This window comes from Comamonas squillarum (assembly GCF_025309455.1).
Lineage (GTDB): Bacteria > Pseudomonadota > Gammaproteobacteria > Burkholderiales > Burkholderiaceae_C > Comamonas > Comamonas squillarum.
This window is the reverse complement of sequence record NZ_CP104377.1, coordinates 3,902,485-4,017,827: the sequence shown is the minus strand read 5'-3', so window position 1 is coordinate 4,017,827 and position 115,343 is coordinate 3,902,485. Positions and strand designations below refer to the sequence as shown.

The window sequence follows — 115,343 nt, the reverse complement described above, 5'->3', positions numbered from 1 at the left end:
TATAGCAGTGAAGATCGCGCGGGCGGAACTACTCGACCCTGCAGGCCAATTCACGGTGGTTGTCACCGTCCCCACAGATGGAACCGAGCTCGAGAAAGTAATGGTCAAATTAGCAGCAGGGTATTGGTCATTGGACCAATATGCGCCAGAAACTTGAGCTCTCACGTAAATACTCGTGGACTTTTGCCCAACACTCAGCGAAGAAGGGGCACTAGATAGAACCAATACCGGATTTATGGTCTCAAAATCGATCACTCCAGACTCGAAGCCAGCAGCAGTTGCCTCCACTTGAGTCGATCCAATATCGACACCAGTGACGCTGATGTATGCCCGGCTCTGTCCAGCGGGAATAGTCACCGTCGCTGGAGTAATGCACACCTCCGATGCGATGCATCGCAGATTCACCGTCACCGCCTCAGCGCCATTACTCACCACGCCATTAATGAGACGCTCTACATAAAACTCCCTGTAATAGTTGTACAGCCCCTTGCCCACAATCAACTTTGAACCGCTGTACTTTGTAAGTCTTAGACCCTGTGCTGCAGCTGTTACCGTCTGAACCTCTGATTTTTCTGCGGTAACACCTACGACTTCAGCCTCCACTCTATAAGTCCCAGCAGCTGCAGGCTGAGCTATATATGCAGTTCCCGTTGAGCTAGACCCCCTGGCAACCGTCAGTTGTGTGATCAGACTATTGCTACTGTTGTAGATCCCATTGACAACTCCAGCGGGGCTTTGGTCTTTCAGTGAAACATTAATTTGCAACGAATTGGCAGCATATTGATCAGTTGTCCAATCCGCACCAGGCACCGTCAGTGTGATAGAAAAATCATCGCGAATGCTGGATGTCGTACGGTTTTTATCTAAGCTGTTGAACCGCACGACTGGCAAGATAACGTCAACTGACATCGGTGCCGCCGATGTTGCGCCCTCTGCAGTTGCCTCCACTTGAGTCGATCCAATATCGACACCAGTGACGCTGATGTATGCCCGGCTCTGTCCAGCGGGAATAGTCACCGTCGCTGGAGTAATGCACACCTCCGATGCGATGCATCGCAGATTCACCGTCACCGCCTCAGCGCCATTACTCACCACGCCATTAATGAGACGCTCTACATAAAACTCCCTGTAATAGTTGTACAGCCCCTTGCCCACAATCAACTTTGAACCGCTGTACTTTGTAAGTCTTAGACCCTGTGCTGCAGCTGTTACCGTCTGAACCTCTGATTTTTCTGCGGTAACACCTACGACTTCAGCCTCCACTCTATAAGTCCCAGCAGCTGCAGGCTGAGCTATATATGCAGTTCCCGTTGAGCTAGACCCCCTGGCAACCGTCAGTTGTGTGATCAGACTATTGCTACTGTTGTAGATCCCATTGACAACTCCAGCGGGGCTTTGGTCTTTCAGTGAAACATTAATTTGCAACGAATTGGCAGCATATTGATCAGTTGTCCAATCCGCACCAGGCACCGTCAGTGTGATAGAAAAATCATCGCGAATGCTGGATGTCGTACGGTTTTTATCTAAGCTGTTGAACCGCACGACTGGCAAGATAACGTCAACTGACATCGGTGCCGCCGATGTTGCGCCCTCTGCAGTTGCCTCCACTTGAGTCGATCCAATATCGACACCAGTGACGCTGATGTATGCCCGGCTCTGTCCAGCGGGAATAGTCACCGTCGCTGGAGTAATGCACACCTCCGATGCGATGCATCGCAGATTCACCGTCACCGCCTCAGCGCCATTACTCACCACGCCATTAATGAGACGCTCTACATAAAACTCCCTGTAATAGTTGTACAGCCCCTTGCCCACAATCAACTTTGAACCGCTGTACTTTGTAAGTCTTAGACCCTGTGCTGCAGCTGTTACCGTCTGAACCTCTGATTTTTCTGCGGTAACACCTACGACTTCAGCCTCCACTCTATAAGTCCCAGCAGCTGCAGGCTGAGCTATATATGCAGTTCCCGTTGAGCTAGACCCCCTGGCAACCGTCAGTTGTGTGATCAGACTATTGCTACTGTTGTAGATCCCATTGACAACTCCAGCGGGGCTTTGGTCTTTCAGTGAAACATTAATTTGCAACGAATTGGCAGCATATTGATCAGTTGTCCAATCCGCACCAGGCACCGTCAGTGTGATAGAAAAATCATCGCGAATGCTGGATGTCGTACGGTTTTTATCTAAGCTGTTGAACCGCACGACTGGCAAGATAACGTCAACTGACATCGGTGCCGCCGATGTTGCGCCCTCTGCAGTTGCCTCCACTTGAGTCGATCCAATATCGACACCAGTGACGCTGATGTATGCCCGGCTCTGTCCAGCGGGAATAGTCACCGTCGCTGGAGTAATGCACACCTCCGATGCGATGCATCGCAGATTCACCGTCACCGCCTCAGCGCCATTACTCACCACGCCATTAATGAGACGCTCTACATAAAACTCCCTGTAATAGTTGTACAGCCCCTTGCCCACAATCAACTTTGAACCGCTGTACTTTGTAAGCCTGAGCGAAAATTTCTGCCGAACATCCACATTCAAAGTCTTACCAATCAGGCCAAGCGAAGTAATACCGATGGAGGTTTTCCCTTCTGTCAGCGCCTTCACAGTGACCGGCACCGTCGCATAAATCTGCCCCGTAGGCACAAACACCTCAGCAGGACTCACAGCAGCAATCGCCGGATTCTGGCTAACAACAGAAACAGTAATCCCGCCCAGTGGAGCGGCTTTGCTCAACTGCACGCGAACCGTGCGGCTGAGCTCTTCATTCATCACCAGGTCTGCAGCAGGATCAGTGTTAAGACTGATGGCGTCCACATTTACGCTGGTCTGGCCGGACTGGTAGCCGGCAGCGGTTGCAGTCAAGGTGGTGGCACCCAAGGCCTTGCCATTGATGCTGAAGCTCACCCGGCTTTGACCCGCAGGGATGAGCACGGTGGCAGGAGCTTGGGCCAGACTGCTTTGCGCGACAGCCAAGTTAACGGTCAAGCCGCCTGCAGGGGCTGGCTCCGTAGCTTCCAATGTCACCGTAGTGCTGCCCGTCGGCGCCACCACTACGCTGGATGGCAGTACCAACGCCTTGCCGCGCACGGCGACGGTGGCCAGCGCGCTGGCGTAGCCGTCTGCCTGCGCCGTTAAACGGCTGGTACCGTCAACCAAGCCAGTCACTTCAAAATTTACACTTTGCTGACCGGCAGGCACTACCAAGCTGCTGGGGGCAGAAAGCACCGCCGTGTCCGCGTTGTCCAACCGCACGGCCACATTGCTTGCAGCGGGAGCAGGCAGCGACAAGGTCATGGGGTAGTTGCGATTGACCCCGACTGTGGGACTGGCAGGGGCCAAACCGAGAGAAGGCAGGCTGACCACCTCAATGACGGTTTCCGCCATGCCCAAGGTGGCGTGGCTCGCAGTGATCTTGGTGGAGCCCAGGCTGCTGGCCTGCACCTCCAGATCGGCGCTGGTTTGACCCTCAGGCACGGTGACACGGGTAACGGCCGATGCGACCGAAGGAACGCTGCTGCTGACATCGATCAGCGTGCCGCCTGCGGGGGCTGGTGCGTTGAGCGAGACGCGCAGCATGGCCACCACACCGGGGCTGAGCTTGAGTTTGGCCGGCTCCAGCGCCAAAGGCGCTTGGCCGATATGCACCAGACCTTGCTGCACCAGGTAAGGGATACCGACGATGCCCCAGACCACCTGCGTGCGAATGGTGCCCGCAGGCACATTGATTGCATTGAGCGAGTTGCCATTGGCGGTATTGCCCGTACCCACCGGTGACGAAGCCAGGTCCATGCTGATCGCAGGGCCACTGTGGTGGTTGATGGCGGTGTTGTTGATAACGGGCGAAGCAGATTCAATCGCCACACCGCTGCCGTATTCGATGACGACATGGCCCAGCTGCGTCAGTGCCTGGTTGGTGCCTGCGGTGAAGCGCCATTGCCGCCAGTCACCGGCAGCGGGTGTCGCAGATGCCGAGGTGATCTTGATGGGAAGGCTGGGAGTGCCCACCGCCTGGAGTGCACCCCGCTTCAAAGTAAAGCTGGCGGCGGCCGCCATCTGGATGGTGACACCGGGCTCAATACTCAAGGTAGCGTTGTTATCCACAATCACATCGCCCTGGAACAGATAGGGCGACTGCGCTGCACGCAATGTTGTGTTGCTGGTGATCACGCCCGTCACTGGCGTTTGTGCCAAGGCCGACGGGGCCGCACAGAGCAGCATCAGCCAAAGGCCCAGCATCTGCAAGCCCTGCCAGGCCTTGCGTGCCCAGGCCGCCGCTTGGAGCGCTGAAGATGGTTGTTGTTGGTACATGCTTCCCCCGGTATTTCTCATTTTTTGTTTGCACTCATAAGCGTCCACACGGCGCTTGCAGCCGGTGGTTGGCGGTCTGTTGGATGGCGGCGGCTTGGGCCACTTGCTGCGCATAGGCTTGCCAGCCGCCGTCTAGCCAATAGGCGGGCAAGGTGACTATTGCGGCACTGCGGCCCGCTTTGGATGCATCGGTGCTAGGCGCCAAGGTACTTTCGACCTGGGCACGCAAGGCATCGCTGACCACCCCATCGGTGATGACCACCAGCGCCTGGGCGTAGCCCGCATGACGTACATGCTTGAGCCGGTCTTGGTAGGCGCGCGCAATGGCGGCCACCAACTTGGCATCGCGCTCTTTGCCTTCCACCCGTACGGCGACGAGCTGCTCGGACGGCACCGGCCACTGCGCCTGAGGCGCACGTTGCATGGCTTCGCTGGCGGAGATCACCGTCCAGTGCATGCCCTGGCCCAGAGCGGCTATCCAAGTCTGCGCATCCAAGGGCTGCAACAACGGTTGGCTACCTGCCGTCCCCGCTTGCGCGGCCTGCCATGCTCGGACACCGCCCCGCACCGCTTGCAACTGGACAAAGCCTTGCTGCCGCAGCTGACGGCAGGCCTGGTCAACCTCGGCGATGTCGAGCCCGGAGCCCAGCAGCACCACGGACGTTTGCTGCAAGAAGCGTTTGCTGGCCATGTCAGAAAGCTCCAGCTGCAAAGCGCGCGCAATGGGTGCTGCGCGTTGCAGGCTGCGCGGGCGCACATCCGCCAAGGTGGGGGGCTGGGCGCTTTGCACCGATGCAGCCGCCTCAGCAGCGTTTACCCAGCAGGCCTGGTCCAGCGCGAGCGGCGCGGTTTGCACCAGCCATGCCAGCGCGGGCGTCTCTGTGGTTTGCGCTGCATATTGCGCAGCCGAACAGCCCAACTCCTTGGACGGGGCAGAAGCCGATTCAGCCTCCACCAAAGGCGGAGGCGCAGTCGCTGGCCGCGACCAAGCTGCTGCATCTCTGGCAGTACCACCCAAGGCTGCGCCGACCAAGACGGCCAGCGCAGCGTGCACACCCCACCTGGGGCCGCACGCCATGGTCTTAGCGGCCATCGCTCGCTCCCAGCACGCCCTTGCGTCGCAGCCCGGCCAGCGCCGCCAAACCGGTCAACAGCGACAACATCAGCACAGCCAGCCAACCCAGGCCCGGCACTGGCACGGCTTGCTCGTCGGCAGGCAGCGGCCCGCTTTGGATCACCGGGCCGCCCGGGTCTTTGATGACGCCATTGGCGGCCAGGTCGTCATCGCCCAGCTGGCCATCGGTGATGGTGAAGCTCACCCGGTTGCCCTCCAGCTTGAGGTTCTTGGGCACGTACCAAAGGCTGCGGCCACGTGAAGAAGGCGTGGGGCCGTACTTCATGTAGTTGCTGATGCCAAACAGGTTGGGCCACTCGGTCGTGACGGTCACCGTGCTGCCCACGTCACAGCCGACCAGTTCGTACTCGAACACGCCATGGGGGAACAGCAGCACATCAAACAGCGGCAACCAGCCTTGCGCCCGCTTGACGGCGGTCTTGTCAGGGTTGAAGCGGCAAGTGGCGCCACCGCCCGTGACCGAAGCCTTGAGCGTGCCCGTTCCCGTTGGCGTGGGGATGGTGACTTGCTTGTCACCCGCGGGGGCCGGGGTGTTCTTGAGGCCCAGCTTGACATCGGGCGCACCCGCCATCGCCACCACCACTTCGTAGTCGCCCGCCGTCGCGTTGGCGCTGAACATCAGCGATGCCGCCAGGCCCTGTGCATCGGTCGTCGCTTGCGCAGTCAAGCCGCCACCCGCAAAGACAGCGCCTGCACCGCTGGCGGGCATGCTGAAGCTCAGCACACGCCCTGCCACCGGTTCACCCTGGCCGTTGACCAGCTTGACACGGATCACCTCGGCAAAGGCCGTACCCACCACCGCAGACTGGCCGCCACCGGCAAGCACCTGCAGGTTCAGCACAGGCGCCGTTACAGCGGTGTTCGTCAATGCAAACCGCACGCCGTCTGCCACACCGCCTGCACTGGCCAGCACCTCGAAGCTGCCTTCGGTGTTGTTGGCCGTGAGCAGGGGCGCGCTGGCAAAACCATTGGCATCGGTTTGCACCTCTGCTTGCAAAGCGCCGCCTGCAAACGTGGCACTGGCACCGCTGGAAGGCAACTCGAAACGAATGCTGTGGTTTGCCACGCCCAGGCCTTGGCCATCCACCAGTTTGACGGCAAGCGCTTGCGCAAAGGCAGCGCCCACATGGGCCGACTGGCCGCTGCCGGCAACGCCAAGCAGCTGGAGCACTTGCACCGGCTGCGCCGTGTTGGTCAGCGCGAACGTCGCCTCGCCGGAGACCCCTGCCGCTGTAGCACTCGCCTGGTAGCTACCCTCCGCGCTGTTGGCCGTCAGCACTGGCGAGATCGCCAAGCCTTGGGCATCGGTAGAGACGCTAGCGGTTTGGGAGCCATCGGCAAAGCTAGCCGTGGCACTACCCACTGCAGCCGATGGCAGCGTGAACACCACCACGTGACCGGCCATGGCTGCGCCTTGCGCATCGACCACCTTGGCTTGCAAGCGCTGGGCAAAGGCCTGGCCTACGTGTGCAGTCTGGTTATCGCCCGCCACCCGCTGCAAGGTCAAGATGGGGGTTGCCGCATCGCTGTTGCGCAAGTCAAAGCTGGCGGGGGTGTTGACGCCGTCCACACTGGCAAGCACTTGGTAGGCACCCACGACGGCATTGGCGGTGATGGCATCGGCGCTCGCCAGGCCTTGGGCGTCGGTGCTGACCTGCAAGGCGGCGGTGCCGTTGCTGAACAGCGCACTGGCGCCGCTGGCTGGGGCCGTAAAGCGCAGGGTCTGACCGGCTACCGGGGCACCGTTCTCATCGGCCAGACGTACCTGGAGCGGCGTCGCAAACGCAGTGCCTATTTGGGCAACCTGCTGGTTACCGCTGCTGATGGCCAAGGTCCAGCTCTTGGTGGCAGAGCCGTCATCCTTCCAGGCCGCAGATACCAGGCCTATCCACTGCGCTACGGGCTGCCATGCCGCATCACGCCCACCACCTTGCGGCAGCGCACGCAGTTTTTCTTGCGCTTGCAGCAGCGCAGCAATCGCATCGCCCAGCTTTTGCTGCTGGACCGCATCGGCTGCTTGGTCGAACAGGGCCACCAACTGGGCCTTTTCTGCGTCAGCCAGGCCTGCAATGGCGGGCAGCGCTGTGCGTGCATTGGCCTCCGCCTGCTGCTGTGCAATGGTGCGCAGGTTGTGCGACCAGCTGTCCACCACCACCGCATCGGCGGTATTGCGCAGCTGGGATTCCAGGCTAAAGGCCTTGGCATCGGCAGGCAGCTGTAGCCACAGCTCAACGCCTTGCTCTGCACCGGCAGCCAGGTCCATAGGCCAGCTTAGCTGGTCGCCGCTTTGCGCGGCAGCGGGCTTGGACGACAGCAGCTGGGCGCCGTTGCCCAAGGCCGTGCTCAGCGTGAGCTGGCGGGCCTTGTCGTCGCCATTGTGGATGACAGTCTTCAGGTACACGCTGGATTGGGCGAGCATCGGGTCTACCAGTTTGGGCGTACTCAGCACCATCTGGGCCTGGAGCCATGCCGTCCATTCCGTGCCGCTCAGCGGCTCACCCAGGCTGTCAAAGCCCATCGCCAGTACCTGGCCCTTGCCATAGCTGCTGCGCACGGCGGCGGTTTCTCCGCTGGCGTAGCGCAGCTCAGTGGTCGCCGGCGCATCGGCCACCAAAGCCCAGCTTGGGTTGGTGAGCGGCAGCGCGTTAGTGCCCAACTGCAGAGCAGCGTTAGGCAACGGCTGATCGGCATAGCTGCCCCAGATATCGGCAATGGCACGCAGATGGGTATCGGCAGCGCCATCCACCACCAGCGAGGCACCACGCAGCACGGCAGCGCGCACTTCCTCCTGCAGGTGGGCGCTCAGATCGCTGAGCGACCCGCTCAGCCACAGCAGGCTGAAGTCGCCAGCACGCAACGCCTTTTGGAAGGCAGCAGCTGTCTCAACGATCTCGGCCTCATCGTCATACGTGGCCAGCACCGTTTGCGCGGCCTGGCGTTTTTGCGCGGCGCAGGCGGTGTCTGCGCCGCAGCCGATATAGGCCAGCACGCGCATACCCTGGTCTGCTGTTTGCGTGGCAGTCACGGCCTCGCTGCTCTGAATACGGATCAAGGTAGAGGCGCTGTTGTTGCTGCTGATATCGTCCTTGGTGGACGAGCCGATACGCGCAGCCACGGCAAACTCCTTGGCGCTGCTGTCCTTGTCGGTTTGCACTTCCAAGGTCAGGATCGCGGTGGAACGCGTTGCCATATCGCCCAGGGTCCAGACACCATTGGCATAGCTGCCCACAGCGGCCGATGGGCTCAGCACGGTTAAGCCCGCTGGTATTTCCACATTCACCGTGGTCGCCACAGACGTAGCCGGGCCCAGGTTTTCTGCGGTGATCGTGACGGTGGATTTGTCGCCTCGCTTGACGGTAGCAGGGCTGGCACCTGCAGCTACTGCCAGGTCGGCCTTGGGCTCGAGGTCGGGGTTGTCGGGCGCGGCGGCACGCTTGGCAAACAGATAGCCGGCTGCAGCGGAGCCAGCAGTCAGCTCAATGCTGCTGAACTTGCCCGCCTCGCTCTGCCCACCCGCAGAGCCCGCCAGCGCCGCGCCATCCACCAGGCCATCGCTGACACCAACGACCAAGGTGTAGACGCCTGGCTTGAGGTTGGTGAAGTGGAACGCGCCTTGCGCATCGGTATACGACGTTTGCAGCTCGGCGGCGCCCGTGCTGGCTTGGGTGCCGCTCAGTTTGACCTCGGTCACGGGGATGCCCGGCTCGCCACTGTCGCGCAGGCCATTGGCATTGCTGTCCCGGTACACGAGGCCCGCGATGCTGGCCTCGGCCGCGCCGGCCACAAAGCCAATGCTGTACTGGCCGCTGGTATTGGCATCGAAGATATTGAGGAAGTAGCTCCAACTCAGGTCTTCATTGCGCTCCTTGGACAACCAGACGTTTTCTGCAGGCACGATATAGCCATCCGACCGCGTGACCTGCACCGGCAGCTTGGCGCCGCGCGCCGGATCGGGCACGCGGGCATAGGCAAAGCCCTGGGCTACAGGGCTAAAGCGCAGGCTGGCGTTGTTGCCCTGCACGGTCATCTGTGCCGACGCCGTCTGGTTCTGCACCTCGGTGTCTGCGCCATCGGACTCGTAGACCCGATAGACGTCGCCATCCTTGGCGAGAAAGTCGCGCACCTTATCGCGCCCTGCCAGATCCACGCGCACATCCTGGACCAAGGTATGCGTGCGCACTTCCTTGATCAGCGAGGTGACCGCCCCCCCCAGGGAATCGGCATGGGTGAAGCTGGCATTGAACTCGACAAATTTGCCTGCCAGACTGGTGACCATGGACCAGCGGCCCATTTTGGAAGTGCCTGACTCTATGTCGCCAAAGTCCAAAAGCAGGCTCTTGCCTGCTGGTTGGTCGCCGACATAGCCGCCGAGAATTTGAAAGCTGATCGCCAGGCCCTGCCGGTTCTCCACAATGCGGGGCTGGGCGGTGTCGATCTTGGTCTTGTGGGATGTGCCGCCGCCCTGGTTCTTGATGCGGACGCCCAGGGTAAAGGGCTCTGCTGCTTCGGTCTCTGGCGTGAAGGCGTCGTCGGCATAGACATCGCGCGGCAAAAAGTAATCCAGCACCAGCTCGGGCTGGGGGCGTACCACGATGGATTCTGGCGCCACGTCAACGGAATCTGCCTTGCCGTCGAGCGTGTAGCTGACCTTGGCACCCACGTAGTACACAGCGCCTTGCGGGTTGCTGCCACCACTGCCCGCTGCGGGGATGATGAGCCAGTTGATATGGGCCACCGCCTTGGGCGCGATGACACCACCCTGGAGACTGGTGATGCCTGTCACCTGGTCAGTGCGGTAAAAGAACGTCGCCCCCTGGGCATTGGGGTCCGAGGTCGCAACCACCAGGTTGTTGTTGGCATCGAGAAACTTCAGCTCGATGGAGACGTTCTCCAGCTTCTGGTCCGCCAGGCCATTGGTGATGACCATCTTGGCATCAAAGGCCTGGCGCTCCAGCGAAAGCTTTTGTTCAATGACAATTTTGACTTCGGCACACACAGCGTCTGCCGCCTGCGCAAAGGCACTGCTGATCGAATACAGCAGCCCCAGCACCAACATGCCCACCACCGTTGCCCAGCTGGTAAACAGCGGGCGGCCCCTCTTTTTTTGATACATGCCGTGTGTCCATCTGTAGTCGGCCCAGGTCCATGGATGCACCCCTGGTCCTCCACTTCACTTGATATCCGTCAATTAACAACAATAATTTACTGATGTCAATTGATAGCTTTATTTCATCTTGAAGCGCATTGGAATGAACACTGCTTAAAGGAAGCTGACAGATAGTTAGGCAAATGCAACAGTCACCTGAAAGGTGGGTACTGACTACCTCCAGTCGCTTGGCGGGCAAAGCATGCCAAGCATTGCCTCATGGAAGAGAAGCGGATCGAGGAGCAGTAGCAGGAAGGCAGCGCAGTGGCCCGCCCGGGTTCGCGCTGAAACCCGGGCAATGCGCTGTGCAACGGATCGTCAGGCCAGCCGCGGCTGGCGCAGCTGCTGCATGCGGTAGATCAGCCCCTGGGGCAGGCGCCGGGCGAGCGCGATGTCGACGGCGTCGCGGCCTTTGAAGTCGGCCACCGAGACGTCGGCGCCGGCGTCGAGGAGCAGCTCCAGGGTCTTGAGGCGACCGAGGCGTGCGGCATAGAAAACAGGGGTTTCGCCGTGCTCGCGCAGGTTAAGGAGGGGCTGGGCCTGCAGCAGCGCGCGGCACATGGCCTCGTCATCGCGCCACACGGCGGCCCACAGCGAGTAGCTGGCATTGGCGCCGTGCGAGAGCAGCAACTCCACCAGCGGCAGGTTTTCGCCTCGGGCCACGGCAAACCACAGCGCGGTGGCGCGGAACTCGCCATTGCACTCGCCCATCGGGGCTTCGGCCTCCAGCACGGCACCGGCGGCCAGCAAGGTGGCCACGGTTTCCAGGCCGTTGGTATCGGCTGACTGGGCGTTTTGCGCTGCTACGCCACAGGCCACCTGCAAGGCGGTGCGCCCCTTGCCATCGACCGCCTGGGCCCACTGCGGCGCCTGCGTCAGCAGCTGGGCCACCAAGGCGGCATCCCAACGCTTGGCAGCAGCAAACAGCGAGGTCTTCGAAGGCAGACTCATGCAGGGCTCCTTATGGCTTGTGACCATGCTCCAACGCGCAATGTACACCGATACCGCCGCGGCCCAACCTTGGTGGCAGGCAGGTTTTTCCCGACCTGCCTGCGCCTCTGGGATTACTGGGCCGCCACCCAGTCGATCAGCGCATCCCAGGCGGGGCGTGCCTGCGGGGCATTGTCGCTGTTGGCCATGGCCACGACCACCCAGCGGCGCCCATCGCGGCCATTGACATAGCCGGCAATGGCCGAGGCATCGCGCAGCGTGCCGGTCTTCAGGTGGGCGCCGCCGGTGTGGGCGCTTTTGCTGTTTTTCATCGTGCCGTCCACACCGACGATGGGCATCGAGGCCATCAGCTCGGGCATGACGTTGGAGTTCCAGGCCACCGAGAGCATCTTGGCCAGCGACCCGGCGGTGATGCGGGCATCGCGCGAGAGGCCGGCGCCATTGTCGATGGTGGGCTGCGCCATGCCGGGCACGCGCTCGCTCCACCACTGCGCCACCGCCTGGCGGCCGCCTTCAAAGGTGCCGACGCCCGCGCGCTCCTTGCCCAGGGTCAGAAACACCTGCTGGGTCATCACGTTGTTGCTGTACTTGTTGATATCGCGCACCACCTCGCCCAGGGTGGGCGAGCTGAAGCTCATCAGCGGCTGCACGCCGTCAGGCGTGGTGCCCATGCGCACCTGGCCAGTCACCTTGCCGCCCAGCTCGCGCCACATGCCTTCAAACACGCGGGGCGCAAAGCGGTCGGGCGCGGCGGGCGCCACCGCCCAGCTGTTCTCACCGCAGGCGGCCGGGTAGCCGCCCAGGAACTGGATCTGCGTGGCATCGGCCATCTGCGCCTTGAGCGCGCCGCGCCAGTCGCCACAGGCATTGCCCTTGGTCTTGAGCAGCGGCACCGTGCTGGGCAGGCGCAGATGGGCGATGGCCGGCTCGTAGGCGATACGGGCCACACCGGCGGCCGCATCGGGGATAAAGCGCATCGTCAGCGACTTGTAGTTCAGCAGCAGCGCATCGGGCACGGCGTTGTAGGGCCGGTAGGGCTCGTTGTCAAAGCGTGCGGGGTCGATGGGCGGCAGCGCAAAGGCTGAGCGGTCCAGCACCACATCGCCAACGACGACCTGGATGCCTTGGCCCAGCAGGCGGCGCTGCAGCAGCCACAGGCGCTCCATCACCAGCTTGGGGTCGCCCGAGCCCTGCACATAAAGATTGCCATTGAGGGCGCCTTGGGCGACCTGGCCGTCGGTGGCAATGCGGGTGTCCCAGGTGTAGGCGGGGCCCAGGATCTCGAGCGCCGCATAGGTGGTCACCAGCTTCATCACCGAGGCGGGGTTGCGGCCCACATCGCTGTGCACATCAAGGAGGGGGCGCTGCGCGCCGCTGACATCCATCACCACCACCGAGACTGCATCCGCAGCCACCTTGCCGCGCTGCAGGGCGGCTTCGACCTCGGCCGGCAAGCGGCCGGCGGGCCAGGCGCTGGCCGGGGCGGCGAGGGCTGCAGGTGCTGCCGCGACGGGGGCGGCGGAGGCCGGGGCCTGGGGCGCCGCAGCGACCGGTTGGGCCAGCCGGATGGGTGTGGGCGCGGGGTCGCTAGAGGGGGCGGCCGGCGTCTGCGCGCAGGCCACCTGGCTCAGCGCAATCGCGACTGGCAGCAGCCAGCGGCCGCTGCTGCCAGGCAGGCCAGCGCCCAGCCGCGCCAGGGACAGAGAAAGGTGCGCCATCGAAGAAATCTGTTGCATGGGCAGCAGTCTAGCGGCTATGCCCAAGCCCGGCATGCAGCCTTGGCTTTGCCCCGATAATGGCGAGTTGCCACCCCTCTACAGGGGCTGAAACCGGGCGCCAGCATAGCGCCCGTGCGCGCCCTACCCCATGAACCTGCTTGCCCTCGAATCCAGTACCGACACCCTCTTTATTGCCACCGCGCGGGATGACCAGCGCTGGCTGCACAGCGGTGCCGGTGGCCAGCACACCTCCAGCCAGTTGCTGCCGGCGCTGCGCGGCCTGATGGCCGATGCAGGCCTGGGCTTTGATGCGCTGGACGCGATTGTGTTTGGCCGGGGCCCGGGCTCGTTCACCGGCTTGCGTACCGCCTGCGCCATTGCCCAGGGCCTGGCCTTTGTGGCCAAGGGCGGCCAGGGCGTGCCGGTGCTGCCGGTCGATACCTTGATGACCGTCGCTGAAGAGGCCCGCCTGCAATACGGCTGCACCCAGGTGCTGGCCTGCCTCGATGCCCGCATGGACGAGGTCTACAACGCCGTTTACCAGTATGTGGATGGCCACTGGCAGACCTTGGGCGATCTGCAGGTCTGCCCGCCGCAGGAGGTGCAGGTGCCCGCGGGCTTTGTCGTGGCCGGCAATGCCCAGGCCATATATGGCGAGCGCCTGGCGCCCGGCGCCACCCATCTGCAGGCCATGCCCACGGCCCGGGCCTTGCTGAGCCTGGCGCCTTATTTGCTGGCGCAAGGCCAGGCAGTGGCTGCGCAGGATGCGCTGCCGCTCTATATCCGCGACAAGGTCGCCAAGACCACGGCCGAGCGCGAGGCAGAAAAACAAGCCCAGGCCGCCGGCAGCCCAGGCAGCGCGCCATGAGCCTGCCGGCCTCGCCCCAGTTGCGCTGGTCCGCGCTGCGCATTGATGACCTGGATGCACTGCTGGCGGTGGAGAACCAGTGCTACACCCACCCCTGGACGCGGGGCAACTTTATCGACTCGATGGCGATGGGCTATGCGATGCAGCTGCTCTGGGCCGACGAGGAGCTGATCGGCTACTTTATTGCGATGCAGGGCGTCGATGAGCTGCACCTGCTCAACATCACCGTCAACCCGCGCCACCAGCGCCAGGGCTGGGCCAAGGTGCTGCTCGATCAGCTGCGCAGCTGGGCCGTCAGTGCGCGCGCGCAGGCGATCTGGCTGGAGGTGCGCATCAGCAATCTGCGCGCCCAGCAGATCTACCTGGCGTTTGGTTTTGAATCGGTAGGGCTGCGAAAGCGCTACTATCCGGTATCCCATGTCGAACGCGAGGACGCCATGGTCATGCGTTATCTGCTGCCTACCACCCCATGAGCCTGAACCTGGACGCCCGCCAACGCGCCATGCTGCAAGAGATGGGCCACCCGCTGTGGTGGCCCGAATCGCCCGCGCCTGCCGCCCAGGCCGCGCCTGAGACATCTTCCGCTCCTGCGCCAGTGGCTGCACCGCCATCGCGCGCGGAGGCGGTGCCTGCCCCAGCGGTTGTTCCCACGGCAGCGGCTGCAGCAGCGACTACAGGAGCTAATGCACCTACTGTTGCACCCGCTCCAGCGGCGATGCCGGCTGCTGCGCTCCCAGAAACGGCCGTGCCCGCTGCCGCTATTGAGCCAACGCCAGCGCCTGCAGCAGCTGCACGCCCCACGTCCCCACAGGCGCTGCCCGCCGGCTTTCCGCGTGTGCGCTTTGCGCTGCGCGCGCCAGTCCTGCTCGATCTGCAGGGCAAGCAGCAGCCCGCAGTGCCCCACACCCAGCCGTCCTGGCTGGTGGTGGCCGAGCTGCCCGAGGGCGCGCCCCTGCAGAGCGAAGCCTGCCAGCTGCTGGTGCAGATGCTGCGTGCCATGCGCCTGACCGATGCCCCCGTCTACTGGGTGCCGCTGGCCCGCATCCCTGCCAACCAGGAAGGCGATGATGGCCTGCCCAGCTTCAGCATCGAGGCGCTGGTGCAGGAATGCCAGCCGGCCATGGCGCTGCTGCTGGGCCTGCCGGCGGTGCGCCACCTGGTGCCGGGTGACCTGCCTTTCTCCAGCCTGCGCCAGCAGCTGCACCTGCTGGGCGGCTGCCAGCTGCCTGCCGTGGTCAGCTACGACCCCAGCCACCTGCTGCGCACCCCCCAGGCCAAGGCAGCAACCTGGGCCGATCTGTGCTTTGCACTGGCCCAGGCCGGGCGTTAATTTTCTTCACCAACCTGCCAATCTGCCGCCATTTAGCCGCCAAATAGCCGCCATTTGGTGAGTGTAGGCGCCCACTGACAGGCTGTGGCGTGGGGCGTTGACAACGCTGCGCGCGGACAAAGCGCATCGCCATGCGCAGCGGATGCGGGAATGCCATAATGGCGCCCATTCACAAACCGGAGTCTCTCCTTGGATCCCTACCCTAGTTGGTAGCTTCCACCCTGGCAAGCACATGGCTGCACAAGGGTCGGAAGCGCCCCCCGCCCCCCTTTTGCAGACCAATAACAACAAGGAAGTGAGCCCATGCTCAACATCTTTACGCTTGCCAATGGCCGTCTGGTGCAGGAAGAGATCGAGTCTCTCCAGGACCTGGCCCGTTTTCAGCCTATCTGGGTTGACCTCGAATCCCCCACCCTCGAAGAAAAGCGCTGGATCAAGCAGCACTATGGCCTGTCCATCCCCGAAGACGCGATGGACCAGGACATCGAGGAATCGGCCCGCTTCTACGAAGAAGACAACGGCGACCTGCACATCCGCAGCGACTTCCTGATCGATGACGAAGACGACCCGCGCAGCGTGCGTGTGGCCTTCATCATGAACCTGCACAACGCCGCGCTCAAAAGCTATGGCGTGCTGTTCTCCATCCACGATGAGGATGTGCCGGTGTTCCGCCTGCTGCGCCTGCGTGCGCGCCGCGCGCCGGGCCTCATCGAGGACAGCAAGGACGTGCTGCTCAAGCTGTTCGACGCCGACGCCGAGTACTCGGCCGATACCTTGGAAGGCATCTACGACGACCTGGAAAAAGTCAGCACCCAGGTGCTGGCTGGCAATGTGACCGACACCCACGCGAGTGAAGTGCTCTCGGCCATCGCCCGCCAGGAAGACTTGAACGGCCGCATTCGCCGCAATGTGATGGACACCCGCCGCGCGGTGAGCTTTGTCATGCGCAGCAAGATGCTCAACTCCGACCAGTTCGAGGACGCGCGCCAGATCCTGCGCGACATCGAATCGCTGGACAACCACACCGCCTTCCTCTTTGACAAGATCAACTTCTTGATGGATGCGACGGTCGGTTTCATCAACATCAACCAGAACAAGATCATCAAGATCTTCTCGGTGGCCAGCGTCGCGCTGCTGCCACCCACCTTGATCGCCAGCGTCTACGGCATGAACTTCAAGTACATGCCCGAAATCGACTGGCAATACGGCTATGCCTACGGCATTGCGCTGATGGTGGGCAGCGCGCTGATACCGATGCTGTACTTCCGCAAGCGCGGCTGGCTCAAGTAAGCACGGCGGCGCCCACTACACCTGCTTGGGCCGCAGGCACCACAGGGCCGTGCCGGCGATCGATGCGGCGAGCATCAGCACCCACAGCGCGCCCAGCTGCCACTGCTCCAGCGCCAGACCAAACAGAAAAGGGGCGCTGGCCTGGGTCATGCGGGCAGGCACCATCAGCAGGCCCTGGCGGTGGCCATAGCCTTGCGCGCCAAACATGGCCAGCGGCAAGGTGCCGATCACCACGGTCATGATGCCGTTGCCCAGGCCAAAGGCCAGCGCATAGACCCAGGCGCCCGAGGCACCCAACAGCGCCAGCGCGAGCGCCGCCACGGGGTAGGCGATGACGGCAATGCGCGCCGACCACAGCGGATGGGCGCGGCGCAGAAAAACATAGTCGGCAATGCGGCTGGCCACCTGGGCCGGGCCCACCAGCGCCGCCGCAGCGACCGCTGCCGTCGCCGTGGCGCCGCTGACCATCAGCAGGCGCGGCAGGTGCGACATCATCGAGGTGCCGATGAACCAGATGGCGGCAAAGGTCAGCGCCAGCAAGACCAGGCTGAGCCACTGGCCCCGCAGGGCAGCAGCTGGCGCTGCAGGCACGCCCGCTGGGTCGGCTGCCGCATCGGTACGGGCGCGAGCCGGAGCATGGGGCAAGCTGGCATGCAGCGGCAGCAGCACCAAGAGCTGCACCGCTGCCCAGACCAGGCAGGCCTCTCGCCAGCCCCAGCTGTGCAGCAGCCAGGTAGTGAGCGGCCAGCTCAGGGTGCTGGCAAAGCCGCCAAACAAGGTGATGCCGACAATGCTGCCGCGCGCGGCCTTGCCATACAGGCGCACCGAGGTGGCAAAGGCTGCCTCGTACAGGCCCGCCCCCATCGCCAGCCCCAGCAGCCACCAGACCGCAAACAGTTGGCCCTGGGTCTGCACCTGCGACAGCAGCGCCAGGCCCAGCGCAAACAGCACATTGGTGGCCATCAGGAGCGGCCGCCCGCCCCAGCGGTCAATCAGCCGCCCCGCTACCGGGCCAGTGAGCGCCATCATCAGCAGCGCCACGGAGAACGCCGCAAAGATGCGCGATGGCGCTATGCCCAGACTCTCGCCCATCGCGCCGGCCAGGATGGCGGGCAGGTAGAAGGCCGAGCCCCAGGACAGCATTTGCCCCAGGCCCAGCTTGCAGGTGGTCAGCACCTGGCCGGGCGCAAAGGAGTGGGCGGGAAAAAGGGGCATGGTCGGCAAAACAGCGCATCAAGGCAGCGCGCCATTGTGACGAGGCTTGCCGCAGTGCACAGTCACCCGCGCTACCGGGTAGCCGATTAACCTCTCGCCAAGTTCCGCAGCAGGCTGCCGATGGTGTGCTGCGCGTAGCGGCTGGCAATGCTGCGGATAAAGCGCGGAAAGTCCAGGTGCGCGCTGTCATCGGCCCGGTCGGAGATGCTGCGCATGGCCGCAAAGGGCAGGCCATGGTCGGCGCAGACCTGGGCGACAGCAGCGCCTTCCATCTCGACGGCCAGCGCCTCCATGCCTGCGCCCTGCAAGCCGCTGCGCAGCGCCTGCACTTCGGCGGCGCTGCTGACAAAGCGGTCGCCGCTGACGACCAGGCCCTGGTGCATCTGCGGCGCGGGCAGGCCCAGCTCGGCCGTCCAGGCTGCGGCGCCCCCGGCCAGGCACTGCTGCACCGCTACGGCCAGCTGCGCGCTCAGGGTAACGTCGCAGTCAAAGCGCGCGCGGCCATAGCCCGGCACCTCGTAGCGCGGAAAGATCGGCGAGGCATCCATGTCGTGCTGCGCATAGCTGCTGGCCACGACCACATCGCCCACCTGCACGCCCGCGCCCAGGCCACCGGCCACACCGGTAAACACGATGCCCCGGGCGCCAAAGCGCTCGACCAGGGTTGCGGCCGTGCTGGCCGCCGCCACCTTGCCAATGCCCGACAGCGCCAGCACCACCGCATGGCCGTGCAGCTGGCCGCAGGTGTAGCGGCGGCCGGCATAGTCGCTGGTGCGGGCATCCGCCAGCAGCGCGGCAATGCCGGCCTGCTCCTCGGGAAGGGCACTGAGAATGGCAAGGGTCACGGGGGAATCCCAAAAAACAGCAAAGCAGAGATTGTCGCTGCAATCTCCGCCCTCTGCGCTTTCGCTACTGTGTCGGCGGCAGCACTGCTGCGGCGCAGTGCCGCTGCAGCACTCAGGCTTTGGTCGTTTCGTCGCGCAGCTCGCGCCGCAGGATCTTGCCCACCGGGGTCTTGGGCAGGTTGTCGCGGAACTCGATGTACTTGGGCCGCTTGTAGCCGGTCAGGTGCTCGGCGCAATGGGCGCGCAGCTGCGCCTCGGTCACATCGGCCGACTTGCGCACGACCACCAGCTTGATCGCCTCGCCGGTCTTCTCATCGGGCACGCCCACCACCGCGCATTCGGCGACGCCGGGGAAGGATGCGGCCACGTCTTCGACCTCATTGGGGTAGACGTTGAAGCCGCTCACCAGCACCATGTCCTTCTTGCGGTCAACGATGCGGAACATGCCATCGGGCTCCATGATGCCGATGTCGCCGGAGCGGAAGAACTGGTCCTCGGTCATGGACTTGGCGGTCTCGTCCGGGCGCTGCCAGTAGCCGGCCATCACCTGCGGCCCGCGTATGCAGACCTCGCCGCGCTCGCCCTGCGCCACCGGCTCGCCGGCATCGTCGAGGATGGCCATATCGGTGCCCGGCATCGGGTAGCCGATCGAGCCCGAGGCCTTCTGGCCGGTGCCGACAAAGTTGCAGCTGGCCACCGGGCTGGTCTCGGACAGGCCATAGCCCTCGACGATGGGCTGGCCGGTGCGCTGAAGCCAGCGCTCAGCCACCGAGGACTGCACGGCCGCGCCGCCGCCCACCACCACGCGCAGGTTCTTCCAGTTCACCTTGTCGAAATCGGGGTGGCTCATCAGGCCGTTGAACAAGGTGTTGACCGCTGGCAAGGTGTGGAACTCGTACTTGCCCAGCTCGCCCAGCACCGCCTTCATGTCGCGCGGGTTGGGGATCAGCAGCACCTGGTGGCCCAGGCGCATGGACAGCAGAAAACAGACCGTGAACGCGAAGATATGGTAGAGCGGCAGCGCGCAGACGCACAGCGGCTGCTCGCCTTGTGGAATGGTCTTGAGCGCCGGCCCATACCAGGCCTGCACCTGCATCACATTGGCGCCCAGGTTGCGGTGTAGCAGCACGGCGCCCTTGGCCACGCCGGTGGTACCGCCGGTGTACTGCAGCGCGGCCATGTCGTCAGGCCCGATATCCACCGGCGAGAACGTGTGGCGCTCGCCCTGGCTGATCGCATCGGGGTAGCGGATGCTGCGCTCCAGGGTGAACGGCGCGACCAGCTTCTTGCTGTGGCGCACCACATAGTTGACGATGCTGCCCTTGATCAGGCCCAGGCAATCGCCCATGCTGCAGACGATGATCTGGTCGAGCTGGCGGTGCGCTGCGCAGTTCTGCACGGTGGCACCAAAGTTCTCCAGCACGATCATCACCTTGGCGCCGCTGTCCTTGAGCTGGTGGTCCAGCTCGGAGGCGGTGTAGAGCGGGTTGACGTTGACCACGACCAGCCCGGCGCGCAGCACGGCTGCGACGGCCACCGCGTACTGCGGCACATTGGGCATCATCAGCGCCACGCGGTCGCCCTTGGCGAGCGGCAGGGTCTGCAGGTAGGCGGCCAGCGCCACGCTGTAGTCGTCGAGCTGGCGGTAGCTGAAGCGCGCGCCCATGAAGTGCAGCGCCGTGCGGTCGGCATACTGGATAAAGGCCTGGTTGAGCAGCTGCACCAAGGTCGGAATGCGCTCAGGGTCAATGTCCTCGGGGATCTCGGGTGGGTAAGCGGCCAGCCATGGGCGTTCGGTCATGCACAAGTCTCCTGTCGGTCATACAGCGGGGTGCCGGCGCCCTGTGCGCACGGCCCGCTGCTGAGCCATGTTGTTCGATCTCGCCCTATTGTGCAAATTCTGCGTCCATTCCAAGTCTGGATATACCCGTAAAAAAGCAAAAAAAAAACCATGACCGGGGTCATGGCGGTTGCTGAGTGAGGGACGCGATCAGCGCTTGAGGGCTGCGGCCCCTGCAGGTGCTGCCCCTGCCGGAGCGACCACCGAAGCTGCTTTCTCTTCGGCGGCCTGGGGGTTGGGCTTTTCCTTGCCAAACAGCACATCGGAGTCGTCCTGCTTGGTCTCGTAGTACGGCTGCTGGTCGATCTCGTAGGGGAACGGTGGCACGGTCAGCACGCCGTTGAAGTAGCCGGTGCTCTCACGCATGGAACGCGCCAGGTCCTGGGCCCAGTGGTCCAGCGAACGGCCGGCGGCCAGAAAGTCGACACTGCTGCGGATCGGCGGGCGCACCAGGCGCTGGTCCACTAGCACCTGCGCTTCGACATAGCCGCCATTGCTGGTGGTGAACTGGTAGGACACATAGGCCACCGGGCGCGCAAAGTAGACACCGGCCGCCTCCAGCCGGCCCGCCATGGCCGCATCGTTCTGGGCCAGCCAGTCGCTGCTGTTGGCGGTGCGCTTGATGCGCAGGCAGTCCACCCGGCCAATGTTCAGGCCCTGGGTGCGCTCGACCAGCACGCCCTTTTGCTTGGGGCAGTTCTGGGTCCAGACGGTGTTTTGGTTGTTCAGGTCATCGACGCTGGAGCGCAGCGACATCACGCCCACCAGCTCGCCCAGCTTGGTGCGCATCTGCCAGAGCCTGGCCTGTAGGGGCTTGTCCTTGGCCAGGTCTTCGGGCAGTACATCGAGCACCTCGCTGTCCGTGCCCCAGTACGTCCATCGCAGGTCGGTGTTTTGGTCCATGGACACCAAGGTGCGGCCCACCGGCTCCACACTCGACGGCAGCGGCGCGCAGGCGCTCAGCACCACGGCTGCGGCAGCGCACCCCAGCCAGGACAGAGAACGGGCAGCGGAAAAAGACATAGACGGATCCTGAAAACAGTAGCGGCGGCCAACAGACAGTGCGTGGCCTGTGCCACACCGCCAAGCCCTGCATCATAGCAAGGCCGTTGCGGATTCTGTCTGAGGCCGCCGGGCTGAATCAGGAGACTTTGGCAGTGAATGTATCCAAATGCATCACTTGCTCTGGCAACTGGCCGGCAGATACTGTTGCGCCGCACCATCGGCGCTGCAATGCCAGATCACCTTGCCGCCCTCGCCCTGCATGGGCTGCATCTGCAACTGGCCATGGAGGGTCAGCGCAGTCAGCGACATATCGTCGCTGTCATACATCAGCCGGCCTTCCTGCTGCGGCGACACACCTGCATCGGCCAGCGAATCCGGCACTTCTTCATAGGTCTGGTAGTAGCGCGACAGCGCCTGGCGTACCGGCTCGGCCTGGCTCCATTCCTTCTCGAAGGCTTCCTTGCCCTTTTGCGACTGCATGCCTTGCATCAGCATCTGGCTGAAGGCACCGCCCCCGGCTCCACCCTTGAGCGCCGGGATCGCGACGGCGGCCGCGATACCGATGATCGCGATCACCATCAACAAGCCCACGGCCCCGCCGCCTGCCCGGCCGCCATAGGGCACAAACAGCGCAAACAGGTAAGAGAAGGGATTGCGGCCCGGCATCTTGATGCCGGGGCTGATCATGCGCGCCACGCGCTTGGTCAGCCAGGGGTAGCCGCCCAGCAGCTCATGCAGATCGGGGAAGAAGCCCCGGTTCGTCATGGTCTGACGCGCATACTGCACCAGGTTGATGGTCTTCCACTTCTGCGCGCCAGCGGCCAGCACCGACAGCGCGCGGCCGGCCGATTCCGAGCCTTCGCAGCAGGCGCGGCCATGCAGGTCGCAGGTGTACTCCTGAGCGCGCGCATAGGCCGCACCAATCAGCGGCAGCCACAGCACCGGCATGCGCCAGAAATGGCCGGTCAAATGGCCTTGCTTGATATGGCCCAGCTCATGGCCAAAGTAGAAGTTGATGCCATCGGGCAGCGCGCGCATCGCATCCACCGTGTCGCTCAGCACAATGACAAAGTTGCGGCCCAGAAAGCGGGTGGCAAAGGCATTCATCAGGCCGTCGCCTTGCAGCAGATAGGCCTCGGGCGGGTCGACCAGCTCGAGCTTTTTGCAGCACTGCAGGTACTGCAGGTAGAGCTCGGGAAACTGCTCGTCCGACAGCCGCACGGCAGTGCCGCGCAGCCAGGCAATCAAGGCAGACTGGGCAAAGAGATAAAAAATGAAAGCGATGAGCAGGTAGATCAGTACCGTGCCCACGGTCATCAGCAAGATGGCCAACCATGCCAGCAAGCCCAAAACCAGCGTGATGGCGCCCAGGGTCCGCTCCCGCGGATACACCCACTCCTTCATATGTATCTCCTCTGTAAAGAGCGCGTATCATGCCCGAGACACGCGGCCTTTATAGAGAGAATTTATAAGATGTTGCAAAGCAGCAACTACCGCGTTCTGATGCTTACATGCGGCTTACTTCGCGCAAGGTGACCAGCTCTTCGGCCATCGTCGGATGGATGCCAATCGTCTGGTCAAACAGCGCCTTGGTGGCACCAGCTTTGATCGCCACCGCAAAGCCCTGGGTGATCTCGGCCGCATCGGCGCCCACGACATGCAGGCCCAGCACCTTGTCGCTGGCGTCATCCACGACCAGCTTGACCAGGCAGCGCTCGCTGCGGCCCGACAAGGTGTGGCGCAGCGGTTTGAAATCACTGCGGTAGATGCGCACCGCCCCATGGCGCTCACGGGCCTGGGCCTCGGTCAGGCCCACGGTGCCGATCTGTGGATGGGTGAACACCGCCGTGGGGATGTTGTCGTAGTCCATCACGCGCGCGGCCTTGCCGGCCTCGGGGCCCCAGAGGTGGTCTACCCAGGCCATCGCTTCGGCCAGGGCCACTGGCGTCAGCTCCATGCGCCCCAATACATCGCCCAGCGCATGCACGCTGGGCTGGGCAGTGGCCAGCTGCGCATCGACGACGATGGCGCCGCTTTTGTCCAGCGCAATGCCCAGCGCCTCCAGCCCCAGGCCGCTGACGTTGGCCTTGCGGCCCGTGGCATACAGCACCTGATCGGCCTTCAGCTCCGACCCATCGGCCAGGGTCAATGTGCGCTCGCCGCTGGCTGCATCGCAGGTGATCTCTTTCACTTCGGTCTTCAGGCGCAGGTCCACGCCGCTCTTGCGAAGCTCTTCGGCGACAAAGCTGCGCACCTCGTCGTCAAAGCCGCGCAGGATCTGGTCACCCCGGTGCAGCAGGCTCACCTGCACGCCCAGGCCATGGAAGATGCTGGCCATCTCGCAGCCGATATAGCCGCCGCCCACGACCACCAGCCGGCGCGGCAGCTCGGCCAGGTCAAACATCTCGTCCGAGACGATCACATGCGCGCTGCCCGGCAGATCGGGGCGCACCGGCGTGCCGCCGGTGGCGATCAGGATATGGGCCGCGGTCAAGGTGCGCACATCGGCGCCATCGGCAGAGACCACCACGGTGTGGGCATCGGCGAGCCGCCCCTGGCCGGCAATGCGCTCCACATTCGCGTTGCGCATCAGGCCCTCGTAGATGCCATTGAGCCGGGAGATCTCCTGCGCGCGCGCTGCTTTGAGCGCCTGCCAGTCCAGCGCAATCGCCTGGGGCATTTGCCAGCCGTAACCGCGCGCCTCTGCAAAGGCCTCGGCATAGCCAGCGGCATAGCTGTAGAGTTTTTTGGGGATGCAGCCGACGTTGACGCAAGTGCCACCCATGGCCTTGGACTCCACCACCGCCACCTTGGCGCCCCGTGCTGCCGCCATGCGGGCTGCCCGCACCCCCCCCGATCCGCCGCCAATCACCACCAGATCCAGATCCCAGGAATGGCTTGTCTGCATGCTTTGCGCTCCTTTGTTTGCTATGCAAAGCATTGTGCAAAAAACACCGGGCGCAGTGCGCGTGTGCGGTTATCGCCGCATCGCTTAGGCAAAAAGCAAAAGCCTGCAACGCGCAAGCGATTGCAGGCTTTGGGGCCATCCAGCGCCCAAGGCACTGGCAGGGCAGGCAGATTTACTTGACCAGTTGGGCCAGGTCGCCAGCGCTGTACTTCTTGGCCATTTGCTCCAGGCTGTAGCCCTTGATCTTGCCGCCCTGGCCTTCGCAGCCAAACTCGATGTAGCGGGCCTTGCACACTTGCTTGGCGGCTTCACGGGCGGGCTTGAGCCATTCGCGGGCGTCGAACTTGTCGGGGTTCTCGGCCAGGAACTTGCGCACCGCGCCGGTCATCGCCAGGCGGATGTCGGTGTCGATATTGATCTTGCGCACGCCGTACTTGATGGCTTCCTGGATCTCTTCGACGGGCACGCCGTAGGTTTCCTTCATCTTGCCGCCGTACTGGTTGATGATGGCCAGCAGTTCCTGGGGCACGGACGAGGAGCCATGCATCACCAGGTGGGTGTTGGGGATGCGGGCATGGATTTCCTTGACACGAGAGATCGCCAGGATGTCGCCCGTGGGCTTGCGGCTGAACTTGTAGGCGCCATGGCTGGTGCCGATGGCGATCGCCAGCGCGTCCAGTTGCGTGGCCTTGACGAACACGGCTGCTTCTTCGGGGTCGGTCAGCATCTGACTGTGGTCCAGCTTGCCTTCGGCGCCAATGCCGTCTTCTTCTCCAGCTTCACCGGTTTCCAGGTTGCCCAGGCAGCCCAGTTCGCCTTCGACGGTGGCACCGATCTGGTGGGCCATCGCAACGACCTTCTGGGTCACATCGACGTTGTAGTCAAAGGACGAGGGGGTCTTGCCGTCGCTCATCAGCGAGCCGTCCATCATCACCGAGCCAAAGCCCAGGTTCAGCGCGCCCTGGCAGATCTCGGGCGTGGTGCCGTGGTCCTGGTGCATCACCAGCGGGATGTGCGGGTACATCTCGGCGGCGGCCTGGATCAGGTGCTTGATGAAGGGCTCACCGGCGTACTTGCGCGCGCCGGCGCTGGCCTGCAGGATCACGGGCGCGCCGACTTCGTCTGCCGCCGACATCACGGCCTGGACTTGTTCCAGGTTGTTGACGTTAAAGGCAGGGATGCCGTAGCCATTTTCGGCAGCATGGTCGAGCATTTCGCGCATCGAGATCAAAGGCATGGTGGTCGGGTCCGTTCTAATGCAAAGAAAGAGTGCTGCAACCGCTGCTGCAACACCCTGGATTCATGTCTGCGGCATGGTAACCGCTTGGTAACTGCCTATTTTAGCAAGCTCAGGCCATCTGGGCGAGAGGCATACTGAGGCGGTAGCAAGTGGTATAGGGTGCCAGCGCCTCTAGCTGCTCGAAAGCGCCCCCGTGCAAAGCCATGATGCGCTGCACAATCTGGTGGCCCAGCTGCAGGCTGTCCACTGGCTCGGGCACGGCCTTCTCCTGCAGGCGGCCGCCATCATCACAGACCTGCAGCCAGCACTGCCCACCATCGCTGCCGCCCTGCACCTCGATCTGCGTGCCCTCGGGGGTGTGGCGCAGCGCGTTCTCGACCAAATTGCGCACGGCCACCTCCAGCAGCACGGCGTGGCCTTTCACCCACAGTTGCTCGGGCAGCTCCACCGCCACACTGCCCCCGCGCCGCCAGGCCGCCTGGGCGTATTCGGCCCCCACCGTGCGCGCCAGCTGCGCCAGGTCCACCGGCGCGGCCTGCTGGGTCAGCGCCACACGGCTGCTGCGGGCCAAGGCCAGAATCTGGTTGAGCACATGGCCAGCGCGCAGCGCGTCGGCATGCAGGCGCTGCACCGCCTGGGCCTGCTGGGCGGGGTCGAGCCCGCCTTGCAGCGACTGCGCATGCAAGCTGATCGAGGCCAGCGGCGTGCGCAGCTCATGCGCCACTTGGTTGGCCAAGGTGCGCTCGCGCTCCATCGCCTCATCATTGCGGTCCAGCAGGCGATTGAACGCCAGGGTCACCGCCCGGAACTCCTGCCAGTTGTGGCCGGTAGACAGGCGCTGGCCCTGCTCGGGCTCGAGCTGCTCGACATCGCGCGAGAGCTGGGTCAGGGGTTTGAGGCCGGCGCGGATCGTCAGCCCCAGCACCAGGGTGACCACCGGCAAAAGCCACAGCCCGGGCAGAATCATCTGCCCGGCAATGTCATCGGCCAGGTCATCGCGCTCTTGCAGGTTGACCAGCACAGCGACCTTGCGCGTGTGCTCGGTGTTCCACTGCGTGAAGGTGCGCCAGACCTCGTGTTTGGGGCCTAGCTGCGCATCAAAAAAGCCACTGCGCCCATCGGCAAAATGCAGGTGCGGCGCACTGCCGACATTGAGCACCAGGTCGCCCTCGGCGCTCCAGACCTGCAGGCTCATCGACTGCTGGTAGTCATGCGCATGCAGCCCCGGCAGCGGCACGCGCTCGGTCGGCAGGCCCGGCGGGGTCTGCGCGTTGGAGGGGATATTGAGCACCAGCGCAGCAACGCCGGCCAGGTGCCCGTCGGTCAGCTCATCGGCCTCTTCAATACCGGTCTGGTAGGCCCAGTAGACAAAACTGGCCCAGACGACGACCAGCGCCGCCAGAATCCAGACCAGCAGCCGGGTGCGCAGCTGGGGCAGGCGCTGGGGCTTGGCCGCCAGGTTCACGATGCCTGGTCCTGGGGCATGAAGTAGCCCACGCCGCGCATGGTCAGGATGTAGTCGGCGCCGAGCTTTTTGCGCAGGTGGTGGATATGCACCTCCACCGCATTGCTCTCGACCGAGGCATCAAAGCTGTAGAGCTTTTCCTCCAACTGCTGACGCGACAGCACCCGGCCATGGGCCTGCAGCAGGATCAGCAAGATGGTGTAGGCCCGGGGTGAGAGCTCGACCCCTTCGCCCCCCAGGCGCACCTGGTGCAAGGCCGGGTCCAGCACCAGGTCGCGGTAGTGGATCAGCGGATTGGCGCGGCCCGCCGCGCGGCGCAGCAGCGCACGCAGCCGGGCCTGCAGCTCTTCGGCATCAAAGGGCTTGGAGAGGTAGTCGTCGGCGCCCAGGTCCAGGTTTTCAATGCGGTCATGCACGCCGTCGCGGGCGGTCAGCACGATGACCGGCGTGGCCGGATCGGGCAGGGTCTTGCGCAGGCCGGTGGGGGGCGGGGCATTGCGCAGCTGCTGCAACAGGCGCGAGCCATCGCCATCGGGCAGGCCCAGGTCCAGCAGCACCACATCAAAGCCCTCGGCCGTCAGCGCGCGCCAGGCCTCGGCCAGGCTGGGGCACCAGTCCACCGCATGGCCGCGCTGCTGCAGATTGGCTTTGAGGCCCTCTGCAATGCCGGCATCGTCTTCCACCATCAGTATGCGCATGGCTGGCATTGTGCATGACTTGGGTCGTTGCGCCTATGGCCTGCGCCCTGCACCCGGGACATTAAGAAGCCCTTAAGCCAGCCGCCGCAGCATCGCCAGATGCCTTCCTGCCTCCCTGCCTCGTTAGCCGATACACGCGCCCCCTTGTACAACCGCCGCTGGCTGCTGGCCACGGTACTCAGTTTTGTGCTGATCGCCCTGTGGGATGCCGGAGGCCAGGACCTGGCGCTGGCCCACCTCTGGGGCACGGCCCAGGGCTTTGCGCTGCGCGACGACCATTTTCTGGTCACCTATATGCACCAGGGCATGCGCAACCTGGGCTGGGTGGTCGTGCTGGCCTTGAGCCTGGGCGTCTGGATGCCCTTTGGCCTGCTGCGCAAGCTGCCTACCGCCAGGCGGGTTCAGCTGCTCGTCAGCATTCTGGCGGCTCTTGCGGTAGTGGCCATCCTCAAGCGCAGCAGCGCCACCAGCTGCCCCTGGGACCTGTCGGTCTTTGGCGGCGTGGCCGAGTATGTGTCGCACTGGCGCTGGGGGGTGCATGATGGCGGCGCTGGTCGCTGCTTTCCGGCCGGCCATGCGGCGGCCGGTTTTTCCTTTGTCGGCGGCTATTTTGCGCTGGCGCGCGACACACCGCGCGCCGCGCGCTGGTGGCTGGCGGTGGCGCTGGTGATGGGCCTGCTGCTGGGCCTGGGCCAGCAGATGCGCGGCGCCCACTATATGAGCCACACCTTGTGGACCGCCTGGCTGTGCTGGACGGCCGGCCTGGCCATCGACATGGGCATGGCGCGCCGGCAGCGCAGCGCCTAAACCGCAGCTGGGCTCAGTCCCTTAGCCCACTAGGCGCCAGTGGTTGTCAAACATCAGTCCGGTCACCGTATCCAGCGCTGCTACCGCTTGCTCGCGGCTGCGGCTGCTGCGCTCGGTCACCCCATGGCCGCCGCCGGCCCATAGCCGCGCGCCATCGAGTGCCACAGGGCAGACATCGCCCTGAGGGCTGCTGCCCAGGTAGCGCGCCTGGGCATCAAACCAGGCCATGCAATCGGACTTGGGGCAGCTCACCACAAAGCCGCCTTGCGCCAGCGGCGCGCATTCCACGCTGCCGCCGTAGCCGGCCAGCGGCGGCTGGTCTTGCGCCAGCTGCAGGCGCTGGCCATCCCAGACGGCGAAGATGGGGGCGCTTTGGCGCCGTGCATCCTCATGCTCGGCCTGCAGCGCAATGCCCAGACGCTGGCGCGCGGCATCCCAGGCCAGGTGGCGGATCGACAGGCGCGGGTCGGGCAGCTTCCACTGGCCCAGCAGGCGGCCGTCAAAGGGGTGCAGCGTGACCAGCGACGGGTCCATGCTGTCCAGCCATTTCTTGCTGCGGCCCGTCTCGCTTTGCGTGGGGATGCCGCCATTGGCAACGACCAGGGTCCCGGCCGGCAGCTTGCCCAGCGGGGCGGGCAGCACCAGCAGCTCATGCGGGTCCATGCCATGGCTGCGCCATTCGGCCAGCTTCTCCAGGCTCGTGGCATCGCGCAGGCCTATGCAGCCCTGGCTGTCTTCCAGATCGGTTTCGGTGGTGAACAGCATCCCGCTACCGCCTGCGCTCGCTTGGGCCTGCCAGGCCTGCGCCGTCGCGGGGCCCGCCAGTGCCACATGGCCGTTAAAGCAGCGGTCCTCCTGCATCCAGGCCCATTGCAGCGCTCCTGTTTTGGGCTGCCAGCGCAGCAGCCAATCCCCGGGCCGGCGGGCGGCAAAGACCAGCTGACCACCGGGCAGTGTTTGCACGCCATGGCCACGGGTGGGCAGCTCGGTGCGCGCAGCAATGCGCCAGGCATGGCCGCCGCCGCTTTGCGGCAGCACTTCGAGCACACCGGCCCAGTCCTGCGCCATCGCACTGCCGCCATCGCGCCAGACTGCCGCCAGCCGGGTGACGCCCGGCGTGCTGCCCGCGTCTTTGGCAAAAGACAGTTCGGCCAGGCTCAGCGCGCCCATCGCCGAGGCACCCAGCCCGCGCAGCAGCGCTCGCCGGGGCAGGGATGTGGACAACAGCGCAGCGTCGGTCATGGCGGGTCGCTCAGTCGCCATCGCTGTCGCTAAAGCCCAGCGGAATATCGAGCGCCGGCGCCACCTCGGCCTGGTAGAGCGCCGTGATGCCCTTGAGCTTGGTGGCGAGCGCCAGAATCTCGGTGTTGGCCTGTGCCCCTTCCTTGGCAGGCGCCTTGCCAGGGGCCGGCATGGCGGCATCGACCACGCCAATGGCCTCACGCCAGCGCTGGGCCAGGGCGATATGGCCCTTGCTGAGCAGCAGCGCTTCGATGGAGATCAGGTCCTTGCCGGGCACCGGGGGCTGCTGGCGCTGCGCGGGGGTGAGCAAGGCCTGGGCATGCAGCGCCTGCCACTGGGTCTGCCACTCGCGCCAGTTGTCGGCCATCGCGATGCGGGCAAAGGCGGGCGCCTTGTTGCTGCCCTCGACCACCTTGACCGGCTTTTCCATCTGCGCCCAGCGCAGGCGCTCCAGCCCGCCCAGCCACTGGTTGACCCATTCCTCGATCGCCGCGCCCGTCTCCTTGGCCCCGGGGCTGGCTGCATCGTCGGGCTCGCTCTCCGAGCCTTCGACGCTCCAGGTCTTGCTGCGCAGGGGCTCGAACGCGGCCTGCAGGCTTTGGGCCTCGGCGCTGATCGCTTTGGCCACCTGCAGCGCAAAGGCGCATTCCGGGCTGGCTGGCTGCAGGCCCTGGCTCAGCAGCCAGTCCAGCGCACCAAAGCCCTTGGCGGGCGTGCCCACCAGCTCCATGTCGGCAGCGCTTTGCGGGCCTTTTTTGACGGCGCGGGTGATCAGCGCCGTGCGGATCGGCGTGAAATCAATCTGCCGCAGCGAGCGGCGCTCCACCAGGGGCCCCACGCTGGGCGTGGACAACTGCAGCCAGGCGGTATGGCTGCGCTGCCACTGGCCGCGCAACTCCGCCGCTGCGGTTTTGGCAGCCGCCGCCGGCCCGGCGCAGAAGCTGGCGAGCGCCTGGTCCTGCGCATTGGCGGCCTGGGTAAACGCCGCCGCACGGGCAGGCAGGTGCTGGCCATACAGGCTTTGCAGCGCCTGGGCAGCCGTGTAGTACGGCATGGGGGTGTCGGCCGCCTGCGCCAACGGGGCAGAACTGCCCATGGCGGCCAGGGCAACCAGAGCGCAAGCCCTGCCCCAGGATTGTGCGGCCTGGACGGGCCCCGTTTTCAAACCAACTTGCGTCATAGCGACTCCACAAACTTGACCAGGGCTTCACGCTCGGCGGCATCCATGTTCAGCACCTGCTGCTTGGCCTGCTCGGCCTCGCCGCCATGCCAGAGGATCGCTTCGAGCACGCCGCGCGCACGGCCGTCGTGCAGCAGGCGCTGGTGGCCGTTCACATCCTGAATCAGGCCAATGCCCCACAGCGGCGGTGTGCGCCACTGCTGGCCACTGGCCAGAAAGTCCGGCCGGCCATCGGCCAGCGCCGGGCCCATGTCATGCAGCAGCAGATCGGTATAGGGCCAGATCTTCTGGCCGGCAATGTTCTTGGCCGTCAGCCGTGGGAAGGGGCCGGGGCCAGTCACATAGCTGGGCTTGTGGCAGACGGCGCACTGCGCCTGGGCAAACAGGCGCTGGCCCAGCTTGACGGCCGAGTCATTGATATTGCGGCGGGCAGCAGGCGCCAAGGTGGCCTGGTAGAAGATCACGTCGTCGAGCGTCTTGTCATCGATCTCGGGCGCATCGGCGCGCGCCTGCGCCGCCGTGCGGCCGGCGGTGGACTTGTCCAGACCGCCGCCATGCGGCGCGGCCAGGCAGTCTTTTTGCGCAGGGGTGCAGTTCTCGTTCGGGAAGATGCGTGAGGTGATGCCCATGTCGCCCGAGAATGCGTTGGCCGTCTGGTGCGCCACGCTGGGCGAGTTGGCCTTCCAGCCAAAGCGGCCAATCGCCTCGCGCTGGCCATAGGCATCCCAGACGCGGTTGACCTGGCCCTTGATGGGGCCGGCCAGCGCCGCCTGCTCCCGCACATTGGCGAGGATGTCGGCCTCGGCAATCGCTTCGATCAGGCCCACACCTACCACCTGGGGCGCAATGCGCGGGCCGATCATCACATCCTTGGCCATGGGCCCATAGCCCAGGTCGGTCAGCTCGTAGCGGGGTTGGATCAATTCGTAGGGCGTGCCATCGGCAAAGCGGCCCTGGATGGGCGTGCCATGGATGCGCACGATGCCCTCGGGCTTGACGCCCTGCACCGCCGCATTGTTGAACTGGTCACCATAGGTCGGCTCGGGCACCACGCCGGCATGCGGATCGGCCTTGCCGGGCACCGACAGGCGGATCAGCAGCGCCACCGTGGGATCGGGATCGGGACCCAAGGTGCGGTGGAACTCTGGCGGCTCACCGCGCCCGTCCATGATGTGGCAACCACCGCAGCTGCGTGCAATGAAATGCGGGCCCAGGCCATCGCGCAGCCGGGTCGAGGCCGGTGCCTCCACCCAGTTGCGCTTGAAAAAGGAATTGCCGATGACAAAGCGCGTGCGCTCTTCATCGGCGAGAGAGGCAAAAGGAAACGAGAACGCGTTCTTGCCGGTGGCAAACACCGTGGTGTCGCCGCCGGTCATCTCACTGGGGTCTTGCGCGGGCGCCGCTGCGGCGGGCTTTGCAGCCGCGCTGGTCTGCGCCGCGCTGGCCTCCGGCCGCAGGGCCACCGCCAAGGCGGTGGCCGCGCACAGACCCGCTGCTGCCCATGCCAGCCGCTGCACGCGGCCACCGGGCTTCTTGTCATTCATCTTCACAGACATAGTGCAGCAACGGTCCTTCGTCAGGGCTGGACCAGGGTCAGCTTGGTAATGCCGATGGCATTGGCCGCCTGCACCAGCAGCTTGGACTGCTCGGTGGCGCTGTCCACCGCCGCCTGGATGCGCTTGCGGCCAGGGGCGTCGGCGCCGCCAATGATTTCGCGGTCAAACGGTGCCTGGATGCCTTCGGTCGCCTTGACCGTGCTGGCAATCTGCGCACTGGTCTTGCCCGAGAGCTCAGCGTTCTTGGCCGCCACCAGCTCGGCCAGCGAGGCCACCTTCAAGGTCGTGCCATCGCGGCGCTTGTACTGGCCCAGCCAGACGTTCTGGATGCCAGTGGCATTGGCGACCATGTCGCGGTGGGTGTTGTCGGAGAAGCAGGAATGCTCGTCTTCCTGGTCCTGCGAGTTCAGCGGCACTTCCATGCGCTCGCCGGCCAGCTCGCCGCGCGAGAGCGAACCCAGGCCGACGATGATCTTGCGCACCGATTCCACACCATCCTTGTCGAACTGGGCGCGGTAGTTCTTCTGGCCCGGTGCCCAGGCCTTGGTGACGCCTGCCAGGTCGTCGATCAGCAGCTCGGTCACGACCTTCAGGTAGAGCCGGCGGCGGTCGGCGTTGGCGCGCTTGCCATCCACATAGTCTTCAAACGAGCGCTCGCCCGGGCCGGTGTCGGACAGGTCCTGGCCCCAGAGCAGGAACTCGATCGCATGCCAGCCAGTGGCAATGTTTTCCTCGCCACCGCGCTCGTTTTGCTTGGCCAGGTTGGCCTTGGTGATCTTGAACTTGGGGTCGTTGATAAAGCCGGAATTGGACTTGCCCTCGACATAGTCCACATAGGACTCGTCCATCGGCCAGGCATTGATCTGGCCTTCGGGGCCGTTCTCGTCGTCGATCGGGCCGCCATAGAAGCGGAAGGCTTCCGTCTGGCCGTAGAACTCACGCGCGTCGAGCCAGCTTTTGCGCGCGGCTTCCAGCGTCTCCTTGGAGGGGGCCGCGAGCAAGGCGGCGATGGCCTTTTGCATGTCGCGTGCCGATGCGAGGCTGTCGCTGTAGTTGGCGTAGACCAATTCGCTATAGCCCACCGCCACCGCACGGGCGTCCAGCTTGCTGGCCTTGGCGGCCGCCGTCTGTGCAAATGCCGGTGCAGCCACACCCGCGACTGCGCCCAAACCCAGGCCTAAGGCCATCCCCAACACCGAACGGCGTACTAGTCGTTGCGACATAGATTCCCTCTTCCAAAAAAACAGGCAGGCACAGCGGCGCTGTGCTGCTCAACAACAAGGGCTTGGCTGGGCTGCTCGGTGCGTGCGTGTTGTGAATTCTTATCGCAGCAGCTTGGCTAGGTGATCGAAGGCCAGGATTGTAAAGGCCGGTAAGCCCCTGTCTCGGGAGCAAAACCGCCTGGCTTCGAATGGATTCAGCGCAGTCCTTTGATCCGCACGGACGTGCAGGCAGGCTCGCTGAGCGCCATAGTATCGCTGCAGTCGAAAATCCGCACAAAATTGGACGGATCTACAGCTGCAAAAAAAGGGGCGCTCACGAGCGCCCCTGGTGTGTCGGTGCAAGAGCGTTGTGCGTTACACCACGCGGCTGATCTTCATCATATTGGTGCCGCCGGGCGAGCCCATCGGCTCGCCGCAGGTGATCGCATAGATATCGCCGCTTTGCACAATGTCGCGCGCCTTCAGGTGCACCTCAGCCTGGGCCAGCGCGGTGTCGCGGTCGGCGCTGGTGTCCATCAGCAAGGGGCGCACATTGCGGTACAGCGCCATCTTGCGCTGCGTGGCCACCTTGGGCGTCAGCGCGTAGATGGGGATCTGGGTGCGGTGGCGGCTCATCCACAGCGCCGTCGAGCCGCTGTCCGTCATCGCAACCAGGGCCTTGGCGCCCAGGTGGGTGGCGGTGAACAGCGCGCCCAGCGCAATGCTCTGGTCGATGCGCTGGAAGGTCTTGCCGACAAAGTCGGTGTCCACATCCCAGTCGGCCGAAGCCTCGGCCTGCGCGCAGATGTCGACCATCTCCAGCACGGTCTCGAGCGGGAACTTGCCAGCGGCGGTCTCGGCGCTCAGCATCACCGCATCGGTGCCGTCGAGCACCGCATTGGCTACGTCGCTCACCTCGGCGCGGGTGGGCACCGGGTTGGTGATCATGCTCTCCATCATCTGCGTGGCAGTAATGACGACCTTGTCCATCTCGCGCGCCATGCGGATCATCTTCTTTTGCAGTGCCGGCACGGCCGCATGGCCCACTTCGACGGCCAGGTCGCCACGCGCGACCATGATGCCGTCAGACACGCGCAGGATGTCTTCGAGGTGCGGAATGGCTTCGGCGCGCTCGATCTTGGCAATCAGGCCGGGGCGGTGGCGGTACTCGGCCGCCGCCACCATGCACAGCTGGCGCGCCATTTCCATGTCGGTGGCGGTCTTGGGAAAGCTGACGGCCACATAGTCGGCCTGGAAGCTCATCGCGGTCTTGATGTCATCCATATCCTTGGCCGTCAGCGCCGGCGCGGTGAGGCCGCCGCCCTTTTTGTTGATGCCCTTGTTGTTGGACAACTCGCCGCCCAGCTTGACGGTGGTGTGCACGGCATCGCCCCGAACCGCGTCCACCGTCAGCACGATCAGGCCGTCGTTGAGCAGCAGCACATCGCCGGGCTTCACATCGCGCGGCAGCTCCTTGTAGTCCAGGCCCACGCCCTGCAGGTCACCGGGCTCCTGGCGCGAGGCATCAAGCACAAACCGGGCACCGGGCTCGAGCATCACCTTGCCTTCGGCAAACTTGCCAACGCGGATCTTGGGGCCTTGCAGGTCGGCCATGATCGCCACCTCGCGGCCGGCGCGCTGCGCGGCCTCACGCACCATGCGGGCGCGGTCCACATGGTCCTGCGCCTTGCCATGGCTGAAGTTCAGCCGCACCACGTTGACCCCCGCGCGGATCATCTCTTCGAGCAGCGCCGGCTCGCTGGAGGCTGGCCCCAGCGTGGCAACAATCTTGGTGGCGCGGCGGATCTTGGGCGAAATCATGGGCAGGTCCCCTGTGTCTTTGTCTCAAAAGTGGGGCCGGCTCCGTCACCAGATGCCGACCCGATGTAATTCAGTTCCATTCTGACATGAGAAACGTGCACAGGGAGTTACATCGCGGTTTCATTCGATGTGCGCTTGCACAATCGCGCGGCCCATAAAAAACACCTGCAAGGCGCTTGGCCGGGCAGGTGTTGGATGAGCACAGGTCGGATCAGGCCAGATCAGCGGGCCGGGGCGCGCCCTCGCGCATCAGCGCCTCGATCTCGTCGGCCTTCACCGGCACACCGCGCGTGAGCAGCTCGCAGCCGTCGTCGGTGATCAGCGCGTCGTCTTCGATGCGGATGCCGATGTTGTGGAAGGCTTCGGGAACGCCGTCGGCCGGGCGCACATAGATGCCCGGCTCGATCGTGGTCAGCATGCCGGGGCGCAGGATGCGGCTGGGGCGGTTGAGGATCAGCTCGCCCGAGAGCGGATCGCGCCGCTCACTGGTGTGGCCGAGCTCGCTGGGCTCGATGTAGCTGCCGCAGTCATGCACGTCCATGCCCATCCAGTGGCCGGTGCGGTGCATGTAGAACTGGAAGTAGCTGCGGTTGTCGATGACATCCTGCACGCTGCCGACCTTGTTCTTGTCGAGCAGGCCCAGATCGAGCATGCCCTGGGCCAGCACGGCGACGGTGGCGTCATGCATGTCGTTGAAGCGCTTGCCGGGCCGGGCCAGCGCAATGGCGGCATCCTGGCTGGCGAGCACCAGGTCGTACAGATCGCGCTGCGGGCCGGTGAACTGGCCGTTGGCCGGGAAGGTGCGGGTGATGTCGCTGGCATAGCCATCGAGCTCGCAACCGGCATCGATCAGCACCAGCTCGCCGCTGCGGATGGGCGCGGCATCGGCGCGGTAGTGCAGCACACAGGCATTGGCGCCGGCGGCCACGATCGAGCCATAGGCCGGGCACTGCGAGCCGTATTCGCGGAAGGCCTGCAGCAGCTCGGCATCGAGGTGGTATTCGCGCACGTCCTGCCCGGCGCGAACCATGCGCGCTGAGCGCTGCATCGCCAAGATATGGGCGCGGGCGCTGATGTCCCCTGCGCGGCGCAGAATCGGCACCTCGTGCGCATCCTTGAACAAACGCATCTCATCGAGCACGGTGCACAGGTCGCGCTGCTGCTCGGGCACCAGCGCGCCATAGCGGGTGCGGGCGCGCACGCCGTTGAGCCATTGGGCCACCGTGCTCTCGAGCCCCTGGTGGATCGCAAACGGGTACCAGACCACGCGGCGGTTTTCCAGCATCTTGGGCATGCGGGCCGCCTGCTCGGCCACCGAATAGGCCTCGCTCACGCCCAGCGCCGCGACTGCGGCCTCGGGCCCCAGCCGGTAGCCGTCCCAGATCTCGCGCGCCAGGTCCTTGGGTGCGCAAAACAAGGTGGTCTTGCCATCAGCGGTGATCACCAGGCTGGCGTTGGGCTCGCTGAAACCGGTCAGGTAGTAGAAATAGCTGTCGTGGCGGTACAGAAAGTCACTGTCGCGGTTGCGCGCGCGCTCGGGCGCGGTGGGGATGATGGCGATCCCGCCCTCGCCCAGCTGGCGCGCGACCTGGGCGCGGCGCTCGGCATAGACGGACTGTGCGGGAATGGCTGGGGTGGGGGCGGGTGCTTGCATGCTGCTATCGTACTGCAGAGCTTTGCCTGTGGTGGTGATTGCAACAGCATGACAAGCCCTTGACGCTCTTTTTATGATTTCAGCGACTTGGCACATAATGCCGCATGCCCCACCGCTGGAAACCCAACGTCACCGTGGCCGCCGTCATTGAGCGCGATGGCCGATTTTTGCTGGTAGAGGAAGACACCTCGGACGGCATCCGCCTGAACAACCCGGCGGGCCATCTGGACCCTGGCGAATCCCCCATCCAGGCCTGTGTGCGCGAAGTGCTCGAGGAGACGGCCTTTGACTTCAAGCCCTCGGCCCTGCTGGGCATCTACATGAACCGCTTTGTGCGCAGCAAAAGCGGCGCGGACACCACCTATATGCGTTTTGCCTTTACCGGCACCGTCGGCGCGTTCTACGAAAACCAGCCGCTCGACGAAGGCATACGCCGCACCGTCTGGATGACCGCCGACGAAATGCGCGCCGAGGCCCACCAGATGCGCAGCCCGCTGGTGCTGCAGTCGCTGGACGACTACCTGGCCGGCCAGCGCTTTGCGCTGAACCTGATCTACACCGATGTTTCCGTGCTGGTGCAGCCAGACGGTGTGAGACCGCTCGAATAGGCGCGCATCCACGACAAGCCCATGGCTCACCACCATGGGCTTTGTTTTTGGGCGGCGCGCAGTCTCCCTGGGCACCGCTTGGCGCTAACGCGATTGCGCGCAGCGGGCAAGCATGGCAATGTGCATCCACACCATAACGAGGAGACACACCATGCCACACCGCGACGCCTGTCGTTTTGCCAACCGTCTGGCCTTGCCGCTGGCCGCTGCGCTGCTTGCAGCCGGCTGCAGCTCGCTGGGCACGCCGCCCACCCGCCAGCACAGCGCCAGGATTGCCGGGCTGGAAAAGCCCGCCGAGGTGCTGGTCGACCAGTGGGGCGTGCCGCATATCTACGCGGGCACCACCTATGACGCCTTTGTGGTGCAAGGCTATATGGCCGCACGCGACCGGCTCTGGCAGATGGACCTGTGGCGCAAGCGCGGCCTGGGCCAGATGGCCCAGGACTTTGGCCCGGCCTGGGTCGAGAGCGACAAGGCGGCGCGCGCGGTGCTGTTTCGTGGCGACATGTACCGCGAATGGCTGGCTTATGGCTCGGACTCCAAGCGCGTGGCCGAGGCCTTTGTGGCCGGGGTGAATGCCTTTGTCGCCCAGACGAAGGCCGACCCCGGCCTGCTGCCCGAAGAGTTCAAGCTGCTGGGCTACCAGCCCGCGCAGTGGGCCGCAGAAGACACGGTGCGCATCCGCCACCATGGCCTGACCCTGAACTTTACTGGCGAGGTGGACCGCGCCCAGGCCTTTTGCGAAGGCAAGCACAACGGCGCCCGCGTGGACTGGCTGCGCCGCGAGCTGGTGCCCGATGTGAAGCCGCAGGTCCCGCAAGGGCTGGAGGTCTGTGACCTACCTGGCAAGGAGCTCAAGCGCGCCTATGCGCTGGCCACCGCCAGCCCACGCTTTACCAAGGAGAACGTCAAGGTCTCCGTGCAGGACATGGCACCCGAGCAGCTGCTGGCGCTGTCCGAATCGACACTGAACCAGCCCGATGCCAACACCTTGGCCAGCTACGGCAGCAACAACTGGACGATTGCGCCGGGCATGACCACCACCGGCCGGCCGATTCTGGCCAATGACCCGCACCGCGCCCATGGCGCGCCCAGCCTGCGCTATATCTCGCACATCTCGGCCCCTGGCATGGATGTGATCGGCGCCGGTGAGCCGTTTCTGCCCGGCATCTCCATCGGCCACAACGGCCGCATCGCCTTTGGCCTGACGCGCTTTTACATGGACCAGGAAGACCTGTATGTGTACGAAACCAACCCGCAAAACAGCAAGGAGTACAAGTACCAGGGCCGCTGGGAGCCGATGACCCGCGTCACGGAAAACATTGCCGTCAAGGGCGCGGCCCAGCCGGTCATCGTCGAGAACTGGTACACCCGCCACGGCCCGGTGCTGGCCGCCGAAGGCAACAAGGCCTATGCGCTGCGCGCCGCCTGGCTGGACCTGGGCATGGCGCCCTATTTCGGCTCGACGGACTACATGCGCGCGCAGGACTTTGACCAGTTCCGCGCAGCGATGAACCGCTGGGGTGCACCGGGCGAGAACCAGGTCTATGCCGACAGCAGCGGCAATATCGGCTGGATCCCGGGCGGGCTCACCCCCATTCGCCCCAACTGGGACGGGCTGATGCCGGTGCCCGGCGATGGCCGCTTTGAATGGACCGGCTACCGCAATGGCGACGAGCTGCCCTGGGAGTTCAACCCCCAGCGCGGCTATGTGGTGACCGCCAACGAAAACAATGTGCCACCCACGCACCCGCTCTACCAAAAAGGCATTGGCTACGAATGGTCCGACTCGGCCCGCGCGCAGCGCCTGCATGGCCTGTTTCAAAAGGCTGCCAAGGACGGCAAGAAGCTCAGCGTCGCCGACTCCGAAGCCTGGCAGACCGACATCGTGGCCGTACCGGCCCAGCGCCTGCTCAAGCTGCTGGCACCGCTGCAAAGCAACGATGCCCAGACCGCCCAGGGACTGGCACTGCTGCAGGGCTGGGACGGCACCATGGCCAAGGACAGCGCCGCCGCTGCGCTCTATGAGGTGTGGAGCAATGCCAGCTTGAAAAAAGCGCTGACCGACCAGGTGCTGGCCGCCAACGAGCGCAGCTTTGCCAAGGAGACCAGTGCCACCCGCATGATCGCGGTACTGGAGCAGCCCCAAGGCTGGATGAGCCAGACCGAGCGCGACCAGGTGCTGCTCTCGTCCATCGCCCCGGCGATGCAATGGCTGCAGGCCAAGCTGGGGGCCGATGCCAAGAGCTGGACCTGGGGCAGCCTGCACCAGGCGATCTTTGTGCACCCGCTCGCCGGTGTGGTGGACAGCGCGACCAAGCAAAAGCTCAATGTCGGCGTGGGCGGCATCGGCGGCTCCTGGGCCACGCCCATGGCCACCAGCTACAACGTGGACACCTACCAGCTGACCTCGGGCGCGTCCTTTCGCATGGTGGTCGATGTGGGCAACTGGGATGCCTCGCGCGTGGTCAACACGCCCGGCCAATCGGGCAACCCGGCCAGCCCCCACTACCGTGACCTGGCCAACACCTGGGCGGCAGGCCAGTACTTTCCGCTGACCTACTCGCGCAGCGCGGTGGAGAAAGCCACCCGCGAGCGCATTGCGCTGACGCCTCAATAAGCCCGGCGGGCAGCGCCTGCTGGGGACCTTGGGCGCTTATCGGCGCTGTTGGTCGCCGTTGGGCGACAAAACGCCACATAGCCCTAGCGAAGCAGGCGCCTGCCGCCAGGCGGATAATTGCGCCCATGGTTAAACAGCGCATCGTAGTGGGGCTGAGTGGCGGCGTGGATTCGGCCGTCACCGCGTATTTGCTCAAAATACAGGGGCACGAGGTCGTCGGCATCTTCATGAAGAACTGGGAAGATGACGACGACAGCGAGTATTGCTCGTCGAACATCGACTTTGTCGATGCCGCAGCCGTGGCCGACGTGGTGGGCATCGAGATCGAACACGTCAACTTTGCCGCCGACTACAAGGACCGGGTGTTTGCCGAGTTTCTGCGCGAATACCAGGCCGGCCGCACGCCCAACCCCGATGTGCTGTGCAATGCCGAGATCAAGTTCAAGGCCTTTTTAGACCATGCCATGCGCCTGGGTGCCGAAAAGATCGCCACCGGCCACTACGCCCGCGTGCGCCAGAACCCCGATACCCAGCTGTTCGAGCTGCTCAAGGGCCTGGACCCGGCCAAGGACCAGAGCTATTTTCTGCACCGTCTGAACCAGGCGCAGCTGTCCAAGGCGCTGTTCCCGGTCGGTGAGCTGAAAAAGACCGAGGTGCGCCGCATTGCCGAAGAGATCGGCCTGCCCAATGCCAAGAAAAAGGACTCGACCGGTATCTGCTTTATCGGCGAGCGCCCTTTCCGCGATTTTCTCAACCGCTACATCAGCAAGGAACCGGGCCTGATCCTGGACGACCGCAACCGCAAGCTGGGCAAGCATGTGGGCCTGTCGTTCTACACCTTGGGCCAGCGCTCGGGCCTGGGCATTGGCGGCGTGAAGGAAAAAGGCGCAGCGCGTGGCGCGGGCGAGCATGCGCCCTGGTTTGTGGCGCGCAAGGAGCTGGACAAGAACATCCTGCGCGTGGTGCAAGGCCATGACCACCCCTGGCTGCTGTCGCAGGCGCTGGACGCCGACAACACGAGCTGGGTGGCTGGCCACCCGCCCGCTGCTGGCACCTATGGCTCCAAAACCCGTTACCGCCAGCCCGACTCGCCCGCGATCATCGGCGCCGATGCGACGCCCGCGCATTTCCACCTCGATTTTCCCGAGGCGCAATGGGCGGTGACGCCAGGCCAATCGGCCGTGCTATATGACGGCGAGGTCTGCCTGGGCGGCGGCATCATCGCCAGCGTGGCGCCCTCGGCGGCCGCTTAAATAGTCAAGCAGGTGCGCCAGGCGCCTGCGCTGCCCCCGGCAACTCATCGCGCAAGATCCAGGCCGCCTCCTGCGTGCAGGCATGCGCGGGGTAGCGGATCTTCATGCGCATGAACACGCGCACCGCCTGGTCCGGCTTGTTGGCGCCTTGCTTGAGCACGCGCACCGTCAGCTCCAGCGCCTGGGGCACCAGATCGCTGCCGGCATAGGCTTTCTCAAAACCATGGAGCAGGGCCAGCGTATGGGGCAGCTGCATGCGCTTCCAGGCCGTCTGCGCCAGCGCCAGCGTGTGGCGGGCCTCCTTCAGCCGAAAGCCCTTGTCGCGCTTGTAGCAACTGCCCCAGACCTCCAGCGCATCGCTGCTGCGCTGCTTTTGCAGCAGCAGTGCGATATAGCTTTGCGCATGGCGCGCCAGCTCACCCGCCTTGTCGCTGAGCTTGAGCACGCGGTGGTAGCGGCGCTGGTCGGCCAGGCTATCGGGCTCGCTGCGCTGCCACTCGCGCGCTTCGGCCAGGGCGGCGTTCATGTCGCCGTTCTGCACCAGCTGGGCCACCTGGGCATCGCGGCGCTGGGCCAGCGCGGTCTGCGGGTCAACCACGGGCGCGCCCGCTTCGGCCTGCGGCGCCTTGTCCGGCGTGATGCCCAGCGCCGCATGGTTCTGGTACATCACATAGCCGATCATCGCGGCGATCACGCCGTTGAAATAGATCACGACAAAGGCCAGCAAAGGCGCGAGCAGCGCCTGGGGCATCACCGTGACCAGGAGCGCAAAGGCCATCGGCACGCCCTGCATCAGCAAAAACAGAAACAGGCACAGCAGGCCATAGGGCAGACCGATGGCACCCATGGTGCCCAGCAGCATGAAGGGGTTGATGGCAGCGCGCAGGCTGCCGCTGGTGATCAGCACCATCAAGGTGGCGGGGATCAGAAAGGACGAGAGCAGATCGCCCAGCGCCGCCAGTCCCGGGCTGACCCGGGCGAGCATGCCGATCAGAAAGCCATGCACCAGCAGCACGCCAAAGAACTTCCAGGGCAGCACCTTGAGGTCGGCATCGCAAGGGTAGTCATCGTAGTCATTGCTGTCGAGCACGCCGTGCGAGGCATAGGCCGCTATCTTGAACGCATGCCGGCTGATCGCCAGCAGCAGGCCCACCGCAACGACCAGACCGATCAATAGGCCCCACATCAGCATATAGGCGCACAGCGACAGCACCAGCGCATACAGCAGCGGCTTGCGCTGCAGCGGAAACAGGAAAAAGCTGTTGAGCTTGCGCCAGAAAGGCTCGATCACCCATTGGGCTCTGTCAACGTCGTCTTGCTGTGGTGAACGCAGTGGGCCCATGGCCAGCCTTTCTGTCTGCCGCCCTCACTGGCGCAGCTTGGCAGCGATCATAAGGCATGGCTTCACGAAAACTTTACATGGAGCTGACGCGCCAGGGTGTTGGCCACTGCCGCCCAGGCACTCGACGCGCGTTCAGGTGCTGGCCTGGCTCAGCCAGCGCGTGACCGGCTCTTGCGGTGCGGCGCGCTGCAGCGCCGGCAGCCAGCGCCGGGCGTCATCCAGCCGGCCGGCCTTGGCCAGACCATTGGCCACCAGCGCCAAGGTGGCAGGCCAGTGCGGGTGGTCGGCAGCGCTTTCCAGCTGCTGGCAGATTTTTTGGGCGTCGTCCCATGCACCCAGCCGCACAAAGCTGCGCGCCAGTGCGTGCAGGCTGTTGTCGCTGATGCGCGGGGCGGGCCGGGCGCGGTCCATATAGGTTTGCCAGCTGTGGTGCTGCAGTTGGCGCAGCGCTTCTGTGTTGGCCGGCAGCTTGAAGATGGCGCGAGCGGCGCGGTGGAAATCCTCACTCGCCGGCGCATGGCGGGCACTCTCGAACCAGGCGCGCAAGATGGCGGCATCGGTCGGTGCCAGCTTGGCGGCCTGGCGCCAAGCGGGTGCGGCCAGCTCAAAGGCCAGCGCATCGGTGTGCTTTTGCGCGCGCTGCACGGCGGCGGCCAGCGCGGCGCTCTGGGCCTGGGCCTGCTGCTTGTCTCGGGCCGCCACCTCCACCACCGACTCCTTGCGCCGCAGCTGCAGGTACAGGGCCATCAGCAGGCCGCCGGCCAGCAAGCCGCCAAAGTGCGCCATATAGGCCACGCCCTGCTGCCCTAAAAAGTGCTGTGCCAGTTCAAAACCCATCCACACCGGCAGCACCACCAGCGCAGGCCAGGTGGCATAGTTGAAGTAGAAGGCCAGCATGTAGAAAAAGCGGATGCGCCGCATGCGGTAGAGCACCACATACATGGCCATCAGCCCGGCAATCGCGCCCGACGCGCCCAGCCCATAGCTGCCCGAGCCCGCATAGAACAGGCCCGCAAACAGCGAGGCGCTGACACCGGCGACGAGATAAAAGCACAGGTAGAGCCCGGCGCCCAGCGCCATCTCCAGCGTGAACCCGAAGAGAAACAGGAACACCATATTGCCCAGCAGGTGACCGGTGCTGCCGTGCAAGAAAGTGGAGGTCAGCGCCTGCAGCGGCTGCAGCCCGGCGCCGGCCTCATAGCTCATCGCCCAGCGCGACGTAAAAGGCTTGGGCTCCAGCGGCGCAAAGCGGGCGCGGGCGGCCTGCCAGTCGGCATACAGCGGATCGGCCGCCGTGATCACCTCACCGGCCAGCAGCTGGCGGCGAAAACGCCCCTCCTGCTGCATCAGCATATAGATCTGGCCGTAGTCCTGGTTTTTTTGCAGGCCCTGCACCATGCGCACCATCTGGGGCTGGATGCGGCTGTCCGGCTTGCGGCTCTGTGCGTCGAGGTACTTCACAAAGGCCGGCACCTCGATCGCCGGTAGTGCCGTATGCGCATAGGTTTTGGATGCGCGCTCTGCCGCCCGCTCCTCACCCCCTTGCCAGACCCAGAACACCAGGCAGTTGATCGCGATCAGCAGCACCGTCATCCACGGCGGTGACTGCCAGGAGGGCTTGTTTTCCAAAGGGATGGCGATAAACATGGCGACTATTGTGCAGTCGCCATGCCGGCGCAGTGTTGGATTTTTGCCTTAGCCAGCAGGGGCGCAGATGCGGTGCAGCGCCGGTTGGGCAATACGCACATAGTCCTGCGCGTTGAGCACCATCGAGCGGTCCAGCCGCCCGGCATTGAAGGCGATCTCGGCATGGCGCTCCACCAGGTCCGGGTCCACCACCAAGGCCACCTGCGGGCCCGGGCTAAAAGGTGGAATGGCGCCAATCACGCAGCCGGTCCGCTCCGTCGCCTCTTCCGCGCTGGCCATCGTCATCTTGGGCAGGCCGAGCGCGGTAGCCAGCAGGCGAAAGTCCAGCTTCTGATCACCCGGCAGCACGGCCAGCACCCAGTGCCTGGCATTGCGGGTCTTGCACAGCATGGCCTTGGCACCCTGGCCCGGCGTCGTGCCCCGGATGCGCGCCACCTCGTCGGATTTACCCTCGGCCGGGTGCTCCAGCACCCGAAAGCGGGCACCCTCGCCGTCCAGCAGCTGCTGCAGATGGTCAAACACGCTCATGGCTGCACTCCGGGCGCGACCACCGCGCCTGGCACCTGGTGCTGCGCCAGCGCCTGGGCGACAAAACCGCTGGCCTTGGCGTCTTCCACAAAGGCGGCCAGCCACTGGATAGCGGCCTCGCCCCGGCTCTTGGGCAGGCCCATGGCCTGCTGGATCAGCATGAAATGCCCGGGCAGCAGCCGCAGACCGGCATGGCTGGCCACCGCCGCCTCCAGCTGCACCTTGACGCCTGCGGCCACGTCGCCGCTAGGCTGCAAAAAGACATCGACCACCGCCGGCGAGGTGGGCGCCCGCAGGATGCGGGCGTGTTTCAGCGCACGCGTGAGGTAGAGGTCATAAGCGCTGCCCTGGCCGACCACGACCTCGTGCGCGGCGACATCCACCTGCGTGTTGTCGCTCAGCGCCGAATCGCTGCGCACCATGTAGGCGCCTTCGATCAGCACATAGGGGGCGGAAAAACCAATGCCCGCGCCCCGCACCGGGTCCACGGCGAAAAAGCCGACATCGGCCTGGCCCTGGGTGACAGCATCGACCGAATGGGCGGCCGCCTCAAACAGCTGCAGGTCCAGCGGCAGACCCAGTTGGGCCGCCATGCGCGCTGCCAGATCGACGGAGACGCCTGCGGCCGAGCCATCGGCCCTTTTGTGCGCCAGCACCGGGTTGCCGACATTGATGGCGGCACGCAGGCGGCCGCTGGGCGCGATGAGGGATGCGATCTTGGTGCTATCCAAGGTATTGGCAGTATCGGTGCTCGGAGTCATGGCCGCTTTCATGCAAGGTGGTACAAGGGGCATGCCGTCAGCTGCGCCCTTATCCAGGGCGGCACGGGAACCATCACAGGTCTGCCGGGCCGGCATTGCGCGCGGCGCGTTCTGCGCCCATGCCGCATTCTCTACCGGCGGCAAAGCCGCAGTGGGCACTGGCCTTTTGCGCCAAAACCGCTGGCCCCGCCGATCCTGCAGCGCACCCGGCACGCATGCCGCGGGTCATGCCGGCTGCTGGATTTACGCTTTGAATCATATGGCAACTTGGCAACCTACCTTCTAGTAGGTATAGTCAAAACCCATCACCAAATCCAGAACCATTGACGATGTCTACCCGCGAAAAAATCATCCTTCTCAGCAACCACTTGATCCAGCAGCGTGGCTTCCAGGGCTTCAGCTATGCCGATCTGGAGGCGGGTATTGGCATTCGCAAAGCCAGTATTCACCATCATTTCCCTAGCAAAACAGACCTGGGCATTGCCTACTGTGACTACAAACGGGCCGATTTCAAAGCCCTGGAGGCAGCGCTGCAAAAGCTGCCCGCCGGTGTGCCGCAACTCCAGGCCTATCTGAATGCCTTTGCAGATTGCGCGGCGCAGGGGCAAATGTGCGGTGTCTACGCGATGCTGTCGGACAGCCACCTGTTTTCGCCCGCACTGCAAACGGCGGTCTACCAGCTGGCACAGACCGAGCAACAGCTGCTGCAAGACATTCTGGTCGCGGGCCAGCACCAGGCAGCCCTGCATTTTGCACTGCCCCCGGCAGAGCTGGCCATGGTGGTGAGCTCTGCGATCAAGGGCGCGCTACTGCTCAACCGCATCCCGCCCCATGGGGCCTATGACCGTGCCGCCAAAGCCATTGTCGACTGGCTGAGCACCGCCCCATGACATCCGCATCCCAGCCACTTTTTTAACCAGGAGACCCCCATGAAAAATACCATCCATCGCTTTATTCACTCCGATGCCGATATCGCTGTGCTGCGCGTCTCGGTGATCTTTATTTTTGCGCTGTTCGGCACCTTCAAATGGTTTGATTTTGAGGTCGCCGAGTTGGAGCCCCTGATCTCGAGCACCTGGCTCAGCTTTCTCTACACGCTCTTCGGTGTGCACGGGGGCAGCTACTTTCTGGGCGTGGTGGAGACCTTGGCGTTTCTGGCACTGATAGTCGGCTTCAAAAAGCCCGCTTTGGGCGTCGTGGGCGCCCTGGTCGTCATCGTCACCGGCATCACCACCTTGAGCCTGCTGCCCCAACTCTCCACGCTGGACGGTTTCATCGTCAAGGACGTGCTGCTGATTGGCGCCGGCGTTGTGCTGCTCAAGTTCGATCTGCGGCGCCAGCTGAACACGCCAGAAGCGAGCGCAACCGGCAGCGCCGCACCGTTGGCAACGGGCCGCTGAGAACCGGCTCAAAGGCGGGGCGCCGCCGGCCGTGGCACCAGATGCACCGGGGTATTGTTGCCCAGACGCTGCATATTCAGGTCATCGCTGTCACGGCCCATGCAGCGGGCAACCCGCCCGAGCAGGTCAGCCAAAACCAGCCGTCCCATGCCATCGGGGCTGCTGCAATAGCGCCACACCCTATCGCTACGGAGAATGGGCCAAGCAATCCCGCAGCCTTGGCCGAAACGCCTGGCGCCCCATCAAACCCACCCACCAAGGAGGCCATGGCAACGGGTGGGCGCGCTTTGGCAACCTCATGATGTACCGAGTCAGGCACACCGCTATCACCTACAAGCCCGCCAATTTCCTGGCGGCACTAAAGCTTGCATGCTCGAACGCAGGCACAAACTCATCGAGCTCTTGCTTTGTCATGCCAACGTCGGGAGACTGTCCTACCATGCGCCACTGCAAAATCGCCTCTACCTGTTTGCGCACAATGGCCAACGCCTGTTCATGAGACAAGGCAAACTGCGATGCTTGCCCCATCAACTGCGGCATGCTGGTGATAGGTCCCGTGTCTTCACTCAGCCAGGTCTTGGATTCCCGGTCCTTGTCGGGCATCGGGTTGATGTCGAACGCAGGCGAGAGCTGCCATTTGTTATCGCCCATGTAGAGGAAGCCCATGTTTTGCAGGTGGTCGTCGACGTTGGTGATGAGGTGGTTGAACACCTGACGCCGCCACAGTTCTTGGGCATCCACGACGTAGTTGGCGCAGGCCCCCTTCATTGCATGGAGAACCTCGGTGTAGGCGTGTTCATCTTGTCGACTCGCCTGCAGCAAGGTGGCTCCTGAGATGTAGGGGATGCGTGCATCGTCAGGGGTGCGGTCAAATCGCCGTATGACCGCCACGGGAGTGCCTTGCACCACTGCGACATGCGCCTTCGATACGGTGATACCAGCCAAAGCCGCTAGCTTGAGTGCCAGCACCTCCGCACGAGTGACATTGCGCTCGTCTTTGACACTCGGGAACTTGCCCAATGCGAGATATCCCTCTTTGTCCAGGATGCTGCATTTCGGACGCATGCCGCCAAGCGATGTGCCCTTGCCTCGCAGATAGGCCAAATCCTGGGCGGTCTCCTTGCCGAGTTCAACTGCCCGTGAAGAGCTCAGCATCTTTTCGAGTTCGAGCATTGGCGGCGTTGCCCGCCTGCCTTCTGGTGCCGACTCAAGGTAAACGCCACGGGCGTTACGCAAACGCAGTGCCCCCATACGGCTGAAATCATCAACCGCACAAAGGTAGTCGAGCTCGGTCAACGCACCCAGCTTTGGGTCCTCCTCGCGGCGCTTGGCATGTGCCCGAGCAATGACTCGACGGCCCCAAGCATCTGGCTCGGTATCCCCAAGAGCGAGGAAGAAAAGCGAGTCCTCCTTGGTCACAGGCTTTCGGGTCTGGAAGCCCGGCGCGGCGGCGAGGTCCGCAGAGACGTTAAATGTGTCAGCGTGGTCAAGCCACTCCTGGAAGTAGCCGAACTGCGTGAATACGCGCGGCCCGTTTCGCACAAACACGAGCTTTCCCACGGGGGTACCCGTTTTTCCAAGACACACATCCAGCTCCGTCTTGGTGTTTTGGACAGCGGCATTTGCTCTAGTCACCATATCGTGGAAAACTTTCAGAAAGCTTTGGGTGTGTCGCGGCGCTTGCTGTGAATCCGAGATGGAAGTTCGGCGTCCATGAGGGCAAGTCCAACCGAATCCGTCTGCGTGTCCATCAGGAGGCTCAGCTTCTCCAAATCGCCAAAGACCTGCAGCGCACTGGCCAGATAAACGAGCGCTGTGCCTGGGTTGCCATCCTCCAGCCGGCGAACGGTGCTCACCGAGACGCCCATACGCGCAGCCAAGTCGGCTTGGGACAGGCCGCGACGCCTGCGTGCGAGCTCAATGTTCTGACCCAAGGCCTTGAGAGCCCGGTCTACAGTTAGGTTAAGAGTCGAAACCATTTAAGCATCCTCATAAGAACACCTAAATTCTACAAGAGCTCTAATTGGAGCCATTGTAGGATGGCAGCATGATTTACTCAGGAAGCGCTCTCATAAGAATACTTGCAGCTGATAAGAATTCTTAAAAGATTGCTATCCGCCAACAAGGTCCAATAAGCCACCCAAAGAAGCCAATGAAAAGAAGCCGGGGAAGCCCACAATTTCAGCCACGCCACGCCACGCCTCGCAGCAAACATTTTGAAGTACCGACTTTTCTTAGAACTCACTCAAGAAGATCTAGCAAAAAAGTGTGGGTAAGAAAAAACCCGCTTTCTCAGAAGAGAGCGGGTTTGCTTCAAAAACTACTAGCAGTGCTTTTTAGAACGGAATATCGTCGTCCATATCGTCAAAGCCAGACGCAGCGCGTGGGGCTGGCGCAGGCATGGGTGCCGGTGCTGGACGGGGAGGCGGTGCCTGGCGGGGTGCGGCGGCTGGAGCCATCGCCGGTGCGGGGGCCCGGCGCTGGTAGTTGCCAGCGGGTGCACCGCCGCCGCCACCGCCCTGGTCACCGTAGCCGCTGTCGCCATAGCCGTAGTCATCGCCACCGCCCTGACCGCCACCGCCGCCCTGGCCTTGGCGGCTGCCCAGCATCTGCATCGAGTCAGCGCGGATTTCCGTCGCATAGCGCTCCTGGCCGGTGGCCTGGTCGGTCCACTTGCGGGTGCGCAGGCTGCCTTCCACATAGACCTGGCTGCCCTTGCGCAGGTACTGGCCGACGATTTCAGCCAAGCGGCCATTGAACACGACGCGGTGCCACTCGGTGGCTTCCTTGTTCTCGCCGCTGTTCTTGTCGCGCCAGCGGTCCGTGGTGGCGATAGTGACGTTGGCCACCTGGTCGCCTGAGGGGAAGGTGCGGATTTCAGGGTCGCGGCCGAGGTTGCCGACGATGATGACTTTGTTGACGGATGCCATGGTAGAGGTAGTTCCTTTGAAAAATGGGCGCCTACTATGCGTTGGCAGTGTTGCAGGCATTGCAGCCTTCAAAGCGCCCATCACTGAGATTCAGGGGCGTATCCTACCCCAAAGCGGCCGGTCCTTCTCTGCGGGTGGCCGCAGATCCTGCAACAGGGCCTGCCAGGCCTGCCCCATTCCCAGCCAGTGCTTACTTTTGTGCAGCGCCAGCCACGGCGCGGCCCAGCGGCTGCAGCGGCCAGGTCAGCACCAGCCACAGCAGCGCCAGCGCGCTGGTGGCAATGAACAGATCCGTCACGCTGCCCCAGCGGGTCAAGGCCCCGCCGAGCGCACCACCGGCAAACAGGCCCAGAGATTGCAAGGTGTTGTAACTGCCCAGCGCCGCGCCGCGCAGCGATGCCGGCGCCATGCGCGAGACCAGGCTGGGCTGCGTGGCCTCCAGCGCATTGAAGCCGCAGAAAAACACGAACAGCAGCACGCCCATCAGCCACAGCGCAGGCGCATGGCCCGAGGTCGCCACCAGGCCCAGGGCCATCTGCACCAGGGCCACCAGCGCGATCGAGCCCAGCAAGGCGCCGCGCAGGTAACCGCGCCGCTCCAGCGCAAACAGCCCGCCCATCAGCACAAAGGACAGCAGCACGGCCGGCAGGTAGACCTGCCAGTGCTCAGCCTTGGGCAGGCCTGCGGCCACCAGCATCGCGGGCACGGCTACCCACATCGACATCTGCACCGTGTGCAGCACAAACACACCGGCGTTGAGGCGCACCAGGTCGGCATGGCGGAACACCTCGCGCAGGCCGCCGCGTGCGCCGCCCCGGTGCTCCAGCGGCTCAGGCGGCACGACCCACAGCACTACCGCAATACCGCCCAGCGCCAGGCCGCAGGTCATCAAAAACAGGCCGCTCAGGCCGATGTGCACCACCAGCAGCGGGCTGAGCACCAGCGCCAGCGCAAACATCAGGCCGATGCTGGCGCCCACCAGGGCCATGGCCTTGGTGCGCACTTCGTCGCGGGTCTGGTCGGCCAAGAGCGCCGTGACGGCGGCGGACACCGCGCCTGCGCCTTGCAGCGCCCGACCCAGCAGCAGGGTATGCAGGTTGCCCGCCATGCCGGCGATCAGGCTGCCGGCGGCAAACACCAAGAGGCCCAGCACAATGACCTTTTTGCGCCCGAAGCGGTCCGACGCCATGCCCAGCGGCAGCTGGCAGACGGCCTGTGTCAGGCCATAGACGCCCATGGCCAGCCCGACCAGCGCCGGGTCATCACCGCCGGGGTATTTGTGGGCTTCCAGCGCAAACACCGGCAGCACCAGAAACAGGCCCAGCATGCGCAATGCAAAGATCAGCGCCAGGCTGAAACTGGCGCGCCGCTCGGCCGGCAGCATGGCCGTGGAAGAAGAAACAGAGGTGAGAGACAAGGGCGATACGCAGGCAAACAAGGGACGGATGGCGACGATCGCCAGCGGCAAGTGTAGAGCGCAGCCGCAAGCCCTGCTGGCAGACGGAATCTCTGCGCCCAGCGGCGCATCAGAAACCATAGCTAGGCGCAAAGCTGCCGCAAGCCCTCACCTCGGTTTTGGCGCCAGACAGCGGGCCACGCCCCTGGGTTTATCCGCAACGCATGTGCAGCGATACCCGGCAGATTGCACAACGAACGGGCAGGCTGGCTATCATGAGGGGTTTTGGATCTTGAAGCCCACATGCCACCACGCACCCCCACCGACCCTTCCGCTGCCATCGACTTGCACCATGAACTCGGCCTGTCCGAGGCGCAGCAGGACGACAGCCGCTACCTGGGCGCGCGGCTGGCACACAGTCGCATCGCCATCCGTGGCGCGCGCACGCACAACCTCAAGAACATCGATCTGGACATTCCGCGCCACCAGCTGGTGGTGATCACCGGCTTGTCGGGCTCGGGCAAATCCAGCCTGGCCTTTGACACCTTGTATGCCGAAGGCCAGCGCCGCTATGTCGAGAGCCTCTCGGCCTATGCGCGCCAGTTTCTGGGCCGGCTGGACAAACCCGATGTCGACCTGATCGAGGGCCTGTCACCGGCCATCTCGATCGAGCAGAAGGCGACCAGCCACAACCCGCGCTCGACCGTGGGCACGGTCACCGAAATCCATGACTACCTGCGCCTGTTGTATGCCCGCGCAGGCACGCCGTTCTGCCCCGACCACAACCTGCCGCTGGCGGCCCAGACCGTCAGCCAGATGGTGGACGCCGTGCTGGCCCTGCCCGAGGACACCAAGCTGATGATCCTGGCGCCGGTGGCGCGCGGCAAGAAGGGCGAGTTCGTCGAGCTGTTTGCGCAGATGCAGGCGCTGGGCTATGTGCGCTTTCGGGTCGATGGCCAGATGTACGAGCACGAGACCCTGCCCGCGCTGGCCAAGAACGAGAAGCACGATGTCGATGTGGTCATCGACCGCGTCAAGGTGCGCGCCGGGCTGCAGCAGCGCCTGGCCGAAAGCATTGAGGCGGCACTGCGTGTGGGCGGCAACGAAGGCAATGGCCGCGTACTGGCGCTGGAGATGGACACCGGCGAAGAGCATCTGTTCAGCAGCAAGTTCTCCTGCCCGGTCTGCAGCTATGCGCTGGCCGAGCTGGAGCCGCGCCTGTTCTCCTTCAACTCGCCCCAGGGCGCCTGCCCATCCTGCGATGGCCTGGGCCTGCACGAGGTGTTCGACGTCGAGCGCGTGGTGGCTTTCCCCACGCTCAGCCTGGCCAGCGGCGCCATCAAGGGCTGGGACCGGCGCAATGGCTACTACTTTGCGATGCTCGAGAGCCTGGGCCGCCACTACAAGTTCGATATTGAGCAGCCTTATGAGAGCCTGCCCGAGGCGGTGCGCCAGGTGGTGCTGTATGGCTCGGGCGACGAAGAGATCGCCTTCAAGTACGAGCTGGCCAGCGGCGAGAACGCCGGCAAGATGGTCACCAAGAAGCACCCCTTCGAAGGCATCCTGCCGAACATGACGCGGCGCTACCGCGAGACCGATTCGAGCATCGTGCGCGATGAGCTGGCCCGCTACCAAAGCGTGCAGCCCTGCCCCGACTGCCACGGCGCGCGCCTGCGCCGCGAGGCGCGCTTTGTGCGCGTGGGCGATGGTGACCAGGCCCGTGCGATCCAGGACATCAGCCAGGTCACCCTGAGCGAGGCCCACGCCTGGTTCAGCACCGTGCAGCTGACGGGCGCCAAGGCCGATATTGCCGCGCGGGTGATCCAGGAAATCAGCACGCGGCTGCAGTTCCTCAACGATGTGGGCCTGACCTACCTGAGCCTGGCGCGCAGCGCCGAGACGCTCTCGGGCGGTGAGGCGCAGCGCATTCGCCTGGCCTCGCAGATCGGCTCGGGCCTGACGGGCGTGATGTATGTGCTCGACGAGCCCTCGATCGGGCTGCACCAGCGCGACAACGACCGCCTGATCGCCACCTTGCAGCACCTGCGTGACATCGGCAACAGCGTGATCGTCGTCGAGCATGACGAGGACATGATGCGCGCGGCCGACCAGATCATCGACATGGGCCCGGGCGCCGGTGTGCACGGCGGCCAGATCATGGCCCAGGGCCGCTACGCCGACATCTGCGCCCACCCGCAGTCGCTCACCGGCCAGTACCTGAGCGGCCAGAAATCGATTGCCGTGCCCGCGCGCCGCACGCCCTGGCTGCCGGTGCTGGCCAGCACCGTGGGCGCGCCGGTGGGCAAGGCCGCCGCGGACAAGAGCGGCTCGCAGTTCCCTACCGTGCGCACCTCGCTGGAGAAAAAGCCCAGCAGTACCAGCAGCACCAGCAGTACCAAGGGCCGCAGCGTGCAGGAAGCGGCCGCCTCCGCCGCAGTGGACCCGCATGCGGTGCAAAGCCTGCGTCTCATCGGCGCCAGCGGCCACAACCTGCGCGATGTGACGGTGGATTTCCCGGTCGGCCTGTTCACCTGCGTGACCGGCGTCTCGGGCTCGGGCAAATCGACCCTGGTCAACGACACCTTGTACGCGGCCGCGGCCCACAAGATCAACCGCGCCCAGGGCGATGTCGCGCCCTACCAGGAGATCGAAGGCCTGGACTATTTCGACAAGGTCATCAATGTGGACCAAAGCCCGATTGGCCGCACGCCGCGCAGCAACCCGGCCACCTACACCGGCCTGTTCACGCCCATCCGCGAGCTGATGGCCGAGACCAACACCGCCAAGGAGCGCGGCTATGGCCCGGGGCGCTTCAGCTTCAATGTGGCCGGCGGCCGCTGCGAGGCCTGCCAGGGCGATGGCATGGTCAAGGTGGAGATGCATTTTCTGCCCGACGTCTATGTGCCCTGCGACATCTGCCACGGCCAGCGCTACAACCGCGAAACCCTGCAGGTGCAGTGGAAGGGCCGCAATATTGCGCAGATCCTGGAGATGACGGTCGAAGACGCGCACGACTTCTTCCGCGATGTGCCCACCATTGCCCGCAAGCTGCAAACGCTGCTGGATGTGGGCCTGAGCTATGTCCGCCTGGGCCAGAGCGCCACGACTTTGTCGGGCGGCGAGGCCCAGCGCGTCAAGCTGGCGCAGGAGCTGTCCAAGCGCGACACCGGCCGCACGCTCTACATCCTTGATGAGCCGACCACCGGCCTGCACTTTGCCGATATCGACCTGCTGCTCAAGGTGCTGCACCAGCTGCGCGATGCGGGCAACACGATTGTCGTCATCGAGCACAACCTGGACGTCATCAAGACGGCCGACTGGGTCATCGACATGGGGCCCGAAGGCGGCGCTGGCGGCGGGCAGCTGGTGGCCCAGGGCACGCCCGAGCAGGTCGCCGCCAACCCGGCCAGCCATACCGGGCGCTACCTGGCGCCTTACCTCAAGCGCTGAGGCAGCTTGCCGCGCGTCAACGAACCAGTCCATCCCACTGCGCCTATGCCAGCAAACCTGATTTTCCGCACCGCAACCCTGGCCGACCTGCCCGCGATCATCGCGCTGCTCGCCGATGATGCGCTGGGCCGTGAGCGCGAGGTGCTGGCCGACCCGCCCGATGCGCGCTATGTCTCGGCCTTTGACGCGATCTGCGCCGATGCCAACCAGCGCCTGGTGGTGGCCGAGCTGGACGGGCAGGTGGTGGGCACGCTGCAGCTGTCCTTTGTGCCCGGCCTGTCGCACACGGGGGCCTGGCGCGGCCAGATCGAATCGGTGCGCATTGCCGCGCAGCTGCGCGGCGCCGGCGCGGGCCAGCAGATGCTGGAATGGGCGGTGGCGCAGTGCCGCGAGCGGGGCTGCACGGTGGTGCAGCTGACCACCGACAAAAGCCGGGCCGATGCCCACCGCTTTTACGAAAAGCTGGGCTTTGTGTCCAGCCATCTGGGTTTCAAGCGCAAGCTTTAACTGCCCGAGGGCACCAGCCGAATCAGCTTGCCATCGGGCCCATCGGTCAGCAGGTAGACCAGGCCATCGGCGCCCTGGCGCACGTCACGGATGCGCTCGCCCAGCGATTCATAGAGGCGCTTCTCGCCGGTCACCTTGCCGTCCTTGACCGTCAGCTGGGCGACGCTGCGCGACTTGAGGCCGCCCACCAACAGGCTGCCTTTCCAGGCCGGGCCATAGCGGTCACTCGTGACAAAGGCCATGCCCGAGGGCGCAATGCTGGGCACCCAGTAGTGCAAGGGCTGCTCCATGCCGGCCTTTTGCGTGCCTTCGCCGATCTTGCCGCCGCCGTATTCCTCGCCATAGGTAATCACCGGCCAGCCATAGTTCTTGCCAGGCTGGGGCCGGTTGATCTCGTCGCCGCCCTGCGGGCCGTGCTCGTGCTGCCACAGGCTGCCATCGGCGGCGACGGCCAGGCCCTGGCTGTTGCGGTGGCCGTAGCTGTAGATCTCCGGCAGCGCATCCTGGCGGCCCGCATAAGGGTTGTCCTTGGGCACGCTGCCATCCTTGGCAATGCGCACCAGCTTGCCGTGGTGGTTGTTCAGGGTCTGCGCATCGTCGCGCTGCGAGTAGCGGTCACCCAGGCTGAGGAACAGGTTGCCATCGGGCGTCTCGGCAATGCGGCAGCCAAAATGGGCATTGCTCTTGGCCTTGGGGCGCTGGCTGAACAGCACTTTGACGTCTTCGAGCTGGCGCTCATTGGCCGCAAGGCGCGCCGAGGCCAGTGCCGTGCTGTTGGTGCCCGCCTGGGGGCCCGCTTCGCTAAAGCAAAAATAGATGCGCCGGTTGCTGGCGAACTGGCTGTCGGCCACGACATCGAGCAGGCCGCCCTGGCCGGCATCGACCACCTTGGGCACGCCTTGCAGCTCGGACTGTTTACGCCCATCGGCATCGAGCAGCCAGAGCTTGCCGCCGCGCTCGGTCAGCAAAAAGCGTTTGTCCGGCAAGGGCGCAATGGCCCAGGGGTTGAGGTAGCCGCTGCCCACAACCGTGGGCTTGGGCAGCGCGGGTGCCGCCGTCTGCGCTTGCACAGTGCTGGCGGCGCAGATGGCCAGCAGCCCGCTGGCGCCCAGTGCCCATGAATAAAAACCCTTGCGTGCTTGTTTCTGTCTCATGTTTGCCCTTTGCGAAGTGCCTCTGACCTTACCATGCTGACCATGGAAACCCCCAACAGTTCCCCTTCGGCCTCCCCTAGCGCATCCGCTTCTGCCACCGCCAGCCCGGCAGTCTGGGATTTTGTCGTCATCGGCGCCGGCATGGCCGGCAGCGCCACCGCCTGGCACCTGGCTACCAGCGCCCAGGTGCTGGTGCTGGAGCAGGAATCCCAGCCCGGCTACCACACCACCGGCCGCTCGGCCGCGCTGTTTGAAGAGCACTATGGCCCACCCCAGGTGCAAGCGCTCACCCGAGCCAGCCGCCAGTTTTACGAGCAGCCGCCGGCCGACTTTGCCGAGCATGCGCTGGTCAGCCCCCGCGGCGTGCTGTATGTGGCAACGCCCGCGCAGTTGCCCGCGCTGCAAGCCGCCTACGACGAGGCACGCCAGCATTCGCCCGGCGCGCGCTGGCTGGACAAGGCCGCGCTGAAAGCCTTTTTGCCGGCGCTCAACACCGAGGTGCTGGAAGCCGGCTTTAGCGACGATGGCGCCCGCGATATCGATGTGCATGCGCTGCACCAGGGCTTTTTGAAGGGCATGCGCCGGCGCGGCGGCCAGCTGTGGAACGATGCCCGGGTGCACAGCCTACACTGGGATGCCAGCGCCGGCCACTGGCAGATCAGCCTGGCCGATGGCCGCCAGCTGCAGGCCCGCCATGTCGTCAACGCCGCCGGCGCCTGGGCCGATGAGCTGGGCCAGATGGCTGGAGCGGCTGCCATTGGCCTCACGCCCAAGCGCCGCAGTGCCTTTACCTTTGCGATGCCCGCCGGCATGGACGGCCAGCACTGGCCGGCCGTCATCGATATCGGCGAGCAGTGGTACTTCAAGCCCGATGCCGGCCAGCTGCTGGGCTCGCCCGCCAACGCCGATGCCACCCACCCGCATGATGTGCAGCCCGAGATGATGGACATTGCCGAGGGCATTGACCGCATCATGCAGGCCAGCCATTTCGACATTCGCCGCCCCAGCCACAGCTGGGCAGGCCTGCGCTCCTTTGTCGCCGATGGCGAGATGGTGATTGGCTGGGATGGCCAGGTGCCGCAGTTTCTGTGGGTGGCCGCGCAGGGCGGGTATGGCATCCAGAGCGCCTATGGCTACGGCCTGCTGGCGCGCAACCTGGCCTTGCAGGAGCCGCTGGACCCGGCGCTGGTGAGCCAGGGTGTGCAGCCTGAGGCTCTGTCGCCCACGCGCCATTTGCGCTGAGAGCCACCAACACAACCCTTGATACGTCGTTACCTGGCCGGACGCACCCTGCCTTGTCGTACGTTGTACTGCCTGCGGCAGGGTGCCTCGTCTCAACCGCAAACCTGCGGTTTGCTGGGCCGTGCTAGCGGCGCTGAATAGCGCAGCGCCAGCACGCAGCTGCGCTTGCTGGCACACTGCTGGAAAACCTTGAATAACATCCGGCGCTGCGCACACCAGTGCCTCCAGCCATGTCCGCTTCCAGCTCCCCTGTCCCCTTTCGCCCTACGGACCTCGCCTTGGCGCTGGTCGTGGTGGTGGTCTGGGGCATCAACTTTGTCATCATGAAATGGGGCCTGCAGAGCCTGACCCCGTTCGAGCTGGGCGCCCTGCGCTACCTCTGCGCGGCCTTTCCGCTGGTGCTGTTCATCAAGCCGCCGCGCGTGCACTGGCGCTGGGTGGTGCTGTTTGGCCTGCTGCAGGGCGTGGGCCAGTTTGGCTTCTTGTTCACCGCGCTCAAGGTGGGCATGACGGCGTCGCTCGCCAGCGTGGTGCTGCAGACCCAGGTGTTTCTCACCGCCGTGTGGACCTGGGTGCTGCTGCGCGAGCGCCCCGGCCGCCCACTGGTGGCCGGCATGGGCATTGCCGCGCTCGGCCTGGCCTGCCTGCTGATCAATGAGCTGCGCAGCAATGGCGCTGGTGGCACCACCTTGGCAGGCCTGCTGCTGGTGCTGTGCGCGGCCACATCCTGGGCCTGCTCCAACGTGGTGGTGCGCCTGGCGCAAAAGGAAAACGCCCGCTACGACCCGGTGGGCTTTATCGCCTGGAGCAGCCTGATGCCGATTCTGCCCTTTATCGGGCTGAGCGCCGCACTGGACGAGGGCAGCGTGGGCAAGTGGCTGCAGGCAGAGACCTGGCAGCAGATTCCCGGGCTGGCCTGGATGTCGATCGCCTACCTGGGCTGGGTGGCCACCATCGTCGGCTACGGGCTGTGGACCAAGCTGATCCAGCGCTACTCGGCCAACCGGGTGGCGCCCTTCAGCCTCTGCGTGCCGGTCATTGGCCTGACCACCGGCATGCTGGTGCTGGGCGAGACGGTGACGGCCTGGCAATGGGCTGGCGCGGTGTTTGTCGTGCTGGCGCTGGTGGTCGTGGTCTGGGGCGGCCGCTGGCTGCAGGCGGCGCGGCGGTAAGCTGCGCCGAAGGAGACCGCGCTCAGCGGTCTTCGATCTTCGCGGTCTCGACGATCTGCTGGTACTTGGACACCTGGGCCTTCAAGAAGGCGCCCATGTCCTGGCCGGGCGCAGCCACCACATTGCCACTGGCTTCGAGCTTGGCGCGAAAGCTGGGGGACTGCAGCATGTCATCAATGGCCGCACGCAAGGCCTTTTGCACCTGCGGGGGCAACTTGGCTGGGCCCATCAGCGCAAACCAGCTGTTGATATCGACCCTCGCAAACGCCGAGGTCTCGGCCAAGGCCGGGATATCGGGTGTGACGCTGGAGCGCTTGGCCTCGGTCGTGCCCAGCGCCACCACCTTGCCGGCGCGGATATGCGGCAGGCCCGAGGACAGCACAAACACGCCAAAATCCAGGCTGCCGCCCAGCAGGTCATTGGTCAGCGGTGCCACGCCCTTGTAGGGCACATGGGTCATCGCCACATTGCCGGCCTGCTGCACCATCTCGCCAGCAATGTGCAGCGCCGTGCCCACGCCCGAGCTGCCATAGCTGTACTTGCCGGGGTTCTGGCGCAGCAGGCTGAGGAACTCCTGCGTGTTCTTGACGCCGCTGGACTGCGAGGCAACCAGCACCATGGGCTGGGTCGCCACCAGGCTGATCGGCGTGAAATCCTTGAACACCCGGTACTTGATGGCCTTGTTGATCAGCGGCGCAATCGCCATCTCGTTGTTGGCCGACAGCAGCAGGGTATAGCCATCGGCCGGCGCCCGGGCCACCTTTTGCGCACCGATGGCGCCACCGGCACCGCCCAGGTTCTCGATGACCACCGGCTGCTTGAGCCGCTGCGCCAGTTCGGTGCCGACCATGCGGCCCACCGCATCGGTGCTGCCGCCAGGCGGGTAGGCAATCACCAAGGTGATGGCCTTGGTGGGGTAGTGCGCAGCCGCCTGTGCGCCTGCCGCCATGCTGGCCGCCAGCGCCAGCAGACCCAGGCAGGCCTTTCGGCGCGGGCGAGAAAAAAGCATAGGGAGCATCGGAAGTCCTTGTGGCGGTGGAAAAGGCGTCAGAAGAAAAGCGGCAGGCGCATTGTGTCTTGGCCCAAGAAGCCTCCGCACAATTCCGGAAAAAGAAGCAGGGCCCGTGCCAGCGTGCAGCACGGACCCTGTCGTTCTGGCGCTGGAGCCGCTCAATCGACCGCGTTGAGCAGGTCGCGGGTCTGGATCGCAGCGGCGCGCGCCGCGCTGGCAAAGTCGTCGCCGCTGCTCGCATACAAAATGGCGCGCGAAGAGTTGATGATGATCGGGCCGCCGCCAATGCGGGCCGCCTTGACGGTGGCCACCGCATCACCACCCTGCGCACCGACGCCGGGAATCAGCAGCGGCAGGTGGGGGGCGACGGCGCGCACACGCTCGATCTCTTGCGGGCGGGTGGCACCGACGACCAGGCCGAGCTGGCCATTGGTGTTCCAGGGGCCCTGGGCCAGGCGCGCCACATGCTCGAACATCTGCGGCTGGCCGGGCACATCGGCCAGGGTCTGGGCCTGCAGGTCGTCCCCACCGGGGTTGGAGGTGCGGCACAGCAAGAAGGCGCCCTTGCCCTCGTACTTCAGGTAGGGCGTGATGGAGTCAAAGCCCATGAAGGGCGACAAGGTCACCGCGTCCGCCCCATAGCGCTCAAAGGCTTCCTTGGCGTACTGCTCGGCGGTCGAGCCGATGTCGCCGCGCTTGGCATCGAGAATCACCGGCACCTGGGGAGCCACGCGGCGCATATGGGCCATCAGCTTTTCCAGCTGGTCCTCGGCGCGGTGCGCTGCAAAGTAGGCGATCTGCGGCTTGAAGCTGTTGACCAGGTCATGGGTGGCATCGACGATGGCTGCGCAAAAATCATAGATCTTGCTGGCATCGCCGCGCATCGCGGCGGGAAAACGGCTGGGCTCCGGATCCAGGCCCACGCACAGCATGGAGTTGTTTTGGGTGGCTGCGGCGCGCAGCTGGTCGATAAAAGGCATGGGCGCTATTGTAAAAGCTGGCCGTGCCAGGGCCTTCGCAGAGCTGACTGCGTCGCACGGGGATTGCAGGCACAATCGCGCCCCATGCCTACCCTGTCGCGACAACAACTGGTGATCCTGTGCCTGCTGACCCTGGTCTGGGGGCTGAACTGGCCGGTGATGAAGACGGGGGTGCAGCACTTCCCGCCACTGAGCTTTCGCGCGCTGTCGATGCTGATCGGCCTGCCGCTGCTGGCGTTGGGCCTGCTGGTGCTCAAGGTGCCCTTCCGGCTGGAGCGGCGCTACTGGGGGCCGCTCGTGGTGCTGGGCTTTTTCAACATGGTGATGTGGCACACGCTGATCATTGTGGCGATTCCGCTGCTGCCCAGCGGCCGGGCGGCGATCCTGGGCTACACCATGCCTATTTTTTCAGCAGCGCTGGGCGCACTGTTCTTCAGTGACCGGCTGCCGCCGCGCGCCTGGCTGGGCGTAGCCGCTGCCGCCGGCGGCGTGTTTCTGCTGCTGTGGAACGAGATGGACAAGCTGGGCGGCAAGCCCACGGGCGTGGCGCTGATGCTGCTGGCAGCGGCCAGCTGGGCGTTGGGCACCCAGCTGCTGCGCCGCACCCACATCCCCGCGCCCACCTTGACCCTGGCCTTCTGGATGACCGTGATGACCACCGGCTGCCTGTGCCTGCTGGCCACGCTGCTGGAGCGCCCGCGCTGGCATGCGCCTGACCCCATCGCCTGGGGCACCATCCTGTTCAATGCGGTGCTGGTGATCGGCTTTGCCCAGGTGGCCTGGTTCTTTCTGGTGCGCACCCTGCCGCCGCTGGCGTCCACTTTGAGTGTGATGCTGATCCCCGTGCTGGGCGTCTTCAGCGGCGCCTGGTGGCTGGGCGAGATCCTGCACTGGCAGGACTGGACGGCGGTGGCCTTGATGGTGCTGGCCATCGCCTCGGTGCTCTGGCCCAGCCGGGCGCGCCGCTGAGCCAGCACAAAGCGATCCTACGTCGCTGAATCAGCGGCCTGCGGACTGCGCAGGCGGGGCCAGGCTGTCGTTGTCCATCGTCAGGTAGACCAGCACCAGCAGCAAGGTGATAAAGAAGCGGAAGGCATCGGGCACGCCATTCCACTCTTTGGACATCCACATGCCAAACCACTCACCGCCCACCGACATAAAGCCCACCTGCCAGGTGAGAAAGCCCAGGGTCAGCCCGGCAATCGCCCATTTTTTGGCAGCGCGAAAACCGGCCGCATCGGCATGGCGGGCGCGCAAGAGCTGGCTGCCGCCAACCCAGCACAGCAGCGCTGTCAGTGTCTCCAGCGCAATGATGCCGGCATAGCCCAGGTGGTGGATCCATTCCGCATCGATGGCGCGGTAGAGGATGCTGTTACCGGGGAAGGTGGTGTCCATCAGGAACACATGGTGCACAAAGGCAAAGTTGGTGGCGTAGTCGGTGATATTGCCAAAAGCCACCAAGGTGGCGAAGAAAGCCATGGCCAGCACCAGGGCGGACTTGGACAGACGAATCATCATTCGAAGCTCCAGACGTGAGAGTGTGAGAGAGGGATAGGAAAGGGCAGACGGATGCCGTGGCGCCGAACAGCAAGGCTCGGCACCTGATCCATCAAAAGTGTGCCAACGCGGAGTTGGCGGGGAGGTGTGCAAAAAGCACGCAGGCGCGCAGATCGGGACTGGAAAACCTGAAGCCGGCAGCGGGTCTGGGAAACACGCAGGCCAACCGGATCGAATGTCGCGCCAGGAGGGAGGCTGGATTCTGCCAGCCCGCTGTGGAGGCTGTCAACGCTGGCCGATCCGGCCATAAAAAAACGCACTGCCCCAAGGGGAGTGCGTTCTTTGTTCCAACCGGGCGGCGGCCCGGTGGTGGATCAGCGAGGCGCGTTCAGCAAACGGGTCACATCGCGGTCATTGGGCAAGGCATAGTCATAGCCCGACAGGATGCGGCTGTCTTCGGTACGCACCAGCTTGAGGCTGACGTAGGTGAAGTTGGCAGCGGGCGAGAAGGTGCCGACCAGCACCATCGAGGCGTTCTGGCTGCGCGCAATGTCGCGCATCTCGCGCGACAGCAGCAGCTCGCCGGTGCCTTCGCGCACATACAGATCGGTGCGCAGCTTGACTTCCTTGACGTGGAAGCCACGGGCGGCCATCTGGTTGGCGTAGATCTCGGACAAGGTGCGGCCCAGTGGCGACGAGGCGCCCATGTTGTTCACATTGACCACGGTGGCCACCAGCACGGGGCCGGTACCGGTCGACTGGGGCGCGACCGAGGCGGTCAGCTTGTTGATCGCATCCTGGCTGTTGGCCAGGAAGACGCTGGCGTCCGCAGCCTGGTAGGTCGGCTCGCTGCGCACCGTGCTCACGGGCTGGGCAGGATCGCTCCAGCTGGCGCAACCGGCCAGCACAGCGGCAGAGGCCACAGCGGCCAGGGTGGTCAGACGCCGCATCATTTGTTCACCACCTTCATGTTGACGGCGCGGTAGGCTTCGGTCTTGGCGAACTGGCCGACGGTGGCATTGTCAACATAGTAGACATTGGACTTGCGCGCGACATACTGGCCCTGGCGCAGCACCGTGGTGGTCAGCAGCACTTCGGAGTATGCCGGGGCGCCTGCGATGGTGGCGGCCTGGTAGTCGGTGCCGATGGTCGGGCTCACGCCAGCGACGACCTGGCCGTTGTCGCCTTCATAGGCCCAATTGCCCGCTTGCTGCAGGTTGTGGTGCACGACCTTGGCGTCGTAGCTCACTTCGAGCTGCTGGCCGGGGGTGGTGTAGACCGATGCGCCATGCTGCACCAGCTTGGTCACGACCAGGTCGTGGAACACGCTGTCAAAGGCGCTGGCGTTCTGCGGCAGGGCCACATACAAAGGCGTCTTGGCGTTCAGACCATTGCGCTCCAGCGTCGCCAGCGTGTCGGCCACCACTTCGCTGGCCATCAGGTCCCAGTGGCCCGCTGCGCGGACCTTCATCTGGGTTGGTTGCGCATAGTTGGCGCCGTATGGAACGGGCGCCTCTACCGCGCAACCCGTCAACGCAAGCACGGCGCTTGCCAGCGCCGCCGCTCCGATGGTCTTTTTCAAAGCCATGTTTCCCTCCTCGGAATTAGATAGCCGACGGGCCAACACCCGCCCAGGCTTGCATCCATTGTTGTAGATGTGGTGCTACCAAGACAAGTGAAACGATCCAAAGTGCGAGCAGAGCCACGCATTTTGTTGTTTTTGCTCACACTTTAGAAACGCCATTTGTCCACTGAATAAGCTCAGCCTGCCGCGCGTTTTTGCAGAATCTCGAAAGCTGGCAAGGTCTTGCCTTCCAATACTTCCAAAAAGGCACCGCCGCCAGTGGAGATATAACCAATCTTGTCCTCGATGCCGTACTTGGCAATGGCGGCCAAGGTATCACCGCCACCGGCAATGCTGAAGGCGGGCGACTGGGCAATGGCCTGGGCCAGGGTTTCGGTGCCATGCGCAAACGCATCGAACTCGAACACGCCCACCGGGCCGTTCCAGACGATGGTGCCGGCCTTCTTGAGCTGCTCGGCCAGGCGGGCGGCCGTCTCGGGGCCGATATCGAGGATCAGGTCGTCATCGGCCACGTCGGTGGCGCGCTTGATGGTCGCCTCTGCGTCGGCCGCAAAGGTCTTGGCCACCACCACATCGGTCGGAATCGGCACATCGGCGCCGCGTGCGGCCATGGCATCGATCACGGCCTTGGCGTCACCCACCAGGTCGGCCTCGGCCAGCGACTTGCCGATGTTCAGGCCTGCCGCCAGCATGAAGGTGTTGGCAATGCCGCCGCCGACGATCAGCTGGTCTACCTTGCTGGACAGCGCCTGCAGGATGGTCAGCTTGGTCGAGACCTTGGAGCCCGCGACGATGGCGACCAGCGGACGCGCCGGCGCGGCCAGTGCCTTGGTGATGGCATCGATCTCGGCCGACAGCAGCGGGCCGGCGCAGGCGATCTTGGCGTACTCGGCAATGCCGTAGGTCGTGCCTTCGGCGCGGTGGGCCGTGCCAAAGGCGTCGTTCACATAGATGTCGCACAGCTGGGCGAGCTTTTGCGCCAGCGCCGGCAGGTTCTTCTTCTCGCCGACATTGCTGCGGCAGTTCTCCAGCATCACGACCTGGCCGGGGGCCACGGTGACACCGTCAACCCAGTCCGCGATCAGCGGCACCTCGCGGCCCAGCAGCTGCGCCAGACGTTGCGCCACCGGGGCGAGCGAGTCCTCGGGCTTGAACGCGCCCTCGGTGGGGCGGCCCAGATGGCTGGTCACCATCACGGCGGCGCCAGCCTTGAGCGCCATCTCGATCGCAGGCACCGACGCACGCACGCGCGTGTCTTCGGTGATCTCGCCGGCATCGTTGAGCGGCACATTCAGATCGGAGCGGATAAAAACGCGTTGGCCTTGCACCTTGCCTTGGGCACACAGGTCGGAGAAACGAAGGATGTTCATGGGAATGGCTACCAAAGAGTCTAGAAACTGGGGCGCGCGCCATGCAAGGGCCTGCGCATGGCCGCCATTGTAGAGGCCTGCCCAGCCCGCCCCAAGCAGCGGGTCGCGCTCGCGTCTCTCCGCCCCGGCTTACCAGCCCAGGCCGATATGCAGCGGCAGGTAGACCGCCATGCCCACCACAATCGTGCCCAGGATGCCGCGCTTTTTGAAGTAATAGATGGTCGCGCAGATCACCGCCGGAATGCGGGCATCGAGCAAGGTGTCGGTCAGCTCGCCCTTGACCATCAACAGCTCGGGGGCAATGACGGCCATCAACGCGGCCAGCGGCGCGTATTTGAGGCCGCGCTTGAGCCAGTCGGGCAAGGGCAGTTCGTTCTTCGGGATCATGAAGAACGCGCGGGTGACCACGGTGATGACGGTCAGGCCCACGATGGCGGTGAGCTGGTAGAGCAGATCCCAGTCGTCCTGGCTCATCGCACATGCTCCTCACGCACGGGCACCGCCGTGGTGCCATCGTCGGGCTGCTCGGGCCCGGGCGATGGCAGCGGCTTGTTCTTCGCCACCACCACGATCTTGGGCTTGCGGCCGCGCTGGTCCACCGCCTCGACCAGGAGGCCGATCGTGACCGCGCAGGCAATCGCCACCAGGATATTGAGCTTGAGCGGAATGCCATAAGCCGCAATCGCCGCCGTGGCGGCCACCAGCGCCGCGACCTTGGTGGCGCGGTCGATCAGCATCGAATAGAGCACGCCCAGCAGCGCCAGCACGCCGGCAAAACCCAGGCCCCATTCCAGCGGCACCACGTTGGCCAGCAAGATGCCGGCAATCGAGAAGCCCTGCCAGGTCACAAAGTTCAGCGACGAGGCGCCCCAGAAGTAGTAGACCTGCTGGGGCTTGGCCACCGGCGCGGTGTAGCGGCGCATGAAGGCCACAAAGATCACATCACCGCTGAAGTAACCAATGCAGAGCCGGTGCCACAGCGGCAGGTGCGCAAAATAGCTGCGCCACATGCTCGACAGAATGACAAAGCGCAGGTTCACGCAGGCGGCGGTGAACCAGACCACCCACATCGGCGAGCCCATCGCCATCAGCGGCAGCACCGCCAGTTGGGCGCTGCCGGCATAGACCACCAGCGACATGAAGATGGCCATGGGGGCGGAGATTCCCGCCTTGACCATGGCCACACCGGTGACCAGCGCCCAGGCGGCAATGCCCACGGCCGTGCCCGACATGTCGACCACGCCGGCACGGAAACTGGGGTGGTCGATGGCGCGGCGCCGGTGGTGCAGGCTCATGGAGCCGCCACGGAGAGCCTGTCGTCACCCAGCACCTGGCCGGGCTGCAGCGCATGGCCGCGCAGAAAATCGGCCGCCTGCAGCCGCTTGCCACCGGGCCGCTGCAGCGCGCTGATGCGCAAGGCACCCTCGCCGCAGGCCACCACAATGCCCTGGCCGTCGGCCGCCAGCACCTGGCCGGGAACGGCACCGGCGGGCGAATGCCGCTCGGGCTGCGCTGCCCAAATCTTGACCACCTCCTCGCCCATGCGGGTCGAGGCGGCCGGGAAGGGATTGAAGGCGCGCACGCACCGATCGATCTGCACAGCGCTCTGCGCCCAGTCGATGGTGCTTTCGGCCTTCTCGATCTTGTGCGCGTAGGTGATGCCTTCTGCCGGCTGCGGCGCGCGCTGCAAACGGCCCTCGGCGCTCAAGGCCAGCGCCTGCACCAGCATGCGCCCGCCCATCTCGGCCAGCTTGTCGTGCAGGCTGGCGGTGGTGTCATCGGCGGCAATGTCCAGCGCTTCGACCAGGCACATATCACCGGTATCGAGGCCCGCGTCCATCTGCATGATGGTCACGCCGGTCTGGGCATCGCCCGCCTCGATCGCGCGGTGGATGGGGGCGGCGCCGCGCCAGCGCGGCAGCAGGCTGGCGTGGATGTTGAGGCAGCCCTTGGCAGGCAAGTCCAGCACCCATTGCGGCAGGATCAGGCCGTAGGCGGCGACGACCATCACATCGGGCTGGGCCGCCAGCAGCGCCGCGCTTGCGGCAGCCGCTTCTTGCGGGTATTTGCCATCGAGCCGCAGGCTGAGCGGCTGGCTGACGGCAATGCCGTGCGCCAGCGCGCATTGCTTGACCGGGGAGGCCTGCAGCTTCATGCCCCGGCCGGCGGGCCGGTCCGGCTGGGTCAGCACCAGCGGCACTTCGTGACCGGCGGCCAGCAACTGCTCGAGAGCCACACGGGCAAATTCCGGCGTGCCGGCAAAAACTACTTTCATGTCTTTTTTTAGGTAAGAGGCCAGTTGCGATCGGGCCACGCAGACCGGCCGTCAATCGCGCTGGCGGGGCTCGGGCAAAGGCTCATCCATGAACATCAGCTTTTGCACCACACCTTGCGGATCGATGTGCACATGCGCGAATCGCTTGATGCCATTGTCCCAGAATCGGTAGGTCCAGACCTGTCCCTTGAAGCTCCAGACCCGGGTGATTTCCATCGGCGGGCCAAAATCCTGCATCAGCTGCTGCTCGCTGAACTGGCCCAGCGGGATGGCGCCGAAGTTCTCGGCCGTCAGCACCTGGGTAGTGGTCTGCAATTGGCCATCGGCGCCAAAGCGCAGCTGGTAGGCCTCGCGCCCCATCGGCTGGGTGGTGTAGAGCCAGCGCTCCGCTCCGCCCTCGAGCTTTGTGACGGTCGTAGCAGGGCCGAGCTTGCTCAGCACTTCCTGCTGCGGGGTGCCGGGCTTGAACTGGGTGGGGTAGGCGCAGCCCGCCAGGGCGGCGCACAGGATGAGCAGCACCATCGCGCCCCACGCGCTGCCAGGCAGCCAGCTCCGTGAAGATCGCGCCGTGCCCATATCAGCCCTTGGCGTCGGCCAGTTCGCGCTTTTGCTGCTTGACCAGCTTGGACTTGATGCGGTTGCGCTTGAGGGGCGAGAGGTACTCGACAAACACCTTGCCCAGCAGGTGGTCCATCTCATGCTGGATGCAGATGGCCAGCAGGCCTTCGGCGTCGATCTCGCGGCTGTTGCCGTTCTCGTCGAGTGCCCGGATCTTGACCGCCACCGAGCGCTCGACACCGTCGTAAATGCCGGGCACAGACAGGCAGCCTTCGTCACCCACCTGCTTTTCATCGCTGGCCCAGAGGATTTCCGGGTTGATGATGGCCATGGGCTCGTTGCGCTCTTCAGAGACGTCGATCACCACCACGCGCTCGTGCACGTCGATCTGCGTGGCTGCCAGGCCGATACCGCTGGCGTCGTACATAGTGGCCAGCATGTCCTGGACCAAGGTACGGATGCGGTCATCGACCACGGCCACGGGCTTGGCGACCTTGTGCAGACGGGGATCGGGGTAGCAGAGAATCGGGAGGATAGACATAGTTTTCGCTCTTGAATGTCGTTATTTTCGCCACTTTTGCGCTTCAATGCCCAGATGGCTTGCAATAATCATTGATCGATCAAGGGCTTGGCCCGAGAATCAGAGGCAATTACAAACATTGACAGCAGGCCCACTGTGGCCTGCCAGCGACTGAGAGGGAGTCACCCGGCCATGCGAGCATCCACCACGCCCCTGTTCCACCAGCTGCGCAGCAGCGCCGTTGCAGTCGCCTGCATGGCCTGCGCCGGCATGAGTGCCTGGGCCGCCACCCCGGCCGCGCAGTTGCCGGTGACCGCGCAGCAACGCAGCACCGCCCAGCAAGTGGCGGCGCTGGGCATCCCCGAGGCCGACCTGGTCGCCAATGCACCCGAGAGCTACGTGGTCAAGCGGGGCGATACGCTCTGGGATATTTCGCGCATCTACCTGCAGCAGCCCTGGCGCTGGCCGGCGCTGTGGGGCATGAACCTGCAGTCCATCGCCAACCCGCACCTGATCTACCCCGGCCAGACCCTGTACCTGGAGCGCCGCAATGGCATAGCGCGCCTGGTCACCTCGCGCTCGGGTGAGGACGAGGTCATCCGCATCTCGCCGCGCGTGCGCAGCGAGAGCCTCTCGGGCACCGCGCTGCCCGCCGTCAACCAGCGCCTCATCGAGGCTTTCCTGGTCGAGCCCGAAGTGCTGGCCGCTGGCGAGAGCGAAAAAGCCCCGCGCCTGGTCGGTGCCGCGCAAGAGCGCGCCCTGCTGTCGCCCGGCGACCGCGTCTATGGCCGCTCGGCCGACCAGTCGCTGGAAACGGGCCAGGAGCGCCAGTACTACCGTGTGTTCCGCAATGCCGTGCCGATGGTCGACCCCGAAACCAACGCCGTGCTGGGCTACGAAGCCCAGTACCTGGGCAAGGTGCAGGTGATGGCCGGTGAGCGCAAGGAGACGACGCTCGATGCCAAGGGCCATGCCCACACCGATCCGGTGCCCGCATCGCTGGACATCACGTCGGTGAAGGAAGAAATCCGCATCGGCGACAAGCTGCTGCCGATGCCGCGCGCCACCGTCACCAGCTATGTGCCGCATGCGCCCGATGAGCACCTGCAAGGCAGCGTCATGTCCATCTACGGCAGCAACAGCGTGGCCTATGCATCGCGCAACAACGTGATCGCCATCAACCGGGGCCAGGCCGACGGTGTCGAGCTCGGCCATGTCTTCCGCCTGATGACGCGCGGCGCGCGCATCAAGGACAAGACCGACAGCGACCAGACCGTCATCAAGCTGCCCAACGAGGCCAATGGCCTGGCCATGGTGTTCCGCACGTTCGACAAGGTGTCCTACGCGCTGATTCTGGAAGCGAAGGAAGGCGTGAAGGTAGGCGACTCGCTGATCTCGCCCGACTACCGCCCCTGATACGGGTAACGGGGAAAGTGGCTCTTGCCCATGACCGAACAAGAGCTGCATGACTGGTTGCGCTTGAGCGCCACGCCCGGCCTGGGCAATACCACCATCCGGCGGCTGCTGGCGCGCTTTGGGCTGCCCGCTGACGTGCTGGCCCAGACCAGCGCCGCGTTGGAGAGTTGCATCACGCCCGCGCAAGCCCGGGCGCTGCACCACCCCAGCCCCGAGCTGCAAGCGCTGCAGGCGGCCACCTGGGCCTGGCTGACCAGCGCGCCCACCCCTTTGCAGCGCCATGTGCTGACCCTGGGCGACGCCGATTACCCGGCGTCCTTGCTCGAAACCGCAGACCCGCCAGTGCTGCTCTACATCACCGGCCATGCCCGCTGGTTTGGCGCCCAAGGCCTGGCCTGGCCGCACCGGGCGCTGGCCGTGGTCGGCAGCCGCAATCCCACGCCCCAGGGTGCGCTCCATGCCCGCGCTTTTGCGCAGACCCTCGCGCGCCAGGGCGTGACCGTCGTCTCCGGCCTGGCGCTGGGCATCGATGCCGCCGCCCATGCCGGCGCGCTGGAGGCCGCAACAGATACGCAGCCCGCCACCATCGCCGTGATCGGCACCGGCATCGACCGGGTCTACCCCCGGGCCAACCACCCGCTGGCCGCGCAGATTTCCGAGCAGGGCTGGATCGTCAGCGAATACCACCTGGGCACGCCCCCGCTGGCGCAGAACTTTCCCAAACGCAACCGGCTGATCGCCGGCCTGGCCAGTGGCACCTTGGTGGTCGAGGCGGCGACCGCCTCCGGCTCCCTGGTCACCGCCCGGCTGGCCAGCGAGCAGGGGCGCGAGGTCTTCGCCATCCCCGGCTCCATCCATGCGCCGCAAAGCAAAGGCTGCCATGCGCTGATCCGCCAGGGCGCCAAGCTGGTGGAATCGGTGGAAGATATACTGGAAGAGCTGCCGGCGCTGGGCGGTGCAGCCGCGCGGGCGCCAGCTGCAGAGCCCGCTCCAGCGGCTGCGCCTGGCGCAGCGGCCAGCAACGATCAGCATGAAGACCAGGGTTTGCTGCAGGCGCTGGGCTTTGACCCGGTCGATCTGGACAGTCTGTGCAGCCGCACCGGCATCGATATCGCCAGCCTGCAGATCCAGCTGCTGGAGCTCGAACTCCAAGGCCAGGTGGCGCGCCTGCCCGGCGGCTTGTTCCAGCGCCTGGCGGCAGGCTAGATCCAGCAGCCTTACTGCAGCAGCCGCTCGGGGTTGGCCTCAATCTTGGCCAGCGCATCGCGCGCGGCGCGCGCCGTGATGCCTTCGGCATCGCGCGGCAGCAGCAGGCCCGCCTGCAGGTAGTGGCCCATGCGCCGCATCTGAAAGAGAAAGCACGAGCCACTCAGCGCCGCAAATAGATGCAGCTGCTTGTGCTGGCTATGCCAAACATACTGCACCTGCAGCGGGCTGGCATTGTGGTCCAGCAGGAACCAGTTGCCCAGCGACAGGTTCTTCGCCCACTCCAGCACCTCGGGCTGCACCAGCGCACCATCATCGGCAATCACCTGGATGCTGCTGGTGTCGATGCCCAGCATCAGCTCGATGCTCTCGGCGCTGAGCGGGTACTCCTCGGTCACCACCTCGTCGAGGGCATCTTCCAGATGCGCCAGGCGCTCTGCCAGCGCAATGATGCGCTCCTGCGGGATCTCATTGGTCTTGGCCAGAAAGGCCTCGGCCACGATGTCCATCAGGCTCTTGATCATCTCGTCCTGGCGCTCGCCAACGATATTGGACAGCGTCAAACCCTGGCGCAGCACGGTTTGCAACAGCGGCAGCTGGCGGATCACCTTGGCACGCTCTTCCTTGCTGGGCTTGGCTGACGCCGACCAGACCAGGTCCAGCGCGGCCTTCTTGAATTTTTGCGTGTTCTCGTGCTCGGCGCCGAAGCGGATGGCCGACATGGCCAGCACATCGGACCACTGCTTGAACAGGAACTCGCGCACATCGCTGTCCACCGGCATCTCCAGCAGCATGTCGCGCAGCTGGATCGTGTACTGGATGGCCAGCGTTTCCTTTTGCTCGATCTGCTGGGCCAGGCTCACCAGCTCGCGCGCGGTGGCGGTCTGGCCGGTCAGGTTCTTTTCGAGGAATTTCTGGAATTCCTTGAGCACCAGCTGGAACACGCGGCTGCCGGTGTCGGGGTACTGCTCAATGACCTGCACCACCCGCTTGACCTCGGCTTCCAAGCTGGTGCCATTGAGCGCAGCGGCCTCAAAGCCCAGCACGCAGGCCCCCATGCGGTCGATCAGCTGGCGCGCGGGGTGCTCGGTGTCATTGAAGAAGGCCGGCTCGGCCAGCGCCACGCGCAGCACCGGCACCTGCAGCCGCGCAAACCAGATGCGGATACCGGCCGGAATGCGGTCTTCGTTCAGGATGCTCTGGAACATCAAGGCGATGATCTCGATGATCGCCTTTTCCTCGTCGGACGAGGCCACGCTCTTGAGCGCCGAGGATTGCTGGCGCACCGCCAGTGCCACCGGCGCCACCACCTGTCCGGGGTCAAAATCGTCATCAGCAGGCGCGGTATGGAACCAAGCCGACTGGATCGCCGTGGGCGGCGAGACCAGCGCATGCTGCAGCGCCGGCGAGATCACATAGCCGCCCGCGTCTCCCAGCGAGGCGCGCACCGAGGTCGGCCCGCCATTGGAGCGGCCACCGGCGACGTTGTGCAAAAAGCCCCGCAGCTGCGCCAGCACACCCTGGCTCTTCTGGCGGGCTGCGCCCATCGCCACCCATCCGGGGGCAGCGGCGCCGCCAGCAGGCATCAGGCCCGAAGGCATGCTGGCCGCGCCTGCGGTCCCTTGCGCTGCGGCCATGCCGCCCGCCTGGTGGGTGGCAGCAGCCACAGCAGCGGCTGCTGCAGAGGCGGTGGCGGCCGGCGCATGGCGCTCGCTTTCAGTGCGTTTGATGCGGTAGCTGCGCAGTTCATCTTCGGTGGCCGCGCCTTGCTCGTCAAAAAAGCGCCGCACGGCCGTGTAGCCGCTGATGCCCAGCGGCGCCAGCGCTTCGAGCATCGGCGTCCAGAGCAGGTCCAGCGTCTTGCGGCTGAGGCCAGCCGCTTCCCAGGCTTCGATCAGCCGCAGGCACCAGGTCTCGGGGCGCAGCGCATCGGCCGGGCCCAGCTCCTGGTCTTCCAGAAACTGGGTCACGCGGCGCACGCTGTCCAGCTCCATTGCGACCAGCTCCAGCAGCTGGGCTGCCAGGCGCGATGCGATGATGCGGCCTTCGATGGCCTCGTTGCTGACCAGCTCGAAGCTGGTGATGGTGGGAGGCGCTGCCACCGGCTCGGGGGCCGGCTCGCCCGCCAGCAGGCTTTGGCGCAGCAGCTTGTTGGCGCTGTCCAGCCAGGCTTGCTGGCGGCTGTCAAACTCGGTAATGGCGGCCGACAGCGCGACATGCGAGCGGGCGGGATCGGTACTGGGCCGCGCCATGATCTGGAGCAGCTCGGCGCGCAGGCGCGCTGCCACCCCGGGCAGACCCGCGCACAAGCCCCCGACAAATCTCAGCCGCGCTTCACGGGCGAGCTTTTTTTGCCAGGTGCGATGGTGCGAAGGTGCAACAGCCACAGAAATCCCATCCCTTATCGGTCTGCTTTATACCGTAGCCCCGGCATTGGGGTCGTTCGGGTCCAGGTCCTTTTGGCTGACCTTGACCAGGTCTTCGCGCTTGACGCCCAGCCACATGGCGATGGCCGCAGCAACGAACACCGACGAGTAGATACCAAAAAGAATACCAATGGTCAGCGCCAACGCAAAGTAATGCAAGCTGGCACCGCCAAAAAGAAACATCGACAGCACCATCGCTTCGGTGGAAGCGTGGGTGATGATGGTCCTGCTCATCGTCGAGGTGATGGCGTGGTCGATCACTTCGGGCGTGCTGAGCTTGCGGAACTTGCGGAATGCCTCGCGGATCCGGTCAAAGATCACCACCGACTCATTGACCGAGTAGCCCAGCACCGCCAGCACACCGGCGAGCACGGCCAGCGAGAACTCCCACTGGAAGAAGGCGAAAAAGCCCAGGATGATCACCACGTCATGCAAGTTGGCGATGGCTGCGGCCACACCGAACTTCCACTCAAAGCGCATCGCCAGGTAGATCACGATGCCCAGCACCACGGCGCCCAGCGCCATCAGGCCGCCGTGCACCAGCTCCTCACCGACCGAGGGGCCGACGAACTCGCTGCGCAGCAAGGTCACCCCTGGGTCTGCGGCCTTGAGCGCGCCCATGACCTTCTCGCCTTGCTGGGCAGTGGTCACGCCTTTCTCGATCGGCAGGCGGATCATCACGCGGTCGGCGCTGCCCACGTTCTGCACCAGGATATCCTGGTAGCCGAGCGAGGCGACCTGTTCGCGGATCTTGCCCACGTCGGCAGGCTGCTCGTAGGCCACCTGCATGACAGTACCGCCGGTGAACTCCACCGACAGGTGCAGGCCACGGGTGGTCAGGAAGAACACCGCCAGCACAAAGGTGATCACCGAAATCGCGTTGAGCACCAACGCGTATTTCATGAAAGGGATGTCTTTTTTGATACGGAAGAATTCCATGGTCTTCCTCCTTAACGTTTAGCAGATGCCACGGAGCGGTGGTCTTCGCCCTCGGGCTTCCAGACCTGACCGATCGACACGCTCTTGAGTTTCTTGCGGCGGCCATACCAGAGGTTGACCAGGCCACGCGAGAAGAACACGGCCGAGAACATGCTGGTCAGAATGCCGATGCAGTGCACCACGGCAAAACCGCGCACCGGGCCCGAGCCAAAGGCCAGCAGCGCCAGGCCCACGATCAAGGTGGTGACGTTGGAGTCCAAGATGGTGTGCCAGGCATGTTCATAACCGGCATGGATCGCCGCCTGCGGCGACGCACCGGCGCGCAATTCCTCGCGCACCCGCTCATTGATCAGCACGTTCGAGTCAATGGCCACACCAATGGCCAGCGCCATGGCGGCAATGCCCGGCAGGGTCAGGGTGGCCTGCAGCATCGACAGGATGGCCAGCAGCAGCAAGACGTTCACGCCCAGCGCAATGGTCGAGACCACGCCAAAGATCATGTAGTAGATGCACATGAAAACGGCGATCGCGATGAAGCCGCCCACAATGCTCTTGATACCGGCTTCCACGTTCTCTTTGCCCATGCTAGGGCCGATCGTGTATTCCTCGATGATTTCCATCGGCGCGGCCAGCGAGCCGGCGCGCAGCAGCAGCGAGGTATCGCTGGCTTCCTTGGTGCTCATGCTGCCCGAGATCTGCACGCGGCCGCCACCGATTTCGGAGCGGATCACAGGGGCAGTCACCACTTGGCCCTTGCCCTTTTCAAACAGCAGGATGGCCATGCGCTTGCCAATGTTCTCTCGCGTGACGTCCTTGAAGATGTTCGCGCCCTTGCCGTCCAGCGTCAGGTTCACGGTCGCTTCATGCGTCTGGCTGTCAAAGCCGGGTTGGGCGTCGTTCAGGTTCTCGCCGGTCAGGATGACCTGCTTTTTCACGACAATCGACTGGCCATGCGGGTCGCTGTACTTTTCAGAGCCAAAAGGCACGGGGCCGGTGCCCATTTCGGCAGCGCGTGCGTCCGAGCTGTCGTCGACCATGCGCACTTCCAGGGTCGCAGTACGGCCCAGGATGTCCTTGGCCTGTGCGGGATCCTGCACACCAGGCAGCTGCACGACGATGCGGTCGGAGCCTTGCTGCTGGATCACCGGCTCGGCCACGCCCAGCTCATTGATCCGGTTGTGCAAGGTCGTGATGTTCTGCTTGAGCGCTTGCTCTTGCACGCTGCGCAGCGATTCAGGCTTGATGTTGGCGCGCACCACATAGGCGCCGCCCGTGCTGACCACGTTGGCCTGCAGGTCGGGCATGGTGTCCACAATCAGGTTGCGCACCGTCGTGGCGGTGGCCTCGTCTTGCAGGCGCACTTCGAGCGACTGGCCTTCGCGGTTCACACCGCCGTGGCGAATCTTCTTGTCGCGCAGCGCCAGACGCACATCGCTGGTCAGCGCTTCGGTGCGCTTGGTCAGCGCTGCCTGCATGTCCACCTGCAAGGTGAAGTGCACACCACCGCGCAAGTCCAGACCCAGGTACATGGGCTTGGCATGCAAGGCGGTGAGCCAGGCGGGCGAGCGGGAGATCAGATTCAGCGCCACCACATAGGAGGGGTCGCTGGTGTCGGGGATCAGCACGCGCTCGAGCACGCCCTTGGCCTTGAGCTGCTCGTCTTCCTTGTCGAAGCGGGCACGGATCGAGCCGTTTTCCAGCGCGATGCTCAGCGGCTTGACGTCGGCATCGGCCAGCGCAGTCTCCACGCGCTGCTGCAATGCAGAATCGACCGTGACAGTCGCCTTGACCGAGGCGACCTGGACAGCAGGCGCCTCACCAAAAAAGTTGGGCAGGGTGTAAACAACCCCTACCAGAAGCGCGATCACAATGATCGCGTACTTCCAGACCGGATAACGGTTCATGATCGCGCTCTTACCTTACGCAAAATAGAAGGCGCAGCCATGCTGCGCCAATTGCTGTTTCAACAGTGGATTACTTCAGCGTACCCTTGGGCAGCACCTGCACCACAGCACCACGCTGCAGTTGCACGACGACGCCCTGGGCCAACTCTACTTGCAGGAACTGTTCGTCCAGGCCCACCACGCGGCCCACCAGGCCACCGTTGGTCGCCACTTCGTCGCCCTTGACCAGCGCGTCGATCATCGCACGGGCTTCCTTTTGGCGCTTCATCTGAGGACGGATCATCAGGAAATACAGCACCACAAACATCAGCACCAAAGGCAGCATGCTGGTGAGGGTGGAGGTCATGCCGCCGGAGGCAGCAGCAGCCGGTGCGGTCTGGGCAAAAGCAGAAGAGATAAACAAATGAAGCTCCCAACGTGGATGCAGGCCTTGCCTGGATGACCAAAACCAAGGCCCAAAGAGAAGCATTGTATGCGTGCCCCTCTGCGAACACCCAGGCAATACCTTGGATGCCTCTGGTTTTTCCGGTTGTTTTCATGGAATTAAGCAGCTTTCATGCCAGCGCATTGGTAGAAGTCACTATGGTTAACACAGCAGATCCGATGGTATTTAAGCGCCCAAATGCCTGGCCCACCCTGTGGGAGCTCCGCCCGATATGACAAATTTGTCACGCTACCCATCCCGGCAGGCTGACAAAAAAGCCGCCAGGCACGGAGTCCTGGCGGCTTGGTCGGCATGGCATGCAGAGGCTGATGGCCAATAGCTTTACACCCGAGCCGGTTCTGGCTTGGCGGCCACCGGCGCATTGCCAGCATCCGCTGGGGCACGCCAGCGCGCCATCAGCTGCTGCCATTTGGCACGGGCCGCAGCCAGGTGGCGTTCCTTGACATGGCCATAACCACGGATGTCTTCAGGAATGCTGGCGATCTCGACGGCCAGCGCCAGGCGCTCGGCGCTCAGTCCCTGCAGCAGCTCCTCGATGCAGGCACGGTACTCCTGGATCAGCGCGCGCTCGGTGCGGCGCTCTTCGGTGCGGCCAAAGATGTCGAGTGCGCCACCGCGCAGGCCCTTGAGCCCTGCCAGCACGCCAAAAGCCTTGCGCATCCAGCCGCCATAGGCCTTCTTGACCAGCTCGCCCTTGTCGTTGCGCTTGGCCGTGGTGGGCGGCGCCAGGTGGTGCACGATCTTGTAATCACCCTCGAACATGCTGGCAATCTTCTCGCTGAACTCAGCCGTGGTGTGCAGACGCGCCACCTCGTACTCGTCCTTGTAGGCCATCAGTTTGAACAGATAGCGCGCCACCGCCTGCGACAGGCGCGTGCTGCTGCCCAATGTCGCCTCGGCCGCATGCACCTGGTTCACAAAGGCCTGGTAGTCGGCCGCGTAGGCGCTGTCCTGGTAGTCGGTGAGGAAGGCCACGCGCTTGGCCACCAGCTCTTGCAAGGAGGGCTTTTTCACCAGCTGGATGACCTGCTGGGCGGCAAACATGGCCTGCACCTGGGTCAGGTTGGCGGCGCATTGGCGGCCCCACTCAAACGCGGCCTTGTTGTTGTCCACCTGCACACCGTTCAGTTCCATCGCCCGCATCAGTGCCGCATGGGACAGCGGCACCCGGCCCTTTTGCCAGGCGTAACCCAGGATCAGTGGGTTGGTGTAGATGCTGTCGCCCAGCGCCTGGGTGGCAATGTGCTCGGCATCGAACATGCCCACACCCTCTTGGCCGACTGCGGCCAGGATCGCCGATTCGCAACCGGCCTCGGGGAACTGCCAGTTGGGGTTGTGCACAAAGGCTGCCGTGGGCGCGCCATGGGTGTTGAGCGCCACAAAGGTGCGGCCCTGCTGCATAGCCGCCAAGGTGGTCTTGTTGGCCGCGACAATGGGGTCGCAGCCAATGATGAGGTCGGCCTTGGCCGTGTCCACCTTGGTGGTGTAGATGGCATCGGGTGAATTGGCGATCTGGATATGGCTCCAGGTCGAGCCGCCCTTTTGCGCCAGACCTGCCGCATCCTGCGTGACCACGCCCTTGCCTTCCAGGTGCGCAGCCATGCCCAGCAGCGAGCCGATCGTGATCACGCCGGTGCCGCCGACACCGGCCACCACAATGCCCCAGGCCTGCGTGGCCACAGGCAGCACCGGATCGGGCAAGGCGGGCAGCTTGGCCATATCGCCCTTTTTCTCCTTCTTGGCTTTTTTGAGCTGGCCGCCTTCGATGGTGACAAAGCTCGGGCAAAAGCCTTTGACGCAGGAGAAATCCTTGTTGCAGGTGCTTTGGTTAATCTTGCGCTTGCGGCCAAAATCGGTCTCGACCGGTTCGACCGACAGGCAGTTGGACTGCACCGAGCAGTCACCGCAGCCCTCACACACCGCCTCGTTGATGATGACGGTCTTGGCCGGCGTGGCCAGCGTGCCGCGTTTGCGGCGGCGGCGCTTTTCGGTTGCGCAGGTCTGGTCATAGATGATGGCCGTCGTGCCCTTGAGCTCGCGGAACTCGCGCTGGATGCGGTCGAGCTCGTCGCGGTGGTGCACGGTCACGCCAGCACCCAGCTGCACGCCTTGGTATTTTTCCGGCTCGTCGGTCACGATGACCAGCTTCTTGACCCCTTCGGACAACAGGCTGGTCATGATCTGCAGCACCGAGTGGCCCTCGGGCCGTTCGCCCACGCGCTGGCCACCGGTCATCGCCACGGCATCGTTGTAGAGCACCTTGTAGGTGATGTTCACACCCGAGGCAATGCTCTGGCGGATGGCCAGCAGTCCGCTGTGGAAGTAGGTGCCGTCACCCAGGTTCGAGAAGATATGCTGGTCGGTGGTGAACGGCGCCTGGCCGACCCAGGTCACACCTTCGCCGCCCATCTGCGTGAAGGTGCTGGTGTTGCGGTCGGGCATCCAGTTGACCATGTAATGGCAGCCAATGCCGGCTACGGCGCGGCTGCCTTCGGGCACGCGGGTGCTGGTGTTGTGCGGGCAGCCGCTGCAAAACCAGGGCAGGCGGTCGACCGACTCTTGCCCGCTGTCCTTCAGGCCCTGCTCGCGCGCGGCAATCACCTGCAGCCGCGCATCCATGCGGCGCACGATGTCATCGGGCACGCCCAGCTTTTTCAGGCGCTTGGCCAGCGCCTGCGCAATCAGCGCCGGGGTCAGGTCGGCCTTGGGGCGCAGCAGCCAGTGCTCGCTGGGGTTGGGCACCGACCACTCGCCGCCCGAGTGGTCGCCATCGGTCTCATCAAACTTGCCCAGCACGTGGGGGCGCACATCCGAGCGCCAGTTGTACAGCTCTTCCTTGAGCTGGTACTCGATCATCTGGCGCTTTTCCTCGACCACCAAAATCTCCTGCAGGCCCATCGCAAAGTCGCGTGTGATCGAGGCCTCGAGCGGCCAGACCACGTTGACCTTGTGCAGGCGGATGCCCAGCTGGCGGCAGGTGTCGTCGTCGAGACCCAGGTCGATCAGCGCCTGGCGCGTGTCATTGAAGGCCTTGCCGCTGGCGATGATGCCAAAGCGGTCGTTGGGGGTGGAGATGACGTTGTAGTTGAGCTTGTTGGCGCGGATATAGGCCAGCGCCGCATACCACTTGTAGTCCATCAGGCGCGCTTCCTGCTCCAGCGGCGCATCGGGCCAGCGGATGTGCAGGCCGCCGGGCGGCATCACAAAGTCATCGGGGGTGATGATGTTGACGCGGTCCGGGTCCACCGAGACGCTGGCCGACGACTCCACGATCTCCTGGATCGTCTTCATGCCCGACCAGACGCCGGAGAAACGGCTCAGCGCAAACGCGTGCAGGCCCATGTCCAGGATGTCCTGCACGCTGGAGGGAAAGAACACCGGCGAGCCCACCGCCTTGAAGATGTGGTCGCTCTGGTGCGCCGCCGTCGAGGATTTGCTGATGTGGTCATCGCCCGCCAGCGCAATCACGCCGCCGTGCTTGGCCGTGCCCGCCATGTTGGCGTGCTTGAACACGTCCACGCTGCGGTCCACGCCCGGGCCCTTGCCGTACCAGATGCCAAAGACACCGTCGAACTTCTTGCTCTGCGGGTACAGGTCGAGCTGCTGCGTGCCCCAGACGGCGGTGGCGCCCAGCTCTTCGTTGACGCCAGGCTGGAACTCGATGTGGTTTTCCTTGAGGTGCTTTTTGGCCGCCCACAGCGCCTGGTCGTAGCCGCCCAGGGGCGAACCCCGGTAGCCGCTGATAAAGCCTGCGGTGTTGAGGCCCTGCAAGGCATCGCGCTGGCGCTGCAGCATCGGCAGGCGAACGAGGGCTTGCACCCCGCTCATGAAGGCACGGCCATGGGCCAATGCGTATTTGTCGTCGAGCGTGACGGTTTCCAGCGCCTTGCGAACGGACTCGGGCAGTGAAGCGTTCATCACACACCTCCTTGGCAAACAGGCTCGACGCCAAATACGCCACGTGCGGCTGCGCCGCCCGCTGCGTTTTTGTGTTGCAACCCGCGTTGCAGGTTGTCATCGAGCGTGACGGTTTCCAGCGCTTTGCGAACAGACTCGGGCAGTGAAGCGTTCATCACACACCTCCTTGGCAAACAGGCTCGACGCCAAATTCGCCACGTGCGGCTGCGCCGCCCGCTGCATATTTGTGTTGCAACCTGCGCTGCAGGTTGTCATCAAGCGTGACCGTCTCCAGCGCTTTGCGGACGGACTCGGGGAGTGAGGCATTCATCGTCTTGTCTCCTGGGGAGAGCACCCGGTGGCCGCTTGTGGCAGGTCCGGGATTGTGGGGCGTTATAAGAATCTGGCACCCGCAGATACCAGCAATGCATCCGGGGGCCAGCGGGCACGGCAAAACACCAGGCCCTTCATCGCTGCAGTGTATGACGGGCAGCAAGAATAAAGTATTCTTTTCCTTGCCGGGGTTTACCTAGTATTTGAAAGAATCTTGCTCAATAATGGTGATAAATGAACCAAATTGACAAATTCGACTGGGCGATTCTCTACGAGCTGCAAAAAAACGCCCGTTTGACGAATGCCGAGCTGGCCCAGCGCGTGGGGCTGTCGGCCGCGCCCTGCTGGCGCCGGGTACGGGCGCTTGAGGAGGCCGGCTACATCACCGGCTACCACGCGACCTTGGACCGCCACAAGCTCGGCCTGGGCGTGCTGGCCTTTGTGCGCGTCGATGCCGCGCAGAACACCGCCGACATCACGTTGCGCATGGAGGAATCGATCCGCCTGCTGCCCGAGGTCACGTCGTGCCACTACATCAGTGGCGCGGGTACGTTTGAGCTGCAGGTAGTCGCCAAGGACCTGGAGAGTTTTTCCAGCTTTATCCGCAATGTGCTGCTGCACCTGCCCAATGTGAAAGATGTGCACACCACCTTTTCGCTCGGCGAGGTCAAATCCAGCAGCGCCTTGCCGCTGCCGATGACGGCCAACCCCAAGGGCGCGCCTTCGCGTTGACCGCAGCGGGCACTGCAACAACGCCATGCAAAAGGCCAGCCTCGCAGCTGGCCTTGGTGGCTCCAACCCAGCGCCTCAGCGCTTGGCCACGCCCCGGGGCCACAGCACCCACAGGCGCAGCGGCTGCTTGACCCGGCCGGCGAAATCACCCGCCTCATGGCCCCAGCCGGCAAAGTAGTCGGCGCGCACGGCGCCCAGGATGGCACTGCCCGTGTCCTGCGCCATCACCAGGCGGTTGAGCTGCACGGTAGGGCCGGTGGACGACAGCCACACAGGGGTGCCGTAGGGGATGCTACCCCGGTCCACCGCAATCGAGCGGCCAGGGGTCAGCGGAACGCCCTGGGCACCATTGGGGCCAAACTCGGCATCGAGCGGCGACAGCGGCTCTTCCTTGAAGAACACATAGCGCGGGTTGCTCCAGAGCAGCTCGTTGACACGGGTTGGGTTCGCGGCAATCCAGGCCTTGATGCCCGGCCAGGTGGCATCGCGCACCAGGCCCTGGTCGAGCAGCCACTTGCCAATGCTCTTGTAGGGATGGTCATTGGTGGCGGCATAGGCCACACGGATCAGGCGCACCGAGCCATCGGCCTCCTGGATGCGCACGCGGCCCGAGCCCTGGATGTGCAGCACCATCGCATCGACCGGGTCGTTGACCCAGGCAATCACCTTGTCCTGCAGCTCGGCCTGCACCTGCGGCAGGGTCTCGATCTGCTGGCGGCTGAACCAAGGCTTGCGCGTGCCCAGCGTGGCTGGCGACCGGTACAGCGGTATCGAATAGCCATTGCCTGGCTGGCGCGTGCCATCGAGCATGGGCTCGAAATAGCTCGTCAGCATGCCATCGGGGTTGCCATCGAGCGATTCGACGCGGTAGGGCTGAAAGCGCGACACCATCCAGGCGCGCTGCTCTTCGGTCGAGGCCAGGCTCATGCGCCGCACCTCGGAGCAGAACTGCGCAAACGGCGCGGGCGGGCGGCTGCAGCTTTTGATCCAGGCGTTCCAGGCATCGGCCAGGTTGTCCTGCTCCAGGCCGGGCACCGACGACCAGTGCACCGGCACCCAGCGGCTCTTGGCCTGCTGGATCGCTGGGGGCAGCGGCTCATTGGCATCGGGTGGCAGCACCTCGATGCTGCCCGATACCGGCGAGCGGGTGGTCGGCGAAGACGGCTGGTCCAAAGGGACTTGGCTGGAGCAGGCGGCCAGAATTCCTACAATCGCAGCCATCGACAGCGTACGTAAGGAGCGGGTACCGATGGGACTGATATTGCTGGAAGCGCTATTGGCGTTGGTCATACTGGTGGCGATCGTCTGGTGGACGATGTTTGCCGGTCGCAAAAAAGGGGAAATCGTAAGCAAAGATGAGCAGCCTCCTCGCGACTAGCTTGCGCAAATCGTAGGACATGGCCGCTCATTGCCGTCATTTTTACCATTTTTGAACTTTGTCTCTGGCATTTGGCAGTTCTACTGCCCACAATTTGCATCCACGGCCTGCTCCATTTCCGGAGCGGCCCTTGCATCAGAGGAGTTCAAGCATGCGTAAACAAATTCTAGTCTCTGCCGTTGCCAGTCTGGCCATCCTGAGCGGTTGCGCCAACATGTCTGACACCCAACGCCAAACCGCCACCGGCGCCGGCGTGGGCGCACTGGGCGGCGCTGCCGTGGGTGCGATCGCTGGCGGCCATGCAGGCTCGGGCGCGGTGATCGGCGCGGGCATTGGCGCGCTGGGCACCTACATCTGGTCGCAACACATGCAAAAGCAAAAGCAGGAGATGGAGCAGGCCACCCAGGGCACCGGTGTGGTGGTGACGCAGACGCCGGACAACCAACTCAAGCTCGATATCCCCAGCGACATCTCGTTCCAGACCAACCGCTCGGACATCCAGGGCAACTTCGCCCCCATCCTGGACCGCTTTGCCGAAGGCCTGCGCAACAACCCCAATGCCCAGGTGCGCATCATCGGCCACACCGACAGCACCGGCAACGACGGCATCAACGACCCGCTGTCGCTCGCCCGCGCCGAGAGCGCCCGCAACTACCTGACGCAGCGCGGCGTGAACGGCGCGCGCATCCAGGTGCAGGGCATGGGCTCGCGCCAGCCCGTGGCCAGCAATGACACCCCGGCTGGCCGCGCGCACAACCGCCGCGTCGAGATTTATGTCGGTGAAGTGCAGCCAGGCCGTTAACACCTGCCTGTGCGGAATACACAAAGGGCGTCAGTTCAAGGACTGGCGCCCTTTTTTGTGGGCCCGCGCTAACGGCAGACTCAGGAAAGATCGCGCAGCAGGTTGGCCAGCTCCACCGCTGATTTGACCTGCATCTTGTCAAACACCCGGGCCCGGTGCACTTCGACCGTGCGCACGCTGATGGTCAGCTCATCGGCAATCAGCTTGTTGGGCAGGCCATCGATCACCAGGCGCATGACGGCCTGCTCGCGGTCCGTCAGCTCGGCCACGCGCTCGCGCACGCCTTGCTGCGAGCGCAGCGTCTCCAGATAGTCGCTCGATGCCTGCAGCGCATGCTCGATACGGTCGACCAGCACGTTGTCGGAAAACGGCTTTTCGCAAAAATCAAAGGCACCGCGCTTGACGGTGGCCACCGCCGTGGGTACATCGGCGTGGCCGGTCAAAAAAATCACTGGCAAGGCGGCAATCACATCCATCTCGACCAAGCGGTCAAACAGCGCCAGGCCACTCATGCCGGGCATGCGCACATCCAGGAGCGCACAGGCCGGGTCCACCTGGGGCGGGCGGCTGCGCAGCATGGCCTCAAAGGCCTCGGCTGAGGCAAAGCTCTCGCTGAGCAAGCGGCGCGAGCGCAGCATCCAGGCCAGGGCATCGCGCACCTCGGCATCATCATCGACGATATACACGGTCGCATTCACAAGCGGCTGCATCTCTGAACTTTCAATCGTTGCGCCAGGTTGGCAGGGTAAAACTGAAGATGGTCCCGCGGGGCTGGTTGGGCAGATAGCGCAAGTGGCTGCCATGCTGCTCGACCACAGTGCGGCACAGGCTCAGGCCCAGGCCCATGCCTTCCTCCTTGGTGGTGAAGAAGGGGGTGTAGAGGCGTGCGGCCACCTCCTCGGTGATGCCCTCGCCCACATCGGCCACGACAAACTCCACCCAGGACCGGCCATCGTCGCTGGGCGCCAGCCGCACCAGCATCTGCAGCACCCGGGGGTGCGTGCCGCCATAGTCCATGGCCTGCATGCCATTGCGGCTGAGGTTGAGCAGCACCTGCTCGACCATGGTCCGGTCACAGAAAACGGCGGGCAAGCCCGGCGCGACCTCGGTGGCCACATCGACATAGAGTTTACGCGCCTGCAGCCGCACCAGCGGCAATACCGCGTCCATCAGCTCGGAGGCCTGCAAAAACTCGCGCGACTGGTCGCGCCGGCGCACAAAGCCATGCACGCTCTTGATGACCTTGCCCGCCCGCTCGGCCTGGAAGGCCATGCGCTGCACGGCCATGCGCACATCGGGCAGGTGCTCCTGCACCTCATCGGGCGAGGCGCCATCGGGCAGCAGGTTCATGATGCCCGTCGCATAGCTGGAGATCGCGGCCAGCGGCTGGTTGAGTTCGTGGCTCAGCAGCGAGGCCATCTCGCCCACCGTCGCCAGGCGCGCGGTGGCCTGCAGGCGCTCCTGCGAGGCGCGCGAGAGCTCCTCGACCCGGCGCTGCTCGCTCATGTCGACAAAGGCGCTCATCCATCCGGTATGCAGCCCGGCGGCATTGATCAGCGGGGCCTCGAAAATCAGCACCGGAAAGCGCCGGCCTTCCTTGTGCATGAAGGTCGATTCATAGCCCTCGCGCGGCGGCGGCAGATGGCCTGACAGGCGGATCTGCTGGCGGCGCGCGTATTCGGGCGCCATCTCCGGCGGCCAGTAGGGTGTGGCCTTGCTCGGGTCCAGAATCTCCTCGGCAGAGAATCCCACCATCTCGCAAAACGCCGGGTTCACATAGGTGACCTTGCCATGCAGGTCGCGCGCGCGCAGCCCTGTCACCAGCGAGTCTTCCATCGCCTTGCGAAAGGCCAGCGCATCGCCCAGATCGCGCTCGGCCTTCAGGCGGCGGCGGTTGTCGCGCACCAGCACCACCAGCACGGTGATCAGCGCGATCGACATGCCGGTGACCAGGGCCGTGAGCACATTGGGAAAAACATTGGGCGCCGCATGCCAGCTGTCCACCCGCAGCATCAGCGCCACGCCGGGCAGATCGAGCAGCTGGTTGGAGGTGAACACGCGCGTGCCGCGCCGGGGCGTGCTGACAATCGCCAGCCGCGTGCCATCGGTCTCGGTGAAGGACAGCTCATGGTTGCGGCGCAGGCTCTCGTTGACCAGGTCCGACAGCACGTTCTGCAAGATGTAGGTGGCCACCGCAAAGCCGTGCAGCTGGTCACCCGTGATCACCGGCACGCACAGTTCGAGCAGCTCCAGCCCGGTGCCATTGCCCTGCGACAGGAAATAGCTGCCCGCATACGAGGCCGCGCCGGTGTTGCGGGCGCGCAGGCAGGCGGTATGGCTCTCGGTGTTCATGCCGGTGCGGTCAATGGCCGACCACTGCAGGTTCAAATAAGGCGACTCCTCGCTGGCCTCGATCTGCAGCTGCGGGTTGCGCCATTCGATATGCGCCAGGTCACGCTGGTTGCGCAAGATGGTGGCCGCGGCCGACTGCCAGGCCATCACATCGCTGTCATAGCGCGGCATGCTGCGCAAGCGGTTGACGTTGTCGTTGAACCGGCTGCGGATATCGCTGACGGCATCTTGGGCCTCACGGTCCAGGCGCTGCTGCACTTCAGAGATCTCATAGCGCCCGGCCAGCCAGACCTGGGTGACCAAGGTGCCCGCCACCAGCAGCACCAGCGCCGACCACAGCGACCAGCGCCGCCAGCTCTGGTGCCAGCGCTGCGCCAGCGACTGCGCCCAATGCGCCATCAGCATACGCGGTGCTGCAAGGCAGGCAGCTGCTGGCGCCAGCGCTGCAGTTGCGCCCAGTCCAGGTCGGCCAGCACCACGCCGGGCTCGCTCGCCTGCAGCGCCATCACCTCGCCCCAGGGGTTGATGGCCATGCTGTGGCCCCAGGTGCGGCGGCCGTTTTCATGCTGGCCGCCTTGGGCTGCGGCCAGCACATAGGCCAGGTTCTCGACGGCACGCGCGCGCAGCAGCAGCTCCCAGTGCGCCTGGCCTGTGGTGTAGGTAAAGGCGCTGGGCACCAGCATCAGCTGGGCGCCCGCCTGCGCATGCAGGCGGTAGAGCTCGGGAAAGCGCAGGTCGTAGCAGATGCTCAGGCCGATGCGCCAGCGGTGGCCATCGTGGCTGGGCAGGTCAAAGTGCACCGGCGCATGGCCAGGCGCGATGACGCGGTGTTCGTCATAGGACTCGCGCTCGTTGGCATAGCAAAACAAATGCATCTTGTCGTAGCGCACCACGCAGTCGCCCTGCGGGTTGTAGACGCAGCTGCTGTTGTAGACATGCGCGGCGTCCGGCCCCTGCAGCGGCACGGTGCCGCCAACGATCCACAGCCCCAGGCTGCGGGCGCTGTCGGCCAGGAACCGCTGCATGGGGCCTTCGCCAAACGGCTCGGCCAGCGCCAGCTTGTCGGTATCGCGCTCGCCCATCAGGCAGAAGTACTCGGGCAGCACCGCCAGCTCCGCACCAGCGGCTGCCGCCTGCTGCAACAGCTGCCAGGCCTGCGCGCGGTTGTGCTCCCAGTCTGTGCTGGTCACCATTTGGAGTGCGGTTACTTTCATCGATGCATCCTGCAAGAGAAACTGGCAGCTATTATCCGTAACCGCTGACCGGGCGCGGTGCCTGCGGATATCGAAGGTGACTCAGCGCAGCGGCCGGGCGCTCAATGCGGGGTGCCCACCGCGTTGCTGTCCGCTTCCTGCCTGCGGCCCACGCGCTTGACCTCGGGCTCCGACCAGGAGCCGCTGACCTCGAACTCCTGGGTCACCGCCTGCGTCAGCGGCCCCTTGAACAAGGCCTGGGCCAGGAAGGTGCCAATGCCGATGACCGGGTTGATGGCGGTGGTCACCAGCGCCATCGTCGTGGTGTTCAGCTCGGGGATGACAACCACATGCAGGTCCTGCGTTTCATCGCGCAGGTTGGCGCTGCCTTCGAGCAGCACGGCAGCGGTCACGCCCTTCATCTGCATGTTCGTGGTCGAGGCCACGCCATCGCTCACCAGCACATCGCCACGCACAAAGTCAAAGCCAAAGCCTGCGCTGAACACGTCCTTGAAATCCAGGGTCAGCCGGCGCGGCAAGGCCTGCAGGTTGAGCACGCCCAGCAGCTTGGCCGCACCGGGCTCCACCTTCAGAAACTGGCCCTGGCCGACATCGATATGCAGCTTGCCGTCCATGCTGGTGTAGTCCGGGCTCACGGGGCTGCCCGTCCAGCCGATGCGCCCCTGCACCGAGCCCTTGCCCTGGCGCACCACACCGGCCATGCCCAGGCGGCCCAGCAGCGCGCCGGTGTCCTTCAGGTCCAGGCGCATTTCCAGCTCGGTACGGCGCCCGCCGCTGCTGCTGCGCTGGGCACCCCAGTCGCCACTGGCCTGCAGGCTGGCGGCATCGTTCGAGAGCACCATGTTTTTCAGCTGCCACCAGGATTTGTCCGCTTGGCGCTGGTTGACGGCCTGAACCTCCAGCCGGCCCACCGAATGCTGGCGCCAGCGCAGGTCCTCCACCACCACATCGAGCGCCGGCAGCTGCCCGGGCTCCTGGCCCAGCGCGTCATCTTGGCTGGCGGCGGCCTTGCTGTCGGCGCCCTCCTGGCCCACACGCAGCTGGCTCAGCCGCGCGCGGATGGTGCCCGGGCCCTTGGCCTCCTGCTCGTACTCCAGCTGGCCGTCGAGCAGGCTGGAGCTGACCTGGCTACGCCAGCGCGGCCCCGTGCGCGAGCCGCTCAGGTGCAGGTTGTGGATATCCATGCCGCGCACCTGCACGGTATCGAGGCGGATATCCCAGTGGTCGGGCAAAAAGGCGGCATAGGCGTCGCCATCGGCGGGCGACGCAGGGGGGGCCGCCCCTGCGGCCGCTGCGCCCTCTGCCACAGTCGTCTTCTGTGCCGGCGCCATGGCCTTGAGGCGCTGGGCCAGCGCCTGCCACTCCTGCACATCGACCTGCGGCAGCTGCACCTCGGCAATCACGCCCTTGGCCGGCAAGGTCAGCGCGCCGGCGCCCAGGCGCAGCACGCCACTGACCACCTTGTCGGGCACCTTGTCATCGCTGCTGATATCGCGCACATAGCGCAGCTGCAGGCGCCCACCCACATCGAGCTGCATGTTCTGCCGCACCAGCGCTGACGGCGCCGCCTCCGGCACGGTGCTGGCAAAGTGCGTCGGCCAGACCTCATCGGCCGCCTTTTTCAGCGGCACCGGCAGCGCCAGGGCCATACCGGCCAGATCGCTGCGCACCTCCACCAGCGGCACGCCCTGGGCCATGCTGATGTCCAACTGGTAGGCGGCCTGGCCTTGGGCCAGTTGCGCCAGCTGCACCACCGGGCCCAGTTCCTTGGCGCGCAGCATGCCGTCGGCCGTGGCCACGCCATTGGCGCGCACCTTAAGGCGGGGGCCATGGTCCGCGCCAGCGGGCAGGCCGCTGACATCCATGCCACCGGAGAACTTGACCGCACCGCCCAGCGCCTGGCCCTGCAGCTCCTGCAGCGCAAAACCATGCTCGGAGAACTGCACCGCGCCGGTAACCTTGTCGACCACCGGCGAGTCATCATGGAACTGGATACGGTTGCCCGGCAGCAGCACCTTGCCATCGACCTTGGCCTGGGCCATGTCATGCACCGGCAGGTCGAGCTTGAGCTGCAGTTGGGCATCACCATCGGCCTGGGTCTGCGCCAGTGCCTGCTGGGTCAGCGCATCAATCGCGCTGCCGCGCACGGTGGCCAGCATATCGGCCAAGGGCCCATTGGCCTGTGCATTGACAAGCACGCGCGTGGCATGGAAGTCGGGAATCTGGGCACTGGTCTGGTCGACCACGATGCGCTGGTTGCTGTCCAGAATGCCCTTGGCCTTGTTGACCTGCATGCCATTGCCCTCAAACACCAGCTCGCCCGAGAGGCGGTTGAGCTCCGGCCAGGGCTTTTCGCCAGGGTGCAGGTGCGAGTTGGGCACATAGGCATAGCGCACATCGCGCACGGGTGCCACGATGCGGAACAGGCCGTGGCGCGAATCGGGGAAAGGCACTTCCCACAGATCGCCGTTGATCTCGAACTGCACATTGCTGGCCTGGCCGGCCAGAACGGCATCGCGCACATAGTGGCGTGCATCGGGTGGAATGTGCAGCGGCAAATAGCGGTGCACCTGGGTGCCATCGGCCCGCTCGAGCACGCCCTTGAGCTGCAGGATGCCAGGAAAGCGCGAGTGGGACCCCGTCTTCTGCGGGTCGGCCGTCTGCCAGGACCAGCGCGCATGGCCGGCTGCATGCGCATTGGCAAACTCCAGCCGCTCGGACTGCATCTGGATATGCTCTCCCTGCACCGTCCACTGCAGCTGGGTGCTGGCCGAGGTGATGGGGACCTGCGGGTCTTCAAACACCGAAGGCAGGTAGAGCGCGCCATCGGCAAAGGCCATCTTGGCCTGGCCGCCACCAGCCCGCGCATCAATCGTCAGATCCAGCCCGCGCAGGCCCACATGCGGCTGCCCGCCTGCCAGCACCAGGCCGCCATGGCTGTCGCGCGCCGCATTGGCGCGTGGCGCGGCAGACGGCATGCCAAAGGCCAGCTGGCCCACATCGGCCTTGACCTGCCATTCCTGCAAGGTATCCATGTCGCCACGCCAATGGGCCGATGCGCTGCGGATCAGGCCCGCGGGCCGGTTGCTCTGCAACCACTGGCGGGCGTTGTCGGGGATGGGCAGCAGCCGCGCCAGCTGAGCCAGCGAGGCAATATCGAGCGACTGGGCACTGGCTTCGGTCTCGCTGGGCTGCTTGCCCTGGGCATAGACATGGTTGATGCGGGCGCTGCCACCGGGCCATTGCTCGCCGTTGGCCGACTCCACCGCCAGGTTCTCCGTCAGCACGCGAAAGCCGCTGTCATCGGCGGCGCCGCCGATGCGTCCCTGCACCGAGCGCAGCAGCAGCACCGTGCCCTGCGCCGCTTTGTCATCGCTGGCCGCCGCAGCTTGGCGGCGCACGCCCACATCGCGCAAGGCCACATCGGCCGTGCCGTTGCTGAGCTTGCCGCGCGTCACATCGAGCCAGAGGCGCGCCGAGCCCTGGCCTTGCTGCAGGCCCATCGCCGGCGGCAGGTAGGGCGCCATCGCTGCGGCATTGAGCTGGAGCGCCTCTAGGTAGAGCTGGCCACTCCAGTGCTTCCAGCGGCCATCGTGCAGCGCCCAGATGGGCTGGTGCATGCGGCCGCGCAGCTCCAGCGCGTCGCCCCAGTCCTCGGGCGGGCGCACGCGCAGCTGCCATTCATGGCGCAGACCGGGGTTGCGCAGCAGCAGATGCACGTCGCTGAAGGTGACAGGCGGCAGACCGCGCAGCTGGTCATCCCAGGTGATGCTGCCGCCCTGGACCAGGACTTCGCGCTGGCGAAACAGCCAATCGGCAGCGCTGCCGCTGTCCTGGCTCTGCGAGGTCTCCACCAACACGCCGGCCACGCGCACACTGCCATCGGCGGCGCGCTGCACCGTCAGCTGCGGCGCGTTGATGACGATCTGCTCGGCCCGCAGTCGCAACAGCGACGGCACCGACAAGGCCACCTGGATCGTATCCAGGGTAAACCCGGCAGAGCCATCGGGCTGCGCGATTCGCAGGCCCTGCACCGCAATGGCGGGCACCAGGCTGTTGTTGCCATCGGCCTGCAGCCGGTCGATGCGCACCGGCACCCCCAGCGCCTGCGATAGCCTAGATTCCACTTGCGGGCGAAAGTCATTGATACGGGGCACAATCCACCAATGCAGCGCCGCCACCGCCAAGGCCAGCAGCAGCACCAAGCCCAGCAATAAGCCCAGCGACCATTGCACCAGCTTGGCAGCGAGCTTGAGCAATCGGGGCGCGCGCACAGTCAATCGAGTCCAATCAGTAAGGGGAAAGCGAAATTATGACCTGCGGCAAGTCCCTCGCTCGCGTTGCATATGTGAGCATTTGAACAGGTCTGCCGCAGGACATTGTCGATAAAGCGCTATGGCACACACGGATATCACGCCCCCGCAGGCCAGCCTGCCTCTGTCTGAGCATTCGCGCTTCGTCCAGCGCCTGCACCGCCGCTACGAGGGTTTGCTCGATCTGCTGCCCAGCGGCCCCCCTACGCATGCCACGATGGCACCGACCCTGGCTGCGCTGCAGGCCCAGGGCTATGCACTGGGCGCTGCGCTGCGCATTCTTCGCCAGCTGGTGATGGAGCGCCTGGTGCACCTGGACTGCGACGAGCAGGCCGATCTGCAGACCATCACCCAGGGCGTGACCGAGCTGGCCGAGCTGGCCTTGGACGCGGCCTGCACCGCCGCCCGGGCTGAGCTGGACAGCCGCCATGGCGCCCCGCGTGATGCCGATGGCAACCCGGTGCAGCTGTGGGTGATCGGCATGGGCAAGCTGGGCGCGCGCGAGCTCAATGTCTCCAGCGACATCGACCTGATCTATATCTACGAGCAAGAGGGCGAGACCCAGGGCCAGCCCGATGGCCGGGGCAAGCTCAGCAACCATGAGTACTTCATCCGCGCGATCAAGCTGATCTACCAGCTGATCGGCGAGACCACCGAGCACGGCTTTGTGTTCCGCGTGGACTTGATGCTGCGGCCCAATGGCAACTCCGGCCCGGCCGCCATCTCGGTCGCGGCGCTGGAAGACTACCTGCAGACCCATGGCCGCGAGTGGGAGCGCTTTGCCTGGCTCAAGAGCCGCATCGTGGCGCCACTGGCCGATATCCGCAGCCCCAATGTGCAGGCGCTGCGCGGCGCGGTGCTGCCCTTTGTGTTCCGCCGCTACCTCGACTACGCGGTCTTCGATTCGCTGCGCAGCCTGCACCGCCAGATCCGCGAGCATGCGGCCAAGCGCAGCGCGGGCCACCCCGAGCGCGCCAATGACGTCAAGCTCTCGCGCGGCGGCATCCGCGAGATCGAGTTCATCGTGCAGCTGCTGCAGGTGGTGCGAGGCGGCCAGTTCCCCGAGCTGCGCTGCCGCGCCACCTTGGAGGCCCTGCCCCGCCTGGAGCGCGCCAACCTGATGGCGCCCGAAACCGCACAGGCCCTGGCCGAGGCCTATATCTTTCTGCGCAAGGTGGAGCACCGCATCCAGTACCTGGACGACCAGCAGACCCATGTGCTGCCCACGCGCGATGACGACCTGCGGTGGATGGCCCAGACGCTGGGCTATGACGACGAGTGCCGCTTCTTGCACCAGCTCGATGCGCACCGCGAGCTGGTCGCACAGGAGTTTGACAAACTGCTGGGCGGCAACGAAGCCTGCAAGAGCGGCCAATGCGGCGGCGCCAAGGGGGCCGCTGCCAGCCCGCCCGAACTGGAGACCGTGCTGCCCAAGCTGCCCGAGGCGGTGCGCGAGCGCGTGCTGCAGTGGCAGCGCAATCCCCGCTACAGCTACCTGAGCGATGCGGGCCTGGGGCGCCTGGTTTTGCTGCTGCAGCGCACGGCCCAGTGGCTCAGCCAGGGCCAGGTCAGCGAGATCGCCGCGGTGCGCCTGGCCGACTGGATGGAATCGCTGCTGCGCCGCGAAAGCTACCTGGCCATGCTGCAGGAGCGCCCGGCCGTGCATGAAAAACTGATGCACATGCTGGGCGCAGCCAAATGGCCGGCCCGCTACATGCTGCAGCACCCCGGCGTAATCGACGAGCTGGCCAGCGATGCACTGATGCATGAGCGCTTCAACCCGCAGGAGTTTGAGGCGGATCTGGAGCGGCGCCGTGCCGCCTTGCAATCCACCGCAGAAGACGACGATGAAAACCTGCTGAACCTGCTGCGCCGCGCCCACCATGCCGAGACCTTCCGCACCTTGGCGCGCGACATCGAGCAGCAGATCACGGTCGAGCAGGTGGCCGATGACCTCTCGGCGCTGGCCGATGCCGTGCTGCGCGTGACCACGCGCTGGTGCTGGGGCCGGCTCAAGAGCGCGCACCGCGCCGAGCCGCAGTTCGGCATCATCGGCTACGGCAAGCTCGGCGGCAAGGAGCTGGGCTACGGCAGCGACCTGGACATCGTCTTTGTCTTTGACGACGACGACGAGCGCGCACCCGAGGTCTATTCGGCCTTTGTGCGCAAGCTCATCAGCTGGCTCACCGTCAAGACCGGCGAGGGCGACCTGTTCGAGATCGACACGGCGCTGCGCCCCAACGGCAACTCCGGCCTGCTGGTCACCAGCTTTGACTCCTACGCCAACTACCAGCAGCAGCGCGGCAGCAACACCGCCTGGACCTGGGAGCACCAGGCGATGACGCGCGCCCGCTTTGTGCTGGGGAGCCCTGCGCTGGCGGCCCGCTTTGATGCGGTGCGCGAAGCGGTGATCACCGCCCCGCGCGACGCGCCAGCCCTGCGCAGCGAGATCGCCACCATGCGCGAGCGCGTGCGCAGCGCCCATGCGGTGCCCGCTGGCTTGTTCGATGTCAAGCACAGCGTGGGCGGCATGATGGATGTGGAGTTTGCCGTGCAGTACCTGGTTTTGCTGCATTCGGCTTGCAATCCCCAATTGCGTCCCAACTTGGGCAACATCACCTTGCTGCGGCGTGCCGAAAGTGCCGGTTTGCTGCCCGAAGGCATGGGTGAGGCGAGTGCGAATGCCTACCGCGCATTGCGCCGTGTGCAACATTTGGCCAGGCTGAACGAGGCGCCCACCCAGGTGCCTGAGACGGCTTTGCTCGAAGAGCAGCAGACGGTGCGAACGCTGTGGGCAACGGTGTTACAGACCGCATAAAACCTGCAGAAAGACCGATGGAACTCGGGAATTCATAAGGGTTTATACTGCGTCATCACCCGTCGCTAGCATTCACTTACGCGCAACGGCATTCAAAACGATGTACTATCGCCTAACGCTCACTGATTAATTCGACGAATGATAACGTAATGAAACAAATTATTTATTTGTTTACAATACATTTATGGTGGCAGGCGGAAACTTAAAACCGACCTTCCACTCTGTGAACCATGTAAAGGCGACAGAAGCAGTTTTTACCGACCCTTTTTAATGTTGCGAAGTCTTTCAGGCCCAATCCGGCATGACTGCAAACCTGAAGTGCTTCTCCTCCCTCCCTCTCTATCATTCACTTCGGGACGCTTCGCAACTTTTTTTATACCCAGGCCCAGTCCAGACGACTGGGCCTTTTTTTGCCCGCGCGCAGCCTGACCGTGGCTGCAGGCTCGGGAGCCTCTCAGCCCTGAGCCAGCAGGTCGGGAGCGCCTCAGCCTTCAGGCGGTGTCGCTGCAAAGCTGGGCCGGGCTTCCAGGCGCTCCAGCAGCTGCGCCAGGTTGGGGTGGCGCGCTGCCCAATCCAGCTCGGGAAAGCGAAAGCGCAGCCAGGCCAGCGCGCAGCCCACGGCGATATCGGCCAGGCTGATGTGCACACCCGCGCCGGCAAAATAGGTTTTCTGGCCCAGGCCGTTGCCCATGGCCTCCAGCCCTGCCCAGACCTTGCCCAGCTGGCGCTCCACCCAGGCGGGGCTGCGCTGCTCGGCCGAGCGGCCGGCAAAGGCATACTCCATGCGCGCCAGCACGGCGGCATCGAGCACGCCATCGGCCATCGCCTCCCAGCTGCGCACTTCGGCGCGCTCGCGGCCCAGGCTAGGGATCAACCGGCCCACCGGCGACAAGGTGTCCAGGTACTCGACGATCACCCGCGAGTCCACCAGCACCGAGCCGTCGTCCAGCACCAGGCAGGGCACCTTGCCCAGCGGGTTGACCGAGGCAATCGTGGCCCTGTCGCCCCAGACATCCAGGGTCTCCAGGCGGTAATCGAGTTTTTTCTCGGCCAGCACCACGCGCACCTTGCGCACATAGGGACTGGTCAGGCTTCCTAGCAATTTCATAGCTTCAGGCTCAGGCAGGTGGCGTCGATAAGGTCCGCAGGGACCTCCAAGCTGCCATGGGCATGGGGGTCCGTACGGGACATTTGCACCTCTCGATTGTAATTAGGCAAATCCAGACTGCAGCCGCGGCAAACGGCCCGCTTCTACAATAGCGGCCCATGAGCCTGTCTTCCCTTACCGCCCTTTCTCCGCTGGATGGCCGTTACGCCTCCAAACTGTCCACCCTGCGCCCGATCATGAGCGAATTTGGCTATATGCATCGCCGTGTCCAGGTGGAGATTACCTGGTTCATCGCGCTGTCCGATGCCGGTTTTGCCGAGTTTTCGCCGCTGTCCGAGGGTGCACGCAGCTACCTGCACGGCCTGGTGAATAACTTCAGCGAAGCCGACGCCCAGGCGATCAAGGACATCGAGAAGACCACCAACCACGACGTGAAGGCGGTGGAGTACTGGATCAAGAGCAAGTTCGAGGCACGCCCAGAGCTGCTCAAGGCGGCCGAGTTTGTGCACTTTGCCTGCACCAGCGAAGACATCAACAACACCAGCCATGCGCTGCAAATCCGCGCCGGCCGCGACCAGGTGATCCTGCCGGGCCTGGACCGCGTGGTGCTCAAGCTGCGCGAGATGGCGCACCAGTATGCGGCTGTGCCGATGCTCAGCCGCACGCACGGCCAGACCGCCAGCCCCACGACCGTGGGCAAGGAACTGGCCAACGTGGTGGTGCGCCTGCAAGCGGCGATGGACCGCATTGCCAATGTCAAGCTGCTGGCCAAGATGAACGGCGCCGTGGGCAACTACAACGCCCACCTGTCGGCCTGGCCCGAGTTCGACTGGGAAAGCTTCAGCAAGAACGTCGTGGAAAAGCACGAGCCCCAGGGCCTGGGCCTCACTTTCCAGCCCTACTCGATCCAGATCGAGCCGCATGACTACATGGCCGAGTTGTTTGACGGCATTGCCCGCGCCAACACCATCCTGATCGACCTCTCGCGTGACATCTGGGGCTACGTCTCGGTGGGCTACTTCAAGCAGCGCCTCAAGGCCGGCGAGATCGGCTCGTCGACGATGCCGCACAAGGTCAACCCGATCGACTTCGAAAACGCCGAAGGCAACCTGGGCCTGGCCAATGCACTGCTGCGCCACCTGTCGGAGAAGCTGCCGATCAGCCGCTGGCAGCGTGACCTGACCGACTCCACCGTGCTACGCAACATCGGCGTGGCCACCGGCTATGCTGCACTGGCCTACACTTCGCTGATGACCGGCCTGAACAAGCTGGAGCTGAACGAAGAGCGCCTGGCCGAAGACCTGGACAATGCCTGGGAAGTGCTGGCCGAGCCGATCCAGACCGTCATGCGCCGCTATGGCGTGCAAGGCGCCTATGAAAAGCTCAAGGAAGTCACCCGTGGCAAGACGGTGCGCGCCGAAGACCTGCACCAGCTGATCCGCAGCCTGGAGATCCCGCAGGCTGACAAGGAGCGCCTGCTGGCCATGACCCCGGCCAGCTACATCGGCAAGGCCACCGAGCTGGCCCAGCGCGTTTAAGTACGCTCTCCCCAGGAGGCCAGGCGCTCCCTGGCCTCTTGCCTTTTTTCTCTCACCGCCCGGCCAAGCGCAATGCGCCAGCCTGGCGCGCCGGATTCACCCCCGAAGCCCAGGCTTCGTCACCAGACCCTGCCCCATGGCTATCAAATCCACGATCTACAAGGCCAATCTGTCGATTGCCGATATCGACCACAACTACTACGCCGACCACAACCTGACCCTGGCGCGCCACCCCAGCGAAACCGACGAGCGCATGATGGTGCGCCTGGTGGCGCTGGCCCTGAACGCCCACCAGCTGCAGGACCTGTGCAATGGCGACGGCACCTTGGGCTTTGGCGCCGGCCTGTCCGACCCGGACAACCCTGATGTGCACCTGACCGACTTCACCGGCGCCAAGCGCATCTGGATCGAAGTGGGCCAGCCCGAAGAAAAGCCGATCACCAAGGCCTGCAACAAGTCGGACCACATGCTGGTGTACTGCTTCAACCATGCAGCCGAGATCTGGTGGAAGGGCCTGGAAGGCAAGCTCGCGCGCCAGGAAAAGCTCGAGGTGTTCCGCCTGCCGACCGAGGTGTCCCAATCGCTGGCCGATCTGGCCGAGCGCAGCATGCAGCTGCAGGCCACCATCCAGGAAGGCCAGCTGAACCTGTCCAGCGACAAGGGCACGGTCTTTGTAGAACCTATTCGCTGGAAGTGATGCCGCCCGCGGAACGCGCACGTTCCGCATAGCGGTTGAAGCGCCAGGCCGTGCCCTGCAGGCTGATGCGCCGCCACACCGCCCGCTTTTGCACGGGGCTGTAGGCCAGCCAGTGCTGCACCTCGTCAAAGCTGCGGCCGCAGCCCTTGCAGACCGCATCGCCCTGGCTGGTCGAGCAGATGGCGATGCAGGGCGTATCCGGTGTGGTCTCCCACCAGGCCAGCCAGGCCTGCATGGCCGCATCGCCCATCTCGCGCACATCCACCCCATCGCGGCGCTGGTAGACCAGCCGCGCGTAGACCTCGGCCAGCGCAGCCACCTGCGGCGCCAAGGATGCGCCAGGGCCACTGGGCGCACGCTGACGCCAATGGTTGATGGCTGCTTCCAGATCGGTCAGGTGGATGAGTTCCATAGCTGCCATCGATGATAGCCCTGAAGTGACCGAACCGCCAAGCGGCGATGCGCCCCCACTTGTTCACAGCTTGTTATCCACAGGTGTGGGCAAACACAAACATGCGGGAATACTCTGTGCAGTGGCCCGGTCTTTGTCACCCCAAAGTGCTTGGTTTGTGTTCCAATACGCGCTGACGAAGGGGAGTAGCTCCCGTTGATGCCTTGCCAGCGGCAAGTGCAGAGACATGTAATGCGTCGTCAGTACGAAGCCTCACGGCTTCCGGCGCGTTAGGTTCATGGCCCACATGATCTGAGCAAGACCTTTGAAAACCATGGTGCCGCACCACAGGTCTTCGAAGCTACTGCCCGGCGGTTGGCCATCACGGCGCCAACGCTGAACCACGTCGCCTCCCTGACTTGTAACGACACCCCACTGGCTGGTCTGTGCATGGTGCATGGGCCGCTTTTTCAAAAATTAGGTGCTTACATGGACTTGGATTTTCTGACGCACGCGCCCTTCTGGATTGCACTGGGCCAAATCATCATCATCGACATCCTGCTGGGCGGCGACAACGCGGTGGTGATTGCCCTGGCATGCCGCAAGCTGCCCCCTGACCTGCGCCGCAAAGGCATCATCTTCGGTACCGCTGGCGCGATCATCTTGCGCGTCATCCTGATCGCGTTCGCGATGTTCCTGCTGGCCCTGCCGTTCCTGAAGTTTGTCGGCGCCATCTTGCTGTTCTGGATCGGCGTCAAGCTGCTGGTGCCTGAAGACGAAGACCATGGCAACATCCAAGGCAGCGACCGCCTGTTTGCTGCCATCAAGACCATCATCGTTGCCGACCTGGTGATGAGCGTGGACAACGTGATCGCCATTGCCGGCGCCGCACAGAACGCCGGGGACGAGCACCACATGCTGCTGATCGTTCTGGGCCTGCTGATCTCGATCCCGATCATCGTCTGGGGCAGCCAGCTGGTCATCAAGCTGATGGAGCGCTTCCCGATGGTCATCACCGCCGGCGGCATGCTGCTGGGCTGGATTGCGGGCGGCATGCTGGTCTCTGACCCCGTGTTTGCCAACCCCGACAAGTGGACCTGGATGTTCAAGATCGACCAGAGCAAGACCCTGCACTATGCAGCTGCTGCCGCTGGCGCACTGGTCGTGCTGGTGCTGGGCAAATGGCTGGCCAGCAAAAAAGCCAAGGAACTCCCGGCGGCCAACGTACACTAAGCCTATAACCGCCCTCTACCACCACCGCTGGCAGCCCCACGCTGCCAGCCCCACTTAGGCCACTTGGATGAACGTAAAAATAGTCTTTGTAGATGATGCCGCCTTTGCCCTGCAGCGCTTGAACGAGTGCGCAACCATCAACGACGAGCACTGGGTGCTGGTGGCTTGCGCCCCCAAGATCACCCGCAGGGCCAGCCGCTGGGGCAATCGCAGCACCCTCGAAAAGTGGCGCAACAAGTGGGCCAAAAACCTGTTTGAGGGCCTGATCCCGCAAAGCACCCAGCTGCAGCGCGCCCGCGTCTCGACCCATATCTCGGAAGTGAGCGTGCAGCAAATGACCGCCCAGCTACACGCCGAGTACCCCGAGGCCGAAGTGCTGGACTGGCGCCGCCCCAAGGCCATCTCCGAGCCACCATCGGCCGACTTTGTGCCGCGCCCCGCCAAGCTGGCAGGATCGCTGCTGGGGATTCTGGGTATCTGCTTCAGCCTGGTGCTGGACGGAGCGTAACGCCATCAGCCCCACCACCCAACATCAAGCGCCTTCGGGCGCTTTTTTCATGGCTGGGCTCGGTAAACAAACCTTCCATCATTGGATGCCGGCCTATACACAGCACGCCCGCCATCCGCTATGCTGGCGCCATGAAACTCATCCTCAAATGGCTGCTCTCCGCAGTCGCCCTGCTCTGTGTCGCCTACCTCTACAGTGGTGTGGAAATCCGCAGCTTTGGCGCGGCGCTGATTGCAGCGCTGCTGATAGGGCTGTGCAATGCCATCGTGCGCCCTGTGCTGATTGTGCTGACCCTGCCCGTCACCATCCTCACCTTGGGCCTGTTCATCTTTGTCATCAACGCGCTGATGTTCTGGGCCGCATCCGGCATCGCAGGCAGCGGCTTTGTGGTGCATGGCTTTTGGGCAGCGCTGATCGGCTCGGTGCTCTACTCCATCATCAGCCTGGTCATCGAATCACTTACGGGCCGCCTGCTCCTTGGCAAGTGATTGCATCTCGCGCAAGCGGGTGTCGATGATCGAGGCCTCGTAGTAGTCATTGCGGTTCGGGCTGTTGCGCGCCATGTCCTGCCCGGCGCGCAGGCGGTCTACCGCAGCGGCATAGTCATACTGCGCGGCCCGGCTCTCAGCCTCAGCGCGGATGGAGCGCAGCGGCTGGTTCTGCTGGTGCAGCACCCACGACAGCGCCAGCCAGGCCCCCGCATCCTTGGGCCACTGCACCACCAGGGTCTGCAGGCGGCTGCTGGTCTGGCGCAGTACGCCTTCATAGGCCGTCAAACCCGTGGCAGGCAGCTGCGCCAGGGCCTGCGCAGCCAACACCAGCTCGGGCCGGTCACTTCCCTGGCTTGCATCGTCGCCCACCACCGCCTTGACCTCCGGCAGCAGCACATCGCGGCTGCTGTCCTGGATGCTCAGCGATTTGTCAGAGCCCTGTGTGATCACCGCGTCGTTGACCAGGCCGGTCATCGCATTGCTGACCGTCACCGAGGTGCTGCCGGCCTTGCTGGGCGGGGATTTGAGCGGCTGGATCTTGGCCAGCGCCGCCAACGCATCCTGCGGCTGGCGGTTGCGCAATGCCAGATCGGCACGCAACAGCTGTGCCTGGCGCATCGCATCCGGGTGGGCCTGCACGGCGGCATCCAGCTGGTCCAACGCAGCCAGGGCCTCTGCATGGCGCCCCAATTGGTTATGGGACATGGCTGCCAGATACCAGACACCTGCCCGCTGGTCCAATGAGCGGTTGGCAAAATCGGCCGCCGTGGTCAGCTGCACCCATTGGTGCAGCACCTGGGGCTCAGGCTTGGACAGCATGCGCGCCCGGGCCGACATCATCTGCGCCACCATGCCCGTGTCCTGCGGTTTGCGTGCAGCGCCAGCGGGCAAGCGCGACTGCATGTCGGCAATGCGCTCGGTCGTCAGCGGGTGGGTACGCAAATACGGCCAGCTGCCGTTGTCATTCATGCGGTTGGCTTGCTGCAGCTTCTCGAACATGCTCACAAACCCCGCTTGCGAGTAGCCGGCAGGCGGCATCAGGGTCATGCCAGTGCGGTCCGCCTCGCGCTCCATATCGCGTGAGAAGTTCAGCTGCGATTGGATGGCAGCGGCCGAACTGCCCACCATCAGCGCCTGGGCCGCAGCCGGGTTTTTGCTGGCCGCCAAGGCGCCCAGAATCATTCCGGCGATCATCACCGGCGTCATGCGTGACTGGCGCGCCAGCATGCGGGCAATATGGCGCTGGGTGATGTGGCTCATCTCGTGGGCCAGAACCGAGGCCAGCTCATCGCGGCTGCCGACCACGCCGACCAGGCCGGTCTGCACGCCCATAAAGCCGCCGGGCAGCGCAAAGGCATTCACGGTGGCATCCTGGATCAGCATCACCTGCCAGGCAAAGCGCTCCTGCAGTTCAGACGTCATGGTGCCGCGCTGGCGCGCCGCCAGCATCAGCTCCTGCCAGATGCCGTTGACATATTCATAAAGGATCGCGTCATCGAGAAACTGCGGATCGCGGTAGATCTCGCGCGCAATGTCATCGCCCAGGCGCCGCTCCTCGCTGGTGGTCATCTCGGCGCCCTCACCCATCGCAGGCAAACTGGTGTCGGCCCGCGCCTGCGTAGGGGCTAGCACCGCCACCGCAGCCATATGGGCGGCCAACAAGGCACATGCTGTGCGTTTAAAAAACCATGTATTCATTCAAAATTCCGTGCGGCAGCAGATGCTGAATCTGAATCAAGCCAGAGGGTGGCCAGAGCGGGCACCTTGCCATCAAGCCTTCACCCCAACACGTATGATGAAGCACCACTGCACAAGTTGCATGCTGTATTGCCGCTTGTGACGTATTGAACACGGAAAGCACCATGACTGAACTCACCCATTTCGACGCCCAGGGCCAGGCCCATATGGTCGATGTAGGCGCCAAGCCTAACACCCATCGCATAGCGATCGCGGAGGGCTTCATCACCATGCAGCCGGCCACCTTGGACATCATTGCCGCCGGCACCGCCAAAAAAGGGGATGTGCTGGGTATTGCGCGTATTGCCGGGATTATGGCGGCGAAGAAGACCAGTGAGCTGATACCGCTGTGCCACCCGATTGCGCTGACCAAGGTGGCGGTGGAGTTTGAACTGTTACCCGAAAAGAATGCGGTTCGCTGTGAAGTCAGAACCGAAACTGTTGGGCCTACTGGGGTGGAGATGGAAGCCTTGACCGCGGTGCAGGTCGCACTGCTGACTATTTATGACATGTGCAAGGCGGTGGATAAGGGGATGGTGATGGAAGGGGTTAGTTTACGGGAGAAGCATGGAGGAAAATCGCAGAATGCTGAAATCTCCGATATATAAACACCTTATCAAAAAGTCTTTACCTTAAAAAACCATCTACCGGAAGCGCATCCAGCCAAACCCCATTCTTATCAAAGACAGCAATCCACTCCAAATTTTTTGATGAAACCATCGGTAAATAAACCATTTCATCCTTACCCATATATACCCCCCCTCTCAGCGCGGAAAGTTTTTCTTTCTGATCCGCACTCATACTCATCAACGGACGCAGTGTCGACTGCAACTTGGCATCATTCCAATCCCAAGCTGACCATGTTTCTGGTCGCATAGCGGGAGAAACTCCTTGCAACGAAAATTCCAAGCTTTTAAGCTTATCAACTCCGTTACCGTCTATCCTCGAGTTGAACCAGCGGACACCCCACTTATCCAACTTAGAGGAATCACTTTTTTCAGAATTTTCTTCAAGAATTTCATTTCGAGCAACAACAACGACTCTATCCTGCTCAAAAACAAATGCCACGGGACGAGAAACATAAAGTGTATACAATCCATACACTAATGCCAGCGACTGAATCATTGCAATCGCAGAAATATCTATAATCAACTCCCTGCGAGATTTATGGGGTGATGCGACTACCAATGTCAAAAGGGGCCCTGATACAACATCAACCACAAGAAGAATAGAATATATTCTCCATACACCCAAAATATTATCTGTCGGCCAAGGATAAATAAATTTAAAAATAAAGAACGCCGTAATACAAGCAACTACAATCGAAATATAAAAATGCCGGAATGCAAGCTTTAAAGAAAATTTGATACGCATTAAAACTATCTCGTCAACGCATAGATTAAAGAGTATTTTGAAAATAAAAAAAGGGGCAAAGCCCCTTTTTTATTTCCTTACGTCGTCAGTTTTAACGGCATTCTGCAGGAGCGTACTTTGCAGGAAGTGTACCAGCAACTACGCTTGCAAGACCACGACTGGTCGCAGTTTGATTAGAATCCGAAGCACAAGCCCAGTCAATAGCGCCTTTGGATGCAGCGGTAGGAGCTGCATTCTGCACGTTGGGCGTGAAAGTAATAGTCTGGGTATTCAATCCAGTTGGAATACCATTGCCTGCGGTTGCTTTGATTGCGACAGTGATATTCCATGGAGTATCAGTAGCAATAGTGACATCATCCACGAACTTTGACGAAGCTTCAGCCTTTTGATTTGGATTTGCCATGTAGGCAGTGGCAGCAGCGGTCAATCCTGCGGTGCCATCCGTCTGAAACGCTTCAGACATCAAACCTTTAGCAGAGCTGCCCGCAATGACGCCTTCCGAAATCTTCGTACGAATAGTGTAATCTTGATAAGCAGGCAGTGCGATAGCAGCCAAAATACCGATAATCGCCACAACGATCATCAGTTCGATCAGGGTGAAACCCTTTTGCATCTTACGCAGCATGTTGAATCCTCTCTATGTAACCAGTGATTAGGCAGCCTTGTCGAGCGACTTGGCGTGCATCACTTATTGCAAGTGCTGTGCCAACTTTTGGCGTCTACGCACCTCGCGGCCTCGACTGACAAAAATGCGGCGTTTTGTTAACTTATTGTGCAAGACGTTCATAAATGTCAGCAAGCCAAGATTTCTGCCATTTTTGTCACCCGATGAACGACTGTGCATGCTAAGAGCATGGGAAGCAGAAACAGAAACGGCACCCAACGGTGCCGCAGCATTTGTGTAGGCCCTGTCTATGCAAGCCCAAGACCCAGAGCCCTAGGTCCAAAACTCATAAGCCATCCCCGCCAGCTCAATCCGATCCCCCTTGTGCATCGACAGCCCCACGCCATTGAGCGCCTGGCCATTGAGCACCACATCGGCAGAGCCATCCACCTTGGTGGCGATATAGCCCTTGCCGCGCTTGGTCAGCGCAGCGACGGCGATACCGGGGCGGCCGACGGTGGTGACGACCTTGGACAGAATGATGTCTTCGCTGGCGCCACTGACGGCGCGCAGGTAGGGGCTGGGGGTGTAGGGCTGCTCTTCTGCGGGGGGGAAGTCGGCCGGGACCGTGGGGCTGTCTTCACCGTGGTCGGCGTGGGCTGGCTTTGCGGTCAGGCTGCCGGCTTCGCTGGCATGCAGGTAGTGGCTTTCGGGCACGAGAGAGTTCATCAAAAAGCGGATGCGGCATTTGCCGATGTCCAGCAGGTCGCCGCTTTGCAGCACCTGGCGGCGCACCTTCAAGCCGTTGACCTTGGTGCCATTGGTGCTGCCCAGGTCTTCGACGACGACGATGCCGATCTTCTTCTCATAGGTGAACGCCACATGCTCGCCGCTGACCGCCATGTCGGTCAGCACGATGTCGTTGGTGGAACGGCGCCCCAGGGTGGCCCTGGACTCCGTCAGCATGTAGTCTTGGATCACCACTCCATCTAATGAAACTATGAGTCTTGGCATATTGATAAACCTCGTCACGATTATATGCACATAAGCTATACAAATGACTTTTTCGATACGCGGTTGACAAAGGATCACGATGTGTTGGGTGCTACCGGATTTTGGTTACGGGTTTACCCTTGATTCCTCTTAGAAGCTGATGCTGATCAATGCGTTGGCTTCTGCGGGCGCTCTTTCCCCTTGACGATGCACAATCGCTGCAGCCCGGCGTAGAAATGCAAAAAGCGCCCGAAGGCGCTTTGTGTTGGGGTGAGGGGATCAGCCGCTCAGTGTGCGGGCGCGGTATTGCGCTTTTGCAGCCACAGACCCAGGCCCACCACCAGCGCGGCGCCAGCGGCAGCTGCCAGGTAGTGCAGCGCAGGGTTAGCCTCGACAAAGCCGTGCAGCAGCTTGTCGTTCATGATGGTCTCACCACCGACCCAGCCGATGAGGCCAGCGCCCAGAATGACGATGACCGGGAAGCGTTCCATCAGCTTGATCATCAAGGTCGAACCAAAGATCACCAGCGGGATCGAAATCGCCAAGCCCAGGATCAGCAGCAGCATATTGCCGCCGGCAGCTGCCGCCACGGCAATCACGTTGTCCAGGCTCATCACCAGGTCGGCGATCAGGATGGTGCGAATGGCCGCCATCATTGTGCCGGTGCCCTTGCCCGCGCCCTCTTCTTCGTCGTGGCTGGTCAGCAGTTGCAGGCCAATCCACAGCAGCAGGCAGCCGCCAACAATCTGCAGGAAGGACAGCTCCAGCAGCTTGGCCGCAACTACGGTCAGCAAAATACGCAGCACCACGGCGGCGCCGGAGCCAAACATGATGGCTTTTCTTTGTTGTTCAGGGGGCAGGGAGCGCGCTGCGAGCGCGATGACAACGGCGTTGTCGCCCGAGAGAATGATGTTGATCCAGATGATCTTGACCAGCCCGATCCAGAAGTCGGGATGATTGACGTAATCCATGTTGCGCTCCGTAGTTATGAATAAAGACGCCAGACCTGAACGATCTGGCGTCTTCTTTTTATGGAGTACGCAGTTTAGCGGGGCACGCAGCCCCTGGCATGCGTAATTTTGCTTACTTCAGCAGGCCTTGCAGCAGGCGGCCCATTTCGGATGGGTTGCGGGTGATGGTGAAACCGCACTCTTCCATGATGGCCAGCTTGGCATCTGCCGTGTCGGCGCCGCCGGAGATCAGCGCGCCAGCGTGGCCCATGCGCTTGCCGGGAGGGGCAGTCACACCAGCGATGAAGCCCACCACAGGCTTCTTCATGTTGGCCTTGCACCAGAGCGCGGCTTCCGCTTCGTCTGGGCCGCCGATTTCGCCGATCATGATCACAGCGTCGGTGTTCGGGTCGTCGTTGAACGCCTTCATCACGTCGATGTGCTTGAGACCATTGATGGGGTCACCACCGATACCGACAGCCGAAGACTGGCCAATGCCCAGCTCGGTCAGCTGTGCCACGGCTTCATAGGTCAGCGTGCCCGAACGGCTCACCACGCCGATGCGGCCTGGCTTGTGGATGTGACCGGGCATGATGCCGATCTTGATTTCACCGGGGGTGATCAGACCGGGGCAGTTAGGGCCCAGCAGCAAGGTCTTCTTGCCGCCAGCCGCTTCCTTGGCCTTCATCTTGTTGCGCACTTCCAGCATGTCGCGCACGGGGATGCCTTCGGTGATGCAGATGGCCAGGTCCAGGTCGGCTTCCACCGCTTCCCAGATGGCAGCAGCAGCGCCAGCGGGTGGCACATAGATCACGGACACGGTGGCACCGGTGTCCTTGGCAGCGTCCTTGACCGAACCGTAGATAGGGATGTCGAAAATCTTTTCGCCAGCCTTCTTGGGGTTCACGCCAGCGACGAAGCAGTTCTTGCCGTTCGCGTATTCCTGGCACTTTTCAGTGTGGAACTGGCCGGTCTTGCCCGTGATGCCTTGGGTAATGACTTTGGTGTCTTTATTGATATAGATAGACATGTGTGTTCTCCAGGGCTTACTTCACTGCGGCAACGATCTTGGTGGCGGCTTCGGCCATGGTGTCGGCCGAGATGATGGGCAGGCCCGATTCGGCCAGCATCTTCTTGCCCAGCTCTTCGTTGGTACCCTTCATGCGCACCACCAGTGGCACGCTCAGGTTCACCGCCTTGCAAGCGGTGATCACGCCGGTCGCGATGGTGTCGCACTTCATGATGCCGCCGAAGATGTTGACCAGAATACCCTTGACCTTGGGGTTCTTGAGCATGATCTTGAAGGCTTCGGTGACCTTCTCGGGGGTGGCACCGCCGCCCACGTCCAGGAAGTTGGCAGGCTCGCCGCCGAACAGCTTGATGGTGTCCATCGTGGCCATGGCCAGGCCAGCGCCGTTCACCAGGCAGCCGATGTTGCCGTCCAGGCTGATGTAGGCCAGGTCGAACTTCGAAGCTTCCACTTCCGCTGGATCTTCTTCGTCCAGATCGCGCAGGGCCACCAGTTCTGGGTGACGGAACAGCGCGTTGGGGTCGAAGTTGAACTTGGAGTCCAGTGCAATCACGTTGCCCTTGGAGTCACGGTTGAGCGGGTTGATTTCAACCAGCGATGCGTCCGTGTCCATGTAGCACTTGTACAGCTTTTGGCAGATATCGATGAACTGGGCCACCGAATCAGCAGGCATGCCGATGCCCTTGGCCAGCTCTTCACCATTGGCTTGCGTGAAGCCGGCAATGGGGTCGACCAGCACGGTGATGATCTTCTCAGGAGTGCTGTGCGCCACTTCCTCGATGTCCATGCCGCCTTCGCTCGAAGCGATGAAGGCCACCTTCTGCGTGCCACGGTCGGTCACGGCAGACAGGTAGTATTCCTGCTGGATGTCGGCACCGTCTTCGATGTACAGGCGGCGCACCTTCTGGCCTTCAGGGCCGGTCTGGTGGGTCACCAGCTGCATGCCGAGGATTTGCTCGGACAGCGCCTTCACGTCGTCGATGGTCTTGGCAACCTTCACGCCACCGCCCTTACCGCGGCCACCTGCGTGAATCTGGGCCTTCACCACCCACACGGGGCCGCCCAGCTTCTGTGCTGCTTCCACTGCTTCTTGCACAGTGAAGGCGGGGATACCGCGCGGAACGGGCACGCCGAACTGACGCAAGATTTCCTTGCCTTGGTATTCATGAATTTTCATGATGTCTCTCAGTAAAACAAAATGGGAAAAAACCCGGCGGCCGAGCGCGCAGAACAAAGAATTCGCAAACAAGGCAGAAGGCCTGGCAGTCCGCGAATTTACCATGCTGCACTGCGCCATGCGAGGCAGCGCCCGCAGGAGTCCCAACCGCCGTCCGGGGTTTGTCGGCCGCCGGAATGCATATAGCTATTATTTGTATAGCTAACCAGCCATGTTGGGCAGTCGTCTCCGTGCACCAGGTCTGTCAGCCAAGGCAGTCAATGCCTGTCGGAGGCCTGCGCAAAAGTTGTCGATAAATACCCGAGCGGTGCAGGATTTTTGGCACAGCCGCCCGGGGCTGACACAATTTTGCGCTAGTGCGCACTGCGCTTTGGGCCAGCACCGGGCCATCACAGGCACCAAAACAGCATGTCCGGCGCATCGCACAAGCCCTGGTCAGACCGGACTGCAAATTTGCCGTCCTCCTGCACGCGTTGCGCCGCTTTGTATGACAATAAGCACTTTCCCGAACCCCAAGCGCCCGCAGCCTCGCAGGCGCCAACCCGCAGCAGGAGTGATGGCAATGGCAAAAGTGTTTATCGACGGCGAAGCTGGCACCACCGGTTTGCAGATTCGCGAACGCCTGGTGGATATGCCCGGCGTGGAGTTGGTAAGCATTGCGCCCGAGCTGCGCAAGGACCCAGAGGCCAAACGCGCGCTGATCGCTGGCGTGGACCTGGTCATCCTCTGCCTGCACGACGATGCCGCCAAGGACACCACGGCCATGGTCGATGCCATCGAGCAGGAAACCGGCCGCAGCATCCGCATCATCGATGCCTCCACCGCCCACCGCGTCAACGACCAGTGGGTCTATGGCTTCCCCGAGCTGAGCGCGGGCCAGAAAAGCGCCGTGCAAGCGGCCAAGCGCGTCTCCAACCCCGGCTGCTATGCCACTGGCGCCATCGCCATCCTGCGCCCGCTGATCGATGCCGGCCTGGTCCCTGCCGATGCCGCGCTGGCACTGCCTTCGGTGTCCGGCTACTCCGGTGGCGGCCGCCAGATGATGGAAGCCTATGAGGCCGGCGGTGCCGCGCCTTATGAGGCCTATGCACTGGGCCTGACGCACAAGCACATCCCCGAAATCCTGAAATACACCGGCCTGACCCGCCGCCCGGTGTTCATCCCTGCGGTCGGCAACTTTGCCCAGGGCATGCTGGTGCAGCTGCCGCTGCACCTCGATGAGTTGCCCGGCAAGCCGCTCTTGAGCGATCTGCATGGCGCCCTGGCCGCCCACTACGCCAAGACCAACCAGGACGAACAATGGGTACAGGTGCTGCCGCCCACCAACGACAACAAGCTGGCCGCCGATACCTTGGCAGGCACCAACAAGCTGGAAATCCGCGTGTTCGGCAACGAGCAGCTGCGCCAGGCCGTGGTCATCGCCCGCCTGGACAACCTGGGCAAGGGCGCCAGCGGCGCTGCGGTGCAAAACCTCAAGCTGATGCTGAACCTGTAAATTCAGCCCTCACCCTCCGTCAGAAAAGCCGCTCGCCAGCGGCTTTTTTCATGCGCGCGGGGTGTGCAACACCATCGACATTGGCCGACACCGCCCCAGGCATTCTCTGCCTAACATGGGTCCAAACTACAGCCATAACACGATGAGACAACGCCCCACACGCCCGCTGCGCCAGCTTGGCGCTGTCTGGCCTTGGGCGCTGCTGCTTTGTGCAGCCGCCCAGGCCCAAAACGCCAACCCCCAACAAGGCGAGCAGATCGCCAACAACGGCCTGCCGCCCAGCGTGGCCTCCTGCGCCAGCTGCCATGGGTCCAAAGGCCAGGGCATGGCTGCCTTCCCGCCACTGGCCGGCCAGGTCGCCAGCTATCTGCGCTCGCAGTTGGATGCCTTTGCCGATGGCGCGCGTGGCAACCCCATCATGGCGCCCATCGCCAAGGGTTTGACGCCGCAGCAGCGCGCCGATGTTGCCGCTTACTTTGCCAGTCTGCCATCGGGCATTGCCGCCTCGCCGGGCCAGGCCGATGCCAAAGACAAGGGCGCCTGGCTGGTAGAGCGTGGCCGCATGCAAGATGGCATACCTGCCTGCAGCAGCTGCCATGGGCCTGGTGGCGCTGGCGTGGGTGCGCATTTCCCCGCCATTGCCAGGCTCAGCGCCAGCTATATGCAAGCGCAGATCGATGCCTGGAAAAAAGGCAGCCGCCCGCCCGGGCCGCTGGGCCTCATGGAAGGCATTGCCAAAAAGCTCAGCAGCGATGATGTCAACGCCATCGCCCAGTACTACGCCGGCGCCTCGGGCGCCGCCAAGCCTTGAGCGGAGAATCCCATGGATTACCAGCGCCCCAACCATGTGGAAACGCCCGAGGAGCAGGCCCGCGTCCAGCACAGCGAGTGGCAGTACCTCAAGATCTTTGTGGTGGTTGTTGTCGCCATCGTGCTCGTGGCCGCCATCAGCTTTGGCGTGCAGGTGAGCAAGAGCATGGGCGAGCTGGCCCATGAGCGGCCCGCCGCAGCGCCCGCCCAGACCGCGCAAAAAACAGCAGCACCCGCCACCCCCAGCCCCGCACCCGCTACCGCCGCATCGGATGCAGCCCAACCAGCGCCAGCAGCTGCCACTCCCACTGCCAGCGCAGCCAAAGCGCCTGCTGCTGCCAGCACTGCCGCCTTTGCCCCGCCCGCCGCCGATGCGATTCCCGACGGTCCGATGGGCGATGTGATCCGCCAGGGCGAACAGATCTTTCTGCACACCAGCACACAGGCCAAGGCCTTTGTCGGCAATACGCTCAACTGCGTCAACTGCCACCTGGATGCAGGGCGCGCCGCCCACTCCGCGCCGCTGTGGGGCGCCTACACGCAATACCCGGCCTACCGCAGCAAGACCAAGAGCGTGGACACCTTCTCCGAACGCCTGCGCGGCTGCTTCATGTACAGCATGAACGGCAAGGCCCCGCCCCATGGCGATGAGGTGTTGGTAGCACTGGAGGCCTATGCCTACTGGATGTCCAAGGGCGCGCCAGTGGGGGAGAAGCTGCCCGGCGCCGGCTACCCCAAGGTGGCCAAACCCGCCCAGGTGCCCGACTATGCGCGCGGCCAGAAGGTGTTCAACGCCCAGTGCGCGCTGTGCCATGGCGATGACGGCCAGGGCCAGCGCAGCGGCGATGTGCAGGTCTTCCCTCCCCTCTGGGGCAAGCATTCGTACAACTGGGGCGCCGGCATGCATGAGGTGGACAAGGCCACCGGCTTTATCAAAGCCAATATGCCGCTGGGCAAAGGCAATACGCTCAGCGACCAGGACGCCTGGGATGTGGCGACCTACATCAACAGCCACGAGCGCCCGCAGGACCCGCGCTTTACCGGCAATATTGCAGACACACGCAAGCGCTTCCACGACAGCGAGTTCTCGCTCTACGGCCAGAGCGTCAACGGCCAGCAACTGGGCCGGGGCGCCCCATAAAAAAACTGCCAACGCCGCCCCTGTAGAGGGCATGCGTTGGCAGCTTTGCTATCGGTCCAATCAAGTGCCGGGCGCTATGCCACCAGGCACCTGCCGGTGATCAGCGCTCCACCGTGCGGTTCCAGCGCTTGTTCCACTCGGGGCGGTCGGCGTTGACCACATCCCAGTCCACGGCCACGGCATTCTTCAAGATGGCGTTCATCTTGTTCTGCTCTTCGGCTGGCTTGCCTTGCAGCTTGGTCTTGGGGTTCACGGGGTTGTAGCTGCCGTTTTCCATCGCCAGCGCCTGGGCTTCCGGGCTCACCAGGTACTCCACCAGCTTTTGCGCCAGCTCGGACTCGGGGTTGTTGTTGAGCACGCACATGGCGGTCATCAGCACGACCGCGCCTTCCTTGGGCGCCACATATTCCATCGGGATGCCCTTGGACTTCATCAGCTCGGCCTGCGTCAGGGTGTAGGGGAAGATGGCTGCATCACCGGCCTGCATCATCTCCACCACCTTGGACGAATTGGGGATGTACTCCACCACGTTCGGGCCAATGGTCGTCGGCCAGGCCTTGAAGGCCGGGTCCACGTTCTTTTCGTTGCCGCCCTTGATGCGGTTGAACATCAGGAAGGCATGCAGGCCAAAGGACGAGGCCGGCATCGACTGCACCACCACCTTGCCCTTGAGCTTGGGGTCGGCCAGGTCGTTCCAGGAAGTGGGTGCTGCCCAGCCCTTTTCGGCAAACATCTTGGTGTTGTAGGCCAGGCCGGTCAGGCCCATCGACAGGCCGATCGCGCTGTCCTTGATCTTGGCGATGTCCGGGATCTCGCTGTAGCCGGCAGCGGGCTTGAGCTTTTCGCACAGGCCCATGCTGATGGCGCGGTACATCACGCCGTCATCCAGGGTCATGACCTGCATCTGGGCCTTGTCCTTGGAAGCCTGGGCCTTGGCCAGGATATCGGTCGAGGTGCCCGGCACCACCACCACCTTGACGTTGTTGGCCTTCTCGAACGCGGGGAACACGAACTGCGAGTAGGTGCGCTCCATGTTGCCGCCATTCATGCCGATGTAGATGGTTTTGGTCTGTGCCTGCACCGCGCTGGCCGCAGCCACCACAGAGGCCATCAGGGCGATGGCGCGCACAGGAGTTTTGAGGGTCGTCGTCCAAGAAGACATGTGGGTTCCTTTCAGGTTGAACATGCGGGGTCGGTAAATCGGTCTATACGGAAAGCATCGATCGGCGTGCTGCTGCGGCCCTGGGCAATCAGCTCGGCCATCACATCGCCCACGCCCGGTCCGAGCTGGAAGCCCCCGCCGGCAAAGCCAAAGGCATGGTAGAGACCGGCCTGGCGGCTGCTGGCGCTGATGATGGGCTCGTGGTCGGGCAAGGCGCCTTCGTTGCCGCTCCAGGTGCGGATCAGCTGGGCATTCTTCAACTGGGGCAGCAGCTCCACCAGCTGCGGCAGCTGCGCCCAGACGGTGGTGTGGCGGTTGCGCGCGCGGGTGTCGTCCAGCACCAGGCCGGGCCCGCCGCCAAACACCACATTGCCCCGGCGCACCTGGCGGCAGTAGATACTGCCGCCCTCCACGCCCAGGCTCCAGTGCAAAAAGAAGGGCAAGGGCTCGGTCACGCCCATGGCCGGCGGCCGGATGCGCATGGGCACCGGCTCGCCGCATTGCTCGGCAAACTGCCCGGCCCAGGCGCCTGCGGCGTTGACCACCACATTCGCGCGGATCTCCATCTCGGGCGTACGCACCACAAAGCGCTGGCCATTGTGCGCCACATCCAGCACCGGGCTGTGCTCGAACACCTGGGCCCCGGCCCGCGCGGCCGCCGTGGCAAAGGCCGGCGACAGCAGGCGCGGATTGGCCTGGCCATCATCGGGGCAGAACGAGCCGCCCACGACCTTGGCGCCGCCGACCGGAAAGCGCTTGTGCAGCTCCGCGCCATCGAGCAGCTGCAGGTCCAGCCCACAGTCGCGCGTCTTCTCGGCATAGCGCACTAACGATTCCATATCCGCCTGCGAGCGGGCAATCTTGAAGTGGCCCGAGCGCTCGTACTCGGCCTCGGTGCCAATCAACTCGGTCAGGCGCCCCCAGTGCTGATGAGAGCGTTGCGACAGCGGCAGCATCGCCAGCGACCGTCCCTGGCGGCGCACACCACCAAAGTTGACGCCGCTCGAGCGCGAGCCGCACAGATCGCGCTCGACCACCACCACCTGGATGCCGCGTTTGCGCAAGAACAGCGCCGTGCTCGCGCCCATGATGCCGCCACCAATCACCACCACCTCGGTGGCCAGTTGCTTAACCATGGCTGGCCTCCTGGTCCGTGCTGACCACGGTCATGTCCAGCGGCAGGGGCTTGATCGGCGCCTGGCCCCGGATGCGGCCTATCTGCGCCACCGGCACCTTCAAGGTGTCGGCCAGGATCTCGGTCGCGGCCACACCGCACATGCGGCCCTGGCAGCGGCCCATGCCAACCCGGCACAGCGCCTTGATGCGGTTGATATCGCCCTGCGGCTGGGTGGCAGCGGTAGCGCGCAGCTCAGCCGCCGTGATGTTTTCGCAGCGGCAGACCACCAGCGCATCGGGCGCACGCGCCGCCCAGTCGTCGGGAAAGGGAAACGCCACCTCCAGCGCCTGGCGGAACTGCTGCGTCTTGTCCAGCTGC

At 64.1% G+C, this 115,343-nt stretch carries 94 protein-coding genes (2 of these 94 only partly in view); 30 read left to right on the top strand and 64 right to left on the bottom strand.

Features of this window, described 5'->3' with window-relative positions:
* The 5 genes from N4T19_RS18380 to dacB all read right to left on the bottom strand — a co-directional run.
* A protein-coding gene (locus N4T19_RS18380) for a hypothetical protein (protein WP_260718724.1) crosses the window boundary here: on the bottom strand, positions 1-4,311 show its 5' portion. Its footprint begins 81 nt before the window's first position; 4,311 of the gene's 4,392 nt are visible here — the first part of the coding sequence; it begins with the start codon at positions 4,309-4,311; its stop codon lies beyond the left edge, outside the window.
* 34 nt (positions 4,312-4,345) lie between these two features.
* Positions 4,346-5,167 (bottom strand): rhodanese-like domain-containing protein, encoded by an 822-nt coding sequence (locus N4T19_RS18375; protein ID WP_260718723.1) that lies wholly within the window; start codon positions 5,165-5,167, stop codon positions 4,346-4,348.
* 226 nt (positions 5,168-5,393) lie between these two features.
* On the bottom strand, positions 5,394-10,559 hold the full coding sequence (locus N4T19_RS18370; protein WP_260718722.1) for a choice-of-anchor U domain-containing protein: 5,166 nt from the start codon (positions 10,557-10,559) through the stop codon (positions 5,394-5,396).
* 351 nt (positions 10,560-10,910) lie between these two features.
* A complete protein-coding gene (locus N4T19_RS18365; protein WP_260718721.1) occupies positions 10,911-11,543 on the bottom strand; it encodes an ankyrin repeat domain-containing protein in 633 nt (210 codons plus the stop codon).
* A 113-nt stretch (positions 11,544-11,656) separates the two neighbouring features.
* Positions 11,657-13,279: a D-alanyl-D-alanine carboxypeptidase/D-alanyl-D-alanine endopeptidase gene (gene dacB, locus N4T19_RS18360; RefSeq protein ID WP_260718720.1), complete on the bottom strand. Its 1,623-nt coding sequence runs from the start codon at positions 13,277-13,279 to the stop codon at positions 11,657-11,659.
* Between the two features lie 130 nt (positions 13,280-13,409).
* Here dacB and tsaB point away from each other — a divergent pair, with 130 nt between their 5' ends.
* The 4 genes from tsaB (at position 13,410) to corA (ending at position 16,749) form a co-directional block, all read left to right on the top strand.
* Positions 13,410-14,129 carry a tRNA (adenosine(37)-N6)-threonylcarbamoyltransferase complex dimerization subunit type 1 TsaB gene (tsaB, locus tag N4T19_RS18355; RefSeq protein WP_116926121.1) on the top strand — a complete coding sequence of 240 codons (720 nt, stop codon included), beginning with the start codon at positions 13,410-13,412 and terminating at the stop codon, positions 14,127-14,129.
* On the top strand, positions 14,126-14,602 hold the full coding sequence (rimI, locus tag N4T19_RS18350) for a ribosomal protein S18-alanine N-acetyltransferase (RefSeq protein ID WP_116926120.1): 477 nt from the start codon (positions 14,126-14,128) through the stop codon (positions 14,600-14,602). The genes tsaB and rimI overlap by 4 nt, the downstream gene beginning before the upstream one ends.
* Positions 14,599-15,459 (top strand): uracil-DNA glycosylase family protein, encoded by an 861-nt coding sequence (locus N4T19_RS18345; protein WP_260718719.1) that lies wholly within the window; start codon positions 14,599-14,601, stop codon positions 15,457-15,459. The genes rimI and N4T19_RS18345 overlap by 4 nt, the downstream gene beginning before the upstream one ends.
* A gap of 303 nt (positions 15,460-15,762) precedes the next feature.
* The gene (gene corA / locus N4T19_RS18340; RefSeq protein ID WP_021025633.1) at positions 15,763-16,749 is read left to right on the top strand and encodes a magnesium/cobalt transporter CorA; all 987 of its coding nucleotides are present in this window, start codon (positions 15,763-15,765) and stop codon (positions 16,747-16,749) included.
* Between the two features lie 15 nt (positions 16,750-16,764).
* On the opposite strand, the gene N4T19_RS18335 is transcribed toward corA, so the two are convergent.
* The 9 genes from N4T19_RS18335 to N4T19_RS18295 all read right to left on the bottom strand — a co-directional run bounded on the left by N4T19_RS18335 (position 16,765) and on the right by N4T19_RS18295 (position 27,965).
* Positions 16,765-17,964 (bottom strand): MFS transporter, encoded by a 1,200-nt coding sequence (locus N4T19_RS18335; protein WP_260718718.1) that lies wholly within the window; start codon positions 17,962-17,964, stop codon positions 16,765-16,767.
* An 86-nt stretch (positions 17,965-18,050) separates the two neighbouring features.
* Positions 18,051-18,809 (bottom strand): 5'-methylthioadenosine/adenosylhomocysteine nucleosidase, encoded by a 759-nt coding sequence (locus N4T19_RS18330; RefSeq protein ID WP_116926116.1) that lies wholly within the window; start codon positions 18,807-18,809, stop codon positions 18,051-18,053.
* Positions 18,810-18,921: 112 nt separating this feature from the next.
* The gene (locus N4T19_RS18325) at positions 18,922-20,610 is read right to left on the bottom strand and encodes an AMP-binding protein (protein WP_260718717.1); all 1,689 of its coding nucleotides are present in this window, start codon (positions 20,608-20,610) and stop codon (positions 18,922-18,924) included.
* A gap of 189 nt (positions 20,611-20,799) precedes the next feature.
* On the bottom strand, positions 20,800-21,672 hold the full coding sequence (locus N4T19_RS18320) for a hypothetical protein (RefSeq protein WP_260718716.1): 873 nt from the start codon (positions 21,670-21,672) through the stop codon (positions 20,800-20,802).
* Between the two features lie 153 nt (positions 21,673-21,825).
* Positions 21,826-23,058 (bottom strand): M48 family metallopeptidase, encoded by a 1,233-nt coding sequence (locus N4T19_RS18315; RefSeq protein ID WP_182344714.1) that lies wholly within the window; start codon positions 23,056-23,058, stop codon positions 21,826-21,828.
* Between the two features lie 103 nt (positions 23,059-23,161).
* The gene (gene gorA, locus N4T19_RS18310; RefSeq protein WP_260718715.1) at positions 23,162-24,562 is read right to left on the bottom strand and encodes a glutathione-disulfide reductase; all 1,401 of its coding nucleotides are present in this window, start codon (positions 24,560-24,562) and stop codon (positions 23,162-23,164) included.
* A 172-nt stretch (positions 24,563-24,734) separates the two neighbouring features.
* Positions 24,735-25,799, bottom strand: a complete 1,065-nt coding sequence (gene fba, locus N4T19_RS18305) for a class II fructose-bisphosphate aldolase (protein ID WP_116926111.1) — start codon at positions 25,797-25,799, stop codon at positions 24,735-24,737.
* Between the two features lie 112 nt (positions 25,800-25,911).
* The gene (locus N4T19_RS18300) at positions 25,912-27,261 is read right to left on the bottom strand and encodes a histidine kinase dimerization/phospho-acceptor domain-containing protein (RefSeq protein ID WP_260720317.1); all 1,350 of its coding nucleotides are present in this window, start codon (positions 27,259-27,261) and stop codon (positions 25,912-25,914) included.
* A gap of 2 nt (positions 27,262-27,263) precedes the next feature.
* Positions 27,264-27,965 (bottom strand): response regulator transcription factor, encoded by a 702-nt coding sequence (locus N4T19_RS18295; protein ID WP_182344707.1) that lies wholly within the window; start codon positions 27,963-27,965, stop codon positions 27,264-27,266.
* A 99-nt stretch (positions 27,966-28,064) separates the two neighbouring features.
* Between N4T19_RS18295 and N4T19_RS18290 the strand changes: the two genes are divergently transcribed.
* Positions 28,065-28,772: a phosphatase PAP2 family protein gene (locus N4T19_RS18290; protein WP_182344705.1), complete on the top strand. Its 708-nt coding sequence runs from the start codon at positions 28,065-28,067 to the stop codon at positions 28,770-28,772.
* A gap of 21 nt (positions 28,773-28,793) precedes the next feature.
* Here N4T19_RS18290 and N4T19_RS18285 read toward each other — a convergent pair whose 3' ends face one another.
* From N4T19_RS18285 to N4T19_RS18260, 6 genes are all read right to left on the bottom strand, one after another.
* Entirely contained in the window at positions 28,794-30,014 is a 1,221-nt protein-coding gene (locus N4T19_RS18285; RefSeq protein WP_260718714.1) for a DUF1513 domain-containing protein, read from the bottom strand.
* A gap of 10 nt (positions 30,015-30,024) precedes the next feature.
* Positions 30,025-31,110, bottom strand: a complete 1,086-nt coding sequence (locus N4T19_RS18280) for an imelysin family protein (RefSeq protein ID WP_260718713.1) — start codon at positions 31,108-31,110, stop codon at positions 30,025-30,027.
* A gap of 80 nt (positions 31,111-31,190) precedes the next feature.
* Positions 31,191-32,750 (bottom strand): di-heme oxidoreductase family protein, encoded by a 1,560-nt coding sequence (locus N4T19_RS18275; RefSeq protein ID WP_260718712.1) that lies wholly within the window; start codon positions 32,748-32,750, stop codon positions 31,191-31,193.
* Between the two features lie 20 nt (positions 32,751-32,770).
* Complete coding sequence (locus tag N4T19_RS18270; protein WP_116926106.1) at positions 32,771-33,973, bottom strand: imelysin family protein; 1,203 nt, start codon at positions 33,971-33,973, stop codon at positions 32,771-32,773.
* Between the two features lie 354 nt (positions 33,974-34,327).
* The gene (pyk, locus tag N4T19_RS18265) at positions 34,328-35,773 is read right to left on the bottom strand and encodes a pyruvate kinase (RefSeq protein WP_116926105.1); all 1,446 of its coding nucleotides are present in this window, start codon (positions 35,771-35,773) and stop codon (positions 34,328-34,330) included.
* A gap of 211 nt (positions 35,774-35,984) precedes the next feature.
* Positions 35,985-37,427: an aminopeptidase P N-terminal domain-containing protein gene (locus tag N4T19_RS18260; RefSeq protein WP_260718711.1), complete on the bottom strand. Its 1,443-nt coding sequence runs from the start codon at positions 37,425-37,427 to the stop codon at positions 35,985-35,987.
* 104 nt (positions 37,428-37,531) lie between these two features.
* Here N4T19_RS18260 and N4T19_RS18255 point away from each other — a divergent pair, with 104 nt between their 5' ends.
* From N4T19_RS18255 to mnmA, 3 genes are all read left to right on the top strand, one after another.
* Positions 37,532-38,035, top strand: coding sequence for an NUDIX hydrolase (locus N4T19_RS18255; RefSeq protein WP_021027024.1), 504 nt, complete (start codon positions 37,532-37,534; stop codon positions 38,033-38,035).
* A 151-nt stretch (positions 38,036-38,186) separates the two neighbouring features.
* Complete coding sequence (locus N4T19_RS18250; RefSeq protein WP_260718710.1) at positions 38,187-40,655, top strand: penicillin acylase family protein; 2,469 nt, start codon at positions 38,187-38,189, stop codon at positions 40,653-40,655.
* Positions 40,656-40,780: 125 nt separating this feature from the next.
* Entirely contained in the window at positions 40,781-41,908 is a 1,128-nt protein-coding gene (mnmA, locus tag N4T19_RS18245; RefSeq protein ID WP_260718709.1) for a tRNA 2-thiouridine(34) synthase MnmA, read from the top strand.
* 4 nt (positions 41,909-41,912) lie between these two features.
* Here mnmA and N4T19_RS18240 read toward each other — a convergent pair whose 3' ends face one another.
* The 4 genes from N4T19_RS18240 to N4T19_RS18225 form a co-directional block, all read right to left on the bottom strand.
* Positions 41,913-43,250 (bottom strand): hypothetical protein, encoded by a 1,338-nt coding sequence (locus N4T19_RS18240; RefSeq protein ID WP_116926101.1) that lies wholly within the window; start codon positions 43,248-43,250, stop codon positions 41,913-41,915.
* A 132-nt stretch (positions 43,251-43,382) separates the two neighbouring features.
* Positions 43,383-44,897 carry a rhomboid family protein gene (locus tag N4T19_RS18235; protein ID WP_260718708.1) on the bottom strand — a complete coding sequence of 505 codons (1,515 nt, stop codon included), beginning with the start codon at positions 44,895-44,897 and terminating at the stop codon, positions 43,383-43,385.
* A gap of 48 nt (positions 44,898-44,945) precedes the next feature.
* Positions 44,946-45,425 (bottom strand): YbaK/prolyl-tRNA synthetase associated domain-containing protein, encoded by a 480-nt coding sequence (locus N4T19_RS18230; protein WP_260718707.1) that lies wholly within the window; start codon positions 45,423-45,425, stop codon positions 44,946-44,948.
* Positions 45,422-46,186, bottom strand: coding sequence for a transporter substrate-binding domain-containing protein (locus N4T19_RS18225; RefSeq protein WP_260718706.1), 765 nt, complete (start codon positions 46,184-46,186; stop codon positions 45,422-45,424). Before N4T19_RS18225 ends, N4T19_RS18230 begins: the two co-directional genes overlap by 4 nt.
* A 329-nt stretch (positions 46,187-46,515) precedes the next feature.
* On the opposite strand from N4T19_RS18225, the gene N4T19_RS18220 reads away from it, so the two are divergent.
* Positions 46,516-47,076: a TetR/AcrR family transcriptional regulator gene (locus N4T19_RS18220; RefSeq protein ID WP_260718705.1), complete on the top strand. Its 561-nt coding sequence runs from the start codon at positions 46,516-46,518 to the stop codon at positions 47,074-47,076.
* Positions 47,077-47,115: 39 nt separating this feature from the next.
* Complete coding sequence (locus N4T19_RS18215) at positions 47,116-47,586, top strand: YkgB family protein (protein ID WP_260718704.1); 471 nt, start codon at positions 47,116-47,118, stop codon at positions 47,584-47,586.
* 330 nt (positions 47,587-47,916) lie between these two features.
* Here N4T19_RS18215 and N4T19_RS18210 read toward each other — a convergent pair whose 3' ends face one another.
* From N4T19_RS18210 to N4T19_RS18195, 4 genes are all read right to left on the bottom strand, one after another.
* Entirely contained in the window at positions 47,917-49,224 is a 1,308-nt protein-coding gene (locus N4T19_RS18210) for a type II toxin-antitoxin system HipA family toxin (protein WP_260718703.1), read from the bottom strand.
* Between the two features lie 14 nt (positions 49,225-49,238).
* On the bottom strand, positions 49,239-49,565 hold the full coding sequence (locus tag N4T19_RS18205) for a helix-turn-helix domain-containing protein (RefSeq protein WP_021027013.1): 327 nt from the start codon (positions 49,563-49,565) through the stop codon (positions 49,239-49,241).
* Positions 49,566-49,922: 357 nt separating this feature from the next.
* On the bottom strand, positions 49,923-50,516 hold the full coding sequence (gene ssb, locus N4T19_RS18200; protein WP_021027012.1) for a single-stranded DNA-binding protein: 594 nt from the start codon (positions 50,514-50,516) through the stop codon (positions 49,923-49,925).
* Between the two features lie 190 nt (positions 50,517-50,706).
* Complete coding sequence (locus tag N4T19_RS18195; protein WP_260720316.1) at positions 50,707-51,900, bottom strand: MFS transporter; 1,194 nt, start codon at positions 51,898-51,900, stop codon at positions 50,707-50,709.
* 315 nt (positions 51,901-52,215) lie between these two features.
* On the opposite strand from N4T19_RS18195, the gene uvrA reads away from it, so the two are divergent.
* Both uvrA and N4T19_RS18185 read left to right on the top strand, forming a co-directional pair.
* Positions 52,216-55,362 carry an excinuclease ABC subunit UvrA gene (uvrA, locus tag N4T19_RS18190; protein ID WP_260718702.1) on the top strand — a complete coding sequence of 1,049 codons (3,147 nt, stop codon included), beginning with the start codon at positions 52,216-52,218 and terminating at the stop codon, positions 55,360-55,362.
* A gap of 45 nt (positions 55,363-55,407) precedes the next feature.
* Positions 55,408-55,869 carry a GNAT family N-acetyltransferase gene (locus tag N4T19_RS18185; RefSeq protein ID WP_260718701.1) on the top strand — a complete coding sequence of 154 codons (462 nt, stop codon included), beginning with the start codon at positions 55,408-55,410 and terminating at the stop codon, positions 55,867-55,869.
* Here N4T19_RS18185 and N4T19_RS18180 read toward each other — a convergent pair.
* Positions 55,866-57,023: a PQQ-dependent sugar dehydrogenase gene (locus N4T19_RS18180; protein WP_260718700.1), complete on the bottom strand. Its 1,158-nt coding sequence runs from the start codon at positions 57,021-57,023 to the stop codon at positions 55,866-55,868. The genes N4T19_RS18185 and N4T19_RS18180 overlap by 4 nt on opposite strands.
* Before the next feature lie 42 nt (positions 57,024-57,065).
* Between N4T19_RS18180 and N4T19_RS18175 the strand changes: the two genes are divergently transcribed.
* The gene (locus N4T19_RS18175) at positions 57,066-58,265 is read left to right on the top strand and encodes an NAD(P)/FAD-dependent oxidoreductase (RefSeq protein WP_182344682.1); all 1,200 of its coding nucleotides are present in this window, start codon (positions 57,066-57,068) and stop codon (positions 58,263-58,265) included.
* Positions 58,266-58,495: 230 nt separating this feature from the next.
* Positions 58,496-59,437, top strand: a complete 942-nt coding sequence (locus N4T19_RS18170) for an EamA family transporter (RefSeq protein ID WP_116926092.1) — start codon at positions 58,496-58,498, stop codon at positions 59,435-59,437.
* A 22-nt stretch (positions 59,438-59,459) separates the two neighbouring features.
* Here N4T19_RS18170 and N4T19_RS18165 read toward each other — a convergent pair whose 3' ends face one another.
* Together N4T19_RS18165 and pyrF are read right to left on the bottom strand one after the other, a co-directional pair.
* Positions 59,460-60,455, bottom strand: coding sequence for a Bug family tripartite tricarboxylate transporter substrate binding protein (locus N4T19_RS18165; protein ID WP_409935125.1), 996 nt, complete (start codon positions 60,453-60,455; stop codon positions 59,460-59,462).
* A 152-nt stretch (positions 60,456-60,607) separates the two neighbouring features.
* Positions 60,608-61,429, bottom strand: coding sequence for an orotidine-5'-phosphate decarboxylase (pyrF, locus tag N4T19_RS18160; protein WP_116926090.1), 822 nt, complete (start codon positions 61,427-61,429; stop codon positions 60,608-60,610).
* 84 nt (positions 61,430-61,513) lie between these two features.
* Between pyrF and N4T19_RS18155 the strand changes: the two genes are divergently transcribed.
* Positions 61,514-62,398: a DMT family transporter gene (locus N4T19_RS18155; protein WP_116926089.1), complete on the top strand. Its 885-nt coding sequence runs from the start codon at positions 61,514-61,516 to the stop codon at positions 62,396-62,398.
* Between the two features lie 30 nt (positions 62,399-62,428).
* Here N4T19_RS18155 and N4T19_RS18150 read toward each other — a convergent pair whose 3' ends face one another.
* The 9 genes from N4T19_RS18150 to def all read right to left on the bottom strand — a co-directional run bounded on the left by N4T19_RS18150 (position 62,429) and on the right by def (position 69,255).
* On the bottom strand, positions 62,429-62,947 hold the full coding sequence (locus N4T19_RS18150; RefSeq protein ID WP_116926088.1) for a DUF2165 family protein: 519 nt from the start codon (positions 62,945-62,947) through the stop codon (positions 62,429-62,431).
* Between the two features lie 353 nt (positions 62,948-63,300).
* The gene (locus tag N4T19_RS18145; RefSeq protein WP_260718699.1) at positions 63,301-63,879 is read right to left on the bottom strand and encodes a FlgO family outer membrane protein; all 579 of its coding nucleotides are present in this window, start codon (positions 63,877-63,879) and stop codon (positions 63,301-63,303) included.
* Positions 63,876-64,514 (bottom strand): hypothetical protein, encoded by a 639-nt coding sequence (locus tag N4T19_RS18140; RefSeq protein ID WP_133248143.1) that lies wholly within the window; start codon positions 64,512-64,514, stop codon positions 63,876-63,878. Before N4T19_RS18140 ends, N4T19_RS18145 begins: the two co-directional genes overlap by 4 nt.
* Positions 64,515-64,687: 173 nt before the next feature.
* Positions 64,688-65,881, bottom strand: a complete 1,194-nt coding sequence (locus N4T19_RS18135; protein ID WP_260718698.1) for a phosphoglycerate kinase — start codon at positions 65,879-65,881, stop codon at positions 64,688-64,690.
* A gap of 129 nt (positions 65,882-66,010) precedes the next feature.
* Positions 66,011-66,355: an AzlD domain-containing protein gene (locus N4T19_RS18130; RefSeq protein ID WP_021026998.1), complete on the bottom strand. Its 345-nt coding sequence runs from the start codon at positions 66,353-66,355 to the stop codon at positions 66,011-66,013.
* A complete protein-coding gene (locus N4T19_RS18125; RefSeq protein WP_021026997.1) occupies positions 66,352-67,176 on the bottom strand; it encodes an AzlC family ABC transporter permease in 825 nt (274 codons plus the stop codon). Before N4T19_RS18125 ends, N4T19_RS18130 begins: the two co-directional genes overlap by 4 nt.
* On the bottom strand, positions 67,173-68,156 hold the full coding sequence (fmt, locus tag N4T19_RS18120) for a methionyl-tRNA formyltransferase (RefSeq protein WP_260718697.1): 984 nt from the start codon (positions 68,154-68,156) through the stop codon (positions 67,173-67,175). Before fmt ends, N4T19_RS18125 begins: the two co-directional genes overlap by 4 nt.
* Positions 68,157-68,207: 51 nt before the next feature.
* A complete protein-coding gene (locus N4T19_RS18115; RefSeq protein ID WP_260718696.1) occupies positions 68,208-68,678 on the bottom strand; it encodes a hypothetical protein in 471 nt (156 codons plus the stop codon).
* A 55-nt stretch (positions 68,679-68,733) separates the two neighbouring features.
* The gene (gene def, locus N4T19_RS18110) at positions 68,734-69,255 is read right to left on the bottom strand and encodes a peptide deformylase (protein ID WP_116926081.1); all 522 of its coding nucleotides are present in this window, start codon (positions 69,253-69,255) and stop codon (positions 68,734-68,736) included.
* A 171-nt stretch (positions 69,256-69,426) separates the two neighbouring features.
* Between def and N4T19_RS18105 the strand changes: the two genes are divergently transcribed.
* Positions 69,427-70,650, top strand: coding sequence for a LysM peptidoglycan-binding domain-containing protein (locus N4T19_RS18105; RefSeq protein WP_260718695.1), 1,224 nt, complete (start codon positions 69,427-69,429; stop codon positions 70,648-70,650).
* A gap of 30 nt (positions 70,651-70,680) precedes the next feature.
* Positions 70,681-71,856 carry a DNA-processing protein DprA gene (gene dprA, locus N4T19_RS18100; protein WP_260718694.1) on the top strand — a complete coding sequence of 392 codons (1,176 nt, stop codon included), beginning with the start codon at positions 70,681-70,683 and terminating at the stop codon, positions 71,854-71,856.
* 11 nt (positions 71,857-71,867) lie between these two features.
* Here dprA and N4T19_RS18095 read toward each other — a convergent pair whose 3' ends face one another.
* From N4T19_RS18095 to N4T19_RS18065, 7 genes are all read right to left on the bottom strand, one after another.
* Positions 71,868-74,243, bottom strand: a complete 2,376-nt coding sequence (locus N4T19_RS18095; RefSeq protein WP_260718693.1) for a DUF1631 domain-containing protein — start codon at positions 74,241-74,243, stop codon at positions 71,868-71,870.
* Positions 74,244-74,270: 27 nt separating this feature from the next.
* On the bottom strand, positions 74,271-75,221 hold the full coding sequence (gene secF, locus N4T19_RS18090; RefSeq protein ID WP_021026467.1) for a protein translocase subunit SecF: 951 nt from the start codon (positions 75,219-75,221) through the stop codon (positions 74,271-74,273).
* A gap of 11 nt (positions 75,222-75,232) precedes the next feature.
* Positions 75,233-77,125: a protein translocase subunit SecD gene (gene secD / locus N4T19_RS18085; protein WP_116926077.1), complete on the bottom strand. Its 1,893-nt coding sequence runs from the start codon at positions 77,123-77,125 to the stop codon at positions 75,233-75,235.
* 70 nt (positions 77,126-77,195) lie between these two features.
* A complete protein-coding gene (gene yajC / locus N4T19_RS18080) occupies positions 77,196-77,528 on the bottom strand; it encodes a preprotein translocase subunit YajC (protein ID WP_021026469.1) in 333 nt (110 codons plus the stop codon).
* Positions 77,529-77,891: 363 nt separating this feature from the next.
* Positions 77,892-81,488, bottom strand: coding sequence for an indolepyruvate ferredoxin oxidoreductase family protein (locus tag N4T19_RS18075; RefSeq protein WP_182344663.1), 3,597 nt, complete (start codon positions 81,486-81,488; stop codon positions 77,892-77,894).
* Complete coding sequence (locus N4T19_RS18070) at positions 81,488-81,643, bottom strand: hypothetical protein (RefSeq protein WP_165841186.1); 156 nt, start codon at positions 81,641-81,643, stop codon at positions 81,488-81,490. Before N4T19_RS18070 ends, N4T19_RS18075 begins: the two co-directional genes overlap by 1 nt.
* On the bottom strand, positions 81,643-81,798 hold the full coding sequence (locus N4T19_RS18065) for a hypothetical protein (RefSeq protein ID WP_165841185.1): 156 nt from the start codon (positions 81,796-81,798) through the stop codon (positions 81,643-81,645). Before N4T19_RS18065 ends, N4T19_RS18070 begins: the two co-directional genes overlap by 1 nt.
* Positions 81,799-82,034: 236 nt before the next feature.
* Between N4T19_RS18065 and N4T19_RS18060 the strand changes: the two genes are divergently transcribed.
* Positions 82,035-82,532 (top strand): Lrp/AsnC family transcriptional regulator, encoded by a 498-nt coding sequence (locus tag N4T19_RS18060; RefSeq protein WP_116926075.1) that lies wholly within the window; start codon positions 82,035-82,037, stop codon positions 82,530-82,532.
* Between the two features lie 75 nt (positions 82,533-82,607).
* On the opposite strand, the gene mltA is transcribed toward N4T19_RS18060, so the two are convergent.
* On the bottom strand, positions 82,608-83,822 hold the full coding sequence (gene mltA / locus N4T19_RS18055) for a murein transglycosylase A (RefSeq protein WP_260718692.1): 1,215 nt from the start codon (positions 83,820-83,822) through the stop codon (positions 82,608-82,610).
* Here mltA and N4T19_RS18050 point away from each other — a divergent pair.
* Positions 83,782-83,910, top strand: coding sequence for a hypothetical protein (locus N4T19_RS18050; RefSeq protein ID WP_021026473.1), 129 nt, complete (start codon positions 83,782-83,784; stop codon positions 83,908-83,910). The two genes, mltA and N4T19_RS18050, sit on opposite strands and share 41 nt — an antisense overlap.
* Positions 83,911-84,061: 151 nt before the next feature.
* Positions 84,062-84,712, top strand: coding sequence for an OmpA family protein (locus N4T19_RS18045; RefSeq protein ID WP_021026474.1), 651 nt, complete (start codon positions 84,062-84,064; stop codon positions 84,710-84,712).
* Positions 84,713-84,792: 80 nt separating this feature from the next.
* Here N4T19_RS18045 and N4T19_RS18040 read toward each other — a convergent pair whose 3' ends face one another.
* The 4 genes from N4T19_RS18040 to N4T19_RS18025 all read right to left on the bottom strand — a co-directional run bounded on the left by N4T19_RS18040 (position 84,793) and on the right by N4T19_RS18025 (position 92,552).
* Complete coding sequence (locus tag N4T19_RS18040; RefSeq protein ID WP_116926074.1) at positions 84,793-85,422, bottom strand: response regulator transcription factor; 630 nt, start codon at positions 85,420-85,422, stop codon at positions 84,793-84,795.
* Between the two features lie 10 nt (positions 85,423-85,432).
* The gene (locus tag N4T19_RS18035) at positions 85,433-87,463 is read right to left on the bottom strand and encodes a sensor histidine kinase (protein ID WP_116926200.1); all 2,031 of its coding nucleotides are present in this window, start codon (positions 87,461-87,463) and stop codon (positions 85,433-85,435) included.
* Positions 87,463-88,278, bottom strand: a complete 816-nt coding sequence (locus N4T19_RS18030; RefSeq protein WP_260718691.1) for a carbon-nitrogen hydrolase family protein — start codon at positions 88,276-88,278, stop codon at positions 87,463-87,465. Before N4T19_RS18030 ends, N4T19_RS18035 begins: the two co-directional genes overlap by 1 nt.
* Before the next feature lie 101 nt (positions 88,279-88,379).
* Positions 88,380-92,552, bottom strand: coding sequence for a YhdP family protein (locus tag N4T19_RS18025; RefSeq protein ID WP_260718690.1), 4,173 nt, complete (start codon positions 92,550-92,552; stop codon positions 88,380-88,382).
* Positions 92,553-92,673: 121 nt separating this feature from the next.
* On the opposite strand from N4T19_RS18025, the gene glnE reads away from it, so the two are divergent.
* Positions 92,674-95,409, top strand: coding sequence for a bifunctional [glutamate--ammonia ligase]-adenylyl-L-tyrosine phosphorylase/[glutamate--ammonia-ligase] adenylyltransferase (gene glnE / locus N4T19_RS18020; RefSeq protein WP_260718689.1), 2,736 nt, complete (start codon positions 92,674-92,676; stop codon positions 95,407-95,409).
* 484 nt (positions 95,410-95,893) lie between these two features.
* Here the strand turns inward: glnE and N4T19_RS18015 are convergent, their stop codons facing one another.
* Positions 95,894-96,517 (bottom strand): glutathione S-transferase family protein, encoded by a 624-nt coding sequence (locus N4T19_RS18015; RefSeq protein WP_260718688.1) that lies wholly within the window; start codon positions 96,515-96,517, stop codon positions 95,894-95,896.
* Positions 96,518-96,675: 158 nt separating this feature from the next.
* Between N4T19_RS18015 and purB the strand changes: the two genes are divergently transcribed.
* Together purB and N4T19_RS18005 are read left to right on the top strand one after the other, a co-directional pair.
* On the top strand, positions 96,676-98,055 hold the full coding sequence (gene purB / locus N4T19_RS18010; RefSeq protein ID WP_116926070.1) for an adenylosuccinate lyase: 1,380 nt from the start codon (positions 96,676-96,678) through the stop codon (positions 98,053-98,055).
* A gap of 136 nt (positions 98,056-98,191) precedes the next feature.
* Positions 98,192-98,752: a YaeQ family protein gene (locus N4T19_RS18005; RefSeq protein WP_260718687.1), complete on the top strand. Its 561-nt coding sequence runs from the start codon at positions 98,192-98,194 to the stop codon at positions 98,750-98,752.
* Here the strand turns inward: N4T19_RS18005 and N4T19_RS18000 are convergent.
* Complete coding sequence (locus tag N4T19_RS18000; protein WP_182344649.1) at positions 98,736-99,164, bottom strand: DUF3717 domain-containing protein; 429 nt, start codon at positions 99,162-99,164, stop codon at positions 98,736-98,738. The genes N4T19_RS18005 and N4T19_RS18000 overlap by 17 nt on opposite strands.
* A 468-nt stretch (positions 99,165-99,632) precedes the next feature.
* On the opposite strand from N4T19_RS18000, the gene N4T19_RS17995 reads away from it, so the two are divergent.
* From N4T19_RS17995 to N4T19_RS17985, 3 genes are all read left to right on the top strand, one after another.
* A complete protein-coding gene (locus N4T19_RS17995) occupies positions 99,633-100,376 on the top strand; it encodes a TerC family protein (protein ID WP_021026609.1) in 744 nt (247 codons plus the stop codon).
* A 67-nt stretch (positions 100,377-100,443) separates the two neighbouring features.
* A complete protein-coding gene (locus N4T19_RS17990) occupies positions 100,444-100,884 on the top strand; it encodes a hypothetical protein (RefSeq protein ID WP_021026610.1) in 441 nt (146 codons plus the stop codon).
* 131 nt (positions 100,885-101,015) lie between these two features.
* Positions 101,016-101,372 carry a phage holin family protein gene (locus tag N4T19_RS17985; protein WP_021026611.1) on the top strand — a complete coding sequence of 119 codons (357 nt, stop codon included), beginning with the start codon at positions 101,016-101,018 and terminating at the stop codon, positions 101,370-101,372.
* On the opposite strand, the gene N4T19_RS17980 is transcribed toward N4T19_RS17985, so the two are convergent.
* Positions 101,340-103,037 (bottom strand): M48 family metalloprotease, encoded by a 1,698-nt coding sequence (locus N4T19_RS17980; RefSeq protein ID WP_313900070.1) that lies wholly within the window; start codon positions 103,035-103,037, stop codon positions 101,340-101,342. The genes N4T19_RS17985 and N4T19_RS17980 overlap by 33 nt on opposite strands.
* Before the next feature lie 200 nt (positions 103,038-103,237).
* On the opposite strand from N4T19_RS17980, the gene moaC reads away from it, so the two are divergent.
* On the top strand, positions 103,238-103,720 hold the full coding sequence (moaC, locus tag N4T19_RS17975) for a cyclic pyranopterin monophosphate synthase MoaC (RefSeq protein ID WP_260718686.1): 483 nt from the start codon (positions 103,238-103,240) through the stop codon (positions 103,718-103,720).
* Positions 103,721-103,739: 19 nt separating this feature from the next.
* Here the strand turns inward: moaC and N4T19_RS17970 are convergent, their stop codons facing one another.
* The 6 genes from N4T19_RS17970 to sucC form a co-directional block, all read right to left on the bottom strand.
* Positions 103,740-104,486 (bottom strand): hypothetical protein, encoded by a 747-nt coding sequence (locus N4T19_RS17970; RefSeq protein WP_260718685.1) that lies wholly within the window; start codon positions 104,484-104,486, stop codon positions 103,740-103,742.
* Positions 104,487-104,577: 91 nt separating this feature from the next.
* Entirely contained in the window at positions 104,578-105,111 is a 534-nt protein-coding gene (locus N4T19_RS17965) for a pilin (RefSeq protein ID WP_313900069.1), read from the bottom strand.
* A 312-nt stretch (positions 105,112-105,423) separates the two neighbouring features.
* Entirely contained in the window at positions 105,424-106,071 is a 648-nt protein-coding gene (locus N4T19_RS17955; RefSeq protein ID WP_260718684.1) for an FHA domain-containing protein, read from the bottom strand.
* 299 nt (positions 106,072-106,370) lie between these two features.
* The gene (locus N4T19_RS17950; protein WP_116926062.1) at positions 106,371-107,054 is read right to left on the bottom strand and encodes a TerC family protein; all 684 of its coding nucleotides are present in this window, start codon (positions 107,052-107,054) and stop codon (positions 106,371-106,373) included.
* A gap of 112 nt (positions 107,055-107,166) precedes the next feature.
* The gene (sucD, locus tag N4T19_RS17945; protein ID WP_021026616.1) at positions 107,167-108,063 is read right to left on the bottom strand and encodes a succinate--CoA ligase subunit alpha; all 897 of its coding nucleotides are present in this window, start codon (positions 108,061-108,063) and stop codon (positions 107,167-107,169) included.
* Positions 108,064-108,079: 16 nt separating this feature from the next.
* The gene (gene sucC, locus N4T19_RS17940) at positions 108,080-109,240 is read right to left on the bottom strand and encodes an ADP-forming succinate--CoA ligase subunit beta (protein ID WP_021026617.1); all 1,161 of its coding nucleotides are present in this window, start codon (positions 109,238-109,240) and stop codon (positions 108,080-108,082) included.
* Positions 109,241-109,802: 562 nt separating this feature from the next.
* Between sucC and argC the strand changes: the two genes are divergently transcribed.
* The 3 genes from argC to N4T19_RS17925 all read left to right on the top strand — a co-directional run bounded on the left by argC (position 109,803) and on the right by N4T19_RS17925 (position 112,686).
* The gene (gene argC / locus N4T19_RS17935; RefSeq protein ID WP_182344637.1) at positions 109,803-110,735 is read left to right on the top strand and encodes an N-acetyl-gamma-glutamyl-phosphate reductase; all 933 of its coding nucleotides are present in this window, start codon (positions 109,803-109,805) and stop codon (positions 110,733-110,735) included.
* 142 nt (positions 110,736-110,877) lie between these two features.
* Positions 110,878-111,546, top strand: a complete 669-nt coding sequence (locus N4T19_RS17930; protein WP_260718683.1) for a c-type cytochrome — start codon at positions 110,878-110,880, stop codon at positions 111,544-111,546.
* Between the two features lie 12 nt (positions 111,547-111,558).
* Positions 111,559-112,686 (top strand): c-type cytochrome, encoded by a 1,128-nt coding sequence (locus N4T19_RS17925; RefSeq protein ID WP_260718682.1) that lies wholly within the window; start codon positions 111,559-111,561, stop codon positions 112,684-112,686.
* 100 nt (positions 112,687-112,786) lie between these two features.
* On the opposite strand, the gene N4T19_RS17920 is transcribed toward N4T19_RS17925, so the two are convergent.
* The 3 genes in view from N4T19_RS17920 to N4T19_RS17910 are tightly spaced (at most 11 nt apart) and all read right to left on the bottom strand, a layout consistent with a single transcriptional unit that may run on beyond the window.
* Positions 112,787-113,848: an ABC transporter substrate-binding protein gene (locus tag N4T19_RS17920; protein WP_260718681.1), complete on the bottom strand. Its 1,062-nt coding sequence runs from the start codon at positions 113,846-113,848 to the stop codon at positions 112,787-112,789.
* Between the two features lie 11 nt (positions 113,849-113,859).
* Positions 113,860-114,984, bottom strand: a complete 1,125-nt coding sequence (locus N4T19_RS17915) for an NAD(P)/FAD-dependent oxidoreductase (RefSeq protein ID WP_182344633.1) — start codon at positions 114,982-114,984, stop codon at positions 113,860-113,862.
* On the bottom strand, positions 114,977-115,343 hold the 3' portion of the coding sequence (locus N4T19_RS17910) for an FAD/NAD(P)-dependent oxidoreductase (protein ID WP_116926058.1). The gene runs 1,067 nt beyond the window's last position; 367 of the gene's 1,434 nt are visible here — the last part of the coding sequence; the start codon falls outside the window, past its right edge; it ends in the stop codon at positions 114,977-114,979. The genes N4T19_RS17915 and N4T19_RS17910 overlap by 8 nt, the downstream gene beginning before the upstream one ends.

Excerpts from the sequence above, each read along its gene's own strand:
- N4T19_RS18370 (WP_260718722.1), bottom strand. The coding sequence starts at position 10,559 with ATGTATCAAAAAAAGAGGGGCCGCCCGCTGTTTACCAGCTGGGCAACG.
- N4T19_RS18365 (WP_260718721.1), bottom strand. The coding sequence starts at position 11,543 with ATGAGTCTGCCTTCGAAGACCTCGCTGTTTGCTGCTGCCAAGCGTTGG.
- dacB (WP_260718720.1), bottom strand. The coding sequence starts at position 13,279 with ATGCAACAGATTTCTTCGATGGCGCACCTTTCTCTGTCCCTGGCGCGG.
- tsaB (WP_116926121.1), top strand. The coding sequence starts at position 13,410 with ATGAACCTGCTTGCCCTCGAATCCAGTACCGACACCCTCTTTATTGCC.
- rimI (WP_116926120.1), top strand. The coding sequence starts at position 14,126 with ATGAGCCTGCCGGCCTCGCCCCAGTTGCGCTGGTCCGCGCTGCGCATT.
- N4T19_RS18345 (WP_260718719.1), top strand. The coding sequence starts at position 14,599 with ATGAGCCTGAACCTGGACGCCCGCCAACGCGCCATGCTGCAAGAGATG.
- corA (WP_021025633.1), top strand. The coding sequence starts at position 15,763 with ATGCTCAACATCTTTACGCTTGCCAATGGCCGTCTGGTGCAGGAAGAG.
- N4T19_RS18335 (WP_260718718.1), bottom strand. The coding sequence starts at position 17,964 with ATGCCCCTTTTTCCCGCCCACTCCTTTGCGCCCGGCCAGGTGCTGACC.
- N4T19_RS18325 (WP_260718717.1), bottom strand. The coding sequence starts at position 20,610 with ATGACCGAACGCCCATGGCTGGCCGCTTACCCACCCGAGATCCCCGAG.
- N4T19_RS18320 (WP_260718716.1), bottom strand. The coding sequence starts at position 21,672 with ATGTCTTTTTCCGCTGCCCGTTCTCTGTCCTGGCTGGGGTGCGCTGCC.
- N4T19_RS18315 (WP_182344714.1), bottom strand. The coding sequence starts at position 23,058 with ATGAAGGAGTGGGTGTATCCGCGGGAGCGGACCCTGGGCGCCATCACG.
- gorA (WP_260718715.1), bottom strand. The coding sequence starts at position 24,562 with ATGCAGACAAGCCATTCCTGGGATCTGGATCTGGTGGTGATTGGCGGC.
- fba (WP_116926111.1), bottom strand. The coding sequence starts at position 25,799 with ATGCCTTTGATCTCGATGCGCGAAATGCTCGACCATGCTGCCGAAAAT.
- N4T19_RS18295 (WP_182344707.1), bottom strand. The coding sequence starts at position 27,965 with ATGCGCATACTGATGGTGGAAGACGATGCCGGCATTGCAGAGGGCCTC.
- N4T19_RS18290 (WP_182344705.1), top strand. The coding sequence starts at position 28,065 with ATGCCTTCCTGCCTCCCTGCCTCGTTAGCCGATACACGCGCCCCCTTG.
- N4T19_RS18285 (WP_260718714.1), bottom strand. The coding sequence starts at position 30,014 with ATGACCGACGCTGCGCTGTTGTCCACATCCCTGCCCCGGCGAGCGCTG.
- N4T19_RS18280 (WP_260718713.1), bottom strand. The coding sequence starts at position 31,110 with ATGGGCAGTTCTGCCCCGTTGGCGCAGGCGGCCGACACCCCCATGCCG.
- N4T19_RS18275 (WP_260718712.1), bottom strand. The coding sequence starts at position 32,750 with ATGTCTGTGAAGATGAATGACAAGAAGCCCGGTGGCCGCGTGCAGCGG.
- N4T19_RS18270 (WP_116926106.1), bottom strand. The coding sequence starts at position 33,973 with ATGTCGCAACGACTAGTACGCCGTTCGGTGTTGGGGATGGCCTTAGGC.
- pyk (WP_116926105.1), bottom strand. The coding sequence starts at position 35,773 with ATGATTTCGCCCAAGATCCGCCGCGCCACCAAGATTGTTGCCACGCTG.
- N4T19_RS18260 (WP_260718711.1), bottom strand. The coding sequence starts at position 37,427 with ATGCAAGCACCCGCCCCCACCCCAGCCATTCCCGCACAGTCCGTCTAT.
- N4T19_RS18255 (WP_021027024.1), top strand. The coding sequence starts at position 37,532 with ATGCCCCACCGCTGGAAACCCAACGTCACCGTGGCCGCCGTCATTGAG.
- N4T19_RS18250 (WP_260718710.1), top strand. The coding sequence starts at position 38,187 with ATGCCACACCGCGACGCCTGTCGTTTTGCCAACCGTCTGGCCTTGCCG.
- mnmA (WP_260718709.1), top strand. The coding sequence starts at position 40,781 with ATGGTTAAACAGCGCATCGTAGTGGGGCTGAGTGGCGGCGTGGATTCG.
- N4T19_RS18240 (WP_116926101.1), bottom strand. The coding sequence starts at position 43,250 with ATGGGCCCACTGCGTTCACCACAGCAAGACGACGTTGACAGAGCCCAA.
- N4T19_RS18235 (WP_260718708.1), bottom strand. The coding sequence starts at position 44,897 with ATGTTTATCGCCATCCCTTTGGAAAACAAGCCCTCCTGGCAGTCACCG.
- N4T19_RS18230 (WP_260718707.1), bottom strand. The coding sequence starts at position 45,425 with ATGAGCGTGTTTGACCATCTGCAGCAGCTGCTGGACGGCGAGGGTGCC.
- N4T19_RS18225 (WP_260718706.1), bottom strand. The coding sequence starts at position 46,186 with ATGACTCCGAGCACCGATACTGCCAATACCTTGGATAGCACCAAGATC.
- N4T19_RS18220 (WP_260718705.1), top strand. The coding sequence starts at position 46,516 with ATGTCTACCCGCGAAAAAATCATCCTTCTCAGCAACCACTTGATCCAG.
- N4T19_RS18215 (WP_260718704.1), top strand. The coding sequence starts at position 47,116 with ATGAAAAATACCATCCATCGCTTTATTCACTCCGATGCCGATATCGCT.
- N4T19_RS18210 (WP_260718703.1), bottom strand. The coding sequence starts at position 49,224 with ATGGTGACTAGAGCAAATGCCGCTGTCCAAAACACCAAGACGGAGCTG.
- N4T19_RS18205 (WP_021027013.1), bottom strand. The coding sequence starts at position 49,565 with ATGGTTTCGACTCTTAACCTAACTGTAGACCGGGCTCTCAAGGCCTTG.
- ssb (WP_021027012.1), bottom strand. The coding sequence starts at position 50,516 with ATGGCATCCGTCAACAAAGTCATCATCGTCGGCAACCTCGGCCGCGAC.
- N4T19_RS18195 (WP_260720316.1), bottom strand. The coding sequence starts at position 51,900 with ATGCTGCCGGCCGAGCGGCGCGCCAGTTTCAGCCTGGCGCTGATCTTT.
- uvrA (WP_260718702.1), top strand. The coding sequence starts at position 52,216 with ATGCCACCACGCACCCCCACCGACCCTTCCGCTGCCATCGACTTGCAC.
- N4T19_RS18185 (WP_260718701.1), top strand. The coding sequence starts at position 55,408 with ATGCCAGCAAACCTGATTTTCCGCACCGCAACCCTGGCCGACCTGCCC.
- N4T19_RS18180 (WP_260718700.1), bottom strand. The coding sequence starts at position 57,023 with ATGAGACAGAAACAAGCACGCAAGGGTTTTTATTCATGGGCACTGGGC.
- N4T19_RS18175 (WP_182344682.1), top strand. The coding sequence starts at position 57,066 with ATGGAAACCCCCAACAGTTCCCCTTCGGCCTCCCCTAGCGCATCCGCT.
- N4T19_RS18170 (WP_116926092.1), top strand. The coding sequence starts at position 58,496 with ATGTCCGCTTCCAGCTCCCCTGTCCCCTTTCGCCCTACGGACCTCGCC.
- N4T19_RS18165 (WP_409935125.1), bottom strand. The coding sequence starts at position 60,455 with ATGCTCCCTATGCTTTTTTCTCGCCCGCGCCGAAAGGCCTGCCTGGGT.
- pyrF (WP_116926090.1), bottom strand. The coding sequence starts at position 61,429 with ATGCCTTTTATCGACCAGCTGCGCGCCGCAGCCACCCAAAACAACTCC.
- N4T19_RS18155 (WP_116926089.1), top strand. The coding sequence starts at position 61,514 with ATGCCTACCCTGTCGCGACAACAACTGGTGATCCTGTGCCTGCTGACC.
- N4T19_RS18150 (WP_116926088.1), bottom strand. The coding sequence starts at position 62,947 with ATGATGATTCGTCTGTCCAAGTCCGCCCTGGTGCTGGCCATGGCTTTC.
- N4T19_RS18145 (WP_260718699.1), bottom strand. The coding sequence starts at position 63,879 with ATGATGCGGCGTCTGACCACCCTGGCCGCTGTGGCCTCTGCCGCTGTG.
- N4T19_RS18140 (WP_133248143.1), bottom strand. The coding sequence starts at position 64,514 with ATGGCTTTGAAAAAGACCATCGGAGCGGCGGCGCTGGCAAGCGCCGTG.
- N4T19_RS18135 (WP_260718698.1), bottom strand. The coding sequence starts at position 65,881 with ATGAACATCCTTCGTTTCTCCGACCTGTGTGCCCAAGGCAAGGTGCAA.
- N4T19_RS18130 (WP_021026998.1), bottom strand. The coding sequence starts at position 66,355 with ATGAGCCAGGACGACTGGGATCTGCTCTACCAGCTCACCGCCATCGTG.
- N4T19_RS18125 (WP_021026997.1), bottom strand. The coding sequence starts at position 67,176 with ATGAGCCTGCACCACCGGCGCCGCGCCATCGACCACCCCAGTTTCCGT.
- fmt (WP_260718697.1), bottom strand. The coding sequence starts at position 68,156 with ATGAAAGTAGTTTTTGCCGGCACGCCGGAATTTGCCCGTGTGGCTCTC.
- N4T19_RS18115 (WP_260718696.1), bottom strand. The coding sequence starts at position 68,678 with ATGGTGCTGCTCATCCTGTGCGCCGCCCTGGCGGGCTGCGCCTACCCC.
- def (WP_116926081.1), bottom strand. The coding sequence starts at position 69,255 with ATGTCTATCCTCCCGATTCTCTGCTACCCCGATCCCCGTCTGCACAAG.
- N4T19_RS18105 (WP_260718695.1), top strand. The coding sequence starts at position 69,427 with ATGCGAGCATCCACCACGCCCCTGTTCCACCAGCTGCGCAGCAGCGCC.
- dprA (WP_260718694.1), top strand. The coding sequence starts at position 70,681 with ATGACCGAACAAGAGCTGCATGACTGGTTGCGCTTGAGCGCCACGCCC.
- secF (WP_021026467.1), bottom strand. The coding sequence starts at position 75,221 with ATGGAATTCTTCCGTATCAAAAAAGACATCCCTTTCATGAAATACGCG.
- secD (WP_116926077.1), bottom strand. The coding sequence starts at position 77,125 with ATGAACCGTTATCCGGTCTGGAAGTACGCGATCATTGTGATCGCGCTT.
- N4T19_RS18075 (WP_182344663.1), bottom strand. The coding sequence starts at position 81,488 with ATGAACGCTTCACTGCCCGAGTCCGTTCGCAAGGCGCTGGAAACCGTC.
- N4T19_RS18070 (WP_165841186.1), bottom strand. The coding sequence starts at position 81,643 with ATGAACGCTTCACTGCCCGAGTCTGTTCGCAAAGCGCTGGAAACCGTC.
- N4T19_RS18065 (WP_165841185.1), bottom strand. The coding sequence starts at position 81,798 with ATGAATGCCTCACTCCCCGAGTCCGTCCGCAAAGCGCTGGAGACGGTC.
- N4T19_RS18060 (WP_116926075.1), top strand. The coding sequence starts at position 82,035 with ATGAACCAAATTGACAAATTCGACTGGGCGATTCTCTACGAGCTGCAA.
- N4T19_RS18050 (WP_021026473.1), top strand. The coding sequence starts at position 83,782 with ATGGGACTGATATTGCTGGAAGCGCTATTGGCGTTGGTCATACTGGTG.
- mltA (WP_260718692.1), bottom strand. The coding sequence starts at position 83,822 with ATGACCAACGCCAATAGCGCTTCCAGCAATATCAGTCCCATCGGTACC.
- N4T19_RS18045 (WP_021026474.1), top strand. The coding sequence starts at position 84,062 with ATGCGTAAACAAATTCTAGTCTCTGCCGTTGCCAGTCTGGCCATCCTG.
- N4T19_RS18040 (WP_116926074.1), bottom strand. The coding sequence starts at position 85,422 with ATGCAGCCGCTTGTGAATGCGACCGTGTATATCGTCGATGATGATGCC.
- N4T19_RS18035 (WP_116926200.1), bottom strand. The coding sequence starts at position 87,463 with ATGGCGCATTGGGCGCAGTCGCTGGCGCAGCGCTGGCACCAGAGCTGG.
- N4T19_RS18030 (WP_260718691.1), bottom strand. The coding sequence starts at position 88,278 with ATGAAAGTAACCGCACTCCAAATGGTGACCAGCACAGACTGGGAGCAC.
- glnE (WP_260718689.1), top strand. The coding sequence starts at position 92,674 with ATGGCACACACGGATATCACGCCCCCGCAGGCCAGCCTGCCTCTGTCT.
- N4T19_RS18015 (WP_260718688.1), bottom strand. The coding sequence starts at position 96,517 with ATGAAATTGCTAGGAAGCCTGACCAGTCCCTATGTGCGCAAGGTGCGC.
- purB (WP_116926070.1), top strand. The coding sequence starts at position 96,676 with ATGAGCCTGTCTTCCCTTACCGCCCTTTCTCCGCTGGATGGCCGTTAC.
- N4T19_RS18005 (WP_260718687.1), top strand. The coding sequence starts at position 98,192 with ATGGCTATCAAATCCACGATCTACAAGGCCAATCTGTCGATTGCCGAT.
- N4T19_RS18000 (WP_182344649.1), bottom strand. The coding sequence starts at position 99,164 with ATGGAACTCATCCACCTGACCGATCTGGAAGCAGCCATCAACCATTGG.
- N4T19_RS17995 (WP_021026609.1), top strand. The coding sequence starts at position 99,633 with ATGGACTTGGATTTTCTGACGCACGCGCCCTTCTGGATTGCACTGGGC.
- N4T19_RS17990 (WP_021026610.1), top strand. The coding sequence starts at position 100,444 with ATGAACGTAAAAATAGTCTTTGTAGATGATGCCGCCTTTGCCCTGCAG.
- N4T19_RS17985 (WP_021026611.1), top strand. The coding sequence starts at position 101,016 with ATGAAACTCATCCTCAAATGGCTGCTCTCCGCAGTCGCCCTGCTCTGT.
- moaC (WP_260718686.1), top strand. The coding sequence starts at position 103,238 with ATGACTGAACTCACCCATTTCGACGCCCAGGGCCAGGCCCATATGGTC.
- N4T19_RS17970 (WP_260718685.1), bottom strand. The coding sequence starts at position 104,486 with ATGCGTATCAAATTTTCTTTAAAGCTTGCATTCCGGCATTTTTATATT.
- N4T19_RS17965 (WP_313900069.1), bottom strand. The coding sequence starts at position 105,111 with ATGCTGCGTAAGATGCAAAAGGGTTTCACCCTGATCGAACTGATGATC.
- N4T19_RS17950 (WP_116926062.1), bottom strand. The coding sequence starts at position 107,054 with ATGGATTACGTCAATCATCCCGACTTCTGGATCGGGCTGGTCAAGATC.
- sucD (WP_021026616.1), bottom strand. The coding sequence starts at position 108,063 with ATGTCTATCTATATCAATAAAGACACCAAAGTCATTACCCAAGGCATC.
- sucC (WP_021026617.1), bottom strand. The coding sequence starts at position 109,240 with ATGAAAATTCATGAATACCAAGGCAAGGAAATCTTGCGTCAGTTCGGC.
- argC (WP_182344637.1), top strand. The coding sequence starts at position 109,803 with ATGGCAAAAGTGTTTATCGACGGCGAAGCTGGCACCACCGGTTTGCAG.
- N4T19_RS17930 (WP_260718683.1), top strand. The coding sequence starts at position 110,878 with ATGAGACAACGCCCCACACGCCCGCTGCGCCAGCTTGGCGCTGTCTGG.
- N4T19_RS17925 (WP_260718682.1), top strand. The coding sequence starts at position 111,559 with ATGGATTACCAGCGCCCCAACCATGTGGAAACGCCCGAGGAGCAGGCC.
- N4T19_RS17920 (WP_260718681.1), bottom strand. The coding sequence starts at position 113,848 with ATGTCTTCTTGGACGACGACCCTCAAAACTCCTGTGCGCGCCATCGCC.
- N4T19_RS17915 (WP_182344633.1), bottom strand. The coding sequence starts at position 114,984 with ATGGTTAAGCAACTGGCCACCGAGGTGGTGGTGATTGGTGGCGGCATC.